General features: G+C 37.5%; 103 protein-coding genes, 1 tRNA gene, 2 pseudogenes and 1 other annotated feature. Of the genes and pseudogenes, 96 read left to right on the top strand and 10 right to left on the bottom strand.

Going from position 1 to position 88832, the window contains the following annotated elements:
• Positions 1–624 precede the first annotated feature (624 nt).
• Together ACO5V7_RS05295 and ACO5V7_RS05290 are read left to right on the top strand one after the other, a co-directional pair.
• Positions 625–2850 carry a pneumococcal-type histidine triad protein gene (locus tag ACO5V7_RS05295; RefSeq protein WP_485485340.1) on the top strand — a complete coding sequence of 742 codons (2226 nt, stop codon included), beginning with the start codon at positions 625–627 and terminating at the stop codon, positions 2848–2850.
• 147 nt (positions 2851–2997) lie between these two features.
• Positions 2998–4323, top strand: a complete 1326-nt coding sequence (locus tag ACO5V7_RS05290) for a C1 family peptidase (RefSeq protein ID WP_485485339.1) — start codon at positions 2998–3000, stop codon at positions 4321–4323.
• Positions 4324–4843: 520 nt separating this feature from the next.
• On the opposite strand, the gene ACO5V7_RS05285 is transcribed toward ACO5V7_RS05290, so the two are convergent.
• Positions 4844–7369, bottom strand: coding sequence for an ABC transporter ATP-binding protein/permease (locus tag ACO5V7_RS05285; RefSeq protein ID WP_485485338.1), 2526 nt, complete (start codon positions 7367–7369; stop codon positions 4844–4846).
• Positions 7370–7528: 159 nt separating this feature from the next.
• Here ACO5V7_RS05285 and ACO5V7_RS05280 point away from each other — a divergent pair, with 159 nt between their 5' ends.
• The gene (locus tag ACO5V7_RS05280; protein WP_485485337.1) at positions 7529–7933 is read left to right on the top strand and encodes a cytidine deaminase; all 405 of its coding nucleotides are present in this window, start codon (positions 7529–7531) and stop codon (positions 7931–7933) included.
• A 58-nt stretch (positions 7934–7991) separates the two neighbouring features.
• Here the strand turns inward: ACO5V7_RS05280 and ACO5V7_RS05275 are convergent, their stop codons facing one another.
• Positions 7992–8702: an SMI1/KNR4 family protein gene (locus ACO5V7_RS05275; protein ID WP_485485336.1), complete on the bottom strand. Its 711-nt coding sequence runs from the start codon at positions 8700–8702 to the stop codon at positions 7992–7994.
• Positions 8703–8849: 147 nt separating this feature from the next.
• Between ACO5V7_RS05275 and ACO5V7_RS05270 the strand changes: the two genes are divergently transcribed.
• The 30 genes and pseudogenes from ACO5V7_RS05270 (at position 8850) to ACO5V7_RS05125 (ending at position 38836) form a co-directional block, all read left to right on the top strand.
• On the top strand, positions 8850–9404 hold the full coding sequence (locus tag ACO5V7_RS05270) for a LemA family protein (RefSeq protein WP_298648520.1): 555 nt from the start codon (positions 8850–8852) through the stop codon (positions 9402–9404).
• A gap of 32 nt (positions 9405–9436) precedes the next feature.
• A complete protein-coding gene (htpX, locus tag ACO5V7_RS05265) occupies positions 9437–10327 on the top strand; it encodes a zinc metalloprotease HtpX (protein ID WP_485485335.1) in 891 nt (296 codons plus the stop codon).
• Positions 10328–10422: 95 nt separating this feature from the next.
• Entirely contained in the window at positions 10423–10668 is a 246-nt protein-coding gene (locus tag ACO5V7_RS05260; RefSeq protein WP_485485334.1) for a hypothetical protein, read from the top strand.
• Between the two features lie 269 nt (positions 10669–10937).
• Positions 10938–11705: a hypothetical protein gene (locus ACO5V7_RS05255; RefSeq protein ID WP_485485333.1), complete on the top strand. Its 768-nt coding sequence runs from the start codon at positions 10938–10940 to the stop codon at positions 11703–11705.
• 170 nt (positions 11706–11875) lie between these two features.
• Positions 11876–12949, top strand: coding sequence for a D-alanine--D-alanine ligase (locus tag ACO5V7_RS05250; protein WP_485485332.1), 1074 nt, complete (start codon positions 11876–11878; stop codon positions 12947–12949).
• Between the two features lie 11 nt (positions 12950–12960).
• On the top strand, positions 12961–14346 hold the full coding sequence (locus ACO5V7_RS05245; protein ID WP_485485331.1) for a UDP-N-acetylmuramoyl-tripeptide--D-alanyl-D-alanine ligase: 1386 nt from the start codon (positions 12961–12963) through the stop codon (positions 14344–14346).
• A gap of 608 nt (positions 14347–14954) precedes the next feature.
• Positions 14955–16484 carry a degradosome RNA helicase CshA gene (gene cshA / locus ACO5V7_RS05240; protein ID WP_485485330.1) on the top strand — a complete coding sequence of 510 codons (1530 nt, stop codon included), beginning with the start codon at positions 14955–14957 and terminating at the stop codon, positions 16482–16484.
• Between the two features lie 109 nt (positions 16485–16593).
• A complete protein-coding gene (locus ACO5V7_RS05235) occupies positions 16594–17304 on the top strand; it encodes a CPBP family intramembrane glutamic endopeptidase (RefSeq protein ID WP_485485329.1) in 711 nt (236 codons plus the stop codon).
• A 175-nt stretch (positions 17305–17479) separates the two neighbouring features.
• Positions 17480–18240, top strand: a pseudogene (locus ACO5V7_RS05230) (CPBP family glutamic-type intramembrane protease).
• Between the two features lie 393 nt (positions 18241–18633).
• On the top strand, positions 18634–19665 hold the full coding sequence (gene lplA, locus ACO5V7_RS05225) for a lipoate--protein ligase (protein WP_485485328.1): 1032 nt from the start codon (positions 18634–18636) through the stop codon (positions 19663–19665).
• Positions 19666–19811: 146 nt separating this feature from the next.
• Positions 19812–20165: a hypothetical protein gene (locus ACO5V7_RS05220; protein WP_485485327.1), complete on the top strand. Its 354-nt coding sequence runs from the start codon at positions 19812–19814 to the stop codon at positions 20163–20165.
• Between the two features lie 20 nt (positions 20166–20185).
• Positions 20186–21007, top strand: a complete 822-nt coding sequence (locus ACO5V7_RS05215; RefSeq protein WP_485485326.1) for an alpha/beta hydrolase — start codon at positions 20186–20188, stop codon at positions 21005–21007.
• A 55-nt stretch (positions 21008–21062) separates the two neighbouring features.
• Positions 21063–21277 (top strand) — a binding site (T-box leader).
• Positions 21278–21335: 58 nt separating this feature from the next.
• Positions 21336–23978: a valine--tRNA ligase gene (locus tag ACO5V7_RS05210; protein WP_485485325.1), complete on the top strand. Its 2643-nt coding sequence runs from the start codon at positions 21336–21338 to the stop codon at positions 23976–23978.
• Positions 23979–24085: 107 nt separating this feature from the next.
• Positions 24086–25357 carry a bifunctional folylpolyglutamate synthase/dihydrofolate synthase gene (locus ACO5V7_RS05205; RefSeq protein WP_485485324.1) on the top strand — a complete coding sequence of 424 codons (1272 nt, stop codon included), beginning with the start codon at positions 24086–24088 and terminating at the stop codon, positions 25355–25357.
• A gap of 43 nt (positions 25358–25400) precedes the next feature.
• Positions 25401–26084 carry a RadC family protein gene (gene radC / locus ACO5V7_RS05200; RefSeq protein WP_485485323.1) on the top strand — a complete coding sequence of 228 codons (684 nt, stop codon included), beginning with the start codon at positions 25401–25403 and terminating at the stop codon, positions 26082–26084.
• A 289-nt stretch (positions 26085–26373) separates the two neighbouring features.
• Positions 26374–26574, top strand: a complete 201-nt coding sequence (locus ACO5V7_RS05195) for a cold-shock protein (protein WP_039849134.1) — start codon at positions 26374–26376, stop codon at positions 26572–26574.
• An 818-nt stretch (positions 26575–27392) separates the two neighbouring features.
• Positions 27393–28394 (top strand): rod shape-determining protein, encoded by a 1002-nt coding sequence (locus ACO5V7_RS05190; RefSeq protein ID WP_298648472.1) that lies wholly within the window; start codon positions 27393–27395, stop codon positions 28392–28394.
• Positions 28395–28428: 34 nt separating this feature from the next.
• Complete coding sequence (gene mreC / locus ACO5V7_RS05185) at positions 28429–29277, top strand: rod shape-determining protein MreC (protein ID WP_298648469.1); 849 nt, start codon at positions 28429–28431, stop codon at positions 29275–29277.
• The gene (gene mreD / locus ACO5V7_RS05180; protein ID WP_485485322.1) at positions 29277–29837 is read left to right on the top strand and encodes a rod shape-determining protein MreD; all 561 of its coding nucleotides are present in this window, start codon (positions 29277–29279) and stop codon (positions 29835–29837) included. Before mreC ends, mreD begins: the two co-directional genes overlap by 1 nt.
• Before the next feature lie 119 nt (positions 29838–29956).
• Complete coding sequence (locus ACO5V7_RS05175) at positions 29957–30598, top strand: Pr6Pr family membrane protein (RefSeq protein WP_485485321.1); 642 nt, start codon at positions 29957–29959, stop codon at positions 30596–30598.
• A 14-nt stretch (positions 30599–30612) separates the two neighbouring features.
• Positions 30613–31692: a rod shape-determining protein MreB gene (gene mreB, locus ACO5V7_RS05170; protein WP_485485320.1), complete on the top strand. Its 1080-nt coding sequence runs from the start codon at positions 30613–30615 to the stop codon at positions 31690–31692.
• Positions 31689–31883 (top strand): DNA-directed RNA polymerase subunit beta, encoded by a 195-nt coding sequence (locus tag ACO5V7_RS05165; RefSeq protein ID WP_298648458.1) that lies wholly within the window; start codon positions 31689–31691, stop codon positions 31881–31883. The genes mreB and ACO5V7_RS05165 overlap by 4 nt, the downstream gene beginning before the upstream one ends.
• A gap of 71 nt (positions 31884–31954) precedes the next feature.
• On the top strand, positions 31955–32536 hold the full coding sequence (clpP, locus tag ACO5V7_RS05160; RefSeq protein WP_298648456.1) for an ATP-dependent Clp endopeptidase proteolytic subunit ClpP: 582 nt from the start codon (positions 31955–31957) through the stop codon (positions 32534–32536).
• A gap of 136 nt (positions 32537–32672) precedes the next feature.
• Positions 32673–33791, top strand: coding sequence for a phosphotransferase enzyme family protein (locus ACO5V7_RS05155; RefSeq protein WP_485485319.1), 1119 nt, complete (start codon positions 32673–32675; stop codon positions 33789–33791).
• 166 nt (positions 33792–33957) lie between these two features.
• Entirely contained in the window at positions 33958–36156 is a 2199-nt protein-coding gene (gene nrdD, locus ACO5V7_RS05150) for an anaerobic ribonucleoside-triphosphate reductase (protein ID WP_485485318.1), read from the top strand.
• Positions 36149–36712: an anaerobic ribonucleoside-triphosphate reductase activating protein gene (gene nrdG, locus ACO5V7_RS05145; protein WP_485485317.1), complete on the top strand. Its 564-nt coding sequence runs from the start codon at positions 36149–36151 to the stop codon at positions 36710–36712. The genes nrdD and nrdG overlap by 8 nt, the downstream gene beginning before the upstream one ends.
• A 50-nt stretch (positions 36713–36762) precedes the next feature.
• The gene (gene acpS / locus ACO5V7_RS05140; protein WP_485485316.1) at positions 36763–37152 is read left to right on the top strand and encodes a holo-ACP synthase; all 390 of its coding nucleotides are present in this window, start codon (positions 36763–36765) and stop codon (positions 37150–37152) included.
• 18 nt (positions 37153–37170) lie between these two features.
• Positions 37171–38286 (top strand): alanine racemase, encoded by a 1116-nt coding sequence (alr, locus tag ACO5V7_RS05135; RefSeq protein WP_485485315.1) that lies wholly within the window; start codon positions 37171–37173, stop codon positions 38284–38286.
• Positions 38279–38629 carry a type II toxin-antitoxin system PemK/MazF family toxin gene (locus ACO5V7_RS05130; protein ID WP_455049857.1) on the top strand — a complete coding sequence of 117 codons (351 nt, stop codon included), beginning with the start codon at positions 38279–38281 and terminating at the stop codon, positions 38627–38629. The genes alr and ACO5V7_RS05130 overlap by 8 nt, the downstream gene beginning before the upstream one ends.
• A 134-nt stretch (positions 38630–38763) precedes the next feature.
• Positions 38764–38836, top strand: a tRNA-Lys gene (locus ACO5V7_RS05125).
• Positions 38837–38862: 26 nt separating this feature from the next.
• On the opposite strand, the gene ACO5V7_RS05120 is transcribed toward ACO5V7_RS05125, so the two are convergent.
• Entirely contained in the window at positions 38863–39954 is a 1092-nt protein-coding gene (locus tag ACO5V7_RS05120) for a tyrosine-type recombinase/integrase (RefSeq protein ID WP_485485314.1), read from the bottom strand.
• Between the two features lie 119 nt (positions 39955–40073).
• On the bottom strand, positions 40074–40799 hold the full coding sequence (locus ACO5V7_RS05115; protein WP_485485313.1) for a helix-turn-helix domain-containing protein: 726 nt from the start codon (positions 40797–40799) through the stop codon (positions 40074–40076).
• Positions 40800–40999: 200 nt separating this feature from the next.
• On the opposite strand from ACO5V7_RS05115, the gene ACO5V7_RS05110 reads away from it, so the two are divergent.
• A complete protein-coding gene (locus tag ACO5V7_RS05110) occupies positions 41000–41218 on the top strand; it encodes a helix-turn-helix transcriptional regulator (protein ID WP_485485312.1) in 219 nt (72 codons plus the stop codon).
• A gap of 24 nt (positions 41219–41242) precedes the next feature.
• Entirely contained in the window at positions 41243–41419 is a 177-nt protein-coding gene (locus tag ACO5V7_RS05105) for a hypothetical protein (protein WP_485485311.1), read from the top strand.
• On the opposite strand, the gene ACO5V7_RS05100 is transcribed toward ACO5V7_RS05105, so the two are convergent.
• Positions 41412–41651, bottom strand: coding sequence for a hypothetical protein (locus ACO5V7_RS05100; RefSeq protein WP_485485310.1), 240 nt, complete (start codon positions 41649–41651; stop codon positions 41412–41414). The genes ACO5V7_RS05105 and ACO5V7_RS05100 overlap by 8 nt on opposite strands.
• Before the next feature lie 79 nt (positions 41652–41730).
• Here ACO5V7_RS05100 and ACO5V7_RS05095 point away from each other — a divergent pair, with 79 nt between their 5' ends.
• Positions 41731–41886 (top strand): hypothetical protein, encoded by a 156-nt coding sequence (locus tag ACO5V7_RS05095; RefSeq protein WP_485485309.1) that lies wholly within the window; start codon positions 41731–41733, stop codon positions 41884–41886.
• Between the two features lie 15 nt (positions 41887–41901).
• Here ACO5V7_RS05095 and ACO5V7_RS05090 read toward each other — a convergent pair whose 3' ends face one another.
• On the bottom strand, positions 41902–42117 hold the full coding sequence (locus ACO5V7_RS05090; RefSeq protein WP_485485308.1) for a hypothetical protein: 216 nt from the start codon (positions 42115–42117) through the stop codon (positions 41902–41904).
• A gap of 86 nt (positions 42118–42203) precedes the next feature.
• Between ACO5V7_RS05090 and ACO5V7_RS05085 the strand changes: the two genes are divergently transcribed.
• The 50 genes from ACO5V7_RS05085 (at position 42204) to ACO5V7_RS04840 (ending at position 76772) form a co-directional block, all read left to right on the top strand.
• The gene (locus ACO5V7_RS05085; protein WP_485485307.1) at positions 42204–42404 is read left to right on the top strand and encodes a hypothetical protein; all 201 of its coding nucleotides are present in this window, start codon (positions 42204–42206) and stop codon (positions 42402–42404) included.
• A complete protein-coding gene (locus ACO5V7_RS05080) occupies positions 42382–42609 on the top strand; it encodes a hypothetical protein (protein ID WP_485485306.1) in 228 nt (75 codons plus the stop codon). The genes ACO5V7_RS05085 and ACO5V7_RS05080 overlap by 23 nt, the downstream gene beginning before the upstream one ends.
• Positions 42610–42623: 14 nt before the next feature.
• The gene (locus ACO5V7_RS05075; protein ID WP_485485305.1) at positions 42624–42965 is read left to right on the top strand and encodes a hypothetical protein; all 342 of its coding nucleotides are present in this window, start codon (positions 42624–42626) and stop codon (positions 42963–42965) included.
• A 15-nt stretch (positions 42966–42980) separates the two neighbouring features.
• On the top strand, positions 42981–43280 hold the full coding sequence (locus ACO5V7_RS05070) for a hypothetical protein (RefSeq protein WP_485485304.1): 300 nt from the start codon (positions 42981–42983) through the stop codon (positions 43278–43280).
• Positions 43277–43510: a hypothetical protein gene (locus tag ACO5V7_RS05065; protein ID WP_485485303.1), complete on the top strand. Its 234-nt coding sequence runs from the start codon at positions 43277–43279 to the stop codon at positions 43508–43510. The genes ACO5V7_RS05070 and ACO5V7_RS05065 overlap by 4 nt, the downstream gene beginning before the upstream one ends.
• Positions 43511–43950: 440 nt before the next feature.
• On the top strand, positions 43951–44424 hold the full coding sequence (locus ACO5V7_RS05060; RefSeq protein ID WP_485485302.1) for a siphovirus Gp157 family protein: 474 nt from the start codon (positions 43951–43953) through the stop codon (positions 44422–44424).
• On the top strand, positions 44424–44753 hold the full coding sequence (locus ACO5V7_RS05055) for a hypothetical protein (RefSeq protein ID WP_485485301.1): 330 nt from the start codon (positions 44424–44426) through the stop codon (positions 44751–44753). Before ACO5V7_RS05060 ends, ACO5V7_RS05055 begins: the two co-directional genes overlap by 1 nt.
• On the top strand, positions 44750–45232 hold the full coding sequence (locus ACO5V7_RS05050; RefSeq protein ID WP_485485300.1) for a hypothetical protein: 483 nt from the start codon (positions 44750–44752) through the stop codon (positions 45230–45232). Before ACO5V7_RS05055 ends, ACO5V7_RS05050 begins: the two co-directional genes overlap by 4 nt.
• A 16-nt stretch (positions 45233–45248) precedes the next feature.
• A complete protein-coding gene (locus ACO5V7_RS05045; protein WP_485485299.1) occupies positions 45249–45644 on the top strand; it encodes a YopX family protein in 396 nt (131 codons plus the stop codon).
• A 177-nt stretch (positions 45645–45821) separates the two neighbouring features.
• Positions 45822–46844, top strand: a complete 1023-nt coding sequence (locus tag ACO5V7_RS05040) for a DEAD/DEAH box helicase family protein (RefSeq protein ID WP_485485298.1) — start codon at positions 45822–45824, stop codon at positions 46842–46844.
• A 4-nt stretch (positions 46845–46848) separates the two neighbouring features.
• On the top strand, positions 46849–47199 hold the full coding sequence (locus ACO5V7_RS05035; protein WP_485485297.1) for a hypothetical protein: 351 nt from the start codon (positions 46849–46851) through the stop codon (positions 47197–47199).
• Positions 47174–47977 (top strand): AAA family ATPase, encoded by an 804-nt coding sequence (locus tag ACO5V7_RS05030; RefSeq protein WP_485485341.1) that lies wholly within the window; start codon positions 47174–47176, stop codon positions 47975–47977. Before ACO5V7_RS05035 ends, ACO5V7_RS05030 begins: the two co-directional genes overlap by 26 nt.
• A 19-nt stretch (positions 47978–47996) precedes the next feature.
• Complete coding sequence (locus tag ACO5V7_RS05025; RefSeq protein WP_485485296.1) at positions 47997–48506, top strand: hypothetical protein; 510 nt, start codon at positions 47997–47999, stop codon at positions 48504–48506.
• 15 nt (positions 48507–48521) lie between these two features.
• On the top strand, positions 48522–49343 hold the full coding sequence (locus tag ACO5V7_RS05020; protein WP_485485295.1) for a bifunctional DNA primase/polymerase: 822 nt from the start codon (positions 48522–48524) through the stop codon (positions 49341–49343).
• 2 nt (positions 49344–49345) lie between these two features.
• Positions 49346–50671: a VapE domain-containing protein gene (locus tag ACO5V7_RS05015; RefSeq protein WP_485485294.1), complete on the top strand. Its 1326-nt coding sequence runs from the start codon at positions 49346–49348 to the stop codon at positions 50669–50671.
• A 361-nt stretch (positions 50672–51032) separates the two neighbouring features.
• A complete protein-coding gene (locus tag ACO5V7_RS05010; protein ID WP_485485293.1) occupies positions 51033–51329 on the top strand; it encodes a hypothetical protein in 297 nt (98 codons plus the stop codon).
• 31 nt (positions 51330–51360) lie between these two features.
• Positions 51361–51570 carry a hypothetical protein gene (locus tag ACO5V7_RS05005; protein ID WP_485485292.1) on the top strand — a complete coding sequence of 70 codons (210 nt, stop codon included), beginning with the start codon at positions 51361–51363 and terminating at the stop codon, positions 51568–51570.
• Positions 51545–51757, top strand: coding sequence for a hypothetical protein (locus ACO5V7_RS05000; RefSeq protein ID WP_485485291.1), 213 nt, complete (start codon positions 51545–51547; stop codon positions 51755–51757). The genes ACO5V7_RS05005 and ACO5V7_RS05000 overlap by 26 nt, the downstream gene beginning before the upstream one ends.
• Positions 51750–52223: a hypothetical protein gene (locus ACO5V7_RS04995; protein WP_485485290.1), complete on the top strand. Its 474-nt coding sequence runs from the start codon at positions 51750–51752 to the stop codon at positions 52221–52223. Before ACO5V7_RS05000 ends, ACO5V7_RS04995 begins: the two co-directional genes overlap by 8 nt.
• Complete coding sequence (locus tag ACO5V7_RS04990; protein WP_485485289.1) at positions 52224–52586, top strand: hypothetical protein; 363 nt, start codon at positions 52224–52226, stop codon at positions 52584–52586.
• Entirely contained in the window at positions 52587–52889 is a 303-nt protein-coding gene (locus ACO5V7_RS04985) for a hypothetical protein (RefSeq protein WP_485485288.1), read from the top strand.
• A complete protein-coding gene (locus ACO5V7_RS04980; RefSeq protein ID WP_485485287.1) occupies positions 52880–53089 on the top strand; it encodes a hypothetical protein in 210 nt (69 codons plus the stop codon). The genes ACO5V7_RS04985 and ACO5V7_RS04980 overlap by 10 nt, the downstream gene beginning before the upstream one ends.
• Positions 53070–53306, top strand: coding sequence for a glutaredoxin family protein (locus tag ACO5V7_RS04975; RefSeq protein ID WP_485485286.1), 237 nt, complete (start codon positions 53070–53072; stop codon positions 53304–53306). Before ACO5V7_RS04980 ends, ACO5V7_RS04975 begins: the two co-directional genes overlap by 20 nt.
• Before the next feature lie 8 nt (positions 53307–53314).
• Positions 53315–53599: a hypothetical protein gene (locus ACO5V7_RS04970; protein ID WP_485485285.1), complete on the top strand. Its 285-nt coding sequence runs from the start codon at positions 53315–53317 to the stop codon at positions 53597–53599.
• Positions 53589–54035, top strand: coding sequence for a DUF1492 domain-containing protein (locus ACO5V7_RS04965; RefSeq protein WP_485485284.1), 447 nt, complete (start codon positions 53589–53591; stop codon positions 54033–54035). The genes ACO5V7_RS04970 and ACO5V7_RS04965 overlap by 11 nt, the downstream gene beginning before the upstream one ends.
• Before the next feature lie 164 nt (positions 54036–54199).
• Complete coding sequence (locus tag ACO5V7_RS04960) at positions 54200–54685, top strand: terminase small subunit (protein ID WP_485485283.1); 486 nt, start codon at positions 54200–54202, stop codon at positions 54683–54685.
• Positions 54672–55880 (top strand): PBSX family phage terminase large subunit, encoded by a 1209-nt coding sequence (locus ACO5V7_RS04955; protein ID WP_485485282.1) that lies wholly within the window; start codon positions 54672–54674, stop codon positions 55878–55880. Before ACO5V7_RS04960 ends, ACO5V7_RS04955 begins: the two co-directional genes overlap by 14 nt.
• 23 nt (positions 55881–55903) lie before the next feature.
• A complete protein-coding gene (locus ACO5V7_RS04950; protein ID WP_485485281.1) occupies positions 55904–57385 on the top strand; it encodes a phage portal protein in 1482 nt (493 codons plus the stop codon).
• Positions 57378–58979 carry a phage minor head protein gene (locus ACO5V7_RS04945; RefSeq protein WP_485485280.1) on the top strand — a complete coding sequence of 534 codons (1602 nt, stop codon included), beginning with the start codon at positions 57378–57380 and terminating at the stop codon, positions 58977–58979. Before ACO5V7_RS04950 ends, ACO5V7_RS04945 begins: the two co-directional genes overlap by 8 nt.
• Positions 58979–59185 (top strand): hypothetical protein, encoded by a 207-nt coding sequence (locus ACO5V7_RS04940; protein ID WP_485485279.1) that lies wholly within the window; start codon positions 58979–58981, stop codon positions 59183–59185. Before ACO5V7_RS04945 ends, ACO5V7_RS04940 begins: the two co-directional genes overlap by 1 nt.
• Before the next feature lie 159 nt (positions 59186–59344).
• A complete protein-coding gene (locus tag ACO5V7_RS04935) occupies positions 59345–59950 on the top strand; it encodes a phage scaffolding protein (RefSeq protein WP_485485278.1) in 606 nt (201 codons plus the stop codon).
• A 24-nt stretch (positions 59951–59974) separates the two neighbouring features.
• Positions 59975–60886 carry a hypothetical protein gene (locus ACO5V7_RS04930; RefSeq protein WP_485485277.1) on the top strand — a complete coding sequence of 304 codons (912 nt, stop codon included), beginning with the start codon at positions 59975–59977 and terminating at the stop codon, positions 60884–60886.
• 12 nt (positions 60887–60898) lie between these two features.
• On the top strand, positions 60899–61078 hold the full coding sequence (locus ACO5V7_RS04925) for a hypothetical protein (protein ID WP_485485276.1): 180 nt from the start codon (positions 60899–60901) through the stop codon (positions 61076–61078).
• 37 nt (positions 61079–61115) lie between these two features.
• Positions 61116–61646 carry a hypothetical protein gene (locus tag ACO5V7_RS04920; RefSeq protein WP_485485275.1) on the top strand — a complete coding sequence of 177 codons (531 nt, stop codon included), beginning with the start codon at positions 61116–61118 and terminating at the stop codon, positions 61644–61646.
• Positions 61646–61969 (top strand): phage head completion protein, encoded by a 324-nt coding sequence (locus tag ACO5V7_RS04915; protein WP_485485274.1) that lies wholly within the window; start codon positions 61646–61648, stop codon positions 61967–61969. Before ACO5V7_RS04920 ends, ACO5V7_RS04915 begins: the two co-directional genes overlap by 1 nt.
• Positions 61962–62390, top strand: a complete 429-nt coding sequence (locus ACO5V7_RS04910) for an HK97-gp10 family putative phage morphogenesis protein (RefSeq protein WP_298648911.1) — start codon at positions 61962–61964, stop codon at positions 62388–62390. The genes ACO5V7_RS04915 and ACO5V7_RS04910 overlap by 8 nt, the downstream gene beginning before the upstream one ends.
• A 2-nt stretch (positions 62391–62392) precedes the next feature.
• The gene (locus tag ACO5V7_RS04905) at positions 62393–62758 is read left to right on the top strand and encodes a hypothetical protein (RefSeq protein WP_485485273.1); all 366 of its coding nucleotides are present in this window, start codon (positions 62393–62395) and stop codon (positions 62756–62758) included.
• A gap of 3 nt (positions 62759–62761) precedes the next feature.
• Positions 62762–63370 carry a hypothetical protein gene (locus ACO5V7_RS04900; RefSeq protein ID WP_485485272.1) on the top strand — a complete coding sequence of 203 codons (609 nt, stop codon included), beginning with the start codon at positions 62762–62764 and terminating at the stop codon, positions 63368–63370.
• Between the two features lie 3 nt (positions 63371–63373).
• On the top strand, positions 63374–63796 hold the full coding sequence (locus ACO5V7_RS04895) for a hypothetical protein (RefSeq protein WP_485485271.1): 423 nt from the start codon (positions 63374–63376) through the stop codon (positions 63794–63796).
• Positions 63797–63891: 95 nt separating this feature from the next.
• Positions 63892–64089 (top strand): hypothetical protein, encoded by a 198-nt coding sequence (locus tag ACO5V7_RS04890; RefSeq protein WP_485485270.1) that lies wholly within the window; start codon positions 63892–63894, stop codon positions 64087–64089.
• On the top strand, positions 64082–66817 hold the full coding sequence (locus ACO5V7_RS04885; RefSeq protein ID WP_485485269.1) for a phage tail protein: 2736 nt from the start codon (positions 64082–64084) through the stop codon (positions 66815–66817). The genes ACO5V7_RS04890 and ACO5V7_RS04885 overlap by 8 nt, the downstream gene beginning before the upstream one ends.
• Complete coding sequence (locus tag ACO5V7_RS04880; RefSeq protein WP_485485268.1) at positions 66814–67521, top strand: distal tail protein Dit; 708 nt, start codon at positions 66814–66816, stop codon at positions 67519–67521. Before ACO5V7_RS04885 ends, ACO5V7_RS04880 begins: the two co-directional genes overlap by 4 nt.
• Positions 67518–69605: a phage tail spike protein gene (locus ACO5V7_RS04875; protein ID WP_485485267.1), complete on the top strand. Its 2088-nt coding sequence runs from the start codon at positions 67518–67520 to the stop codon at positions 69603–69605. The genes ACO5V7_RS04880 and ACO5V7_RS04875 overlap by 4 nt, the downstream gene beginning before the upstream one ends.
• Positions 69598–71625 (top strand): DUF859 family phage minor structural protein, encoded by a 2028-nt coding sequence (locus ACO5V7_RS04870; RefSeq protein WP_485485266.1) that lies wholly within the window; start codon positions 69598–69600, stop codon positions 71623–71625. Before ACO5V7_RS04875 ends, ACO5V7_RS04870 begins: the two co-directional genes overlap by 8 nt.
• A 14-nt stretch (positions 71626–71639) precedes the next feature.
• Positions 71640–71855: a hypothetical protein gene (locus tag ACO5V7_RS04865; protein WP_485485265.1), complete on the top strand. Its 216-nt coding sequence runs from the start codon at positions 71640–71642 to the stop codon at positions 71853–71855.
• Positions 71856–71858: 3 nt separating this feature from the next.
• Entirely contained in the window at positions 71859–72275 is a 417-nt protein-coding gene (locus tag ACO5V7_RS04860) for a phage holin family protein (protein WP_485485264.1), read from the top strand.
• 2 nt (positions 72276–72277) lie between these two features.
• Entirely contained in the window at positions 72278–72634 is a 357-nt protein-coding gene (locus ACO5V7_RS04855; RefSeq protein ID WP_485485263.1) for a phage holin, LLH family, read from the top strand.
• Between the two features lie 62 nt (positions 72635–72696).
• On the top strand, positions 72697–74355 hold the full coding sequence (locus ACO5V7_RS04850) for a coiled-coil domain-containing protein (protein WP_485485262.1): 1659 nt from the start codon (positions 72697–72699) through the stop codon (positions 74353–74355).
• Positions 74356–74373: 18 nt separating this feature from the next.
• Positions 74374–75261, top strand: coding sequence for an N-acetylmuramoyl-L-alanine amidase family protein (locus ACO5V7_RS04845; RefSeq protein ID WP_485485261.1), 888 nt, complete (start codon positions 74374–74376; stop codon positions 75259–75261).
• Between the two features lie 365 nt (positions 75262–75626).
• Positions 75627–76772, top strand: a complete 1146-nt coding sequence (locus ACO5V7_RS04840; RefSeq protein ID WP_485485260.1) for a low temperature requirement protein A — start codon at positions 75627–75629, stop codon at positions 76770–76772.
• A gap of 60 nt (positions 76773–76832) precedes the next feature.
• On the opposite strand, the gene ACO5V7_RS04835 is transcribed toward ACO5V7_RS04840, so the two are convergent.
• Both ACO5V7_RS04835 and ACO5V7_RS04830 read right to left on the bottom strand, forming a co-directional pair.
• Positions 76833–78181, bottom strand: a protein-coding gene (locus tag ACO5V7_RS04835; RefSeq protein WP_485485259.1) for an IS3 family transposase whose coding sequence is annotated in 2 segments (ribosomal slippage) — positions 76833–77749 and positions 77749–78181 — 1350 coding nt in all. Because the reading frame shifts where the segments join, the coding sequence is not laid out codon by codon here.
• Between the two features lie 628 nt (positions 78182–78809).
• Complete coding sequence (locus ACO5V7_RS04830; protein ID WP_485485258.1) at positions 78810–80291, bottom strand: AcpB/EbpR/MafR family transcriptional regulator; 1482 nt, start codon at positions 80289–80291, stop codon at positions 78810–78812.
• Positions 80292–80576: 285 nt separating this feature from the next.
• Here ACO5V7_RS04830 and ACO5V7_RS04825 point away from each other — a divergent pair, with 285 nt between their 5' ends.
• From ACO5V7_RS04825 to ACO5V7_RS04815, 3 genes and pseudogenes are all read left to right on the top strand, one after another.
• Positions 80577–80816, top strand: coding sequence for a GlsB/YeaQ/YmgE family stress response membrane protein (locus ACO5V7_RS04825; RefSeq protein WP_485485257.1), 240 nt, complete (start codon positions 80577–80579; stop codon positions 80814–80816).
• A gap of 63 nt (positions 80817–80879) precedes the next feature.
• Positions 80880–80993, top strand: a pseudogene (locus ACO5V7_RS04820) (alkaline shock response membrane anchor protein AmaP); the annotation flags it as partial.
• Positions 80994–81111: 118 nt separating this feature from the next.
• Entirely contained in the window at positions 81112–81315 is a 204-nt protein-coding gene (locus ACO5V7_RS04815) for a CsbD family protein (protein WP_039849132.1), read from the top strand.
• Positions 81316–81553: 238 nt separating this feature from the next.
• Here the strand turns inward: ACO5V7_RS04815 and ACO5V7_RS04810 are convergent, their stop codons facing one another.
• Positions 81554–81955, bottom strand: coding sequence for a GNAT family N-acetyltransferase (locus ACO5V7_RS04810; RefSeq protein ID WP_485485256.1), 402 nt, complete (start codon positions 81953–81955; stop codon positions 81554–81556).
• Between the two features lie 44 nt (positions 81956–81999).
• Entirely contained in the window at positions 82000–82776 is a 777-nt protein-coding gene (locus ACO5V7_RS04805; RefSeq protein ID WP_485485255.1) for a hypothetical protein, read from the bottom strand.
• A gap of 158 nt (positions 82777–82934) precedes the next feature.
• Here ACO5V7_RS04805 and ACO5V7_RS04800 point away from each other — a divergent pair, with 158 nt between their 5' ends.
• The 7 genes from ACO5V7_RS04800 (at position 82935) to ACO5V7_RS04770 (ending at position 88755) form a co-directional block, all read left to right on the top strand.
• Positions 82935–84026 (top strand): ABC transporter permease, encoded by a 1092-nt coding sequence (locus tag ACO5V7_RS04800; protein WP_485485254.1) that lies wholly within the window; start codon positions 82935–82937, stop codon positions 84024–84026.
• The gene (locus ACO5V7_RS04795; RefSeq protein WP_485485253.1) at positions 84016–84705 is read left to right on the top strand and encodes an ABC transporter ATP-binding protein; all 690 of its coding nucleotides are present in this window, start codon (positions 84016–84018) and stop codon (positions 84703–84705) included. The genes ACO5V7_RS04800 and ACO5V7_RS04795 overlap by 11 nt, the downstream gene beginning before the upstream one ends.
• 38 nt (positions 84706–84743) lie before the next feature.
• A complete protein-coding gene (locus tag ACO5V7_RS04790; RefSeq protein ID WP_485485252.1) occupies positions 84744–85427 on the top strand; it encodes a response regulator transcription factor in 684 nt (227 codons plus the stop codon).
• Positions 85420–86472, top strand: a complete 1053-nt coding sequence (locus ACO5V7_RS04785; RefSeq protein ID WP_485485251.1) for a HAMP domain-containing sensor histidine kinase — start codon at positions 85420–85422, stop codon at positions 86470–86472. Before ACO5V7_RS04790 ends, ACO5V7_RS04785 begins: the two co-directional genes overlap by 8 nt.
• Positions 86473–86840: 368 nt before the next feature.
• On the top strand, positions 86841–87113 hold the full coding sequence (locus ACO5V7_RS04780; RefSeq protein WP_485485250.1) for a GNAT family N-acetyltransferase: 273 nt from the start codon (positions 86841–86843) through the stop codon (positions 87111–87113).
• A gap of 250 nt (positions 87114–87363) precedes the next feature.
• A complete protein-coding gene (locus ACO5V7_RS04775; RefSeq protein ID WP_485485249.1) occupies positions 87364–87984 on the top strand; it encodes a class I SAM-dependent methyltransferase in 621 nt (206 codons plus the stop codon).
• 3 nt (positions 87985–87987) lie between these two features.
• Positions 87988–88755, top strand: coding sequence for a class A sortase (locus ACO5V7_RS04770; RefSeq protein WP_485485248.1), 768 nt, complete (start codon positions 87988–87990; stop codon positions 88753–88755).
• Positions 88756–88832 lie beyond the last annotated feature (77 nt).

The following is an 88832-nucleotide window of genomic DNA, read 5'->3' as shown; positions in this document are numbered from 1 at the left end:
ACTCGCGCAAGTTGCCGACAACATCGAGCAGTTCATTGCTTTAACTCCGGTAAAATAAAACAGAATATCTGACAGATTCATCCATCTTTCGATGGGATGGATAAACCTTCGAGCATCAGTTTGATGATTGAAAGAGTCATAGTGGGGTACCGGCTCGTGCCTGTAGTCACTCACCTTTGAAGCCTCAAAGAGGGAGTAAGGAATCAATTCCTAACTCCCTCTTATTCGTTTCAATACGATTTCCCACTATTCTTTCAATCAACTGATGCTCGAAGGTTTATCCATTGTGCTCTACAATTGGAGTAGCCAGATATTCTGTTTTATTTTCCTTTTTTGATAAACTACTGCGATGTTATCGGCAATGCTTAGGAAGGGAACGCAAGGGGTGTGTGCTTCATTATCGGAGTAAGTTTAGCGATTCTGATTGGTTCGCTATTAGTATAATTCAATTTTCTATTTATCGATAAAAACTCGATTCTTTTAGGATTTTTTTAAACAGTTATAGTTGGAGTTAAAAGGTTAAGAATGAAGATTTTTCTCACAAAGTGGTTGACAGAAGCGAGGTAGGGTAGTATATTGTAAAACGTAACAAATACGATTTAGAATATTTTTGGGGGAAATTTAATGAAATTACTAAAGAAATCACTCTTTATTGGAAGTGCCAGTATCGCTCTATTAGGCGGATTTGTTTGGGTGAATCAACAAGGCGCTGTGAAACAAGAAGAACCAGTTGCAGAGGATACAACAAAAGAAGACATCGATAAGGAGAAATTAGCCAAATACGAGAAAGCGGCTGAAGAAATTAAAAAGAATAAACCTAAAACGATTGTGGGTGAAGTTTTTACAAATGGATATCTTAAAAAACATGGAGATCACTATCATTTCGTCTATGGAGAAGTTCCAAAAGATGCTATTTTAGAGCATAAAGACTGGAAGACTGCTTATCCATTGAATTCTAACGACGACCATTATACTTTTGATTTCAAAGATGTTGTTGAGGAGAATGAGCTTGGATATGTGGTGAGACACGGGGATCATTACCACTTTATTTATAAAAGCCAATTGAATCAGACCGCTCATTCGTTATCTTCACCAGGTCTAGTTCAATCCAATTTTGGAGGAACAACAGGAGCATTCCTGTCAACACCTCCTTCAACTTCAAAAGAGGAGAATCAAACACCTGACACCTCTTCAGGTGAAAAACAATTTCCAGGAATTCATTATCCTACGAGCGATGGATTTTTATTTGATGGAAATCATATTATTGGAAAAACAAGCAAGTATTTACTAGTTGCTCATAATGGTAGTTTAAAAGATGTTCATGTAATTCCTTATGAGCAACTCGTAAATAGTCAATGGGAATATTTGATCCCTAAAGAAAATCTAGAAGAAGCCAGAGCACGGTATTATGGTCGAAAGGTTGAGGAAGCACCCGAGACTAACGAACCAAATACCACGCAGGAACCGACTCCCTCAGAAAATACGACTCAGGAAAATAAAGAGGATAAAGAGTTAGAGAGAAAAATCGAGGAAAAAATTGCTCGAATTATGAAAGAATATGGGGTTAAACGAGACCAAATTGTAGTCGATAAGGGAAAAAATTCCATTATTTATCCTCATGGAGATCATCATCATGCAGAACCGATTGATGAGAGTAAACCGTTTAGTGGTGGGCATTCTCATCATGATTATGAAACCTCTAAACCAGAAGATGGAGTAACCAAAAAACAGAATAATAAAGTGTATTCTGGTGCGGAATTAGAAGAAGCAATTGCGCTGTTGAAAGCAAGCACTTTTAATAATCAGGCATTTACTTTAGCCAATGGGCAGAAGCGTGTTTCATTCACATTTGCTCCAGGAATCGATGAGAAATTAGGAACGAATATGATTGTAAAACTCACAACTCCAGACGGTCATCAATTAGAGAAACTATCTGGGCGAGTGTTTGGAGATGGAGTTGGAAATATTGCGAACTTTGAACTTCTTAAATCATATCTTCCAGGAGAAACATTTAAATATAGTATTACTTCAAAAGATTATCCAGAAGTTCATTATGAAGGAACGTTCACAGTGACTGCATCTCTTGCTTATGAAATGGCTAGTCATACTATTTTCTATCCGTTTTATGCCGGGGACACTCATCTCAGATTGAAACTACAGTATAAGATTCCGGGAGGAACAGAAGCATTGGTCCGTGTGTTTGATGAGTTCCACGGAACACCATACTTGGAAAATAACTATAAAGTAGGGGAAATTCAGTTGCCGATTCCTGAAGCCTATAAAGGAGTCACTTCTACTCCGGGGAATGTCATTCGAGTGACTTTTATGGCGAACCCTTACGAAGAAAATGAATCATATTATGTGGTTGAAGTTCCAGTCTTAGATCCAAAACAAAAGACGGAAGAACCGGGAGTGCTCAAACAATTCCAAGAGCATGCGCAAAAAGATGCAGAAAAAACAGAACCATCCACAGCAAATACAGGGGAAAAGGGACAAGGAGAAAAAGAAAAACAACCAGAAGAGGCGCCGCAAAGTACTTCAGAAGAACAAAAGGAAACAACGAAAGAAGAGAAAGCTTCAGACTCAACGTCTAAGCCAAGTGATTCGCAATCCCAACCTGAAACTCCATCGACTCCAAAGCCTCATGAAAATGAAGGTACAGAGCCTAGTTTAGATTCAGGAGAGAATGACGAGCCTGCAGTGGATCCTGTCCAAGAAAAACTTGCTAAGTTTGCTGCTAGTTATGGAGTAGGATTAGATAGTTTAGTCTTTAATATGGATGGAACGGCGGAATTACGCTTGCCAGACGGAAGGTCCATTCCAATCAATATGGCGGATTTTACAAAATAAGAGGGTATTAGAAAAAGACGGTAAGAATACCGTCTTTTTTGATGGAAACAAAATATAAAGGATATTGTTTCTTTTTTATTAAATCGTATTGCATCCGTTTCTTAAGAGGAGTACGATAAGAATATTAAGATTAAAGGAGATGAAGTGATGTTTACGTTAACAAAGGAATTGACGAAACAATATAAAGAAAGTTTTCAAAGTAAGCCAGAGCGTATCGTGGCGCAAAATGCTGCGGTAAAGAATGGCTTGAAAGGATCTAGTGAGACGGTCGCTTCTGTTGTGGAAAATCAGCCGGTGTATTCGATTGATTTGGAACACGGGAAAGTAGCCAACCAAAAGGCTTCAGGTCGTTGCTGGATGTTTGCGGCGCTGAATACATTCCGCCACAGACTCTTTAATAACTTCAAGCTCGAAGAATTTGAACTCTCACAAAGTTATACATTCTTCTGGGATAAATACGAAAAGGCAAATTATTTCCATGAAAATATTTTAAAAACGGCGGGGGAACCTGTGACAAGCCGCAATGTAGCCTTCCTTTTACAAACGCCTCAACAAGACGGTGGTCAATGGGATATGATTGTGTCTATCTTCAAGAAATATGGAGTTGTGCCAAAGAGCGTGATGCCGGAAAGTTTTTCAAGCTCGGCTTCAAGCGATTTGAACAAATATTTAAATAAAAAACTTCGCCAAGACGCAAAAGTGCTCCGTGACTTAGTGGCACGTGGCGCTAGTGAAGAGGAAATCAACGAAACGCGTAAACAATTAATGCAAGAAGTGTACGATTTACTTAGCGTGACTCTTGGAACTCCTCCAGAAACATTCGACTTCGAATATCGTGATAAAGATAAGGAATTCCACCGTCACTTGAATTTGACACCACAAAGCTTTTTCGAACAATTCGTGGGCTTGAACTTGGACGATTACGTGTCTATCATCAACTCACCAACAACGGACAAACCATTCAACCGTTCATACACTGTTGACATGCTTGGAAATGTCGTTGGAAACCAAGTGCGCTACTTGAACCTTGATATGGCAACGTTCAAAGAATTAGCGATTCGCCAATTAGAACAAGGCGAGTCAGTCTGGTTCGGTTGCGATGTTGGTCAATCTTCAAACCGCAGCAATGGCCGTCTTGCGCTGAATAACTTTGACCTTCAAGGCTTAACTGGAATCGACTATTCACTTACTAAAGGAGAACGTCTTGAATACGGCGATAGCTTAATGACACACGCGATGGTATTAACAGGGGTGAACCTTGTCGATGGTAAACCTAATCGCTGGAAAGTGGAAAATAGTTGGGGTGAAGAATCTGGGGTTGAAGGGTTCTGGATGATGAGCGATGCGTGGATGGATGAGTATACGTATCAGATTGTTATCAGAAAAGACTTGCTTACAAAAGAGCAACTCGATGCCTTCAACAGCGAACCAATTGTATTAGCGCCTTGGGATCCAATGGGGTCTCTGGCGTAAGGACAGAATTTATATAAAATAAACTAAAACAGTGTCACTTTAAACATCTTCAGATGTATTAATAGTGGTAAATATAAGGATACCACCTGGAGCCTGTAGTCTCCAGGTTCCCAAGCTTCAAACAGCTGCTAGGAAATAAATTTCTTAGCAGCTGTAATTCACATTGGGTATTTGTCCTTACAAATACCACTATATAATCTGAAGATGTTTTTCGTTCCACTGAAAAAGTTTGTGTTAAATTCTGTTCTTACGCTAGACTTGATGCTAATACAATTGGTTGTATAAAGCGGAGTTGTCTTTTGTTTTTTTTATGGCTAGGAGTGCAGAGTCCAGAGGGTTTTTGTTTTCTTTAGTTTAGGCAAAGTTAGACTGCATCCCATGGCTAACTCAATTGGTTGTGAAAAGTCGAGTTGTCTTGTGCTTTTTAGGAAAGGGAGCGAAATTAACATATATGTTAATTTAGGCAATGAAAAAGGTGGGTAAAGGCTGCGCCTTTATCCACCTTTTCAAATTTTAATGGTTATTCGCTACGGAGCGATTCGACTGGATCTTTCTTTGCGGCGATACGCGAAGGAATTAAACCAGCCAATACTGTAAGAACGATAGAAATGAGAATTAGGATAAGAGCGGCATCCCATGGTAATTGTGCAACTCCGTCGACCTTGGTTGTTTGTGCAACAATTGCATTAATTGGGAAAGTTGCAAGGAGCGTAATCGCGATACCGAGTACCCCGGAAATAAATCCTTCGATAGCAGTTTCTGCAGTAAAGATGCGACGGATATCTTTCTTCGAAGCCCCCATTGCACGTAGGATTCCGATTTCTTTTGTACGTTCGAGAACTGAGATGTACGTGATAATCGCAATCATAATCGATGAAACGATAAGGGAGATAGCAACAAAACCAACAAGTACGGTTGTTATCACGCCCACCATTGTCGTAATCGAAGACATGATGGTTTGAATATCGTCGGAGTAGGCGAGCACTTTATCGTCTTCGCCGGCGTCTTTTTTGGCCGTGTTATAGGTGTTGATGAAGTCCTTCAATTCTTGTTTTTGTTGGAACGAAGAGGTGTAGAACTCGATAGCTGCCGGTTTGGATTTGTCGATAACACCTAATTTTGCCAAGTTTTCTTCGTAAGTGGTAGCCAAGTTGTCGTTGTATTGTTGGACGTATTGCGCTTGTTGTTCAGGCGTCATTTTTGCCAATTGAATTTTTTCTTCTTCGGTTAAATCAGCCGAATTGAATGGTTTTGGGTCTTTAGCAAATTCTTTTCCAGTAAATACATTGATGGTTGGGTTGGCTTCTTGCTCCTTCACGATGTCACTATTTTGAATTTGCTCAGAAGTGTAATCGATAAGGGCGCTTGTATAGGCTACTCCGCCAGAAGGAGAGTTCACACTAGATCTTGTGCCTTCTTTTTGACGAAGAACACCGACAATTTTAAGCTCAAGGCCTTTCTCGATTTGTGTCTTCATATACGATTGGTTGTCAATTTTATTAATCCATTGGTTGTTTTCCTTAACGAATCGGTTTGTGTTGACAACGGCTTTGAATGTTTTTCCGATGAAATCGCTATATTGATACGTTTGCAATTTGAGTTCGTCCAGTTTTTTCGCATCGTTTAATTCGCTAGGATCTTTGATACGCAAGTTATAAAGGAGTAGATCACTGATTTGGTTATCTTCATCGACGATAAGGACGATTTCTGATTTATCTTTTGGCAAACGTCCTTCCAAAACATCGTACTGACTTTCTAACATGGCCGTATCACTCGAAAGTTCACTCCAATAGTCAATATTATTCAAGTAGCCTTTCATTGTTTGATTAGAAGTTTCGACTTCATCTGCAAGAGTGGAAGGAAGGATACTATTTGGACCATTGGAAGTATCGCTTTCATAAATGTAAGGTTGTAAATTGTATTGATAATGAACATCTTTTGTAAGAGCTTCGACTTGAGAAGCATTCTCTTCCAAATATTTTTTAAAAGAAGCTAAATCATTTTTCCCGATTTGTTTTTTTAGTAATTTTGTAAGGACGGTATTAACACCGAGTTCATTATTCTCTTTAAAAGGCTTATCACCTAAATCAGGCGGAGTGGCTAGCAGATTGCTTTGGTTCTGCTCGCTAATCGTCAGTGGAAGAGAGACGAGGGTATCTTCTTGCACCTTCTTCACGTAGTCGCTCACACCATTCGAGAGGGCCAGGATAAGGGCAATCCCGATAATCCCGATAGAACCGGCAAAGGCAGTCAGGAAGGTACGGCCTTTCTTCGTCAATAAGTTATTAAACGAAAGGGCCAACGCCGTCATAAAGCTCATCTTCGTCTTGGTGAACTGAATATCGCCTTGTGTTATCTCCTCTGTTGGGTTGTACGGATCTGAGTCGCTCAAGATACTGCCATCCAATACTTGTACAATTCGAGTAGAATATTTTTCAGCAAGTTCTGGGTTATGCGTCACCATGATAACCAGACGTTCCTTGGCAATGTCTTTTAATAACTCCATGATTTGAACAGAAGTCTCGGAATCGAGCGCTCCTGTAGGTTCGTCAGCTAAAACGACTTTTGGATTATTCACAAGGGCACGCGCAATTGCGATTCGTTGCATTTGTCCCCCAGACATCTGACTTGGTTTCTTATATAAATGGTCTTTTAGACCAACTCGTTCGAGCGCTTCGATGGCACGTTTTTTGCGTTCCGCTTTGGAAACACCAGAGAGCGTCATCGCAATCTCGACGTTTGAGAGTGCCGTTTGGTGGCCGATGAGATTATACGATTGGAAGACAAACCCAATCGTATGGTTTCTGTAGCTGTCCCAATCGCGGTCTTTAAATTGCTTTGTTGATTTTCCTTGGATGAGTAAATCACCAGATGTGTATTGGTCGAGTCCACCGATGATATTTAATAGGGTGGTTTTCCCAGAACCCGATTGCCCGAGAATGGAGACAAACTCATTTTCACGGAAGTGAATCGAGATATCCTTCAACGCGTGAAACTCTTGATTAGCTGTATGATAAACTTTTGAAATATGTTGTAGTTGTAGCATCACCAAGCTCCTTTCATCAATGTCCCTAGTGTACCACAGTTGCGGAGTGTACACATAGGACTGAAGTAGGAAATTTAGTAAAAAGTTGGTAGGGGAAATGTTGAAACTCCTTATAAAATCTGTATAATAGGAATACAACAATAAAAAGGAGTTCAACGAATGACAATTGATAAAGTAGCTCTTATGGAGCAAGCAAAAGAAGTGTTAAAAAATGCCTACTGTCCGTATTCAAAATTTCCTGTAGGAGCTGCGGTTTTATATAAAGATGGCCGTGTGATTACAGGTGCGAATGTGGAGAATGTATCGTTTGGGGTGACAAACTGTGCAGAACGTAGTGCTATTTTCTATGGTGCTTCGCAAGGCTACCGCCAAGGAGATATTGCAGCTATTGCAGTTGCAGGAAAGACAGAAGGCTTCCTACCTCCTTGTAACATTTGCCGTCAAGTCATGGTTGAATTCTGTGGACCAGAAACTCCAGTATTTCTATTGAATGGGAAAGGTGAAATTCTCGAATTAAAATTAGAAGAACTTGTACCTTATTCGTTTACTACGTTGACAATGTAATACTGAAATAAGACAACAAAAAGGGAGGATTATGTCCTCCCTTTTTGTATTACATTTTCTAATTCTTTCTAACGTATTGACAACATTGTTCAAACTCAGGATAAGAATTAAACTCCATGGGCAAATAGGTCTGAACAAATAGGAATCTTTCTTGACAAATGTCAATTAGTGCTGCATTTTGGGATGTCTCTAAAATAGATAAGGTCCATTGTAGGTATAATTGAGGATAGACCTCTTGCGCAATTTCAAGTAAAGTATCGATTTGCTGGAGATTTTCTTGGCCAATTTGTTGATTCAATGTGTGAAGAGTCATCCAGTTTTTTGAATCATAGTTTACTTCTTCCATAGTCATTTCTAATCGATTAAGAAAATCTGAAAAGTTGTCAGCAATCGTCATCCATTGATCCATTTCTGTGTCAACAAATCGAATACTGGGTTCCGTTTGAGAACCCTGTTGATAATCGAAGCAATAATAAATGGGGCCATCTTGGAAAAATATAACAAGATATTCAGGAAGACCGGTTTCTGTATCCTCCCACTCTTGACATAAAATACTTGGGAAATAGGGACCAGAAGTAAATCCGCAAATTCCATTACAAAGAGCATACTCTAATCCAAAACGAGTAGGTTCGCTTGTTTTAATCTTAGTTTTCTTTAAATAGCCGGCACCGTTTTCTTTAAGAAAAGAAAGATATTCTTTTGGAAGTGAAAAACGATGGAAGGATTGAAGTGTTTGTGGAATGGGAGAAAAAAAGTGATGTTGAATCATAGTACTCCTTTCTACGAAAAAATCCTACTAAAGTAGGATTTGTTTAGCAATAGTATCTGCTATCATCTACTTAATTCATTGTACACTCAATATAAAAAATATGGTACAATGAAGGTAACAAAAATAAAGGAGTGTTTAAAAATGACAATATTATATATTATTCTTGGAATTGTAGCGGTACTTATAATTTGGGCAATTGCTTCTTATAATGGTCTTGTGCAACAAAAAAACTGGGTAAAAGAAGCATGGTCACAAATTGATGTACAATTGCAACGTCGTAATGATTTAATCCCTAACCTTGTTGAAACAGTCAAAGGATACGCAAAACATGAACAAGATACATTAACTCAAGTGATTGCAATGAGAAATCAAATTGCTAATATGGGTAGTAATGTTTCTCCGCAAGAAAAAATGGATGCTTCAAATCAATTAACAGGAGCCTTAAAAACAATTTTTGCTCTAGCAGAAAGCTATCCTGAGTTAAAAGCAAATACTAGCTTCTTGAATCTTCAAGAAGAACTAACAAACACTGAAAATAAAATTTCGTATTCTCGTCAATTATACAATTCTAGTGTGGCCAAATATAATATCTCAATTCAATCCATTCCAACAAACATTATTGCTGGGTTTGGCGGATTTACAAAAGAAGATTTATTAGAAACTCCAGTAGAAGCTCGCAAAGTTCCTGAAGTTAAATTTTAATCAACATTCAATCTGAAGGAAGGAGTACTGATATGTTACATCAGCAAATTGCTTCTAATAAAAGAAGAACAATTGTTGTGATTGCTTTATATATGGTGCTCTTCATTGCGGTAGGAATCGGAGTTGGATATTCCACATTAAATAATGCAACAGCTGGAGTAATCCTTGCTGTAGTAATTGGTGGAATTTATTCATTGATGATGATTTCGAATGCGACAAATGTAGTGATGCAGTTAAATCATGCCCGAGAAATCACGGATAAAAATCAAGCGCCAATGTTATGGAATATTGTGACAGATATGTCGATGGTTGCTCAAGTTCCAATGCCTCGAGTGTTTATTATTCAAGATGAATCTCCGAATGCTTTTGCAACAGGAAGTTCGCCTCAAACAGCTGCAGTAGCAGTGACAACAGGGTTACTTGAACGATTAAATCGTGAGGAATTGGAAGGCGTTATTGCTCATGAATTTGGGCATATTCGCAACTATGATGTTCGTTTACAAACCATCGCTATTGCGCTTGGAGCAGTCATAGCATTACTGGTTCAATTTGGTAGTCGAATGATGTTCTGGGGTGGCGGAAGAAGACGTAGTGATAATGATGATGAAGGCGGAGCCAATGCAATTTTTATGGTGGTTGGTCTAGTTGCAATGATTCTTGGACCATTTATGTCGACGATTTTACAACTCGCATTATCCAGAAACCGTGAATATTTAGCGGATGCAACAGCAGTCGAATTTACAAGAAATCCTTATGGACTTATTTCTGCCCTAAGAAAGATTTCTGAAGCACCGCCAATGACGGAAGCGAATAAACAAAGTGCAACATTATACATTTCGAATCCGTTTGGAGAAAGTGGCGATTCGCTTTTTGCAACCCACCCTTCAACGGAAAACCGTATTAACCGTTTAGAAAAAATGTAAAAATTAGACTGGGGGAATCCTCAGTCTTTTTGTTTTCTTTGAAGAGATGAAACAGAAGGTAGAACTTTTTAGCTATAAGGAAAGAGGTTAGGTGGATGTCATTCATTAGGAAAAATGTACTACTGGAAGAGGGGACGTTCTTGTATTATCTACATGAAGAAAGTCTCTTTCACGAAGAATCTTATAAGGGGTTATGTGCTTATATTGAAGGGTTGGAATCTATTTCATTAGAGGACTTTAAAAATTTTGTTTTTCTTCATCACCAAGTGATTCGTCATTTAGTGTATCATTTTGACCCTGTGGATATTGTTGAATTAAAAAGTTTTCCAACAGATTACTGAGAAGTGATTGACAGAATGGATTCTGCTGTGAAAAGAGTTACTCAGAAAGTAAAATTCGAAGAATAGGCGCCCTTATAGAATGAGAGAAAAAGAGTTGAAGAAATCACTTCAACTCTTTTTATGTGTAAAGGGTGGAAATTCTACTTTAGAATGTTGCTAAATTGTTACAAAAGAAAACGGTTCAATTGTAAAATGTAATCTAATTTATATGTTTTATAGTTTGAAAATCATTTATAATGGAGATTATAAAACTTAGGAGGTGGGAGTCTGTGGCAAAACAATTGTATATCCATTATGATAGCGTATCGAACCATGTGTTGGCGAAATCGATTGCGTTCCATTTGTCTGCCTTACCACAGTCTGAAATCCCTCAAAATATCCTCCTTTTGAATGGGAAATCTAGTCTTGCCACTCATGATGCTTATACTGGATTTATGTGGATTAAAGGACGCAAAAATGTGTTGGAATATCTTCAAGGTGTAGCAGAAGGAAAAGAAGCTCCATCAAACTGGGTTGATTTTGACTCTATTGAATTCGTTCATCAACTCACGCCGCAAGAGATTGCAGATCTACTCTATATCTCTCATGCGAAAACACATTTACACTCACCGTTTTTCTATAAATTACAAAATAATTTTATTTTTCTATGTTTGGATAACGAATATTCTAAAGTTTACTATCGGAAAATCGAACAGTTTTTACCGCTTTTATCAAGACAAGTACAAATTGAGATGACGGATATTTTAAATCAATCGCCGAAGTTTTTCTTCTTTGGTTCTGAAAAAGAAGCTGAAGCGATTTCGATTGAAGCTTTGAAAGAAATGATGCCTCTTTATCGCGAAGGAATCAGTTTGGCATTTGATCAAGTGAATAAGCAAGAGGATATTTATGAAATACCGATTTTCTTGACGGAAGATCGTTACCACTACGCAAATAAAGCAGTGACACAAAACGTGCGCATTGGACAATTAACGTATAACGAAACGTATCAAAATTGGAAAATTTCAGCAAAATTACCAATGACGGATGCCATTTAAAACACTTTTCAAAGAGAATCTTTGGAAAGTGTTTTTTGATGGTTTTGTCTGAACTTGTAAGGCTTCCGCCGTTTTGTTATACTGTAACGTGCAAGGTTATTATCTAAAATAACAGACATGGACCAGATAGATTGGTCGTTCGCTGAAAGCGAATAGTTTGGAGGATTCATATGAAAGTTGTTGTCATTTATGGCGGAAAAAGTGCCGAGCATGATATTTCAATCTTAACGGCAGGATCAATTATTAAAGAGATTTATTTTGAATATTACGATGTAGAGCCCGTGTATATTACAAAAGAAGGAACTTGGTTAAAAGGGGAAGCATTAAAGGCTCCAGTTGCCTTTGATCAAGCGCTTCGTTTAACAGAAGGGCTGGAAGCTCGTTTTGCAACGGTTGAAGGGGAAGTATCCACAGGAGTTCGCATTCAACCAAGTGATATTGCTGGACCAGATACAGTAGTCTTCCCGATTTTACATGGACCAAACGGAGAAGACGGGACCATTCAAGGACTATTTGAAATTCTAGATTTACCTTATGTAGGATGTGGCGTTTTAGCAAGTGCCAACGGAATGGATAAAATTGCTAGTAAGCACCTCTTCCAACAAGCAGGAATTCCACAAGTGCCATTTGTTCCTTTTGTAAAGGCAGATTTCAAAAAATCTCCTGAAGCGATTTACAATCGTATTGAAGGAACGCTGCGTTACCCAGTATTTGTGAAGCCTGCTAATATGGGTTCAAGCGTAGGAATTTCGAAAGCAACGAACCGTGAAGAATTAACCACTGCGATTGAGGAAGCTCTCAAATACGACCGCCGTATTGTTGTAGAGCAAGGAATTGATGCCCGCGAAGTCGAAGTAGCGGTTCTTGGAAACGATGAAGTGAATACTTCAGTTGTTGGAGAAGTGGTCAAACAAGCAGGATTCTACGATTACAATGAAAAATACATCAACAATACAACAACACTTCAAATTCCAGCAGCAATTCCTGAGGAAGTTTCTACAAAAATTCGTGAATATGCCGAAACGGCCTTCCGTTCGATTGATGGTAGTGGATTAACTCGTTGTGATTTCTTCCTTACTGAAACACAAGAAGTCTTCATTAATGAAGTGAACACAATGCCTGGGTTCACACAATTTAGTATGTATCCAAAATTATGGGAAGCAATGGGGATTTCTTATAAAGATTTAGTGGAAGAATTGATTCGTTTAGCCCTTAAACGCTATAACGATCGTCATGCAGAGTAAGGAGAAGAACGATGAGTATTGGAACAGTTGCCGAAATTACGAAAGCAGTTGGCGCGATTGATTATCAATCGGCACATCGATTCGAAACAATTGAGTCAGTAGCCTTTGATACTAGAAAATTAGGTCCGAATAGCCTGTTTGTTCCTCTAAAAGGGCAAACAGACGGACATGATTATATTGAACAAGCCATTCAAGCAGGCGCAACAGCCGTATTATGGGGTAAACATGACGTAACGCCGCCAGATGGGATTTGTGCCATTTGGGTGGATGACCCACTTCAAGCTTTTCAAAAATTAGCGAAATGGTACTTAGAAAAAGTGTCTCCTCGTGTCGTTGGGATTACAGGAAGTTCTGGGAAAACAACGACAAAAGATATGACAGCAGCCGCTCTTGGCGCACGCTACCGTGTCTATAAAACACAAGGGAACTTCAATAACGATATCGGCTTACCACAAACCATTTTAGATATGCCGGAATCAACTGAAGCACTTGTCTTAGAAATGGGAATGAGTGATTTCCACGAAATCGAGTTCTTATCAAAATTAGCACGCCCAGAAGTTGTTGCGATTACGCTCATCGGTGAATCGCATATGGAACAATTGGGTAGCAAGGAAGGTATTGCCAAAGCCAAACTTGAAATCCTTTCTGGACTACAAGAAAATGGAACCTTTATTTATCCAGCGCAGGAAGACTTAATTACAGCAGGGATTGCGCAAGCTGAAAAACCAGCAACCTTCAAAATCGTTACAGTTGGCGAAGGAAGCAAGGAACTCTCAGCTAAAAATATCGAACTGTATTCAGACCACACTGCGTTTGAATTAGTGACACCAACTGAAACTGTGGCGGTCACTTTACCTGTCCTTGGAGCGTATAATGTTTCAAACGCACTTTTAGCTATTGAAATTGCACGCACATTAGACGTTCCACTTTCAGATATCGTGTCCGCCATAGCGAACTTCGAATTGACGAAGAATCGTACTCAATGGGTGAAAGGACAAAACGGAGTAGCCATCTTAAACGATGCTTACAACGCCAGCCCAATCGCGATGAAATCGGTGATTCAATCATTTGTTTCAGTTGAAGCAACAGGCCATCGTGTCCTCGTTCTTGGGGATATCCGTGAACTCGGAGAACATTCGAAAGAATTGCACGCAAGCATTTCAGAAGTCATTTCTCCAAACGAAGTCGCACTTGTATACTTGTACGGCGAAGAAATGGAAGCACTCTATGATGCGTTGAAAGGTCAGTTCGATTCAGCAGCCCTTCACCATTACATGGACAAAGAAGCGTTGATTACTGACTTGAAAGCCCACCTCAAAGAAGGCGACCAAGTTCTTATTAAATCAAGCAACGGCACAGGCTTACTCGCCGTCGTCGATGCCTTAAAAGCAGAATAACAAAAGCAAAGTAAAGCGAGAGACGCCCCACCGTCGCTCGCTTTTTTTGTCCCCTCCCTGAGAACTATCTGTTATAAAGTGTCCCTATTTCTCAACCGCACCACGAGAAGCACTCCCTCCCTCCTCCTTCCGCTTTTTATTTTGAAATTGCTATTCTAGTAAATTGACGCTGATTCCGAAGAATCTAGCGGATTTTATAATGGTAGTGATGGGGGATAGCATTCAAAGTGAATTACGTACTCTTGAAAATTTATTTTCTAGAGTACGTTTGAATCTTGAAAGAGCTTGAGACCGTGGCTCAAGCCGGTGCCCCATTACAGCCATTATAAAAAATCCGCAAGGATTTGAAGGAATCAGCCTCAGTCAAAAAACTGTTATAAAAGCAATTTCAAAGAGTAAAAGCCGAAATCGTCGGCTTGTATTCTTTGCATTCTCGCTGGATGCGTGCTATACTATTCGCTGAGTTGAGAAATGTACACACATTTATAATAGATAGTTTGAAATTTAAACGATTGTAGAAGTCTGGTGCTCTTACGAAAAGCTCCAGACTTTTGTTATGAAGGGAAATCCCTCGTGTGCTTCTCACCGAAGTATCCAAGGAGGAAAATATGAAATTTAATGAATTAGGATTGGATTCTGCCTTACTAGAATCTATCGAAAAAATGGGGTTTGAAGAAGCAACTCCCATTCAAGCACAAACCATTCCAAAAGCGCTAGAAGGCTTAGATGTAATTGGACAAGCGCAAACTGGGACTGGTAAAACAGCCGCATTTGGTTTGCCAATGCTTCAAAAAATCGACCCAAGTAAAAAAGGCGTACAAGGACTTGTGATCGCACCAACTCGTGAACTTGCGATTCAAACACAAGAAGAATTGTTCCGTCTCGGACGCGACAAAAAGGTTCGTGTACAAGCCGTTTACGGTGGAGCGGACATTAACCGTCAAATTCGCCAATTAAAAGAAAATCCACAAATCGTTGTGGGAACTCCAGGTCGTCTTTTAGACCACATTTCACGCCGTACATTAAAACTTGCGACAGTGGAAACACTTGTCTTAGACGAAGCGGATGAAATGTTAAACATGGGATTCTTGGAAGATATCGAATCGATTATCAAACAAGTTCCAGAAAACCGCCAAACGCTTTTATTCTCTGCAACAATGCCAGATGATATTAAACGTATCGGTGTTCAATTTATGAAAGATCCAGAACATGTTCGTATCAAATCAAATGAGATGACAGCGACATTAATCGATCAATATTTCGTAAAATGTAAAGACTACGAGAAATTCGACATTATGACACGTTTATTAGATGTTCAAACGCCTGAATTAACCATCGTATTCGGACGTACAAAACGTCGTGTAGACGAATTAGCACGCGGACTTGAAATGCGTGGCTACCGTGCAGAAGGAATTCACGGGGACTTAAGCCAACAAAAACGTATGAGCGTTCTTCGTGACTTCAAGAACAACCATTTAGACATCTTAGTCGCTACAGACGTTGCGGCACGTGGACTAGATATCTCAGGCGTCACACACGTATATAACTACGATATCCCACAAGACCCAGAAAGCTACGTACACCGTATCGGACGTACAGGTCGTGCTGGTCAAGAAGGAATGTCAGTAACATTCGTGACACCAAACGAAATGGATTACTTACGTGTGATTGAAGAATTAACACGCAAACGTATGACAAGCCTTCGTCCGCCAACGCAAACAGAAGCTTTGGAAGGACAAACAAAAACAGCCATCGAGTCTATCGACGAAATGATGAAAACTGTGGAACCAAGACGTTTCAAAGAAGCGGTATCTTACTTATTAGACGAGTACGAACCAGAAGAATTGGCAGCTCTATTACTTAAGAGCATGATTAAAGACCCAACTGAAATTCCAGTTAAAATCACGCCAGAACGTCCATTGCCAAGCCGCAAACGTGGCAACAGCCGTGGAAATTACAACCGTAACGACCGTAAAGACAACCGCGGACGTAACGGGAAAGGAAGCTTCAAGCGCAAAGAAGACCGTCGTGGCCGTGGCTTAGAAGACGAATATACACGCGGATATAAAGGGAAAGATTCTCGCCGCCGTAACAACAAAAAGAAATCTGACAAAGGATTTACCATCCGTCAGAAATAATCAATGAGAGCAGACTAGTAAAAGGCTAGTCTGCTTTTTTTAAGAATCTCATATTGACAGTATCTGCTATAAAACGGTAATATAAGGAAAAAATGTGAGGTAGAAGTAAATGGGTGCTCGAATGAAAAAACCGCTTTGGGTTCTATTCTTTTTTGTAATGAATATTGCCATATACGGGGGAATTGAATTTGTGTTCAAAATGAATTTGTGGAATCTAGGTCGTCAAGCGGATATGTGGGAGTTAATTGTTAAGGTTATTTGCGTTGGCATTTTGGTATTTTGTATGTACAAAGTACACACAAAATTATTTAAGCCAACAGTAAAAAGAAAGTTTCAACTGATGGATTTAATTTTTGTTTTTGTAACGTATATTGCTGACATGTTTTTAAGCTATTTGATTTATAATTTGTGGAGTTCAATGGCATACGGGACAGGTCGAACAAAGCTAGTTGATTTTTTCTTTAGGGCGAATCTACCACTTACAACAGATAAATATATTTTTGCTTTAGCGGCACTAGAACTCGTTTGTTTTGCACCTTTGCTCGAAGAATTTCTTTTTAGAGGATTTCTGAATAATTTGCTTCGAGGAAAAGTGAATACTTTTGTTAGAATATCCATCGTATCAATTCTATTTGCAGCTCTTCATTTCCCGTATTATATCCATAATTGGATACAATTTATAGCTTATCTTATTCTCTCTATTGTTCTCTTTCTTGTTTATGAACGAAGAAGAAGTTTGTTTGACGCAATTTTATTACACAGCCTTTTTAATGGACTTCTTGTAATCTTGTTCATCGAAATACCGAGACGCTTCTTTTAGAAGATTAGTCAGTGACTTCTGTAAGGGAGTCACTTTTTTTGTAGCAATTTTTTGATTTTAGGTTTATTTTATTTTTAAGGAGTACTCTCTTATTAAAGAAGACGTCAAAAGAAACAAGCGATTTTCTTTCAATAGAACAGTGTTTTGATACAATAGGGGAAAGAGGGAACCAATCATGACAGTTTTAACTAAAATCAGACCAAAAGAACCATTAAAAACTTTAAAGTGGGTTGACATCCTCATCGTGATAATTATTATGTTCGGGGAGTTTATCATTCGATCCACGCAACAATTTCTTCAGAGTTTACAACCAGTAACGGAAGTGGCCCCACAGTATACGGAGACGGCAACGTCCTATAGCGACGGGACAGCGTATTCGAGTAATTTTACTCTACAGGTGATATTACTAGCGATTGCACTCTTGTACTTAGTCATCCGTCATTACGACTTCAAGCAGTTGAAGATTCGTTTTCACTGGTCCGTACTTATCTAGGTACCGGTATTATTCACGATGGTCGGCTTGTTCGGCGACGTCGTAACCACACTGAGCGGCGAATACAACTACTTCGACCCGGCGCTTGTTCCGTTCATGAACCCACAGGAAATCATCAATAAGTTCTTAGCGTTATCTCCGATGGCCCTCGCTTATGGGCTGTTAAATGGATTTTACGAAGAGTTCTTCTCCTTGGATTAATGACATCGGTGAAGGAAGAACATCAGTGGAAGGCTTTAGCATTCTCGACACTGGTTCGTTTCTCATTCCATACGTATCAAGGAATGTTGTGGGCAATTGTTATCGGTGTAGTGTATGGATTATTCTACTACTTCATGTACAAAAAAGTGGTGAAAAACCTATTACCATTCTTCCTTGTGCACGCATTGGCAGATATGTTTGGTTCAAGCTTCATCTACTTATTAATCGCATGGGCATACTAACACTGAGCAAAGCGCATCCTCGAAAGGGTGCGCTTTTTATGTTTCCTCATTCTTCTTGCGGATTTTTGATAGTAACTATAACGTTGCAACGGTGTAAGTCGGGGTCTTACACCTTTGAAGCTTCAAACGCGGAGTTTGGAATGGTCCAACTCCGCGTAATTCACATTCAATGCGAATCACGTTACAGTTACTATAAAATCGCAAGAATTCGAGGAAACATCAATGCGGGATTTCCGGTTGACTGACTATGAAAGGCTGCAATTACCATATATGGTAATTGCGTGTTGGAGTGGAGTAAAAATAGTGTAAAATCAAGCTTCTTTCTTATGTGTGAGGGGGATGGTTATGGTATGATAGCGCTAGTGATATCAGTAAAAGCGAGGGGATTTTTAGATGTTTTATGTAAAAAATCAACGAAATGGGAAAGAAATCTACGATGCAACCACAAACTTAGCTATCGAATATTTCTTGTTAAATGAGAAGAAACTCGATGAACCGATTTTGTTATTTTATATTAACGAAAATGCGATTATTATCGGGAAAAACCAAAATACCATCGAAGAAATCAATCAAGATGGTGTAGACAAGCTTGGCGTGCAAGTGGTTCGTCGTTTCTCAGGTGGTGGAGCCGTGTATCACGATATGGGAAATATTTGCTTCTGCTTCATTACAGAAGATGACGGTGATAGCTTCCGTGACTTTGGGAAATTCACAGAACCAGTGATTGAAGCTCTTCATAAAATGGGAGCAACAGGGGCAGAGTTACAAGGACGTAACGACCTTCTCATCGACGGCAAGAAATTCTCTGGAAATGCAATGTATTCAAACAATGGCCGTTTAACAGCGCACGGAACATTAATGCTGGATCTAGATGTGAGCATTTTGCCACAAATTTTACGTCCAAAACAAGAGAAAATCGAGTCAAAAGGAATCAAGTCGGTTCGTTCACGCGTAACCAATATCAAACCATACTTAGCGCCTGAATATCAAGACTTAGACATCTTACAATTCCGCGAAGTACTCTTGAAAAACATCTTCAATGTGGAAGATACATCAACGATTAAAGAGTATGTTCTAACGGATGAAGACTGGGTGCGTGTAGAAGAATTACGCAGCAAGTACTTCAATAATCCTGACTGGAACTACGGAAAGAATCCAAAATTCGAATTCAAGCAATCCAAACGTACACCAGCCGGACAAATCGAGTTCAGCTTAAACGTTGAAAAGAATGCCATCAAAGACATTAAGATTAACGGAGACTTCTTCGGTCTTGGTGAAATCAGCGATGTAGAAAAAACGCTAGTGGGAGTTGGATACAACCGCGAAGACTTAACAACAGCCTTCGAAGCCATCGATATCCGCCGTTACTTCGGTAATGTGACAGTGGACATCCTAGTGAACCTATTACTAGGGGTAGAAGAATAAAATATAAATTGGCTACAGCGGCCAATGATGCAACCGAACCTAGCAGTATTGCTAGGTTCTTTTTTTGCATGCGAGTATAGTAAAAATGCTGGGGGAGCAGTATAATAAAGATAAGTTCAGGAATCCGTTTTTAGGGATAGGGGTTGTTGGAAATAAGTCAAAAAGTTAGAGAAATTGGTACTATAGTATTTGGGGTCATCAGTGGTGTAAATGCCATCTATCAGTTACTATTTCGTCAAGATATCGCGTTATTTATTGTGAATGCGATTGTTGTTGGTATTGCCTTTTATTCTTGGTTGAATCGGGATAATCCAGAACAGCTCAAGAAGATGAATCGCGGAGGGGCTGTTATTTTGATTTGGATAGTCGCTTTCATCGTTTTTGGGGTTATTATGAATCATTTTGGGTATGAGCAATGGGAGTCTTGGCAAAAATCCGTCGTTAAATTCACGTTTATCTTTGGCTTAGTGACGGTAGTGAATCGGTATTTTAAAAAATAATCGTTTAATGGAGGCTTCATATGGCACTTTTACACGTTTCATTCTTTTCAAAAACATTAATGAGAACAATCCCCCTGTCAGTCTACTTACCTAGCGATGCGGTGGACTTTAATAATCAGTATCTTTCGGAAGGTCCCTATAAAGCATTGATTCTTCTGCATGGCGTTATGGGGAGCGAACAGGACTGGGTCAATCAGACGCGCATTCTTCGATACGCTAAAGAGAAGAACCTCGCCCTCATCATGCCTTCTGGGGAAAATCATTTCTACGTAGATCAACCATGGAACTATACGAACTATGGAGAATTTATCGGGGTGGAACTTCCAGAAATCTCCCGCCGAATGTTTCCTATTTCTAGAAAGCAGGAAGACTTAGGCATTGCCGGGCTTTCGATGGGTGGATACGGGGCGCTTCGAAACGGCATCAAATATCAAGACACCTTTAGTGTGGTAGCTTCTTTTTCGGGCGCCATTTATAAAAATGCATTACCCTTCGAAGAGGATAGTGGTTCTCCATTTTTCTTAACAACTCGATACGCTAAATCGATTTTCAAAGACCAAGACTATTATGATTCGCACGGAAATCAGTTGTTTAAAGCGATAGAAAAAGTCGAGAATCCTTCCGACTTAAAAATATTTATGACTTGTGGAACCGAGGATTGGCTTCTGGATAAAAGTCGTGAATTCAGTCGTTTTCTATTTGAAAAAGGTGTCCCTGTCATCTATAAAGAAAAAAGTGGTGGACACGAATGGGATTTCTGGGATTGGTCCATCAAAGAGTTTTTGGATTGGTGGATTCCAGAAGATGCAGACCTAGGCGTGTCTAGCGGGAATGTGAGGTAGAAGATAGCGCGATATTGTTGCAAGCATCGGGTTTGAATGGTAGAATATTTTGTATATTAGAGCGATGAACAAGAGGAGTAAAATGACTTTGTTTACAAGCGAGGGAAGGGTTGGTGCAACTTCCTAGCAAATTCATTTGAACGTAGCTTGTGAGCTTACTCTACGAAAAGAAGTAATAGAGTACGGAGACGACACTTCGTTACCAACATCGAGGCGTAATGAATGATTACGCGAATATTAGGTGGTACCACGAATTTAATCGTCCTATGGAGAGTGTCTTCATAGGATTTTTTTATTGGACACAAACAAGATACAAGGAGGAAAATCAATGGCTAAAGAAATGTCATCTAAGTTTCAACCACAAGAAGTTGAAGCTGGTAAATATCAATGGTGGGTTGATTCAGGCGTCTTCCATCCAAACGAAGATCCAAACGCTGAACCTTATTCAATCGTTATCCCGCCACCAAATGTAACAGGGAAATTACACTTAGGACATGCTTGGGACGTAACCTTACAAGACATGATTATCCGTCAAAAACGTATGCAAGGGTTCGACACTTTATGGTTACCAGGGATGGACCATGCGGGGATCGCAACTCAAGCAAAAGTAGAAGAAAAATTACGCGGTGAAGGCTTATCTCGTTATGACCTTGGCCGTGAAAAGTTCCTTGAACAAACATGGGAATGGAAGGAAGAATATGCCAGCCATATCCGTGAACAATGGGCAAAAATGGGGATTTCTGTAGACTACCGCAGAGAACGTTTCACATTAGATAGAGGCTTATCTGACGCCGTGAAGAAAGTCTTCGTAACTTTATACGAAAAAGGCTTAATCTACCGTGGTGAATACATCATCAACTGGGACCCTAAAGCAAAAACTTCATTATCTGATATCGAAGTTATCCATAAAGACGTAGAAGGCGCGTTCTATCATATGAACTACCCTCTAGCAGACGGAAGTGGATTCCTAGAAATCGCAACAACTCGTCCAGAAACACTTCTTGGAGATACAGCTGTTGCGGTTCACCCAGACGATGAACGTTATCAAGAGCTTATCGGGAAAACAGTGATCTTGCCGTTAATGAACCGTGAAATTCCAATTATCGCTGACGAATACGTGGAGCAAGATTTCGGAACAGGGGTTGTAAAAATCACTCCAGCGCACGACCCGAACGACTTTGAAGTAGGGAACCGTCATAACTTACCTCGTATTAACGTGATGAACGATGATGCGACGATGAACGAGTTAGCCGGTAAATACGAAGGCATGGACCGTTTTGCGGCGCGTAAAGCTATCGTGAAAGATTTAGAAGAAGCTGGCCTTCTTGTGAAAATCGAAAAACATTTACACAGCGTTGGTCACTCAGAGCGTACAGATGTCGTCGTTGAACCACGTCTTTCAAAACAATGGTTCGTGAAAATGGGACCGTTGGCAGAGCAAGCCATCAATGCGCAACGTGCGGAAGGCGACAATACTGTAAACTTCTACCCACCACGTTTCAATGATGCGTACTTACGTTGGATGGAAAACATTCACGACTGGGTAATTTCACGTCAATTATGGTGGGGACATCAAATTCCAGCTTGGTATCATAAAGAAACAGGCGAAGTATTCGTAGGCATGGAAACTCCAAGCGACAGTGAAAACTGGACACAAGATCCAGACGTATTAGATACTTGGTTCTCATCTGCGTTATGGCCATTTTCAACAATGGGTTGGCCAGACGAAGAAGCAGCCGACTACAAACGTTATTATCCAACTAGCACACTTGTAACAGGATACGACATCCTTACTTTCTGGGTAAGCCGTATGATGTTCCAAGGGTTAGAATTTACAGGCAAACGTCCATTCAAGAACGTTCTTATCCACGGATTAATTCGTGATAGCCAAGGACGTAAGATGAGTAAGTCTCTTGGAAACGGGGTTGACCCAATGGAAGTCATCGAGCAATATGGTGCCGATGCACTTCGTTGGTTCTTAGCAAACGGTTCTGCTCCAGGGCAAGACGTTCGTTACTCAACAGATAAGATGGATGCTGCGTGGAACTTCATCAACAAGATTTGGAACGCAAGCCGTTACGCATTAATGAACGTGGGCGACTTAACAGCGGACCAAGTCGATATCACTGGTGAGAAGACTCTTGCGGATAAATGGATTTTAACACGCTTGAATCAAACAATTGGCAAAGTGACAGAACTCTTCGAGAAATTCGAATTCGGTGAAGCAGGACGTCTCCTTTATCGCTTCATCTGGGATGATTTCTGTGACTGGTATATCGAAATGTCGAAAGAAACATTAGCAGGGGACGACGAAGCTGCCAAATTAACAACACGTAGCATTCTTGTATATGTATTAGACAACACATTACGTCTATTACATCCAATCATGCCTTTCGTGACAGAAGAAATCTGGCAATCTGTTCCTCACGTTGGGGAATCATTAGTAATCGCAACTTATCCGACGGTTCACCCAGAACAAATGGACGAAAAAGCAGCTGAAGAAATGGAATTCTTAATGGACTTTATCCGTTCAGTACGTACGGTTCGTAACGAAATGAACACACCATTATCAAAACCAATTAACATCATTGCGAAAGTGAGCGACGCAGCGCACTACGCTATCTTGAAAGAAAACGAATCTTACATTGCACGCTTCTCAAATCCAGAAGAATTCGTGTATGGTGAAGACGTTGAAGCACCATCTGATGCGGTAACTTCAGTAATCACAGGTGCTGAAATCTACTTACCATTAGCAGGGTTAATCAACATCGAAGACGAAATCGCTCGTCTTGAAAAAGAAGCAGAGAAATTGCAACAAGAAGTGGATCGTGTCGAGAAGAAATTATCGAACGAGAAATTTGTGGCAAAAGCTCCTGCAGCGGTTGTTGAAGCTGAACGTGCAAAAGGTGTGGACTATCAAGCACAACGTGAAGCAGTGTTAGAACGTATCGCAACATTGAAGAAAATCTAATCCGTTTGAACGGTGAGGAGAGCGTATGAAGTGTCATGCGCTCTCTTTTGTATGTTACGGTAGGCATTTTTCTGTTATGATAAATGAGGAAAAAAGGAGGTGAGTGAATGATTCAAGAGTGGTTAAAAAAGAGCGAGAGTATTCCGCGTAAACATGGATTGTACCGCATGGAGGCAATCCTTAGTGCGCTTGGAAATCCAGAACGAGGGTTGAAGAGTATTCATATTGCTGGGACGAATGGAAAAGGGTCGACTGCAGCGATGGTGACGGCCTTTGCAAAAGCGCATGGATTGCGAGTAGGGACATTCACTTCACCACATGTGGACAGTATTAGGGAACGGATTCAGCTAGACGGAGTGCCTCTTGAAGAAGAACCGTTCTGGCAAGCCGCATCCCTTGTAAGAGAGGTGGAACGCCGCTTATTCGAAGAGTGGGGAGCCTTTAACTATTTTGAGATTTTAACGGCGATGATGTTTGTCGTCTTTCAACAGGAAGCTGTCGACCTTGCAATTATTGAGGTCGGGATTGGAGGTCTTCTCGATAATACGAATGTTGGCCATCCACTCGTCAGTGTCATTACGACGATTGGGTTGGACCATCAAGACTTACTCGGAAGTACGTTGGAAGAAATCACTGCGCAAAAAGCAGGGATTATTAAGGCTGGGCAACAAGTGGTTGTTGGACCAGTCACGCGTGAATGTATGGATGTGATACGTAGTACCGCTAATAAACAAGGTGCAACAGTGCAGGCGTTTGGAGAGGATTTTTCACTGGTAGAAGATTCGTATCAAGACGCAGCGTTCACGATTCCGCTGGAACAGTTAGCCCTTAAAGGAGCCTTCCAGAAGGAGAATGCGACCGTTGCGATTCGAGCATTTCGCGCGTGGATGGAAGCTACGGGAAGAAGTATGCGGACTAAATTAGTCGAGTCAGCCCTCCGTGTCGTTTCTTGGCCAGGACGCATGGAAGTATTACAAGATACGCCACTCATTATCATTGATGGTGCTCATAATTTACCGGCCATCGAACGACTCATACAAAACATGACAGATCGCATTGGCAAGAAACAGACGCTCTTATTTAGTGCGCTTACGCGAAAGGATAGTCAACAGATGCTTGCAAGATTACAAGAATCTCTTCCCGATGTGAACATCATCTTAACGAGTTTCCATCCTTCAAGGGGACAGTCGATTGCTAGAGCTGACGTGGAAATGGTTCTAGATTCTTCTCAGATTTCCTATGAAGAAAGCTTTGAAGACATCATCGAACGGTTTGCCAGAGTGACAGATGACAAGAGCGAATTATGGGTGACGGGCTCTCTCTATTTTATCGCCGAAGTTCGTCATTGGTGGAACAAGTGCAAGCCTAAAGAAGAGTAGACATCGTAACTCTTTGTAGAGAAAACAAAGGGGAAGTGTCACAATGATTGAATCGAAATTATTAGAAGTGCCTTTAAGCGCCATGCCACGAGAACGCCTCGAACTGTATGGCGCTAAAGTGCTTGAAACGCATGAATTATTAGCTATTTTACTAAGGACGGGTTCTAAAGATTTGAATGTATTACAATTATCTATTGTAGTTTTGAATACTTTTGAAGATTTACATTCGTTAAAGATGGCGAGTCTGGACGAACTCATGCACATAAATGGGATTGGCAGAACGAAGGCCATTGAACTAAAGGCGGCCATTGAACTAGGAGCCAGACTAAATAAAGCTTCGCAGATGAAACTAGGAAAAATCACATCTTCTAAAATGGCGGGGCAGTGGATTGTAGAAGAGTTAAAAGATGCCTATCAAGAACATCTTGTAGCGCTCTACTTAAATACTAAGAATGAAGTGATAAAGAGGAAAATGATTTTTATCGGTGGATTAAATAGTGCTGTTGCCCATCCAAGAGAAATTTTTCGGGAGGCAGTGAGATATTCAGCAGCACGTGTTATCATTGGACATAATCATCCTAGTGGCAACCCCGAACCGTCTCAAGCAGATATTGATTTTACAAAAAGGTTAATGGATTGCGGTGAATTAATGGGGATTGAACTACTAGATCATTTTGTTGTAGGCGGAGATCATTTTATTTCTTTAAAAGAATTCGGAGTTTTGTAAGAACAGAATTTCAATTTTCAAAAAATGAAAATTGAAGAAAATGAAGATTTTCAAATTTCACGAAAAATAAACACGAAAAATATAGAAAGCATTCGGAAAAAATTCTTAAAACCTCATTTGTTCATAAAATTTCTATCCGAATTCGGAAATCCTCTTGTAAAAAGGTTTCTTAGATGGTATACTGAACTTGTGTTTTTGTTAGGTAAAGAAATAGTGTAAAGATTTACTCCTTTCGAACCATTAGCAAGAATATGAATAACAAGTGCTATGGCACAAGGAGGAAATGTTCATGGAACAAGGTACAGTAAAATGGTTTAACTCAGAAAAAGGTTTTGGGTTTATCGAACGTGAAGGTGGAAACGATGTATTCGTACACTTCTCAGCAATCCAATCAGAAGGATTCAAAACATTAGAAGAAGGACAAGCAGTTCAATTCGATGTTGAAGAAGGCGCTCGTGGACCACAAGCAGCTAACGTAGTTAAACTATAATTTAAGTTTAAACGATGATACCACCGGTTTTCCGGTGGTTTTTTTGTGCGCAAAAATAGAAAGTAAGGTCAAAAATACCATATATGGTATTTTTATTCGATCGTTTAGTTGACGCACCAACGTAACTTTAGTACACTTGAATTAAATTTGAAGAGAAACATCATGGAATTTTTTATTATTGGTTTAGGCATCTTCTTACTAGTCATTAATTTCTTTACCGTTATCGAATATGTTAACAATTTCGTTATCGAAGCGGCTCTCTGACCGAGCTGCTTTTTTGTTCCCCCTTTCAAGAATTTTTTTATTCTTAAATTTTTTTATTTTGTAAGTCCGTTTCAAAATTTTGGTGAATTTTCTGTCATAAGCGCCCTTCGCTGGAATGGGAGAAATATAGCATTTCGCTAGTTGAAAAACGAAGAGTATTCGGATTCTATAGGAATAACAATAGCGGTCATAATCGATGTGAATTACTGACTATGGAAATTTATTTCTTAGACTCAGTTTGAAGCTCGATAGGCAACGAGACAGTGGCTCGTTCAGGTATAGCTATTGTTGTTCTTATGAAGATATCCGAATGTGCTCGCAGTCTTTCAAAACAACACAAAAGATATTCTAGTTTCTCCCATTCCAGCTGAAAGCTCATCAGATTTTTACACAAAAAATATCACCAAAATATTACAGAAACCGTTTTAATATTACGAAATAAAAAAGTTTCCTAAAAATCTATAAAATACAAGAATAAAAAGCCAAATTCTGCTATACTAGAATAGAATTCTTACAGCTTAGTCTGTAGAAGAATTATCGAAGGAGGAACCAGTGTGGTTGCATTAAATTTTAAAGCACAAAATATCGGAATTGATTTAGGAACAGCTAACACAATTGTTTATCTTGAAGATGAAGGAATTGTCACACGTGAACCTTCCGTTGTTGCAAAAAATATCGTTACAGAAGAAATTATCGCAGTAGGGAAATCTGCATTTGAAATGATTGGGAGAACACCAGAAAATATCGTGGCCTTACGACCAATGAAAGATGGCGTAATCGCTGACTACAATACGACGACAGCAATGTTGAAGTATTTCATTCAGTCGATTATGGGACGTTCATTCTTTAAGCCAGTGGTCATTATTTGTGTGCCAAGCGGCATTACGGATGTTGAAAAGAGAGCCGTTTTAGATGCAACAAAATATGCTGGAGCTAAAGAAGCGTATGTGGTTGAAGAACCATTCGCTGCTGCGGTTGGAGCGGGACTTCCTGTCACAGATCCAACTGGAAGCATGATTGTCGATATCGGTGGGGGAACAACGGATGTAGCAACGATTTCTTTAGGAGGAATCGTGAATAGCCGTTCGATTCGTGTAGGTGGAGATGAGCTCAATGAGGCTATTATCCAGCATGTTCGTAAAACTTATAATCTGCTCATTGGTGAACGTACAGCAGAGGATTTAAAAATTCAATTAGGCTCTGCTTCTGTCGAAAAAGCTCAAGGTAACATGCAGGTACGTGGTCGTGACATGGTTACGGGATTACCACGTGTTATTGAAGTGCCTGCAAAAGAAATTGCAGTTGCGATGAGTGAAATTATTCATCAAATTTTAGACGCAGTAAAAGATGTATTGGAGCAAACACCTCCAGAAATTTCTGCGGATGTTATTGATCATGGAATCGTATTAACAGGTGGAGGCGCAATGCTTCGTCATCTTGCTGAGATGATTTCGAAGGAAACACAAGTACCAGCCTTTGTGGCCAATAATCCACTCGACTGTGTTGCCCTAGGAACAGGTGCGATTTTAGCAAATCCATCATTAATGAAAAAATAGAGTCCGTTGAATAATTTAATAGAGGAGTGATGATGTGAATCCAATTTTTTCAAATAAGAAACTAATTGGTTGGGTAATCGGAATCATTGTTGCAGTAGCATTAATCATGTATTCCCTTACTTACGGAAGTAATATCGTGACTCAAGGTGTTAATGATGTAACTAATATTCTTGGAAGATTAGTCTCTTATCCAGCAAATAGTATTAATGATTTTATCGATAGTGTGAATGATTTATCAAATACCTATCAAGAAAATCAATCGTTAAAACAAAAAATCAATACCATTCATGAATTAGAAGTTCAATTGAGTGAGTTAAAACGCGATAACCAAAAGATGAAAGAAACACTTAAGTTGCAAGATACGCTCAACGATTATACTTTAGTGAACGCTACAGTAATTGCGCGAAACCCGGATACTTGGCGTGATGTAATAACGATTAATAAAGGTGCAAATGATGGAATCCAACCTCAAATGTCTGTGATGAGTGATAATGGTTTAGTAGGAAAAGTTTTAGATGTCAATCCTACAAGCGCACGGATTGCATTGTTATCGAATGCTGATAATACTTTGGTTCGTGTTGCGGCTATGATTCAAAATGAAAAAGAACCTATCTACGGGACCATTACCGGATATGACGAAAAGTCGAATATGCTTGTCATGAGCCAAATTCAAGCTACTCAAGATATTAAAGTCGGGGATAAAGTTGTGACGAGTGGTTTAGGTGGAATTTCTCCAAATTCACTTTATATCGGAACAGTTGAAGAAGTGGCAATGGATCGTTTTGGTTTATATAAAGAAGTGAAAATTCGTCCTGCGGCAGATACGAATGATGTTCGTTATGTAACAGTTGTCATTCGTACAAGCGAAAGTGAGGGGCAATAATGCGTAACTCCAGAAGAGTTTATTGGGTATTGTTTGTCTTTATTCTAGCTTTCCTAGTGGATGGTGTATTAACCAATCATTTTTCAACCTTATTTCTGCGTTCTGGCTACAGTTTAACGCCAAGAATTATTATCATTGCAATTGTAATGCTGAATTTTATGATTGACCATAAGGCGATGTTTTGGTTTTCGACCATTGCAGGCTTTTTAGTAGATAGTTATTACGCAGGAATTCTAGGGATTTATATGGGAATATTTGCAGTCATTGTCCGAGTAATTCGTTTAGTGCGTACGAATATTTTACAAAATCCATTTACGTTAGGGATAGCATTAGTGTTTTTCTTAAGTTTGACAGAAGTATCTGTTTACTTCGTATATGCCTTAAGAGGAGTTGTTAGCATGGACTTGAATGAGTTCTTAGTGGCACGATTAGCGGCAACATTAATGCTGAATATAGTGATTTATTATATTCTGTATATTCCACTTCGTAATTTTGCAAGGTGGGTGAATGCGACTCCAGTAGTGAGTCCGCATGATTTAATCAATCATCGAAGCAGTTAATCTAGTTTACCAATAAGGGGTGGCGAATGCCGGCCCTTTTTGTTTATGCTATTAATACCGACTGTTGTAGCATTTATGCTATAATAAAGAGAATTAGTGTCTTTAGAAAGAGGAATGGAATGAACAAAGAAACATTTTTGAAACTAAGTTTAATTTCTAAAGGAGTCATCGCTACATGTGCTTTAGTGGGATTCTTAATGGAGATGTTTCTCCATGGATGGCATTCTATTCGCTATTACACCAATCAATCTAATTTACTAGTAGTTATTTTTCTAATAACCTTACTGTTAAAATACCGTAAGGAAGGCCATTGGAGTCAGTGGGATATTCGCTTAAAAGGTGGAATGACAGTTGCGATTCTTCTAACCGGACTGGTGTATCATTTTATGCTAGCTCCTTTAAAAACACCTGAAGAATTTTGGACGATAGAAAATTTTCTAGTACATTATATTGTTCCTTATGGAGCATTGTTAGATTGGGCACTATTTGATAAAGGGCATTGTTATAAGTGGTGGGATCCATTTGTATGGACGATTTTACCATTGGCGTATGCAATTATTTCTGTTGCGATTGCGTTAATTACACGAATCCCCATTGGAAATAACCCCGATGGACCGTTCCCTTATTTCTTCTTGAATGTCGATAAATATGGAATTTTAGGTGTTATTCAGTATAGTTTAGGATTAGCAGTCGCATTTTTAGTAGGCTCATATATTCTAGTACTTTTTAAAAATGGATTTAAATCAAAGGAATATTTATAAGAGAGGAGACTTTCATGCTTAGAGACATTGGTATTGACTTAGGAACTGCGAACATTTTAGTGTTTCTAAAAGATCGCGGGATTATATTAAATGAACCTTCGTTAGTTGCTTTAGATGAGCGTACTGGAGAAGTGATTGCAGTTGGAGAACGAGCATATCAAATGGTAGGACGTACTCCAAAAGAAATCAATGTTCATCATCCATTAAAAGGTGGAGTAATAGCGGATATTGCGGTTACTGAGCAATTATTAGAATTATTCATGCAAAAATTAAACTTAAACAGCTGGTTTTCAAAACCCGATATTTTAATTTGTACCCCAACAAATATTACGACTGTAGAGCAAAAAGCAATTATCCAGGCAGCGATTAAATGTGGCGGACGTAATATTTATTTAGAGGAAGAACCAAAAGTGGCCGCGGTTGGAGTTGGACTCGATATCTTCTCACCAATTGGAAATATGGTGATTGATATTGGTGGTGGAACGAGTGATATTGCCGTCTTATCGATGGGCTCAACTGTGACAAGTCGCTCGATTAAATTAGCTGGGGACAATATGGACTTTGCCATTTCCGAATATATTAAAGACAAGTATCAATTAATTATTGGAGAACGAACTGCTGAAGCGATTAAAATGTCTCTTGGAAGTGCAGTGGAAGTAGAAGATGAATCTGATATGATTGTCAAAGGAAGAGATATGACGACAGGACTTCCAAAGACGGTGACAATCTATACGAATGAAATCTATCAGTGCTTAAAAGAAATGTTAGATACCATTGGAGAAGAAGCAAGACTTGTTCTAGAGGCTACTCCTCCAGAATTAGCCGGAGATATTATAGAACGCGGTGTGATGGTTACAGGCGGAGGCGCATTGATTAATGGGATTGACCGCATGCTCTCTGAAAAACTTCAAGTTCCAGTGATGATTGCAGAAAATCCGCTTCAAAGCGTAGCAATTGGGACAGGAATTTTATTAAATCGAATTAAATCAGAAAGAGGTATTTTTGCTGCTATTCGCAGAATTTTTAGTTCGAAGAAAGTCGTAATGAATCCAACCGCTCATATGATTGATGATGAAAGGACAGAAGAATCATGAGGGAACAATTAAAGAATAGTCGATATTTACTATTTACTGCACTTTTGCGCATCTTAGTTTTCCTTTTGCTTGCGCTCATCTTATTTGCTCTTGGTTTAATGATTGGATATGCAGTTCTTGGTGAAGGTAAAAATCCACTAGATATTTTTTCTAAAGAAATTTGGGACAAGATTTTTAAATTTATCAATTAGCAAGCATTTAAATTGACCTTTATTGACTATTGAAGTAGACTTAAACAAATATTAGATTTGGAGGAAGTAGTATGAATTTAATTCCAACAGTTATCGAGCAATCCTCTCGTGGAGAACGCGCTTATGATATTTACTCACGTTTATTAAAAGACCGTATTATTATGGTGAGCGGACCCGTTCATGATGAGATGGCAAATGCGATTATTGCGCAATTATTATTTTTAGATGCACAAGATCCTGAGAAAGATATTTACATGTATATCAACTCTCCAGGTGGAAGTGTAACAGCTGGTTTAGCCATCTACGATACGATGAATTTCATTAAAGCTGATGTTCAAACGATTGCGATGGGACTTGCAGCATCCATGGGATCATTCCTATTAACAGCAGGTGCGAAGGGGAAACGATTCGCTTTACCAAACGCTGAAATCTTAATCCACCAACCTTTAGGAGGAGCGCAAGGGCAAGCAACAGAAATCGAAATCGCAGCGCGTCAAATCCTAAAAACACGTGAACGTTTAAATAAAATCTTGGCAAAACAAACAGGACAAAAATTATCACGTATCGAAAAAGATACAGATCGTGATAACTACATGACTGCTCAAGAAGCTTTAGAATATGGCTTAATTGATGCGATTATGGAGAATAGATAATATTTTTATCAATGATTCATGCAGAGGAACCTATGTGTTCTTCTGCATTATTTTTTCGCGTTATATCTTCCTTTTTAGTCTTGGAAGCGGTACAATGGGAATGTATTATTTGTAAATTGCTAAAGGAGAAAAAGGAATGACAGTAGTAGAAAATCCATTAAAGGATGCCAAAGTGGCCTATGAATATTATGAACTACCAGGGGAGTTTGTAGATATTCAACCTTTAGGGAATGGATTAATTAACAAAACTTATCAAATTACACATACACATGAAAATAAAGAAAAGCAGTATGTACTGCAAGCCATTAATCATAATATTTTTCCAAATGTGCGTGGATTAATGGAAAATATCGAGAAAGTAACAAGCTATCTTCGAGAAAAATATGAAGCTGAAGGACGTGACGCTTCTCGTGAAACGCTCCGTGTTATCCGCACCAAGGAGGGCCATTTAACTGCAAATTTGGATAATGGATCATACTGGCGTATTTATGATTCGGTGGAAAACAGTTATTCATTAGATAAAGTAGAAAATCCGCAGCAATTTTATATTACTGCAAAAGCATTCGGCCGTTTTGCTTATGACTTAAACGATTTCGATGCAAGCCAGTTAGTAGAAGTGATTCCACAATTCCACGATACAAGGAATCGTTATCGTCAATTGGAAGAAGCAATCCGAGAAAATCGTGTAGGAAGAGTAAAAGAGGTTCAAGCAGAAATCGACTTTATTCAAAATCGTAAAGCAGATTGCTTCTTACTATATGATTTGTTAGATGAAGGTATATTGCCTCTTCGTGTAACGCATAATGATACAAAATTAAATAATATTATGTTCGATAGCCAAACAAAAGAACCACTATGCATTGTGGACTTAGATACTGTAATGCCAGGGCTAGTATTGTTTGACTTTGGGGATTCCATTCGTTTTGGTGCTAATGACTGCGCTGAGGACGAACCTGATTTATCAAAAGTGAACTTCGATTTCGACTTATACGAAACATATGTGAAAGGCTTTATCGAAGGAACAAACGGAATCTTGACAGAGGCTGAATTAGAATACTTACCTTGGGGAGCTCGCGTGATTACGCTGGAACAAGGAATTCGTTTCTTGACGGACTACATTAATGGCGACGTCTACTATCAAACAACACGTTCGGGACAAAATTTGGACCGCGCACGTACACAATTAAAACTGGTACAAGATATGGAAAACGTTTGGGATAAGATGGTCGAAGCTGTTAAAAACGCACAAAAATAAAGAATTTCAGACTCTCTGACAGATGTGTCAGAGAGTTTTTTTGTAACTCCACACACTATATGTTGTAAATTATAAAAATTCTAAAACACAATATATTGTGTTTTAGGGGTTGATTTTTAAATTCAGCATGATAAAATAGATTCAAGAGTTTTAAGGAGGGATTGTGATGTGTGTACAAGAATTGAAGACCTTATTAGTCACTAAAAGAGATGGTCGAGAAGTTGAATTTCAAAAGGAGAAAATCGAACGAGCAATCTTTAAAGCAGAAACAGAGTTAAATGGAGAAATGGATGCTAAAAGAGAAGCGGAATTGAATCGAATCGTAGACGAAGTTCTTCAAGAAATTTCTAGAAGATTTAGTGAGACTATTCAAATTTATGAAATTCAAAGTATTATTGAACATTTTTTAATTGAAGATGGGGAGTCTGAATTAGCACAAGCATATATTTCATACAGAGTGGATCGTGATTTACGTAGAAAAAATCAACTAGATTTCCAATGGGCACTGTCTCGATTGACGAATAAAGATGCAAGCGTAGTTAATGAAAACGCAAATAAAGATAGTAAAGTTTTTAATACGCAAAGGGATCTAACGGCGGGTACAGTTGGAAAAATTATTGGATTAAAACTATTACCTCCTCATGTCGCCAATGCGCATTTAAAAGGGGATATTCATTATCATGATTTAGACTATCATCCATATATGCCACTGACCAATTGTTGCTTAATTGATTTTGAACATATGTTAGGCCTTGGATTCAAGATTGGAAATGCCGAGGTAGAATCTCCAAAATCTATTCAAACAGCAACTGCTCAAATGGCTCAAATCATTGCGAATGTCGCAAGTAGCCAATATGGAGGATGTTCGGCTAATCGTGTTGATGAATTATTGGCCCCTTATGCGGAATTAAACTATCAAAAACATTTAACAGACGCCAAGGAGTGGATTGATGGAGTGGACCGTCAAGAAGCTTTTGCGATGAAAAAAACGGAAAAAGATATTTATGACGCGATGCAGTCATTAGAATATGAAATCAATACACTCTATACTTCTCAAGGACAAACCCCTTTTACAACTTTAGGATTTGGACTTGGAACGAGTCGTTTTGAACGTTGTATTCAAAAAGCAATCCTGCAAGTAAGAATGAAAGGGATTGGCAAAGAGAAGAGAACAGCGATTTTCCCTAAATTAGTTTTCACGTTAAAACGTGGAGTCAACTTAGAGGCAACCGATCCAAACTATGATGTAAAACAGTTAGCGTTAGAATGTGCAACAAAACGAATGTATCCAGATGTATTAAACTATGATCAAATCGTTAGATTAACCGGTAGTTTTAAAGTGCCGATGGGATGCCGTTCGTTCTTACAAGGATGGAAGGATGAAAATGGGCAAGAAGTGAACGATGGTCGAATGAATTTAGGGGTCGTTACTCTGAATATTCCTCGAATTGCGCTAGAAGCGGAAGGTTCGATTGACAAATTCTGGGAAATTTTCGAAGAGAAACTAGCAATCTGTAAGGACGCATTGACATACCGTGTTAAACGTTGTAAGGAAGCGCAAAGAGATAATGCGCCTGTACTCTATCACTATGGAGCATTTGGACAACGATTGAAGGATGGGGAAGCAGTAGATCTTCTGTTTAGAAATCGTCGTGCTACTGTTTCTTTAGGATATATTGGACTTTACGAAGCGGCAACAGCATTCTTCGGTCCAAACTGGGAAACGAATCCAGAGGCGAAGGAGTTTACTATAGAGATTGTAAAAGCACTGAAGGCACATACAGATGCATGGGGGGACGAATACGGTTATCATTTCAGTGTTTATGCGACTCCAAGTGAAAGCTTGACCGATCGTTTCTGCAAACTCGATATCGAAAAATTTGGTTTTGTGCCAGATATCACGGAGAAAGAGTATTATACGAATAGCTTCCACTACGATGTACGTAAAAATCCAACACCATTTGAAAAAATTGATTTTGAAAAAGATTATCCAGTATTGTCTTCGGGCGGATTTATTCATTACTGCGAGTACCCGGTCCTTCGACAAAATCCAAAAGCCTTAGAAGCCGTATGGGATTATGCATATGATAGAGTGGGATATCTTGGGACGAATACCCCAATTGATCATTGTTATAAATGTGGATACGATGGTGAATTTACGCCAACTGCTAAAGGATTTGAATGTCCGCAATGTAAAAACCATGATCCACAAACGTGTGACGTTGTGAAACGGACTTGCGGCTACCTTGGAAACCCTCAAGCGCGTCCAATGGTACATGGACGTCATGTGGAAATTTCTTCTCGTGTAAAACATATGCCGAAACTGAAAGAACGTTACGCTTTAGGAGTGATGGAGGATGAATAATCCAAACCCAAAGGAGTGGACGAGTGAGCAATATTCCAAAGGGAAAATTGCCAGTTACAAACCGTATAATTTTGTCGATGGGGAAGGGGTACGCTGTTCACTATATGTGAGTGGCTGCCTCTTTGCCTGTGAAGGATGCTATAATGTGATTGCTCAAAATTTTAATTACGGAATACCATATACTAAAGAGTTAGAAGAGCAAATTGTTTCAGATGTTGGAGCTTCTTATTGCCAAGGGTTGACGCTTCTGGGAGGAGAACCTTTTTTGAATACAGGAGTTTGTCTGCCTTTAGTCAAAGCGTTACGGGAAACTTACGGAAATACCAAAGATATTTGGTCTTGGACAGGATATACTTGGGAAGAGCTGATGCAAGAAACTGAAGATAAGTTAGAATTATTAAGTTTGATTGATATTTTGGTAGATGGACGATTTGAACTAGCTAAAAAGGATTTGACCTTACAATTTAGGGGGAGTAGTAATCAACGTATTATTGATGTACAGTCTTCTCTAAAAGCTGGCGAAGTAGTCTTGTGGTCAGGATTATGGAATTCTTAGGAAGTGTTCAAATTTCTGACAAATGATGGTAAATTTGTTAAAATGTAGAAATGAATCATAATGAAGGAGACAACAAACGGATGGCGATTAAGGGACTTGGTATGGATGCGGTAGAATTGACACGCATTGAAAAAATCGTAGCAGAACCTAAATCTTTTTTGGAAAAAGTATTAACCCCAAAAGAGTTGGAAAGATATCATGCGCTCCCTTTTAAACGAAAAGTGGAATTCCTTGCGGGACGCTTTGCAGCTAAAGAAGCCTATGCTAAAGCACTTGGGACTGGAATTGGACAGTATGTTTCATTTCAAGATATTGAAGTATTGAATGATGCTATAGGAAAACCAGTTCTTGTATGTGAACGCTATTCTCATCAAACGTGGATATCGATTACGCATACCAATCATGATGCCTACGCGGTTGTCGTACTTGAATCCAATTAAAAAAAGGAATGAATCATCATGTTAGAAGCAATCCATCGAAACACGAGAGTTGTAGTGGATTTATCGATTATTAAACAAAATATTTCTAAACTAAAATCTAAATTGACTCCTTCTAAAGAAGTCTATGCAGTTGTAAAGGCGAATGCGTATGGGCATGGCATGATTCCTGTTTCCAAAGCTGCTTTAGAAGCAGGTGTTCAGGGATTTTGTGTCGCAAATGTGGATGAGGCTTTGGCCTTAAGAGAAGCAGGGATTATGGAACCCGTCTTAATACTTGGATTAAGCCGAGTGGAAGATGCGCCACTATTAGCAAGAAATCACATTACTGCTGCGGTCGACTCGGTAGAATGGCTCAAAGAAGCAGCTCCACTATTAAAGGAGACACCCTTAAAAGTACATGTTGCCGTAGATTCGGGAATGGGTCGTATTGGCGTCGTGAATGAAAAAGAATTATTGGCAGTTGAGGCTGTTCTACGAAACGGTCCATTTGAGTTCGAAGGAATGTTTACACACTTTGCGACTGCTGACGAAGAAGATACGGCGCATTTAACAAAACAAGAAGAAAAATTCAATGGTATGATTGAGGTGTTGGAAGAAATACCCCCTCATATTCATTGCTCGAATTCTGCTTATGCAATTTGGCATAGTGCCGGAGATAGTGATATTATCCGTTACGGAATCGGCTTGTATGGCATTAATCCTTCTAATGGAGACTTATGCATTGAAGATGAAGAACATCTAAACCCAGCCCTGCAATGGGAAACCGAGATGGTCAAGGTGAAGAAACTAGAAATTGGGGATACGGTGAGTTATGGGGCAACCTATACCGCTAGAGAGCCTCAATGGGTGGCTACTTTACCAGTAGGATATGCGGATGGTTATATTCGCGCCTACAATAAAGGAGAGGTCATCGTGGATGGAGTTCGCTGTCCTATTATTGGAAGAGTATGTATGGATCAATGTATGATTCGTTTGCCTCATGAATATCCAGTCGGAACAAAGGTTACTCTTCTAGGGAAAAACAAAGAAGAGGAAATTACAGCAATTGAATTAGCTAAACGTGCAGATACAATTGCTTATGAAGTCATTTGTATGATCTCTGATCGTGTGAAAAGGGAGTATATCAATGGTTGATAAGATTTTAAGAGGAGATGTCTTTTTAGCGGATTTGTCTCCAGTGATTGGTAGTGAGCAGGGAGGAAAACGCCCCGTTCTCATTATTCAAAATGATGTTGGGAATCACTTTAGCACAACTGTTATTGTGGCAGCAATCACAGCTAAGAATACAAAAGCGAACATTCCAACGCATATTGAAATTAAAAAAGATCAATTTGGGTTCGAACGGGACTCTGTTGTCTTACTTGAACAATTGCGTACGATTGATAAGGCTCGAATTCTTGAGAAAATTACGCAAGTGGATGCAGAATTTATGCAAACTATTAACGAAGGACTGAAAGTGAGTCTGGGATTGGAATAAGGAAAGCCCTCTGATGAAAATTTAGAGGGCTGTTTTGATAAACGGTTGTCGGATGAAATATGAATTTCTCGAGAACCCCCCCTTGATTTACCATGGGGATGGTAGTATACTGATTAAGTACCTTAAGTACAAATGCCTCCTTAGCTCAGTTGGTAGAGCAGTAGACTCTTAATCTATGGGTCACAGGTTCGAGCCCTGTAGGGGGCATTTTTTATGCTTATTTATAGGCTTTTCTAAAGGTTTTGTTCCGTGGATGTTCCGTGGGATAAAATCTTTATTATTTTTTCATTATCTGAAACTTCTAATTCTTTAATAACATGGGCATACGTCTGCATGGTTACTGTGGGGTTAGCATGACCTAATCTTTTACTCACTGAAACAACTTGTACACCTTGAGATAGTAAGATACTTGCGTGTGTATGTCTTAAACTATGAAATCTAATTTTTCTCTCGATTTTCGCTTTTTTAAGTGTATTATCGAGAGTTTTTTTAACTCCATTATTTGTAATGTCATGGAATACTCTTTCTGTATCCTTTGGAAGCTGGAATAATAATGTCATTACTTCGCTTGGAATTACAATAGTTCGTTTTGCATTTTTGGTTTTACCATCAGTAAAATCTCTTGTGTGTAATGAGTCGAACCCTTTTTCAATTTTTACAGTATTGGTTTTTATGTCTAAATTATCCCAAGTCAATCCAAGGCATTCTCCAAAACGCATTCCGCTTACCATTGCTAAAAGAATAATATAGCGTGATTGATATCTAGGATTGATTCCATCTAGCAACGTTGCATACAGTCTTTGATACTCTTCAAAAGATAAAAATTTGCTTTCTTCAGTAAATGCTCTTTCGTCGTTCCCTTTAATTTTAACGAATTCGCATGGATTATACATTAGAACCCTAGTCTGTACAGCATGCTTTATTGCACCGCTTGTATAGGTGTGATATTTAGCAACAGATTCAGTTGATAGCCTTTCAGCTAATTTATTAATATAAGCTTGATAGCTATCGTGAGTGATGTCCTTGAGCATGACGTTGAAATTCTTTCTTACATATTTAATGATCATATCTATGCGTTTAGAAACGCCTAATGAAACAGTGCCGTCTTTATACAGCGCCTTCCAATTCTCCATATAATCAGCAAGTGTCATTCGTTCTTTAGCAAAGTTTTTTCCTTGCAGCATTTCGTTTTCTCTTAAAATAGATGCATCTTTGGCTTCAGCTTTAGTTTTAAATCCACTCTTTGAAACTGCCTTTTGCTTACCGTTATCATAGTAATACACTTTATATGCCCACGTTTTTCCGCGCTTGTATATGCTTGCCATAGTTTACCAACCTTCCTATTTGTGGTAAAATAGGGCATAATGAATAGCCCTATTTTAGGGTGATTTTTGTTCAACACCGTGCTATTCCGCCAAGAATTGAAGCACGGTGTTTTTTTGTTTTAAAACACTACAGTTCCAACATATTTTAATGTATCATCTTCAGATACTGTAATATCTTTATATTTCTTATTTAATGATACCAATCTAATAGAATTATCCGTAATATATATCTTTTTAAGATAAGCCTCACCATTAACGATTACTGCACCGATTGTTCCATTTCTAAAATCAGTTTCTCGTTTGATGAACACATAATCTCCATTGTTGAACATTGGTTCCATTGAGTCACCGTTGACCTTTAAACAAAAATCAGTACCACTTGGAACCATATCCGCACCGAAATTGATTGTTTCTACTTGTTCGTCATCTAGATATAAACCAGTACCTGCAGAAATACTTCCGTAAAACTTAACTTCATACCAGTTTGTTTCTTCTTCAATATAATCGTTGATGTTTGTTATCTTACTATTTTGTTCATTAAGTTGTTCAGTAGCAAAGTTGTATACTTTAGATTGTCTATCAGAATGTAATTGATTATAAATAGTAGTTATGTCTGTACTGTTGTCTACAGATGATAAATCTGTTTTAACTAAATCGTGCAATGTCACACCGAAGAATGATGCTAAATCCGATAAATGACCTGCCCTTGCTAAATTAGTACCTTTTTCCCAGTTAGTAACTGATGTAGGAGATTTTAATCCTAAAAAATTTGAAATATCTTTTTGTTCCAATCCTTTTTTGATTCTTAAATATTTAAGATTACTTGCAAAGAAATTGTTTTTCATATCAGTTAAACTCCTTTCTGACTACATTATATAGTGTTGAATTTAAAAAAACAACAACAAAAATCAGAAAAACTGAATTTTGTTGTTGACTCAGTTTAACTGATGTGTTATTATGCATTTGTGGGGTTGATAACAACGCATAAATAAAACAAGGAAAGGAGCTTTTTGCAAAAAAAACAAAAATGATCGGAGGTGGATACATGACGAATAAAAAATATACTTTGAAACAATTACGAGTATTAAATGATATGAGTAGAGAAGAACTAGCACGTGTTACTCAAATGCATTACAACACTATTTTAAATTATGAAAATAGTATAGAAGCATTAAGAAAAGCATCCTATGAAACAATAGAGACTTTAGCTTCTGCTTTAAAAGTTTCAGTGGATGATATTTTTTTAGGCAACACCTCAGTTTAACTGATATAGAAAGGAGGAATCAGAATGGATAAAAAAACGGCAATAAAAGAATTTCTAGAATTCAGAAGCAAATTTACAAAAAGAGAATGGCACGAATTAAATCAAGCTATTGACGAAAGACTAAAACAAAAAGCCGACCAATTAAAACTGGACGACTCAGATTTAGTAGTTATCTCAGACAAATTAAAAAGATTTATCTAGAGACGACTTGTATAAAAATAGGGTGGATACGATAATCCGCACCGCGATAGTTGATGTAAATGTAATCTTGGCAGTACATAGTATCTGCCTTAGGTTTAGTAATTGGTGAGTAGAGTTCGGCATTTTCTTCCCACCAAACGTAAGGGCTAGCCATGTTTGGCCCCATTACACAATCAGCATCAGCAGATAAGTTCACCCAATTTCCACAGAGGCAAGCATAAATTTCGGTCATTGTTATCACCTCCCTTCAGACACATTATAAATCTGAAAATGGATGGTAACAATATAAAAAAATGAAAGGAGGAAGTGGAATGGATAAAGAAAAAAAGACACCTAACCAAAAGCTAGATGTCACAATTGATATTTCATTCAGATTTACAAACGATGGAATCGTTATTGATAGCTCAAAAATAGAATCTGGAAACGTTGAAATCAGTAATCTAATAAAAACGATAGACAATTCTTAACAAGAAAACAGACCACTACTCAATATCTAATACTTCAGATAAGACACTGTAAATCAGATTTTTTGAAAACTCAACAGGAAATGTAAAGCAAAATTCGAGGAACAGATGATCTCCATCAGCTTTTGAATCATTCGAAATACATTTTTGCTTGAATTCTTCTAAAAGAGCACGACGAATTTTGTCGCTTTTATCCATGATTATGGATTCCAATTGTTCTTTAGTAACACCCATACGAAAACACCTCCTTTCCCAACCTCAATTATAGGCTTGAAAGAAGGTTACAACAATATGAAAAAACATGAAATAGGAGGATAAAAATGATTTCAAAACTAGGTATCAAATTTGAATTAGAAAATTTACAAGAGTTAAAAAAACTTCTTATTGATGCTGCAAAACAAACAGCGCAATTACAAGAAACTTTAGAAAAAATTGAAAGTACAAAAATCAATATTACAGCTAGTTTAGTGAAAATAGAAGAAAAAACGGGGTGGAAATGTGGAAAGAAAAACAGCTTCTAAACAAATAATAAAAGAAAATCCAGAATTAGTTAAAGGGTTCGGATGTTTAGGACTCGTAGCATTTGTTTCTTTGGTTGTAGCTATTATGTTCTGGAGTAAAATCGCTTTATTAATTACGATCATTTCATCAGGCCTATGTTGGATGATTATGTGGACTTTAAAGCAAAAGTTTAAAGAGAGACTAAATGAAAATCAAGAAAAGTAAAAGGAGTAAAAACCATGACACTTGCAGAACAAATCAGGGAATATTTCAAGAAGCATCCTTCTGCTACCTATGATGAAGTTGCGGAAGCAGTCAAAACAACCAACAGTACTGTTCGTACTAATGTTTGTAGAGACTTAAAGACTGGAAGATGTATTCGATTAGAAGATGGCTCTCTGGATTACTCAACCTACTTCGAAAAAGACATTTTACTAACTGAGTTAGTTGAGTGGAAGAACGAAACCAGACGGGAATGGGTGGATATGTTAACGAGAGCTGCTGAAAAAGAAACGGATAGTAACACCATGCGTTTGTTAATTAAAGAAGCTAACAAACTCATGAAAGAAGTAACGAAGTAAAGGAAGGAGAAAACCATGGAACAATCAACGCTTGATTATTTTGAAGTGATATTCTTTGAAGTCGTAAAAAGAAACCCAGATAAGTTCGTTGAAATCATAAAACCATTTGTTGAACGAAGTAATAATTCTAGATGGTTAACAACTGAAGAGTTGTGCAAAGAGCTTGGAACAAGTCCAAGTGCATGGCTTAAGAGTGATGTAAGAAATCATCCAGTAGTGGTTGCTGCAAGACGAACGGATACACGCCCATATAAATATAAAGCGGAACATATTGAAGCTATACAGAAAGTATGGGACGAAAGGAGAAGACGATGAGACGAAAAAGAAAAACAAGAGTGCGATTCATTCCATTCATGAGATGGATGCTCCAATGGTACATCCTATCGTTTGGACTCATTATCGCAATGATGAGCATCGTGCTCTTAGTAGGAAAGGCGGTAGAAAATCACCAAACAAAAGTTGATTTGATTAGAAGTGGGCAATATGTAGAGCCTGATTTTCAAGAAACGTGGAACAAAAAAAGCCAGCGCGGCAACGCTGACTAAGAAAAAATATTTTCGAATAAATTATAACACATATTTTCACAAGATTGAAGGTGAACAAATGGAAGATGTGTACTTAAACGATGACTTACTGGATTCGAAATTGCAAAACGTTTTATACGCCAATAAAGTCATCGGACAAATCAGAATGAAGAATGATTCATATGAGGTATATCTATACGAACCTCAAATAAGAAAAACAAGGGTTAAAACCTACAAGGAGGTTGAAGAGATATTAAAAAGCGTATCGAAATCATTAAAAAAACAGAATCAAAAGTAATTTTAGACATTGATGCGGACTTTGTAAATCCGCTAATTTTCGAAAAATATATGGATTATGGAAAAACAGTGGAGGATGTAGCAGTGGCGATAGTACAAAATATCCCAAACGTGAAATCATTCCACATCGAACCGCAAGGAATACAGAAAGGAATGTTTTATAAATGAATTTATATGAATTAAGTATTGCTTTTCAAGAAGTACAAAATATGGAATTAGATCCTGAAGTAATGAAAGACACATTAGATAGTATCGAAGATGCCATTGAGAACAAAGCAGAAAACATTGCTAAGCTTGTTCGAAATCTTGAATCTGATGTAACAGCTTATAAAGAAGAAGAGGACCGCTTAAAAACGAAACGTCAAGCTACAGAGAATAAAGTGAAATGGTTAAAAACGTATTTAGAAGACAACATGAAACTAACTGGAAAAACTAAATTTAAATCAGGAATGTTTAACTTCTCAATTCAAAAGAACCCAGTAAGTGTGAACATTTTGGATGAACGAATCATCCCTGAAGAGTTCTTAATTCCACAGTTACCAAAAATTGACAAAACAGCGTTAAAGGACGTTCTGAAAAATGGAGTTGAAGTTCCAGGGGTTGAATTAAAACAAACGGAAGGATTGAGAATTCGATAATGAAAAACAAGATTTTAGTAACAGATAATATTTCGATTGAAATTTCTAAACACAAAATTGAAATTTTTACATGTCTGCCATTCAACATCCAAGTCGGTTTTGAAGAAACAATCGATCCGACATTAGATGAAGACGGTGAACTATTTGGCAAAAGATATCAATTAAACATTTTTGCAAAACCTAAATATATGGATGAGTGTACGTCTGAAAGTGATGTATCATTCACGATCAGTAATTACAGAGAGTTAAAAACGTTCTGGAAGTTTGTTGAAAACAACAAGAATAACTTATTCGACATGGCAGGTTATGAAGGAGAAGTCGAATCATGAAAATACTAGCAATCGACCCTGGGAGCGCAAAGGTTGCAAGTAGCACGAACGGCATCGTGTTACTTGATAATGCAAAACTAGTAAACCATTGGGTTGTTCCTTCTGCAAAAGTCCAAGATATCCGCAATTGGTTCGAAGAGGTCGGTCGCTTCTTGGATGTGGATGTAGTCGTGATTGAAAAATTTGAAGCTAGAGACAACGATAAATCAAAGGATAATTCAGTTCTCGAAAATGTTGCTTTGTTTCAAGTTCTTTTTCCAGAATCTGTTTTACAACGAAACGCAGGTTATCAATCAGATATCCCGAATGAATTACTGAAGCAACTTGGATTGTGGAAGTTTGAAAAGAGCCATCACCAGGATGTACGAGCGGCTGCAAGGCTTGGACTGTTTTGGGCGATGAGAAACGATGTAAAAGAAGTAATCGATGATATTGGAAAGGCGGTGCATGAGTATAGCGATAACATTAAAGTCTTGTGAAAGAGGAAAATTTAAGATGATACCGAAGTATAGAGCTTGGGATAAAATGCGCAAAGAAATGAATTATAAAGTCTTGGTAGGAAATTGTGATGAAGAGGACGAAAACTGGACTTGTCCTATTATTTGGAACGAAGAAGCAAAAGATTGGTTACACTTTGATGATTATAAATGCATCATGTTATCGACATGTCTGGTTGATAAGAACGGACAAGAAATTTTTGAGGGGGATATCGTCGATTACAAAGGCAGAAAAGCAGTTATCAAATGGCATGGTTCTTATGCAAGTTTTATTTACAGATTTATTGATGAACCGCAAACAAGAAAGCCAGAGTGGAATATTCTTTATTTAGCTTACATGAAATTTGAAATCGTCGGAAATATCTACGAAAATCCAGAGCTTTTAGAGGTGTAAAGTGTGACAAATTTAATTTTGAGAAAATGGCAAAAGGAGGCGGTTTCCCGAAGTTCAAGATTGACAAATGGAATTTTTCTTGAAGCTTTGGGAGGTTAAGGCAGAGGCAAAACCATTTGTGCGTTAGCTATTGCCAAACATAAAAACGCTAAGAAAATTATCATTACTAACAACCGATTGTCTATTTTGGACGGCTGGAAAGATGCTATTAAAATCATGAATTTTGATGATGATGTAGCATGTAGCATTGTTACAGATAGAACCTTGCAAAATCTGATAAAAAAAGGAACAAAATTCGACTGTGACGTGCTGATTATTGATGAATGGCAAAATATGTCGAGTGATAAGCAAGTAGCCTTATATCGTAAAATAAAACGCAAATATACGATAGGACTTTCAGCGACACCTATCCGAAAAAAAGGGCAGAATTTTTACCCTTTAGAAAAGACGATTTTTGGTTTTGCAAATCCAAATAATAAATTTGATTGGCAAAAAGCACATGGAAAAATGGTTTATGATCCGTTTACTTATTCAAAAGAAAAATGGGAGGATTTTAGAGACTATGAACGCTACGTCAATAATCTTCCAAACTTCTTTAGATGGGAAGAAATCGAAGAAATCGAAAACGCTGTTGAGAACAATGGTTATGAAATTAAGTTCTATCCAGTAACGGTTGAACCTGGCAATCCAGATAAATTGAATAACTTTAGAAAATTAAATCTTGTGACCGTAAAAGGGGAAACAGCAATGGCAAAACAATCTTTTGGGCGAAACACGTTTGAAAGATACCTTAATCAAGCAGGAGTAGAAGTTGATTTTCCAAAAATCAAACCAGTGAATGCTGATACTCCACTAATGCTAAAGCTCGATGGATTAATTAAAAGAGCGCCACATGACATGCTGATTGTCAGTAAGTCTAAGCAAATTGTAAATGTGATTAAGGAACGTCATCCAGAAATTGGAATATGGACGGGAGATAGACAAGAAAAACTTGATAATCAAGTAGTCGTGGCAACCAGTCAAGTTTTGGGAGTTGGAGTAGATGGACTACAACATAAATACCAAACGATTGTGATTTTAGATCCAGTGGATAAAGATTCTGGAGAGTACGACGATTACCGCCAACTACTTTGGCGAATAACAGGAAGTAGACAACAACACGATGTAAACGTGATTGAATTTTATTACGAAGAAAGGTGAAAAAATGGATAAAACATTTTTAGAAAAAAGAATTGAAAAAAAAGCGATAGAAGAATTTAAAAAAGAATGGAATGGTTTTGTAGAACAAATGTATCGTCATCCTATTTTTAAACATATTACTATCAAAATTGACGGGAAAGACATCCCACTTGCTGATTTTGGTATTAATTTCGGTGTCTTTAATCAAAAACAAGATGAGAATCCTAGAAATGAATTTTTAAATTTCGAATATGTCAAAGAAAAAGTTATTCAAGAAAAAATCGAAAAAGAAACAGAAGAATTGTTGTATAGATTATCTTCTGTAAATTACTTATTTGAGAAGGAGGATTCTGATGTTCCAACTGCCAGAAAATAAACCACAAACACCAAAGGATACTCCACGTAACTATTTCATCTATGGTGAAACCATGAGTGGTAAATCTTACCTAGCAAACGAGTTTCCTAATCCAATTGTATTAAATACGGATGGGAATGCAGAAGCAAACAGTGTACCAAGTATTCAACTATTAAATGATAAAGACAAATCAGGGCGCATTACTAATTCAGTGATTAAGCAGCTAGGAGAAATCCTATTAGCTCTACAAACGCAAGAACATTCATACGAGACAGTCGTAATCGATGTTATTGATGACGTTATCGAGATGATTAAAATCGCTGTGTGTGATGAGCTAACTCCACCAGGGAAACCTCGATTGAAATCATTATCTGAAATTCCATACGGGAAAGGTTACGACTTTTTCAATCAAGCTATTACAGAATTGGTGATTGACCTCAAAGCATTACCAATGAATGTTATCTACATTAGCCGTCAAATCTCAGAATATGACGATAACGGAAATGCAACTAAAGACAAGCCAAGTCTTAAAGATAAGTATGTGAACCTTATCAACGGGAATTCGGATTTGATGATCCATACAGAAAAAATCGGGAATAACTACAACCGTGAAGTGGATAGAAAACGTAAGACTTATTACGCAGACCAGGTTGATGACAAAGTGATTTTGAAAATCTTATCAACAATTAGAGGTGCAGTTGAACCACCTCGTAAAAAACAAGTAGCGACAAAAACAGTTACAAAACCAACAAAACAAGAAACAATTGAAGTTTTTAATAATGAAGACGAATTATTTTAAAACCAAAGGAGAATGAAAAATGAGTTTATTAAGTATTGCACAAAAAATTAAAGAAGATGGATTTGACCCTCGTAAAGATAGCGTGAATGGACCTGCAGCGTTACCAGCTGGTGATTATACAGTGGTTCTAAAACGAGTGCAATTCAATATTGCACCAAGTGGATGGGAAAGCCTAGGATTTACATTTGAAATCCGTGGTGGTGAATTTAACGGACGTACTGAATATGTATCTTTTGGAACATTATCTGAATGGAACGGCAAAGACCTTTCTTGGGCAGTAGAACGAACAATTAAATTCTTTACTAAAGCGATTGAACTTGCTGGAGATAAAGTTATGAAGAACGACTTCGAAGACGGCAGAGCATTAGCTGATGCATTAGAACGTAAAGCAGTGGGTTCTTATTTCACATTAAAAATTCAAGAAACAAAAGGAAGAGAAGATAAGGTATATCGTAACTATGATATTGAAGAAAACGTTGAAAATGCGATGAATACATTTGCTGTAGAAGAAGACGATTTGCCTTTCTAAAAATAAGGTGTTCTCATGCATTCAATGAAAGAATATGCGCTGTTGTATCAGCAAAAAGGGTTCTCGGTCATCCCGATTAGTCCTACAACTAAAAGACCATTAATTGAATTTGCGGATAAACCACCTCTTGATGCTGATGGAATTAACGAAGTTTGGAATCAATATCCAAATGCGAACATCGCACTAAGGACTACAAACTTCTTCGTAATTGATATTGACAAGCACGGACAAACCAGCGGATTTGATTCGTTGAAGAATTGGGAACATTTAAACCTAATCGAACCCACACTTCAAGCAAAGACAGCATCAGGAGGTAAGCACCTATTCTATTTCAAGCGTGATGATATCCACATCAGTCAAATGATTGGATTCCTTCCAGGAGTAGATATCAAAGCGCATGAAAACAATTATGTGCTGGTTGCACCATCCGCTACGGATAAAGGGCAATATGAATGGGATATGGAGAAATCCCCTGAAAAAGGGACGATGATTACTCCTTCCAGGGCCTTAATTGAAGAGATCATTAAACAATACAAAATCACCAATGGACGTGAATTTGATTACAGCGACGGATTAAGGTCGTGGGTTAGTAAAGGTCGAACATCTGGAAAGACTAAAACAACGGAATTGTTCGAAATCATCGCTAATGGATTAGGGGATGAAGGGAATCGTAATGATAAGCTTGCTAAATTTGTAGGCGGATTATTATGGCGAGGAGTGGACGAGATGGATGTGTTGACGTTGGCTAAAATAGCCAATGCCAACACTCCGAATCCGCTATCGATGCAAGAATTAGAAAGAACAGTAGTAAGTATGATTAACAAAGACAGGAGGTGATTGTGATTGGCAAAGTAGTGAGTTTTTATAAGGATTATGAACCGATTAAAAATAGTAACGGGAATTTAAAAACGAACAGTCCAGTAAACGTGTTAAATGCATTTCGAGCTGATGATCAGTTAAATCTCTATCTAAAGCATAACGAGTTCTCTCAAGAGCACGAATTAACAAGAGACATCCAACTAGGGAACACGCTTCTTAAAAAAGGAGAGCTGCCCTCGAATTTCGAATCCGTAGTCAAAGTTTATTTTGAGAATGTCACTGGTGCAGCATTCACGAGCCAAGCTATGACAGATGGCATGGAGACCTTCCTGTCTGAACGGTCTTACAATCCAGTAAAAGAGTATATGGAAGAAGCCGAGAAAAATTGGGACAAACAGAAACGTATCGGACGAATGCTCCAATTCTATCTAGGAGCTAACCAAGACCCTCTAGTGTCTAAAATCGCTGAAATGTGGCTAGTAGGTGCTGTTGCTAAAGTTTATGAACCTTATGTCAAATTTGACTACGTTCTGGACTTGGTAGGTGGTCAGGGTGTTGGTAAGACGTCGTTCTTGCAAAAGCTTGGGGGTCATTGGTACACGGACGCAGTGACTGATTTTGCTAACAAAGACAACTATGACATCATGCTAAAACATTTAATTGTAAACGACGACGAAATGGTCGCTAGTGATCGCATGAGTTTTGCAGAAACAAAATCGTTCATTTCAAAAACGAGCTTACGATTCAGAAAGCCCTACATGCGCAGAACGCAGGAATTTGCAAAGAATTTCGTTCTAGCACGAACAAGCAATCACGTTGAATACCTCAAGGATAAAACAGGAGAACGCAGGTTCTTACCTGTACTAGCTAGCAATGACAAACAGAAAAAACATCCTATGAAGATGACGGATGAAGTCGTAAAACAAATTTGGGGTGAAGCTGTCACCCTTTATAAAAGCGGTGTGGATTTGATGTTTGATGAAGAAACAGAAGCAGAATTAGTTGAATATCGTGAGCAATTCATGTTTCGAGATGAAATAGAAGTACAAGTATTGCAATATTTAGAAATGCCCGTTCCTAAGGATTGGGAAAGTAGAACAACAACTGATCAGTACATTTATACGACTAAATATTTTGCGAATAGTCCTGACTGGACTTCAGGCGGACAAACGATGAATCGGGTGGCTACTCGAGAGATTATGTTCAATTTGTTTCATAAAGAATCGAACGACCAAAAACTATCTAGAAAGATTAGTTTTATTATGGATAATTTAATCGATTGGAAGAAACAATCGTACAAAGTTAATGGAAAAACAACAAGAGGTTATAAAAGAATTTTACCTTAAAAAAAGGTTACACCAGACGTGTAACCTTTGGGGGTTTTCGGAGTCTACGTGTAACCTTTTACCACACGTAGACACACGTAGGTTACACGTTTTTTTTACTACGTGTAACCCTTGGGAATGTTGATATATCAATGTTTATAGATACTTTTTATATAAAAGGTTACATGTTTACATGTTTTTTTTAGAAAAAGTATATTGTAAGTATAAAAGCCTATTAAATCAACATTCTTATATTTTTATTTTATATTTTTGAAAAAAACGTGTAACCGTGTAACCCAGATTAAATTTTTAGAAAAAATAACAAAGGAGAGATGCTTATGAACGATATAAAAATGTATGTCATTCGAGGCGGTGAAGGCAATTGGCTAAAGATGAATTTGAAAAGTTAAAAGACGATGTACATTACTTGATTGTGGCGCATTGTAAATATAAGGACATGTCGATGTATGACAGAGCCTTGAAACAATTCCAAGAAGATATCAATTATGGACAACTTGAAGAAATGAGCTACGATGAACGATTTGATTTCTTGATTGGATTCGAAACAGCTCTAAAGAAAGTAGAGGCTATCGCTCTAAAAGATAGTAATAAGCTCATGAAAAAGCCTCGAAAATTAGGACAACCACTCGAACAATGTGGACTAATGAGTGCGACTTAAGAAGGAGATGAATCAAATGGAGGTTGTAAATATGGAGAATTATTCATTGTTTAGAGGTTGTAATGTGATTATAAAAATGTCAGTACGTGGAATCGAATTTGTATCAAAAACAGGAGAATCGATTGTCATTGAACAAAGCGAAGATGGTAAACCGGATATATATTTCGACATAAAAGACTATGACTCTTTAGAAAAAGAATTAGAAGGCGATAATTGTGATTCAAACGAAACTAAATATTGATGAAATTATCAAAGCTTATGAAAAGAAACACGGACCAATCGAAGTCGATGGATATTATGGCGAACAATGTACGATTGAACAAAATGGAGTGATTCTATATCAAAGTATAGGTCTTTGGAAAACGTATAGAGAAGTATGGGAATGCAGCAAACGGATCCTAGATGTAAAGGAGGATAACGATGGATAAATTAGAAAAACTTAAAAAAGAAAGAGAAGAACTAGATAAGAGGATTGAAACATTAGAGTACGCAGAGCGCATGTTTGAAGAAGGAGACGAAATTTATCATGTTGACGAATACGGAAACGTTAATAGTGGAAATTGGGGTAATCATGCATGGATTGATGGTTCATTCGGTCAAGGACATATCTTCAGAACCAAACAAGCAGCAGAACTAGAATCAAAACGCAGAAATCTACTAACACGATTCAGAGCGTTCAGAGATGAATGTAATGATGGATGGAAGCCTGATTGGAGTAATCGTGATGAAAAATGGGAAATTGATTACACAGAAGATGGTGTTAAAGCATTATGGATTAGTGGCGTGAATTCATTTTCGACTTTCGGTTATTTCAAGAACAAACAAGACACTCAACGTGCTATCGAATTATTCGGTGACGAAATCAAAGAATTGTTTGTGGAAGGTGATGCTTAAATGAAAACAATTAACGAAATAAAAGACGATGATTTAGTTTTTAACGAACAAACTCATTCTCAAATATATGTATGCGATTTAAAACGTGAATGGAACTCGTTAAATGAAAACGAGAGAAGCGGTTGGCGAACTTCTAAAGAAAGAACAATCAAATTATCTGCTGAAACTATATTGGACGGGATATATGAAGATATGGAATCGAATGGTTATGAAGAAATGTTTGTTCATTTATGGAATGATACTTCTGAAGAATTTAAACAACGAATGCAAGGGCTACTTGATGAAATTTCTGACTTTCCAAGCGCTGTTATATGTGATTTAGATGAACCTATCAATCCTTATGTGGATTTGGAGGATGATTAAATGGATTTAACATATAGTGAACAATTCAAAGACTATATTGAAGAACAAATAGATATAGTTTATCCACAAACCATTTACAAGTTTCCTAATGGGTATGGTGCAAGTGTAATCAAATTCAACTACATTTATTTTGGTATAGAAATTGCAGTATTAAGATTTGATGCATATGGTAATTGTGACATCGACTACAGCACGCCAATTACGAATGATGTCATCGGTGGATTGGATGAAGAAAGTAGAGATAATGTTTTACAACAGATTTTTGATTTAGAGAAGTCGAAGGAGGAATACCAATGGAACTAACTTTATATTTAGAAAATGGAAAAATGTTAAGTTTTGAAAACGTGACTGGTTTAGAACGTGATTTACGTTATAAGAACATTCTCACTTTTAATTATGTGAGCGCGGAGGATGGAAAAAAAGGAAAAGTGTTTTTAAGTATTAGAAACGTGATAGGAATATCGGTTGATAAGGAGGATTTCGATGTTAACAGTTTATTCTAAGCCTAGATGCATGCAATGTGAATTTACTAAAATATGGCTTAATAAAAACAATATTCCATTCGAGACAGTAGACATTGAAGCGAATCCAGGAGCGTTTGAATTACTTAAACACTATGGATACAGCTCGCTTCCTGTCGTGGTGATTGATGACGAATTTAGTGACCCGAACAAAGCTTGGACGGGATTTCAAGTCGATAGATTAGAAGCTCTATTGTGAGGTGAATAATGGAAGATAGAGGTTATTACTTATTATGCGCAGCAATCATTGAAAGAGCCGTTGATGATTACAAAGCGACTTTAAGATATCTACTTTCTAGAAAAGTTGTAGATTCCAATTGGAATTTGAAAGAAAAACACTTTAAGAATAGGCATCATCGAACAGCGTGGAATATGAAAATGGACTGCGAACGGTTCTTTTTTAGTCAATATTTTGATTATTTATCAGATACTGAAGACTTTGGACCAACGCTAGTAAATAAGATTAGAGAGGATGTGAAGAATGGGAATTAAACATCAATTGAAGCAAATTCGCTTAATCGATTTGGAAGTAAAAACAAAAATGGAAGAGTTAGATCGTTTAAATAATTCTTTCTTGAAATCTCCTTCTCTAAAAGAAGTGAATGTGCAAGAGTCTAAAGTAGGCCTCAAAGACGATGCTTATGTCAAATTGATTAGTTTGAGTGATTACATCGACAAAAGGGTTGATAACTTGATTGATTTGAAATATCAACTGATTAAAGCAATTGAACAGTTGGACGATTCTAAAGAACGAACAATCATTTGGATGAAATACATTTCTTCTAAAAATTGGGACGAAATTGCTGAAGAATTGCAAATATCTAAAACTACACTCTTCATCCTTCACGATGAGGCAGTTAAGAAAATCGAAAGGTGTACTAAAAAAGATGATTCTGTACCAAACAATACTAAAGATTCTTTGATATAGTTATCATGTGGAAGTTGTGGAAAGAGATATTCTTTTTTCTCGTGGTGTAAACTCCTTTATTTTTACCTATTAAGTGATGAGCTTAATAGGTTTTTTATTTAAAAACGTGTGAGTCGTTCTAAACGGCTCTTTTTTTATACATTCATTAGGAGGTGGTTCAGTGAGTGAGTAAGTTAACAACAAAGCAAGAGTTATTTGTTCAGCAAATCATCGCTGGACAATCTCAAAGGCAAGCGTACAAGAGCGCTTATAAAACTGATCGGATGTCAGAACAAGCTATTGATGTGCAAGCTTCAAGATTAATAAAAGACCCTAAAGTTGCCCTAAGATACAGGGAACTACTAAAACAATTCTCAAATATGGCTCTTTGGTCTAGAGAACAAGCATTTAATGAGTATGAATGGCTTAAGAATCAAGCAAAGGAAGATATTAAATTACAAGGCGTTCGTCAAGCTAATTCAAAAGCTTTTGTGGACGCACTTGAGGGAATGAATAAGATGGCTGTTGTTGGTGACGAATTAGTAAATGAAAAACTTCAACAAGAAATCGAGGTTCTTAAGTCGAAAGTGACGAAGATGGACGAAACTAACGAATCGAAAGTTGCGGAGTATTTGAATAAGTTAGGAGATGAATTGGATGAGTTTGCGTGATGTGTATACTCCTAAACAAATTCAAGTTGCAAAACGTCTTCGCGCTTCTGACTGGTTTATCTGTGTACTGCATGGTGCTAAACGTTCAGGGAAGACAGTATTGAACAATGACGTGTTCCTTCAAGAATTAGTTCGTGTTCGTAAGATTGCGAACGAATTAGGGATTGCTGAACCTCAATATATACTGGCTGGAGTATCTAGCCGTACCATTCAAAACAACGTATTACAGGAACTGTATAATCGCTATGGAATGGAATTCAAAGTTGATAAGCACAACAGCTTTAGATTGTTTGGAGTAAAGATTATCCAAGCTTACACAGGAACAATTTCAGGGCTTGGAAACATTCGAGGGATGACAGCGTTTGGTGCATACGTCAACGAAGCGTCTCTTGCAAAAGAGCAAGTATTTAAAGAAATCGTTTCGCGTTGTTCTGGTGAAGGCGCTCGGATTGTAGCAGATACAAACCCTGATAACCCTAATCATTGGTTAAAGCGTGATTATATTGATAATGAGAGTGAAAACATCATCAACGAGCATTTTAAGTTAGATGATAATACTTTCTTATCGAAGAGATATCGTGAGAGCATCAAGAAAGCTACTCCTTCAGGAGTGTTTTGGGATAGAGATATTGAGGGACTGTGGGTTATCGGTCAAGGTGCTGTGTATAAAGACTTCAACCGTGAAGTTCATTATGTGGACGATGTTCCTTATGAGAAAATCAACAACTATTTCGTGGGGGTCGACTGGGGTTATGAACACTTCAGTGCAATGGTAGTAATTGGAGAAACGGATGACGGGACCTTGTATTTAGTAGATGGTTGTGCTGCAAAGCATAAAGATATTGATTTTTGGGCGTTGAAAGCAAGAGAGTACGCTGATAAGTACGGTGATAACATTCCGTTTTATTGCGATTCTGCACGTCCAGAACATGTAAACAGATTGTGGAATGATGGATTGAACGCATTTAATGCTGATAAATCTATCTTATCTGGAATTGAAGTCGTTGCAAAAGGCTTTAAGACGAATAAATTATTTGTTTTAAGGAACGCTATACCTCGCTTCGATGAAGAAGTGTATCAGTATGCGTGGGATGAGAAAACAGGACTACCTATTAAGGTATTTGATGACGTTATGGATGCGTTGCGTTATGCATTGTATTCGAACGTTACTAAAAGAGATGGATTTGTGGGGTGATTGAAATAAAAATCGAAGAAATTATGAGTAAAGATTATGAGATTGCTGCTAAGGCAATTGATACGGCTATTAAAGAGCAAATAGGAAAAGAATCCTACTCGACTGCTCAAACAGCTAGTCGATATTACGAAAGTGATCATGATATTAAAAACAATCGTATCTTCTATTTGGACGATAACGGTGTTCTGAAAGAAGATAAATATGCAACGAATGTTCAGATTCCGCATAGCTTCTTCACTGAATTGGTGGACCAGAAAGTGAATTACTTGATGAGTAATCCAGTTCGATTTGAAGTGAAAGAAAATGACGAATTGCAACGATTGATCGATGAATATATCGATGAAGACTTCCAATTATTCGTTTCAGAGTTATTAGAAGATGTATCTATCAGCGGTGCGACTTATGCGTATATGAGAACGAATGCGGATGACAAGCTATGTTTCCAGGTGTCAAGATTCTTGAAGACATTCATGGTGTATGACGAAACATACGATGAAGTCGCAGTTATTCGTTACTACAAGAAACAAATGCAAGTCGAAAACAAGCTGTTAGATGTAATGTTTGCAGAACGTTGGACGGATGAGAATGTGACGTACTTTAAGACGGACCGTAACGGCAAATTAATTTTTGATAAAGACCGTCCGAAAAATCCGAAACCACACGTAGTTGCAAAAGCAGATAACGGAACGTATTTAACACGTACTTATGGACGTATTCCGTTTTATAAATTATCTAATAACCACGGAGAGAAGTCGGACTTAGCGCCGATTAAAGCACTGATTGATGATTATGATTTGATGGCTTGTTTCTTGTCCAATAACTTAATGGACTATGACAAGCCGATTTACGTAGTATCTGGCTTCCGTGGAACGAATCTTTCAGAGTTGCGACAAAACATCAAAGCTCGCGGAATTGTAAACGTAGGTAATCCAGATAACAAAGGAAACGTTGATTTGAAGACGTTCGATATTCCTTTTGAAGCACGGAAAGCGAAATTGGAAATTGACAAAGAAGCCATTTATAAGTTCGGTATGGGATTTGACAATTCTCAAACTGGAGACGGAAACGTAACAAACGTGGTGATTAAATCACGATATACTCTCCTTGAAATGAAGTGTCGCAAGGTAGAGATTCGTTTACGTTCTTTATTGAAATGGGCACTGCATGCAATCGTTGACGATATCAACCGATTAAATAAAACGAATTACTCAACAGAAGGAATTCAAATTCTGATTGAACCAGAAATGATTGTTAACGAATCGGATATTGCGAACATTGATAAATTAGAAGCGGAAACGAAACAAACGCTTATCAACGCTATCGTGTCAAGCGCTCCATACTTAGGAGAAGATACGGTTATTGATTTGATTTGTAAGCAATGGGACTTAGATGTTGAAGAAGTTCGCAAGGCAATTGAAGCAGATTCAGAAGTAGGTGAAAACGATGAATCAGTGGGAACAAGAACTACAGAAACTGGAGAAGATTCAAGACCTGAAAATGAATAGGGAATTGTATCACATCTACTCGGACACGTTGAAAGACGTTAAGAGTAAATTGAAAGCATATCTCGATGAGTATGAGGATTTACCTTATTGGAAACAACAACAAACTGGTAGGTTAAAACAATTGACAGACGAGATCGTTGAAAAGCTTCAGGAGGTATATCCTCAAACTAAAACCGTAATCGAGAATTTCAAACAAGAACAATTTGAAACAGGCTATTACGGTGGATACTATACTGTGGAAGAATCGCAACAAGCAGATTTGCCTATAGCGTTTCTTTCAGATGATGTTATTAGGTCAGCAGTAAGACGACCAGTTGCCAGCAAAACATTGTCTGAACGCTTGTATAAAGCGCGAAATAGATTAGCGAATCGCTCTCAAGGGGCAATTACCTCTGGAATTTTACAAGGGCATGGATACGCTGAAATAGCTAGTGTAATATCAAGTAACTCGGAAGCGAATTACAGGCAAGCATTGCGAATCGCACGCACTGAAGGTGGTCGAATGCGAACGCAAGCACGTCAGAATTCGTATGAAGAGATGAAAAAAGTAGGCTGTGACTTACAAAAGCAATGGCTTGCTGCATTGGACAGAAAAACTCGTAAATCCCATGGTCACTTAGATGGTCAAAGAGTGAAGATTGATGAATTCTTTGTGTCTGATGGATACAAAGCGATTGGCCCAAGATGTTTCGGTGTAGCTGGTATGGATATCAATTGCCGTTGCACTACTATTACGATTGTAGATGGAATCAATCCAGATTATCGAAGAGATAACGAAACTGGAGAAAAGATTGCTTTTAGAACGTATGAACAATGGAAGAAAGACATTGATGAACGTCGCTTTTTGATGTCTGATGATGATGACTACATGAAAGCAAAGAACATGAAGTCGCATCAATTAGGTAGCAAACGAGTTATTAAGGATGAACAGCTTAGTTTTAGTGGGCGTAAGGTACTAACTTCAAACCATGACATGTATGTATCCGATAGTCTGAAAGGGACTAAGAAGAGCATCAACTATTACGAAAAACAGGTAGATAAAGCACTAGAATTGCTAAATTTACCAATCGGTGCTGAGAAGCCTAGAATTGTTCTGATGGACGCTAAGAAAGACCTAGGAAGGCCGAACGCGTTTGGTTCGTATTCACCAAGTACAAACACGATTTTTCTTGATGCAACTACTCCAAGTCATAAAGCAATAGTGAAGCGACTCAAAACGGCGAATGAATTTTGGAAAAGAAAGGGCGAACCTTGGAAGTTCTTTGCAGTAGATGACGATTCTATGAGTCCTATTATTCACGAATTTGGGCATTACCAACAAAATCAATACGTAAATCAATACGCAGAGAAAAATGGCATAAGTTATGCTGAAGCAAAGCGTAAATTTAATGCGAAACTACTTGATATGATTGATGAGAACCATTATAATATTGCTAGAGATATCAGTGGTTACGCAAAAAGTCATTTGAGTGACAATGAGCATTTGTTAGGCGCGACTAATGAAATATTATCTGAAGCGTATACTTTATCTATTTTAAAGTCGCACGCATTGGCAGATATTATAACAGAATTGCTGGAAGGAGGTTATTGGTAATGATTATACCGACAGAAGAAGAAATGGAAATGTACGCGAAATTTTCACCACTAGAAGAGTGGAGAAAGCGAGCTTCTGGTACAGAATTACGTGATGACGCTCCAGAAGATATGAAATTGCTAGCGTTAGAAGAAAAAGAATGGCGTGAAAAAAAGCGAAAACAGAGGGAAAACGACCCGTTATATCGTATGCTTAACTCGTATTAAAATCAATCAATTTTCAAAGGATACAACCGAAAAGGTTGTGTCCTTTTTTGTTGCAACAAAACTGACCTGGGCAAGTCAATAAACTACCCACGACTCATGTGGAGTATAAGCACAAAAAATATCCGCTGTTGGAATCAGCATAAAATTGGAGGGATAAAAATGGAATGGATTATTGACATTCTAAAGAAATACCAAAAGGAAGATGGCACGATTGATTTAGCTACTGCAGAGCAAGAAATTAAGAGTGAATTTCCTAAACAAGCAGTTCCTAAAACTGTTTTTAACGAAAAGAGTGAGCAATTGAGAACAGCAAACGCGACAATTAGCGAACTAAAAAATAACAGTAAAGGCGGTCAAGACAATCAAGACAATCAAGACAGTCAAGGGAACGAAGAGTTACAAACGCAACTAGAAGAATATAAAAAACGTATTCAGGAATTAGAATTGCAAGAGAAAACGAACGCTATGAACTATCAAGCGCGTTCCGCTTTAGAAAAAGCAGGCATTTCAGACGTGGAATATGGATTGTATTTACTAGGTACGTTAGAAGCAGACGAACAAGGCAATGTTAAAGATTTAGATAACAAGATTAATGATTTACGTGCATCTAAACCAGTATTTTTCAAGGATGAAGCGCAAAGTTCATCAAATGGTTACAAAGTTGAAGATACTAAATTGGATGACAGTAAAGAAGCAGTATCTGAATTTGACAAAGCTTTTGCTGAAGCTGCAAAAGCCTTCGGGTTAGAAGAAACAAAACAGTAAAGAAAAAGAAAGAGGTAAAAATATATGGCAAATACATTAGAATATTCAAAAATTTTCCAACCTTTACTTGACCAACAAGTGACTCAAGAATCTACAACAGGTTGGATGGAAGCAAACGACAAATTCATTAAATACAACGGTGGGGACGAAGTTAAAATCGCTACACTTTTAACAGACGGATTAGCAAACTATGATCGTAGCGATGGATTCACAACTGGTTCTGTTGATTTGAAATGGAATTCATACAAATTAACACAAGACCGTGGACGTTCATTCACACTTGATTCGATGGATGTGGACCAAACTAACTTTGTAGCTACTGCTTCAGCTGTTATGAGCGAATTCCAAAAACAACAAGTAATTCCAGAAATTGATGCTTATCGTTACTCTAAGATTGCATCACTTGCAATCGCTGGTTCACAATCTAGAGAAATCGAGCTTACTGCAGACAATATCATTGGTGAATTATTAAAAGACTTAACTACTATTGAAGAAGCTACAGGAGTAACTAACGTTGTAATTACGATGTCTCCAACGACTGCAACATTATTAGCAAGTGCTAAAAATGCTAAAGATCATATGTCTACAACACAATTAACAAAAGGCAGCATGAATGTTCGTGTTGAATCTTTTGATGACAATCCTATCGTTCGCGCGCAACAACGTTTATTACAAACAGCGTTCAAATTCAACGATGGTAAAACATCTGGTCAAGAAAAAGGCGGTTTCGAGAAAGATTCTTCAAGCAAGGCAATTAACTGGATTATCAGTGCTAAAGATGCTCCTGTAGCCGTTTCTAAGACTGATAAAGTGCGTGTGTTTGACCCAACAGTCAACCAAGCTGCAGACGCTTGGAAGACAGATTATCGCAAATTCCATGATTTATGGATTACAAAAGCGAAACTCGAAAAAGTGTTCGTAAACGTAAAGCCGTAGGAGGTTATTAAAATGAGAAAATTCAAAAATTTAAATGTTATCCGTGAAACGGACAACGAAACAATCATCGAAAAATTGCTTGAAGATGGGTTTGAAGAAATGGAAGTAGAAGTGGAAGAAGTGGAAGAAGTGGAAGAAGTGGAAGAAGTGGAAGAAGAAGCGAAAGACACTAATAAAGGTAAAGGGGAGTAATTACTCCTCTTTCCTTTTTTATTTAAGGAGCGAGAGTATGATTATTCAATTATCAGAAGCGATGGAAATCGACAAATCTATTTCAAAAGCAGATTTAGACGCTTATGAGACAACGATTCGTAATTTAACGAATAATAATTTCCAAAACAGAAGTATTCGTAATCAGTCGTTATCCTTTCACGAAAATGTTATTGAAATGAGACATCCTCTTAAAGGTGTTCGCGTAGGCGATACCATCGAAGTCAACGATTCAATTTACAACGACGGACTATATGTTGTTGATTGCATTTCAGGTAACAAGATTTATGTTCAAGGTTCTGATTTTATTGAGGATTCTAACCATAAAGCAATTGTTACAAAAGTGGAGTATCCATCAGATATCGCATTCGGATTGAAAAACATCTTGCGCTATCGAGTGAAAATGGGCGATAAGTTCGGTATCAAGTCAGAAACAGTTTCACGAATGAGTACTACTTACTATGACGTGAATGCAAACGACAATATTGATGGATTACCGTCTTCTCTTTACAGTTTCCTTGACAAATACAGACGATTGAGGTGGGCATGATGTTTCAATTCGAAATACAAGAAAAGAGTTATGTCGATGATGGGATTGGTGGCTCACAGGATGAGTGGCATACAGTAATGACTGTAACTGGTTGGATTGATATGCTGACTGGCTCTAACGCTTCGAATACGACGCAAAACGCAATCGTGGAGCGTTCTACTCACGTCTTAATTATCCCAACGTTTACTGAAGGTATCAAGGATACAATGCGTGTTGTTGATTCATCTAAGCGTTGGTACACGATAACATACTGCGATGACCCTGTAGGAGTGCATCATCATAACGAAATTTACGTGACTTTTGAAGGTGTGCTAAATGGGTAGTGGAAGTTTTCGTTTCGAGGATTATAGCAAACGCACTAAGAGAGAACTGCGTGAAGTCTCGTTTAAGGCCTTAACAAGGGTCGGGAATTTGATTAGTTCACAGTGTCAGGCTTTAGCAGCAGTAGATACTGGAGAGCTAAGAGATAGTATCCAGGCAATCGTGAAAGAGTACGGTGGTGATATACGAGTGTTCGTAGGAACGAACGTTGAGTATTCCGTATTCGTTGAATTCGGTACTGGGGAATTTGCTGAGAATGGATTAGGTCGAAAAGGTGGTTGGTTATATCGAAGTCCAGACGGGAAAGTAGTATTCACGTATGGTAACGAGCCACAGCCTTTTATACGTCCTGCCTTTAAGAAAAACAAAAAACGTGCGCAGGACATTATCGCTCAAACATTTTTAGAAAGTTTTGGTGGTTAGAAATGTTAGATTTTGCAAAATTATTACAATCGGAACTATCCACAATCACTAAAGAATGTTTTCATGAAAAGAATCGAAAAGATAAGGTGGTGTATCCATATCTTACTTACGATTATGATCGTGAAAATATGACTCGTGAGAGAGATGAGATTACGATTGAAATTGATATTTTTGATTTCAACACCTCGTATAAAAGGGTGTTGGAGTTAGAGGAACAAATCAAACGACACTTCAACGGAATGATGCAATTAACGGATGAATTATATGTAAACTTTCGATTCGTTGGCTCGAATAAAGTGAATACAGGTTCAGATACAGTGAAGCGTCGAAATATTAGATTAAATGTTCAAACAGAATGGAGGAAATAATAAATGGCAAAAACAGAAGTAAAACGCACAGGATATACAGTCGATACGCCTAAGAATTACCTGGTTGACGCTGGGGCAATTTATAAGAATATCGGATGGGATTCTGCTGAAAAGAAATGGAAAGGCGAATTGTTAGGAGCAACTTCAGACGGTAATAAAGTATCTATCGTAACGACTTATCGGACAATTGAAGTTGACGGAGTATTCACGCCTGCCAAAGGTCAAAAAATTATTGATAAAGCGGAAGCAACACTTGAAGTTAACGTTAAAGAAATTACTGCTGAGAATATCCGTTTAGCGTTAAATGGTAAAAAAGAAATTGGAAACGGAACTGAGGATCCAGCAGGATGGGATGTCGTTCAATTGAAAGACAGACTTGAAGATGGCGACTATATCGACAACATCGCATTAGTCGGAGTGATGTCTGGAAGTAAAAAACCAATCATTGTAGTTCTATACAACGCGCTTTGCACAAGCGGTTTAGAATTTGATACTAAAGATAATTCTGAAGCTGTAATCACAATGAAATTTGAAGCTCACGCTAATGCTGAAGATGTTGCAAATCGTGTAGCACCAGTTAAAATCTATTATCCAAACGCATCGGAGGAATAATTTATGGAGATGAGAGAATTACGTGGAGACGATATGTTTTCAATGCTTTCTATCATTGGTAAGCTAGATATTAAAGATGATCTTGTAGAATTGTTTGAAAAACAACAAGATAAAGATAGCCAACTATTAGGCCATTTACCTAAGAAACCAACAAAAGCAGAAAAAGAAAAGCAAGAGAAAGCACTAGAAAAACGTGGCATGCAAATGATTGCTGGATTAATTCAAACAATCCTTGCAAACATTAATAAAGCCAAATTAGACATTAACACTTTCCTTGCTGATTTAACGAACACATCAATTCAGGAAATTCAGGGATTAAACTTTGTTGACTATACTCAATTATTAGTTAGATTCTTCAAGAAACCAGAGTTGAAGGATTTTTTAACATCTATCTCCTCAATCTTAGGCTCGGGCAACACGCTTTAAAAGATAAATTATTCAAACGCTATTCAAATCCAACTGCTCTTTTAGCTACTTATAGCATGAAAGAGACGTTGGATTTTTTAGCTTATCTTTTTGAGGTGGAAGCAGAAGAAAAGTTGTGGGAGTTGTGGTTAGCGAAAGATATCGAACAAGATTTCAACTCTTTCAAACAAGAACGATTGAGCAAAATAAAACAATCTTCAGTTGACGGAAAAACGATGAGTCAAACTGAAGAAGAAGATGCTATTCGTTTAGCAGAACAAATTATGAGTATGGGGGTGAAGGAAGATGGGTGAGATATTTAGACTGTTTGGGACAATCGGAATCCGCGGAAGTGACGCAGAAAAAGAACTGGACGGTGTAGCTAGAAAAGGGGAACAGACAAGCAATAAGTTGTCTAGTTTCTTTAAGAAAACCGCTACTGTTATCGCAGGAGTATTTGCTGCAGGAAAATTAATTGATTTCGGCAAGATGTCAATCGAAGCAGCAGCGTCCGCTAAAGCTACTCAGGCACAATTCGAACAAGTATTTGATGGAATTGTCGATACTGCAGAAAACGCTTTGAACAGCGTAGCTAAAGAAGTCGGAGCGGTCCCAACACGGATTAAGCCAGCTTTTAACCAAATTGCATCATTCGCAAAAGTAGCTGGAATGGATACAACTCAAGCGATGGAATTTACCTCTCGTGCTACAAGAGCAGCGGCTGATACTGCAGCTTTCTACGATAAGTCACTAGAAGAAACGACTGAAATCTTAAAGAGTTATTTAAAGGGTAACTTCCAGGTTGCGGATAATTTAGGAATCTTGTCTACTGAAACCACTCGGAACGCAAAAGCAACAGAGTTGTTCGGTAAGGAATATTCGAAGTTATCAGGCTTACAACAACAAGAAGTACTCTTAAGAATGTACGAAGACGCCAACAAAGTGTCAGGGGCAATGGGACAAGCGTCTCGTGAAGCTGATGGTTGGGAAAACGTCATGGGGAACTTGAAACAGACGTGGGAAGATTTTAAAGCCACGATTGGTTCAGTTGTCTTAGACGGACTTGTTACCGCTATGCAAAACTTAACAGGCTTTGTGGGCGAATTAAAAGACCGATTCTTGCAATTGAAAGACAGTGGAGAGCAATTCATTAAAGGTGTTGTTGAATCCGACGCGTTTGCTAAAGTCCAGGAAATATTTAGTAAAGTTGTTGAGAATTTGAAACTGGCTTTCGATAACATCGGAGGAATCGTTAGTAACGTATCCGCAATCATCGGAAGTTTTGTTGATGATTTACTTAAAATCGCAACTGCAGAGGACACTATTAACACAGTAGGTGGAGCATTCGAAACGTTGAGCGGCTTAATAAGAGATGCAACTGGTTGGATTAAAGACTTAACTGGATATATCTCTAGTAACCAAACCGCAATGGATTTACTTAAATCTACTGTAGTTGGGATTGCGGCAGCATACACTGGTTACAAAGTAGTGATGGGAGTAATCAAAGGTATCGAAGTTGCTCGTAAAACAGTATTAGCAATCACAAACGGGTTAATGCTCGCACAGTTTGTACGTACTCAAGCATTGACTGCTGCGGAAGCGGCAAACGCTGCAGCAACGATGGGTGCAAGTGGAGCGTTTAAAATCTTCAACGCTGTTTTAAATGCCAATAAACTTACGGTAATTATTACAGCAATAACAACAATAACAGCAGCCTTGACATGGTTCTTCACGCAAACCGAAACTGGCAAAAAAATATGGCAAGATTTCATGAACTTCTTAACAGGTTTGTGGAACGGCATTGCAAGCTGGGCTTCGGAAACGTGGCAAAACGTAGTTAACGCTATCACATCAGTAGTTAATAACTTAACTCAGTTCTTTAAGAATTTATGGGATTCTATTACAAAATTAACCACGAAAGCGTGGAACGCTTTTCTAGGAGTCATAAAACCTATAATCCAACCGATTATTAATATGGTTAAAGCCAGTTTTGAATTGATTAAAAATTATATTGATACCGTTTGGAATGCTATCTCAACTGCAGCAGGCGCAGCATGGGAAATCATAAAGAACGTTATTATCGGACCAGTGTTGGTTCTATTACAACTATTAACAGGTAATTTTGAAGGTGCACTAAGCACTCTTAGTCAAATTTGGACTAATATTCTTACTGCAGCACAAACGATATGGGAATCATTATGTACGATCGTATCTGCATTTGTAGATACGCTAGTGCAATATGTCGTAAATATATTCACTGGAATGTCTGAAACGTTTAGGAATATCATGCAATCTATTTGGGATGTAGCGACTTCTATATGGAGTGCTATCGTCGATTCTATTAGCGGATTTGTAAGTTCTGCTTATTCATTCGTTGCGGACGGCGTAAGCAATATGTTCAATATCGCATCCCAAATGTTTAGTAATATCGTTCAGGCTGTAGGAGATTTCTTCGGTAAAATTCCAGGAACAATTAGCGGTATTTGGAACGATGTTACAAGCTACTTATCTAGTATTAATTTATACGATATTGGTAAGAATATCATTCAAGGATTAGTAGAAGGTATTGCTGGGATGGCTGGTAGCGTTGTTAGTGCTATTGGCGATGTTGTTGGAGGTGCTATAGATTGGGCTAAGGGATTACTTGGTATCCACTCTCCATCGCGCGTTTTTAAAGAGATTGGTAAGTTTACTGGCGAAGGTTTAGCTATCGGGATTAACAACGAAGCCGATAACGTTGCAAAAGCTAGCGAAAATATGATAGATGCGGTTATTCCAGAGTCTATCCCACAAATTCCAGTCGACTATTCAGTAAGCTACGGCACGTCTTTATCCAATATGCAAGATTCTGCTTCGAAAAATGCAACGGTCCAACCAATTGGGCAAGATTCAAAACTCGATGTGGTTATCGAAGTATTGCTTAAGATTCTAGAGAAGGACAACAACACTTATCTAGACGGCCGTAAATTAACTGATGTAGTGAATGGATATAACAAACTTAATGATAGAAGAATGATGAGAGCGAGGGGTGAATTAACATGATTTACAATGGGCAAGATTTATCGAGTTTAATAATTATTAACAAAGTAGAACGTGCTATGACACCTCTCGTTACCAACGTTGTAAAACAGAAAAGATTTATTAAGAGAGAATACGCAGAAAAAACTATTACGGTTAGGGTCACTGTTAAACACGATGTGTTACAAACGATTGACGTGCTAAACCGAGTTTTCTCTGTACCAAATCAAAAATTAATCTTTAAAGACCAACCTTCAAGATACTACGAAGCCGTTTTGACTGGTGAAATCATTCCTACAAGTTCTGTGCGTGGTGCTGAATTGCAATTGCAATTTTTAATCCCAAAAGGAGTGGCGTATTCAACCGCAGAAAAGAACGGAACAGTAATCGGTGGAAAGTTGACTGTCGAAAATAACGGAACAGCTCCTACTTATCCTATTTATACGTTTATAGCTAGTTCACCATACAAGATGATTGCGTTAGCTCATCCGAACGGGAAAGCTGTACAGTACGGATATGAGAACGGAGAGGATGTTATCAAAACAGGGGATGTAGTTCGTTTTGAATCAGAAAGCAACACACTTCTTATTAACGGGAAAAGAAAATACATTAATCCTGCCAGTCAAGTTTTTGGAATTTTACCAGGAACGACTCAAATAGAGATTAGTGCGGATGGAAACAAAGCTGTTCCAAGTATTAAATGTGTCTATAAGGAGTGTTGGTTATGATTACGGTTACGAATAGACAGTATGATATTGTCTGTCAGTTGAGTTTTGACTTGGCTGACGGACTTTTTGCATACAACGATTGGTTTGAACAAGACCTGGACACTGGTATCGGAACTTATCAATTTACGGTTGATAAAATCGGAGATTCGGAGATTGAAAAAATTAACGTAGGATGTTATCTGATTGTAAAAGACGGTAGCAAGATACGTTCGTTTGAAGTAATGCGAATCGAGGAAGACAAAGATTCTAAGACTATTTACGCTGAAGACGCTGGCCTAGACCTTCTAGGGGAACAAGTTCCGCCTTACAAAGCAGATAAGAGCTATCCAATTACTCATTACATCGCAGAGTTTACTTACGATTCAGGCTGGGAAATCGGAACTAATGAAATTCCAGAAACAACCACTCGTAAACTTGAATGGGATGGAACAGATACTGCTACTAAGAGACTTAGACAGCTAGTAAGAAGATTCGATGCTGAAATAGCTTATGACTTCGAATTTGTTCATGGAAAGATATTCAGAAAGCTAATCCACATTTATAAAAAGATTGGCGAAGACAAAAAAGTCCGCTTAGAAGTTGGAAGAGAAGTTTCAAACGTTAAAAGGACCATATCTATTGAAAAATTAGCCACGATGCTCGTAGCAACTGGAGCGGATGGTATTACACTATCTGATGTTGAATATAAAGAGGGAAATATTGAATCGAAAAAAGGTTCGATTTACTTAGTGGACACAGACGCTGTAAAACGATGGAAGCGAGCTGGGAACTCTCCTGGCGGAGGAGGAATCGTTAAACGTTATGAAAGTGAAGCTAAAACTCCACAAGCGTTGATGGCAGAAGCTGTTATCAAGTTGAAACAATGGAACCATCCAGAAGTTACTTTTGATGTGCCTATCAATATGCTTCCTGAAGAAGTGAACATCGGAGATACAGTAATCATTGTGGATCATAATTATGAACCAGCATTGATTGTAGAAGGAAGAGTAGCAAGCATCAAGAAGTCTCTATCAACTAATGGATATGGGGAAATCAAGATTACTAATATCGAATCCAGAGAGGATACAATCAGTGAGAAAGTTAGACGTTTAAGCACATTAGTGCAAGAACGTCTTTTTGATTTCACGAGTGTGCCATTCGTTATGACAATCCAATCAACTGACGGAGTAGTATTCCAGAACAGTAATATCTCTACCAAATTAATCGCTAATGTCAGCAAGATGGATATCCAAATGAACAGTCGATTCACTTATCGTTGGAAACGTGTGAGTAAGTATGGAACAGACGATGCAGCATGGAATGAACAGCACGCAAATGGAAGTAATGAATTACAAGTTACTGTAAGCGATGTTGATCGAGAGGCTACTTTTATCTGTGAGGCAATCGAAGGCAATCAAATTGCTGCAAGAAGCTCGATTGTAATTAAAGACTTCATTGTTAATAAGTCGATAGGGCCAACTCCTCCAGCAAATCCAACTGCTGGAGATTTATGGACAGATACTAGTACTCCAGGAAAAGAAATACCTAAAATATATTCTAATGGAGAATGGAAACCTGTTCTTAATAAAGATGACAAAGAGCTGAAGCTACTTCAGAAGGAATTTGAAGAACGGAACAGAGAGCATGCTAATCAATTCGCTAATGTGATGGAAATTATCAATAAATCTCAAGTCACAGAAGACACACTTAGAGATTTAACTGGGAAATTCAGTAATCTTGAAGAGTCTTATAAACGAATTCAAGAGACTGCAGAAGAGATTAAAGGACTAGGGCAAAGAACGAAAGCTGTAGAGCTTAATATGGAACAGTCAAGTGTTCTTCTTAATGCTATATCGACATATTTCAACGTCTCTGAAGATGGAATGCTTATCGGAAAGAACGGAAACAAATTGCAAACTCGATACACAAACGAGCGCATGGAATTTATTGATTCTGGCCGTGTCGTAGCGTATGTGTCTGGCCAACAAATGAATATTGTTAGTGCCACATTCTGGAATTCCGTTACTATTGCCAATCATATTTTCGAAAGATATGACAATGAATTTACCGTCATATCTTATGTAGGAGGTGCTGTAAATGGCTAGGATTGAAAAGTTTACTAACAGCGGATATGCAAAGCTTGCTATGGAAGTTGTTGAGACTGATTACAGCATCGAAAATAACGACTCTCCAGTTCAGTATCACTTATGGCTGGAACGAGGCAGTACATGGGTTTATGACTTAAACAATGAGACATGGGCAGAAGCTACGATTAACGGACAAACAGTAGTTAATAAGTATGTAAGCTTCGATTTAAGAAATACAAACAGGGTGCTACTCGGAAGTGGAACTATTAGAATTCCTCACAATGAAGATGGAAGCAAGACAATCACATTCTGGGCAAGAATTCTGAATGTTGCAGACCAGGGAGATATTAACTGGTTCAGTGGAACGCTTGGATTAACCAATATCCCACGCTCCAGCGCTATCGGCTCAGTTAAGGCAACTGAACTAGAGCAACCAGTTACTATCGAAATCAATAAGAAAGTTAATGAATTTAGGCACCAGGTATGGTGGCAAGTGAATGACAGCGGTTGGATTGATTTAGGAACAGGCCACGATACAAGCGTACAGCTAACAATTCCAATATCTTATGCAGAACGTATCACAAACAGCGATACTGGACTGCTAGATGTGTGTGTACGTACGTTCAAAGGCAATGACAAGATTGGAAATGATATATATAAGCGAGGGATTCCGATTAAGATTCCTGCTTCTATCGTTCCTACACTTGAAGATGTGACGATTACGGAAAGAACAGCACAATTAGCAGAATTTATCCCTGTTGGGAATTTTGTTAAAGATAAGTCTGTAATGAGGGTTGAAGCAATTAATGCAGCAGGATCTCACGGCTCAACTATTGTATCTACTGAGTTAACAGTGGATAGTTTAGTGGTTAGAGCAGCAACAGGAGACTTTCCAGCTAATAAGGCTGGTAATTTAGAAGTTATTGCAAAGGTTACTGACTCACGCGGCAGAACAGCCACTAAATCTAAGACTATCAAAGTATGGGATTACTACTCGCCTAAAATTATTGGATTCTTAGCTAACCGAACAGGTAACGGAACTAATAAGACTATCATTGCCACAGTTGCTGCAAACGTGAGTCCGTTAGTAATTGATGGAGTGAATAGGAATCCGTACACGCTTAAAATTCAGTATTCAGCTAAAAAGGTTAATAGGTGGATTGATGCAGTTAATCTCACTAATGAGTCTCAAGAACGTATTAATCGTCAATTCGATTGTGGCGCGTTCTATGAGCTTTCCAAGGCATATAATATTCGTTTAGTGATTCAAGACAAGTTGAGCGATTTAGTAGACTCAGTGCTTCTAGTACGCTCATCTAGAGTATTGTGGGCATGGGGAGACAATCGCGCAGCAGTAGGTGGATTTCCAGAGCTGGAAGGACATTTTGAATCATTCTTGCCAGTGGCATTCCATAGCAGTTTAAACGTTGAAGGCGGAATTATGTCAAATGGTAAACCTATTCAGGAATTCGCTATGACATCCCGTGAAGGAAAGTCATTAAAATTTAATGGTGATCTAAACAATTTGAAAAATGCAGGCGGATATTATGCGTATCGAGTCACTAATAGTCCACAAGGGGATGATAATACAGGCTATGTTACCGTAATAACTCAAGATAGCAATAACAATTGCGTCCAAATGTATGTGCCTGCAAATAAAGACGCGATGTATATGCGTCGTTATTATTCTAATTCGTGGGGCGTTTGGATTCCGTTATGTGGAGAGGTTGACACATGGCACAACGCTAGTTATCGAAACGGATGGAAAACAGCAGGAGATGCTGCAGTTCAATATACTAAAACAGCTGATGGAATAGTTCAAATTCGTGGTGTTGCAACTGGAGGAAGTCTTGAGAATGATGCAGCGATTATCAATTTGCCAGTAGGATATCGTCCTAGTCGATTCATTTATAAAAAAGCGTTAAACAATAGTTATGGAACGGCAATCGTAGTGATATATGCAAATGGCGATGTTACTGTGAAGAATAATGTAGACAATAATTGGCTATGTTTAGATGATATATCTTTCAAGATTTAGAAGGAGGAATAGTAATGGAATTAGAACAAATTAAAAATAGAATTACTGCATTAGAAGCGAAAGTGACTACTAAGCAGGCAGATATTAATCGAATGAATGAAGAAAAAGCGCAATATGAACAGAAAATTCAAAATCTTTCAGAAGACATTCAACGTTTAGAGCAAGAGAATGCTAATAAACGTGAGGAAATCAAAAAATACAAAACGGTAGTAGAAATTATGGAGTTGTAGTAGATGATAAATTTAGATGTAGAATTTCATGTGTTAAAAATGCATTTAGAAGGATTGATGCGCAGTCCATATATTCAAATTTTGGTTTGGTTAATTTGCTTTGATGTGGTGTCTGGCTATATCAAGGCTTTTAAATTGAAAAGATTTGACAGCAAAACAAGCACAAACGGCCTTCTAAGACACGCGTTGGTTTGCGCTGTAGTTATTGTGACTGCTATGTATGCGAGAACATTGGGTCACCGAGAAATAGGTGTGACCACATGCTTATTTTTTATCTTCAGTTATGCAGTATCACTTGCTGAAAATTGGGAGGCATTAGGATTGCCGTTCCCAGAATCGCTTAAACCGTATCTTAAAACGATGCGACAACAACAAGAAAATAAATTTAAAAAAATTACAAACAAGGAAGAGGATGAATAATAATGGAACAATTACAATCAACAATCATCAACGGAATCGTGAGCGTATTAGTAGTATTAGTTGGTTTAGCATTTACAGGGTTGAAAGGTTTTATCCAAACAAAAGCGACCGAATTAAAAGCAAAAACGGATGCTAAGAACTACGAGTTAGCAAAATCAATCGCTTATACAGTCGTGAATGCTGTGGAGCAAATCTTCAAGGATATCCATGGTGCTAGCCAAGATAAATTCCAAGCAGCATTCGATAACTTAACAAACGAATTAGAAAAAGCTGGAATCAACTTGGATGATGAATCCAAGAAAGTATTGATTGAATCTGTCGTGAATGGATTTAATGGATTGAAGAAAATTGAAGGTTAAGAATACGGATCCGCAGAGGGCTCATTGTGAGTCCTCTTTTTATTTAAAGAAAGGGGGAGCGTATGGAAAAAGTAATCGAAAAACATTTAAGAATTACTTCAGCTAATCGATGCATTGAAAAAATATATCATGAAATCTATAGCCACGACAAAGGAACAGCAGTGTTCAAATTCACTGCAGAAGGTCTAACCGCTTCTAAAGTTATTTGCTTGTTTTACTTTAAGGAAACAAAACGCTATAGAACCGTAGAAGCCACAATCGATGGAAACACTATCACGGTTCCATTCGATAGTACATCAATCATTGCTGATGAATCCGTGATTGGTTATATCTACTTTGAAAAAGTAGAACAATCTACTGACGTTTACGCATTCGCATTTAATGTATGGCTCAGCGCTATTGACAAAGCTAGAAAAGTACCGTTAGTCGAACGGACATCAGGACGCGTCGTTGACGTTGAAAACATCGTTACAAAAGAAGAACTAGATAAACTCTTTGCAAAAATCAAAGAGCAAGGTGGAACTTATGACGATAGCGGCTTGCGTTCTGAGTTAGGCAATAAGGTAGACCGCTCTGAAATTGAACGAATTTCGGGCAAAATTGAGGCTTTAGAGCAAAGGGTGGATAAAGACACCATTTACAATGACGAGCCTCTAAAACAACGTATATCGGCTTTAGAAAACAAGGCAGAGATTGATACAAGCGCATTTGCCACTAAACAAGAATTGGAAAGCAAAGCGGAACGTTCCGAAATTAGCCGAATTTCAAGCGATGTAGAGCTTTTAAAAGCAAAGACTGATAAAGACACCGTTTATGATGATAGCGCATTAAAACAGCGTGTATCGGCTTTAGAGAACAAGCCTGAAATCGATACTAGTTCATTAGTTACAAAACAAGAATTAGAAAGCAAAGGCTACTTAAATCAACACCAACCATTAACGGAATACGCTAAAAAATCAGAACTACCGCAACCGTACAACGATACGGAGCTTAAAAGTCGTGTTCAGACGTTGGAAACGAAAGCGGAAACGGTAGGCGTACCGCAGAAATTAAGCATCGCAGGTAATGTTGTAACCCTATCAGACGGAGGCGGAAGTATAACACTTCCAACTACAACATCATCACCTAGTGGCGTTCCCGGTCAAGTGAATGAATATGAAATCCATGGGACAGGAATGCCAAATGGAAAGATAACCGCTCCTATTGGGACAACGTATGTCGATACAGCGGCCACAAACGGTGCTTTTAAATGGATTAAACAATCAGGTACTGGAAACACAGGCTGGAAAGTGTTGATTGGCGACACTGGTTGGAGAACCCTTAAAAGCGTATCCAGAGTAGGGAATTCGTTTATTAAAATCAGACGTGTAAATAACTTAGTTTCTTATAATTTCGGAGGTCTTCAATACGGCTGGTTCGGAATAATTCGTAGAAATGGACCAGGATATGTGCGTCACAATAGCACTGGTGATCGTGGTGTAAAAGTGTTAGGTACTGGTGGTATTCCTGAAGGCTTTCGTAGTGAATCATCATTGGTAGGGCCTACATTCAAAGATGATGGTCACCCTTACGGTATGTGGTATCTGGGAGGTAAGTCAGATTCCAATTTCATCCAATTTACTTTTAATGAAAATATACCAACGGACAGAGATATTGGAGATATTCGAGTAAGTGCCATCTCATACTTAACGGACGAAGATTGGCCGACAACATTACCATAATTTTTAGGAGGAATTTTTATGTTTACTTTAACGCAAGCAATCAATTATGTAAGAAATTTAGCAGATAACAACATTGGTGTTAACTTCGACGGTTGGTACGGTTGGCAATGTTGGGATTTAGTAGCAAAAGTAATATATGAAGCTACTGGAAAAGTAGTCAATGGGAATGCGATTGATTTACTAGATTCTGCAGCAGCTCAAGGGCTCGATGTTATCTATGAAGGACCAGGAGTTATCGCAAAAGCTGGTGACATCTTTGTAATGTCTGTTCCAGGCTCGCCTTACGGACATACTGGGGTTGTTATTGAAGATAGTGACGGTAACACACTTAAAACGATTGAGCAAAACGTTGATGGAAATTGGGACTATCTAGAAGTAGGTGGACCAGCTCGTTATCGCACTCGTTCATACACAGGAATGGTTGGATATATTCGTCCAGATTATGCTAAAGAAAACGAACCAGTTCAACAAACTAGCGGTTGGATTAAAGATGAAAAAGGTTGGTGGTATCGTAATGTAGATGGTAGTTATCCTCAATCAGATTGGAAGAAAATCAATGGAAGCTGGTTTAGATTCAACGCCGACGGTTATATTTTAGAAAAAGAATGGTATAAAGACGAGCAAGGCCGTTATTTCTGGTTGAAAGACGGCGGGTATATGGCTGTCGGATGGGAGAAAGTCGGTGATTTCTGGTATTACTTCGAAAACAACGGAGAAATGCGAACTGGTTGGATTCCATATTTCGACAAATGGTACTATTGCGACGTTACAAAAGGCGGGGCGATGGTGTCTAAAGAAGTACGCAAGATTGATGGGAAATATTACCACTTCAATTCAAATGGAGAAATGTTGGAACGTGCAGCAGTCTATGTAGACGAAAGTGGAGCAATTCATTTCGAAGAATAAACAATGAGCCTACCTTTCGGGGTAGGCTTTATTTTTTTTTGCATTTTTAAAGGATTGAGTTGTTCCGTATTTGTTCCGTGAAAGTAGAAAACGTATGATATGACATGATACAGAAACGCTGTTATTATAAGGATATGAAGCGGTGTGAAACATTATGAAATGTAAAAGATAGTCTGTAGGGGGCATTTTTTTATGCACAAAAAGCCTTGGTTTTCTAAGGCTTTTTGTGTAGTCTTAGCACTAAAAAATGAGAGAAAAAAGGTTTTGACAATTCGCGCCACATAAAGTTATTTAAGCATCTCCTTTTCTCTCATTACCATTTTCTGTTATAATAAATTGTACTTCTAAAATAGAAAGGTCTTAAGATGACAACTCTTATTAAACATAAACGTGTAGAATTTTCAGAACTTTTTTATGACTTAGTTTTTGTTTTTGCAATTTCAAAAGTAACTACTTTAATTGACCATCTTCATAACGGTATTTTGACTTGGAATTCTTTCCTTGATTTTTTCATTGCTACTTTGGTTCTCATCGATTCCTGGATGATTCAAACCGATTATACCAATCGCTATGGAAAGAACTCTTTATTTAACATAGTAATCATGTTTATCAAAATGGGACTTTTACTCTTTATAGCCAATATGATTGGACCTGATTGGCAACAATATTTTCATTATCTCTGTTGGGCTATTGGTACATTAACCCTTACCTTATTTTTTCAATATTTGGTTGAGTTTTTTAGAAAATCAACCGATGATGTTAATCGGGAAAATATCAAAGGTTTTCTATGGATAACAGGTCTAGGAAGTTTAGGAGTCTATCTAGCAGCTCTTCTTCCTATTTACGTTAGAGTCTATATCTTATTTGCTAGTATTCTGCTAACATTTATTATGCCAATTATCTTGCTTAGTAAAGATGAGCATTACCAGGTAAATTTCCCCCATTTAATCGAGCGCATCTCCCTTCTTGTCATTATTACGTTTGGAGAGATGATTATGGAGCTAACTGAATTCTTTACAATCGAGAATTTCTCGATTTATTCGGTTCTTTATTTCATTATTATGCTTTCTCTGTTCTTGTTTTATTTTGGTCAATTCGACCATGCTATTGATGAAAAATCTAATCAAAAGGGACTATTTCTAATTTACAGTCACTATCCTATTTTCATTGGACTTATTATGATGACTGTTTCGATGAGTTTTCTTCTGAATCCTGAAGCTAATCGTCTCTTTGCAACCAGCTTCTCTTATATCGGATTTGGCCTCTTTCAAGCTGCTGTCCTAGTAAATGGGCCCTATAACAAACACTATCTTCGCTATTCGAAAAGTTACTACTGTGTCCAAGCGACACTCTATCTGGCTGCCTTGATTCTCTCTTTAATCTTTGCTTCTAATCCTATAATAGTAGTGAGTATAACAACCATTTTTGCTCTAGCTATAGCCAGTCATTTTATTTATTTTTATATGACACAGAATAAAAAATATTCCAAATCTAACTGGGGATTATTTTAATGAGTTTATAACATTAAAAAGCCTTGGGATGTACTGACCCCAAAAAGTTAGACAATTAATTTAAGCAAAGGATTTAGTTCTGTATTGTACAGGACTAAGTCCTTTTAATTTTACTTTGATTCGTTTGTTGTTGTAATAATCAATATAATCTACGATTGCCTCCTCAAGTTCTTTTATAGATTTAAATTTCTTCTCGTAACCATAAAACATCTCTGATTTAAGAATTCCAAAGAACGACTCCATCATGCCGTTGTCCGTACTATTCCCCTTGCGGGACATAGATACCTGAATGCCCTTATCTTCTAAAAATTTATGATAAGAATAATGTTGGTATTGCCATCCCTGGTCACTGTGGAGAATAGTATTCTCATATTCTTCTTCTCTAAAAGCTTGTTCTAACATATCCTTTACTTGTTTTAAATTTGGCGAAGACGATAGAGTATACGTTATAATTTCGCTGTTATAACCATCTAAAATTGGTGATAAATATAGTTTTTGATTACTTGTTGGAATAGAAAACTCTGTAATGTCTGTATAGCACTTTTCCATCGGTTTTTCAGCTTCAAATTGGCGTTGAATAATGTTCTCAGCTTTCTTACCAACTTCTCCATGATAAGAAGAATACTTACGTTTTCTACGAATACGAGCAGTTAGCCCCAACAGTTTCATTAAGCGTTGTACCTTCTTATGGTTTACGATGAACCCACGGTTTCTAAGCTCAAGAGTAATACGGCGATATCCATAATTACCTTTATGATCATTAAAAATGGTTTGTATTTCATTTTTAACGACATGATTCTTATCTTCTTGATTTAGCTGCTTTAAGTGATAATAGTATGTTGAACGGGCAAGTTTGATAATCTTTAGAAGAATATCTAAAGAGAATTCTGGTACTAATTCTCTGACAATCTGAGTCTTTCTTCTTTCTCTTTTTCCTCCTTCAAGCGGAGTTCTCTCAACTTTTTTAGAATGGCATTCTCCGCTCTTAAATACTCATTTTCAGCCTGAAGGCGTTCTAGTTCTGTCATCTCTTCTGATTTTTTCTTTGGCTTACGTCCCATTTTAGGTACTCTCCCTCTTGTTTTCTCAACAATAGTATACTTATTTTTCTTGTATTGTGCGAGCCAGTTAGAAAGCATACCATGATTTGGAAGACGATATTCGAGAGAAACTTCTCCTTGAGACCAGCCTTCATGTAGGACTTTATCAATCATTTCTTGTTTTAATTCAGGAGAATAATAATTCTTTTTCCTTTTTTTAACTATCTCTAACCCATAACGATCAATCAATTTGATCATGTATTTAAGATTTGACTTCTGTATATCAAACATATCTGAAAGTTTTGAGTAGCTAAAACCTTGTTTCCTGAGTTCATAAATCTGAACTTTATCTTCATAAGTTAATTTCATAATAAAAACACCCCAAAAGTTAGATTTTGTGTCTAACTTTTGGGGTGCACTTCAGGAACCAAGGCTTTTTTTTCATTAATTTGTTTTTCCATTTTATCCTCCAATTTGATCTCGCACTGACATTTATTTATAACAAAACTATATATCTAGAATAGCATAATCATTAGGTATTATAGGTTTTCAAACAAAATACGAGTCATTCGTTTTTGCCCCACTTTTGCCCCATTTTTAAATCCTGACATTGAAAACACCTAAAAGTATTTCCCTAAAATCAGCTATATTTCAACATTTTTGTTTATTTTCAATATGAAAAGTTCTTACAAATCCATGCAGGGGGCATTTTTTTATACGCAAAAAGCCTTGGTTTTCCAAGGCTTTTTGTGCGAATTGTTCCGTATTTGTTCCGTGAAATTGAAAGTGTAATGAAATATTGAGTTATCAAAGTTTCTCACTTTTTTTATACTCAAAAAAGTGAAAATGTTTAGATATCTCTTTAGACCAAACTAAACAAAACGGCAAAAACAGAATTAAAAAAACGTTGAAGTCATGATTTTTTACTAACATCTAAGTAGACCTACTGCGCTTCACTTAGCCGGTGGATATTAATTTGTTATAAACATAATCTACGTTACTCGTCTAATCGAATAAACATCATCGCGTTAAGTAAGGAGATTAGAGCGACTGTATTAATATTATTGCAATAAATTAGTCTCTTATTTTCAATAGGAGGAATAATAAAATTAGAAATGATAATATCATACGGAGATTCTTTTAAAGCATCAATGGATAATTCTAATTCATTCCAAACTTCAAGTTCAAAATTGTTACTACAATAATAAGAAAGAGTTTCCGCTACTGATTTTGCATGATACTGATCAAAATTACTCATAACCAAAACTTTTAATTTGGGTTGATTTTGTAAAAGATTTAGCACTAGGTGTTTGCTATGGGTGATAAACGTATAGGCCAAATGATTGACTTTCATTGAACTACTATCAATATCCAAAGTTTGTAAGTAACGCAGAATCCCTTCTTTTACATCGGAAACAAATCGAGGAAAAATATTTTGAAAGTTCTTGATTGTATTGCCTTTTTGATCAAATAGAATAAACTCTGTAGATAATTCCTGGCGATGAAGATGTGCAGTATTATGAAGATGCCAAATAAGATTATCCTTATTGTCTACTTTAATATTATACTCTCTTGATACCTGATCAACTAAATCCCCCAACAAATGATATGATTTCTTTACATAGCTGTCCGTTATTGTATACTTCAGAAATACTTTTTCGTCTATGAAAAACATTTTTTGAAAATAAGATACAAACAATTGACCTATTACTTCTTTTGTTAAAGAGATATTGTATTTTGTTTCAAATTTTTTGATAATATCTTCCATTTCATCTTCCTGCATTAAAAATTCCAATAATTGATTATTAAAAGAATCTTTCTCAACTTCCAGGAAATGACCAAACTTGATTCGATATAAATTCGTAACTAAGAGCAACTTTAACATTCTGTGAGTTGATAAATTCATCGGGAAAGATGTCGCTTTATAAACTAGTTCCAATAATTGAGAGAGTGGTTCTGGTGAAAAATCTTCAAATGGCCATTCAAGGAAATAATATTTTTCTGAAAAATATTGGGCAAAAAAGTAACGAATATCTATCTCATTTCCAGTAATTCGAACAGGATTGAGGCTAATTTCAAAATGATATTGTTTCTTAATAGTTTTATTAATATGACTAATGATACGGTAAAGAGAGGAAGAACTGATATAAAACTTTTTGCAAATACTCTCAGCATCATATCCTTCATTAAAAAAAACAAATTCTAAAATTGAAAAATGAGTTGAATGCTTAAAAAAATGATGATAGACCATCTCAATATCACTATCATCGGTATTAATGATACGTATACCATTTGTTGAAGAATGAAATATCAAGTCAGGAAAAGAATATCTGACATGGTATAAATCATCTTTTACTGAACGCTCTGTAGAATTCAATAATTCCGCTAGTTCAGAAATATGAAACCAGCGCTTATTTTCAAATAGTATTTCTAATAATTCTAATTGTCTGTGACTTTTTTTAGACAGTAATTCTCTCATAAGATTGTTATCTTTCTTTATAATATAGTGATTCTATTATAATTCAATCTTACCATAATGTGTATATTTTAATTCACTTAACAACTCAAAATATATGAAAAGCTATCTTAATTCTCTCTCAAAACCAACAAAAATCAGTATTTTATCGTTTTATTGTATTCAAAGTACATAAATACGGCGGGAAAATTAAGCTGAATTATTATGTTTCCAAGTTGGCAAATTATATAATCACATTAATCAAAAGATTTGAATTTTGATTTAGTACATTTAGAAAGGAGAATCGATATGCTTTGGTCTATTATTGTCGGAGGTGTAATTGGTCTTATTGCTGGATCAATCACTAAAAAAGGTGGCTCTATGGGTGTTGTTGCAAATATTGTTGCAGGTTTAGTCGGTTCATCTGTGGGTCAATCACTTTTGGGAACTTGGGGTCCTAGTTTGGCTGGAATGGCCTTGTTTCCCTCTATCATTGGTGCAGTTATTGTAGTAGCTGTTGTATCATTTCTTTTGGGTAAAAAGACATAAATTGTCTTTATACTTTCAAAGCACAATTTAAAATTTAATGATGTTAGGATTCAATAGGTCAAAATAAAGAAAAATACTTTTCTTATACTATGTATTTTAATCTTGAAAATTTTGACTCCCTTTTTGCTAGATTTTCATAACGTTAGCGGTATGAGGCTTCAGATATTTACAAGGAAGTAAGGTATAAGCAAAAAGCTCGCGTTCATTAATGCTCTAAGTACGGAAAGAGATTCTTATTTTATTTCTTTTCTATAAAAACATGAAACACTTAAAAATCATAATGGAGGTAAAGACTATGTCTGTAGAAGAAAAATTCAATCAAGCTAAAGGCTCTGTTAAAGAAGGGCTTGGAAAATTAACTGGTGATAAAAAAACAGAAAAAGAAGGGGCTGCTGAAAAAGTAGTTTCTAAAGTTAAAGAGGTTGCTGAAGATGCAAAAGATGCGGTCGAAGGAGCAATCGAAGGCGTTAAAAATATGATTAATAAAGATGACAAATAAAGCTAAGAGTTAATTTCTCTTGCAAAGCATCCTTGTAATTTTTAATATAAAAAAGAGAACATTTAATGTTCTCTTTTTTTATATTTCATAAACAAACAGTGATTTGATTACTTGTTTTTAATCTCTGTTTCATTCTTTTCCTTATCAATCTTTTAAAAACCAAGAACTTTTTCGTTGATTGTAAATAAATGGTTCTGGGAGTTTAAAGATAGTGATTCTATAAAAAATGATAAGTCTTTTATTTTTCTCGAATCATGCCCACTCGATTTTCGTCAAGATAGGCAAAATGATGCTTATGATAGAGCTTATCTGCAGGGACTTTTGCTAGCAAAGTGATAAAACTGCTCTCATGTGTATTTTCGTCAAACCACTGATCAATCATTTCCATGATTCTATCGGCAATTCCACGTCTTTGGAACCTTTTGTCTACCATAATATCGGATACGACAAAAGTGACCCCGCCATCGCCAACAATTCTTCCTAAGCCAATGAGTTCATCATCTTCATAAACAGAAACTAAAAAAAGAGTTCCTTCAAGAGCCTTTTTAACTTCAGAATGAGGTTTAGTGCTATTCATTCCCGCATTTACTCTTAATTGATTATATGCTTCAACGCTGGGAATTTTATGAGTAAATTCCATAAAATAGAGTCCTCCAATAACTTTTTGTTCTTTATTTGTTACAATCACAACTCTTCGTAATCTGGATGGTCTTTGATATAGATTGCGGCGTAAATGGCATCTACTAAAACTGCTGGAAAAGCAAAGTTCATTAAAGTGCCCAAGAAAAATCCGAAAATGATTTGTATGTAGTCTGTAAGCACGGCGATGACAACTAGAATAATGCCCAGAACTTTAGTCATATTGAAAAGAAGTTCTTTCTTTTTACTATTGATTTCATACGTTTCCCATCGGTTAATTTTCCAAATTTTACCTTGATTCTGAGGGAGGTAATACCACGCGTAAATTGAGGTCATCACCACAAATAAAAGTATCATTGGAATAACATAAAATAACGTCAATTTGGAATTGTAGACCGTTAATGCGCTGATGGCTATGTTGTCTTTGGTAACCATAAGTAAGCCGATAAATGTAAAGCTGAGTAAGACGGTCCAAACAACAAAGGCCACTAAAATATAAGTTAGAGACTTAAAACGATTGAAAAGAGGAGTAAAAAGCCCGAAGAGAATACTGACGATATTCATCACCATCGCACTCAGGAATAGGACCTTAATAATCCCGATATTATCGTTGTAACCTCCTGCAAAATATAGAAAAGCAGTAATCGGAAGCATAATCCAAGGGAAGAATTTAATGTACCCTAGACTCACCTCATTCGTGATTAATGGACCATGGTACCGATCGACAGTTTGATTGCTTCTCTGTTTTTTTGATTTCTTTTGTTTTCCAGAACCAGAGGAGGGTTGATGAGGTTCCTTCTTTTTCAGTGAAAACTTCAACATTCTTTTTCCTTTCAATAGCTTGGATAAATATATTTCTAATATACCACAAACCTAGTAATGCGGTATCCAACAAGCACTCCTTATATAAATGATGTCATATTCAGGTCATAAAACTCACGTATACTAGGCTTATGATTTTATAAAGAGGAGAAATTACATTGAAAATAGCATGGAATGAAATTAAATACCAACCGAAAAAATTTATATTAATTGAGGTACTGATTGTTATCATGATGTTTATGGTTATTTTCCTATCCGGTTTAACGAACGGCTTAGGACGAATTATTATGGCACAAATTGATACATTTGGAGACGTTCAATATATTCTTTCAAAGGATTCAGAAGGAGTCATTCCTTATTCAACTCTTACAAGTTCAGAACTAACGGAAATTGAAGACCTTCATCTAGAAGAGCAAACAGGTCTAGTGATTCAACGTTCTACGTTTATGAAAGAGGACGAGGAAGGTTCGCAAGACGTGACATTCTTTGCGATGGACACGTACAAGAATTTAACGATTAAGACAGAAGAGGGTTATGCTGCGTCTGATTTAGCTGATAACGAAGTGATTTTAGATGAATCCTATAAGGCAAAAGGTATCCACGTGGGGGATACCATTAAAGATAAGACTTCTGATATTTTACTGAAAGTCGTTGCTTTTGCCAAAGACGCAAAATATGGGCATAGTTCAGTAGCCTTCATTAGTTCTAAGACATCAGAAGAGATGCGTCAGAAGAAAAATCCAAATTACACTTGGCAACCACAAGCCATTATCACAAGCCAAGAAGTTGCGTCCGATGATTTATCAGAACAGTTGATGGTATCGAATAAGCAACAAATTATTAATAAAATTCCAGGATATACTGCAACCAATATGATTTTAAAAACAATGACTTGGGTATTATTAATCGCTTCAGCCGCAATTCTTGGAGTATTCTTCTATATTTTAGCACTGCAAAAATTGAAACAATTTGGTGTGTTAAAAGCAATCGGAATGTCGATGGGAGAAATAACTAGAATTCAACTGTCACAAGTAGGGATTCTTTCTATTATCGGAATTGGCATTGGATTAGGTCTTGCCTTAGCCTTAACGCCATTCTTACCTGTAAGCATGCCGTTTTATATGAAAGCCGAAGATAATGCAGTCATTTCAGTAAGCTTTATCGTTATTTCGATTATTTGCGGAGCATTATCTCTATTAAAAATTAAGAAAGTAGATCCAATCGAGGTGATTGGTGGAAATGGTGAATAAGATGTCAGTGATTGAATTACAACAGATAAAAAAATCTTACGCAGACGGAAATCAAATGAGAGATGTTATTTGTGACTTGAATTTAACCGTTGAACCACAAGAGTTTGTGGCTATCTTAGGACCTTCTGGTTCAGGAAAATCAACGCTTTTATCGATTGCAGGATTACTTCTATCTTCTGATAGTGGTCAAGTAATCATCGGGGGACAAAATCTCACGAATTTAAAACAGAATGAATGGACGAAGAAGAGACTGGAGTTATTAGGCTTTATTTTCCAGGATCATCAATTATTGCCTTATATGAAAATCGGAGACCAATTAGAAGTAGTAGCGAAATTAAAAGGCGAGAAAGACGCTTCAAAACGAAAAGAAGAAGTCAAAGGATTATTGGCAGAGCTAGGTATAGAGAATTGCTACGGTCAGTATCCAAATCAAATGTCAGGCGGTCAAAAGCAGCGTGCTGCGATTGCTCGCGCCTTTATTGGAAATCCGCAATTAATATTAGCGGATGAGCCTACCGCAAGTCTAGATCCTGAAAGAGGAAAAGAAATTGCACAATTAATTCAGCGTGAAGTGAAGTCAAAACATAAGAGTGCCATCATGGTGACTCATGACCGCTCTGTGCTTGAGTATGTAGATACGGTTTACGAGATGAAAAAAGGGAAGTTAGTTCGTCTGTAAGCATTTGTGCTATAATGTTCCAGAAAGAAGGTGGAGCTATGTTTAGTATATTAGTTGCTGAAGACGATCAAGCGATTCGCACATTGATTACGACTAAGTTAAAACAAGAAAACTACACGATTTACATTGCTGAAAACGGAGAGGAAGCTCTCTCGTTAATGGAGAAGCATCAAGTCGATTTATTAATTTCTGACATTATGATGCCCGTGATGGATGGATACGCTCTTGTAAAAGTTTTACGAGAAACGAAGCACACTTTGCCAATTTTAATGATTACAGCAAAATCTCAGTTAGAATCTCTGGAAGAAGCTTTTAAGTTAGGCGTCGATGACTACATGGTGAAGCCGATTCGTTTAGCTGAACTTGTTCTAAGAGTACAAGCCTTACTTAGAAGGGCTCAATTAGAAACAGAGAAAGTGCTGCGTTTTGAACATACAAGACTTGATTACAATGCATTAACTTTAACGGATTTAGAGACTGAAGAAGTCTATCAAATTCCTCGAAAAGAATTTTACTTACTCTATAAATTACTCAGTAATCCAGAAAAAATATTTACTCGTTTGGATTTATTGGATGATATTTGGGGGATGGAAGAGGACCTTGACGAAAGATTAGTAGATGCATGCATTAAAAGGGTCCGACAAAAATTTAAAGAGAATAAAGATTTTGATATTGTAACGATACGAGGATTAGGGTATAAAGGGACGATTAAAAATGGATAAACAAAAAGAAATACAATTCCCTCTTAGAAACTATTTCGTCTTCATGTTTTGTAGTGTTTTAGTGAGCACAAGTGTTATTGGATTAATGACTGTTTTTGTGCTAAAACACTGGTTTATGGTGGAAGTTAGTTTCCAAACGTGGTTAATTATTTTTAGTTTAGTGATTATTCTCGTAGGGGGGCTTGCCATGAGGTATGGGTCCGTTCATTTAACGAGACCTATTTCAGAGTTGAATGAATCTGTTAAGGCTATTTCAAGAGGAGATTTTAGCCGTAAGATTCCTCTTAAGCATTATCCTAAAGACACTGCTAAATATCACAATGAATTGTCTCAGCTTTCTCAGCATGTGAATCAGATGGCCGAAGACTTGAGACGTAGTGACGAACATCGATCTGCGTTTATTGCTAATCTTTCTCATGAACTGAAAACACCGATCGCTTCTCTTGTAGGAGTGAGTGACTTATTAGCTGACGAAAAGCTTGATGAATCTACTAGAAAAGATTTGACCGGTATTTTGCGTTCAGAGAGCCTTCGTCTAAGTCGTCTATGTGATGGAATCGTCACATTGACAAAGATGGAACGTGATTTTGAACCAAAGAAAAAACTACTTCAACTAGATGAACAAATTCGTCATGCCGTTATTTTGATTACGGAAAAGTGGAAGCAAAAAGAGATTGACTTGACATTTACGAGTCAGCCCATTCATTGTGAGACGGACCCAGATTTAAGCATGCAAGTGTGGACGAATCTGCTCGATAATGCGGTGAAGTATTCTTCGGATAGCGTGCATTTAACGATTGATATCCAAGAAGAGAATGATACTGCTAGAGTCACGATTGCAGATAATGGCATCGGAATGAGCGAGGAAGATCAACGACATATTTTTGAACAATTTTATCAAGTGGAACATTCTCATGTGCAAGAAGGGAATGGCCTAGGATTAGCGATTGTAAAAGCAATTGTAGATCAACTTTGTGGAAGTATATCAGTTGAAAGCGAGATTGGAGAAGGGAGTACGTTTCAAGTAATACTGCCAAAACAATGAATTATTGACGGTAAAATTAATCCAATATATAAATCCTGAAATTCACTTTGAACTGCACCGTGTCAAGTAGGCAGGAAAATAATTAAATTGTATAACGAGTTCTTATAGAATCGTCTGCTTGAGTTGCAACGATTGGCTGAATCCGAAGCAGCAACTGCTAAAACTGCACTAGTTGTTGCGCTTAAATAATTATCGGGTATATGCATAACAAATTTTCCATTCTGAAAAAAATTTCTGTTAACAGAATACCATAATCAGACTTCGTTACAAAATAGGTATAACAAAGGTTACTATTTTGAATCACATTCTTCGATTTCTATCTCATTGAGTCGTATACTAAAGATAGAACTATAAAGGGGGATTCATTAATGGAATTTGTTCAAGAAAATCAAGCGTTTAGACATTATAATGCTGCTGGAGAAGTGGATGCTGAAATCACGTATACTGTGGAAGAAGAGGGAGTGATTGGTGCGGACCACACTTTTGTAGATCCTAGTCTTCGTGGACAAGGAGTAGCACGTCAATTAGTAGAACGATTAGCTGTGTATGCAAGAGAGGAAAACTTAAAAGTTCGCCCAATTTGTTCGTACGTAGTGGAATTATTCAAAAAAAGTACTGACTACGACGATATCAAAATATAAAAAAAGTTTCATTTTTAAAAAAATCAAAGTAAAATTCACAAAAAATTCAAAAGTAACCTCTATAATCTATTCATACCCAATAAAACACCTAAGGTTTACTTCTCCCAAATAAAAAAATGAACTCCCAACATTTTTTTATTAGTAAACCCTCCTAACCTTTTCCCGCTGTTCCCAAACAGCGGGTTTTTTTGTTTTGGAAAAAAGGTGATTTATGCTAGTATGAAAAAAGATACAAAAAAAGGAGATACTCATGAATCAAAATCACTATTATACACATCAACCAAATAGTAAGAGTCAAGAGAAACATTTTAGTTATGTTTTAAAAGGATTTTCTTTCCAGTTTGTTAGTGACAATGGAGTGTTTTCAAAAAATACTATTGATTTTGGAAGTCAGTTATTGATTGAGTCTTATGAAGTTCCTTCTTCTTTTCAGGAAGGGAAACTGTTAGATGTTGGTTGTGGTTATGGTCCTATGGGTTTGTCTTTTGCAAATGCCTATCCGAAGATGCATGTAGAAATGGTAGATGTCAATGAACGTGCACTCGAATTAGCCTTGCGTAATGCAAAGATGAATGGGATTGAAAATGTATCGATTCACGAAAGTTCGATTTATGATGCAATAAATGCGAGTGACTATTCTGTTATTATTAGTAATCCGCCGATTCGTGCAGGAAAAGAAGTGGTTCATCGTATTTTAGAAGAGGCGTATGACTATTTAATAGATGGCGGCCAACTTGTCATCGTAATTCAGAAAAAACAAGGTGCTCCAAGTGCGCAAAAGAAAATGCAAGAAGTCTTTGGAAATGTAGAGCGTATTGCTTTAGATAAGGGATATTGGATCCTTGTGAGCACAAAAGAGAAAGAGGATTGATGTATGGAAAAAATAGAAGGAAGAAGAAATAGTCAAAACCAGCAGAAGAATCATAAGCCAAAGAAAAAATTCAATTGGAGAATCTTTTTGGCGTCGATTTTATTTGTGATTGCGGCGATCTTGTTAGCTGCGGATCCGATTCGTACATTCTTATTATCTAGACTACAAGCAGAACAGTCTCAAATCAATTCTTCGTTAACATTGTCAGCTGTTAAAGCCAATGAACTGCAAGAAGCGGAATTTGACTTTTCTAAAGTAGAACCGATTGATCTAAATCAAGTCTTAAAAGCCAATATGAAAAAAGGGACATTCTTAACACTAGGACAAATCGCAGTTCCAAGTGTGAAATTGAATTTACCGATTTATAAAGGTTTAGCAAATGAAGTCCTTCTCTCAGGAGCCGGAACAATGAAACCAACTCAAAAAATGGGTCAAGGGAATTACGCGTTAGCCAGTCATAATTATTTTGGAGATATGACTTTATTATTTTCTCCACTGGTAAACTTAAAGGTAGGGGATAAAATTTATACAACAGATTTAGAGTATGTGTATGAATATGAAACAACGTCCGTAGAATTAATCGAACCAACCCGAGTGGAAGTAATTCGTGACCAACCTGGTGTTACAGAAATCACTTTAATTACGTGTGATGATTACAATGCGTCAAAACGTTATTGTTTTAAAGGAAAATACATTTCAAAGACTCCCGTTAGCGAAGCAAGTGATTCTGTAAAACAGGCGTTTAACTTGAATTTTAACACAATTCAATAATAGAAAATCCCAACCTCTTCAAAATGTACTGACCCCAAAAAGTTAGACAATTAATTTAAGCAAAGGATTTAGTTCTG

It is taken from the genome of Granulicatella sp. (genome assembly GCF_057274575.1).
The sequence above is the reverse complement of the archived record's forward strand: the minus strand, read 5'-3'. Positions and strand labels throughout refer to the sequence as shown.

Excerpts from the sequence above, each read along its gene's own strand:
- ACO5V7_RS05275 (WP_485485336.1), bottom strand. The coding sequence starts at position 8,702 with ATGATTCAACATCACTTTTTTTCTCCCATTCCACAAACACTTCAATCC.
- ACO5V7_RS04870 (WP_485485266.1), top strand. The coding sequence starts at position 69,598 with ATGGCTAGGATTGAAAAGTTTACTAACAGCGGATATGCAAAGCTTGCT.
- ACO5V7_RS04940 (WP_485485279.1), top strand. The coding sequence starts at position 58,979 with ATGATTATACCGACAGAAGAAGAAATGGAAATGTACGCGAAATTTTCA.
- ACO5V7_RS05205 (WP_485485324.1), top strand. The coding sequence starts at position 24,086 with ATGATTCAAGAGTGGTTAAAAAAGAGCGAGAGTATTCCGCGTAAACAT.
- ACO5V7_RS05110 (WP_485485312.1), top strand. The coding sequence starts at position 41,000 with ATGACGAATAAAAAATATACTTTGAAACAATTACGAGTATTAAATGAT.
- ACO5V7_RS05260 (WP_485485334.1), top strand. The coding sequence starts at position 10,423 with ATGTCATTCATTAGGAAAAATGTACTACTGGAAGAGGGGACGTTCTTG.
- ACO5V7_RS04860 (WP_485485264.1), top strand. The coding sequence starts at position 71,859 with ATGATAAATTTAGATGTAGAATTTCATGTGTTAAAAATGCATTTAGAA.
- ACO5V7_RS04830 (WP_485485258.1), bottom strand. The coding sequence starts at position 80,291 with ATGAGAGAATTACTGTCTAAAAAAAGTCACAGACAATTAGAATTATTA.
- htpX (WP_485485335.1), top strand. The coding sequence starts at position 9,437 with ATGTTACATCAGCAAATTGCTTCTAATAAAAGAAGAACAATTGTTGTG.
- ACO5V7_RS05020 (WP_485485295.1), top strand. The coding sequence starts at position 48,522 with ATGCATTCAATGAAAGAATATGCGCTGTTGTATCAGCAAAAAGGGTTC.
- radC (WP_485485323.1), top strand. The coding sequence starts at position 25,401 with ATGATTGAATCGAAATTATTAGAAGTGCCTTTAAGCGCCATGCCACGA.
- clpP (WP_298648456.1), top strand. The coding sequence starts at position 31,955 with ATGAATTTAATTCCAACAGTTATCGAGCAATCCTCTCGTGGAGAACGC.
- ACO5V7_RS05210 (WP_485485325.1), top strand. The coding sequence starts at position 21,336 with ATGGCTAAAGAAATGTCATCTAAGTTTCAACCACAAGAAGTTGAAGCT.
- ACO5V7_RS04930 (WP_485485277.1), top strand. The coding sequence starts at position 59,975 with ATGGCAAATACATTAGAATATTCAAAAATTTTCCAACCTTTACTTGAC.
- ACO5V7_RS05035 (WP_485485297.1), top strand. The coding sequence starts at position 46,849 with ATGGATAAAACATTTTTAGAAAAAAGAATTGAAAAAAAAGCGATAGAA.
- ACO5V7_RS04815 (WP_039849132.1), top strand. The coding sequence starts at position 81,112 with ATGTCTGTAGAAGAAAAATTCAATCAAGCTAAAGGCTCTGTTAAAGAA.
- ACO5V7_RS04805 (WP_485485255.1), bottom strand. The coding sequence starts at position 82,776 with ATGTTGAAGTTTTCACTGAAAAAGAAGGAACCTCATCAACCCTCCTCT.
- ACO5V7_RS05235 (WP_485485329.1), top strand. The coding sequence starts at position 16,594 with ATGGGTGCTCGAATGAAAAAACCGCTTTGGGTTCTATTCTTTTTTGTA.
- ACO5V7_RS05165 (WP_298648458.1), top strand. The coding sequence starts at position 31,689 with ATGAGGGAACAATTAAAGAATAGTCGATATTTACTATTTACTGCACTT.
- ACO5V7_RS04945 (WP_485485280.1), top strand. The coding sequence starts at position 57,378 with ATGAATAGGGAATTGTATCACATCTACTCGGACACGTTGAAAGACGTT.
- ACO5V7_RS04785 (WP_485485251.1), top strand. The coding sequence starts at position 85,420 with ATGGATAAACAAAAAGAAATACAATTCCCTCTTAGAAACTATTTCGTC.
- ACO5V7_RS04955 (WP_485485282.1), top strand. The coding sequence starts at position 54,672 with ATGAGTTTGCGTGATGTGTATACTCCTAAACAAATTCAAGTTGCAAAA.
- ACO5V7_RS04840 (WP_485485260.1), top strand. The coding sequence starts at position 75,627 with ATGACAACTCTTATTAAACATAAACGTGTAGAATTTTCAGAACTTTTT.
- ACO5V7_RS04880 (WP_485485268.1), top strand. The coding sequence starts at position 66,814 with ATGATTTACAATGGGCAAGATTTATCGAGTTTAATAATTATTAACAAA.
- ACO5V7_RS05115 (WP_485485313.1), bottom strand. The coding sequence starts at position 40,799 with ATGAAAAACAATTTCTTTGCAAGTAATCTTAAATATTTAAGAATCAAA.
- mreD (WP_485485322.1), top strand. The coding sequence starts at position 29,277 with ATGCGTAACTCCAGAAGAGTTTATTGGGTATTGTTTGTCTTTATTCTA.
- ACO5V7_RS05290 (WP_485485339.1), top strand. The coding sequence starts at position 2,998 with ATGTTTACGTTAACAAAGGAATTGACGAAACAATATAAAGAAAGTTTT.
- ACO5V7_RS05070 (WP_485485304.1), top strand. The coding sequence starts at position 42,981 with ATGGAACAATCAACGCTTGATTATTTTGAAGTGATATTCTTTGAAGTC.
- ACO5V7_RS04795 (WP_485485253.1), top strand. The coding sequence starts at position 84,016 with ATGGTGAATAAGATGTCAGTGATTGAATTACAACAGATAAAAAAATCT.
- lplA (WP_485485328.1), top strand. The coding sequence starts at position 18,634 with ATGTTTTATGTAAAAAATCAACGAAATGGGAAAGAAATCTACGATGCA.
- ACO5V7_RS05195 (WP_039849134.1), top strand. The coding sequence starts at position 26,374 with ATGGAACAAGGTACAGTAAAATGGTTTAACTCAGAAAAAGGTTTTGGG.
- ACO5V7_RS04790 (WP_485485252.1), top strand. The coding sequence starts at position 84,744 with ATGTTTAGTATATTAGTTGCTGAAGACGATCAAGCGATTCGCACATTG.
- ACO5V7_RS04825 (WP_485485257.1), top strand. The coding sequence starts at position 80,577 with ATGCTTTGGTCTATTATTGTCGGAGGTGTAATTGGTCTTATTGCTGGA.
- nrdG (WP_485485317.1), top strand. The coding sequence starts at position 36,149 with ATGAATAATCCAAACCCAAAGGAGTGGACGAGTGAGCAATATTCCAAA.
- ACO5V7_RS04985 (WP_485485288.1), top strand. The coding sequence starts at position 52,587 with ATGGATTTAACATATAGTGAACAATTCAAAGACTATATTGAAGAACAA.
- ACO5V7_RS05130 (WP_455049857.1), top strand. The coding sequence starts at position 38,279 with ATGGTTGATAAGATTTTAAGAGGAGATGTCTTTTTAGCGGATTTGTCT.
- cshA (WP_485485330.1), top strand. The coding sequence starts at position 14,955 with ATGAAATTTAATGAATTAGGATTGGATTCTGCCTTACTAGAATCTATC.
- ACO5V7_RS04920 (WP_485485275.1), top strand. The coding sequence starts at position 61,116 with ATGATTATTCAATTATCAGAAGCGATGGAAATCGACAAATCTATTTCA.
- mreB (WP_485485320.1), top strand. The coding sequence starts at position 30,613 with ATGCTTAGAGACATTGGTATTGACTTAGGAACTGCGAACATTTTAGTG.
- ACO5V7_RS04780 (WP_485485250.1), top strand. The coding sequence starts at position 86,841 with ATGGAATTTGTTCAAGAAAATCAAGCGTTTAGACATTATAATGCTGCT.
- ACO5V7_RS04875 (WP_485485267.1), top strand. The coding sequence starts at position 67,518 with ATGATTACGGTTACGAATAGACAGTATGATATTGTCTGTCAGTTGAGT.
- ACO5V7_RS04885 (WP_485485269.1), top strand. The coding sequence starts at position 64,082 with ATGGGTGAGATATTTAGACTGTTTGGGACAATCGGAATCCGCGGAAGT.
- ACO5V7_RS05065 (WP_485485303.1), top strand. The coding sequence starts at position 43,277 with ATGAGACGAAAAAGAAAAACAAGAGTGCGATTCATTCCATTCATGAGA.
- ACO5V7_RS05295 (WP_485485340.1), top strand. The coding sequence starts at position 625 with ATGAAATTACTAAAGAAATCACTCTTTATTGGAAGTGCCAGTATCGCT.
- ACO5V7_RS05280 (WP_485485337.1), top strand. The coding sequence starts at position 7,529 with ATGACAATTGATAAAGTAGCTCTTATGGAGCAAGCAAAAGAAGTGTTA.
- ACO5V7_RS05085 (WP_485485307.1), top strand. The coding sequence starts at position 42,204 with ATGATTTCAAAACTAGGTATCAAATTTGAATTAGAAAATTTACAAGAG.
- ACO5V7_RS04810 (WP_485485256.1), bottom strand. The coding sequence starts at position 81,955 with ATGGAATTTACTCATAAAATTCCCAGCGTTGAAGCATATAATCAATTA.
- ACO5V7_RS04905 (WP_485485273.1), top strand. The coding sequence starts at position 62,393 with ATGTTAGATTTTGCAAAATTATTACAATCGGAACTATCCACAATCACT.
- nrdD (WP_485485318.1), top strand. The coding sequence starts at position 33,958 with ATGTGTGTACAAGAATTGAAGACCTTATTAGTCACTAAAAGAGATGGT.
- ACO5V7_RS04770 (WP_485485248.1), top strand. The coding sequence starts at position 87,988 with ATGGAAAAAATAGAAGGAAGAAGAAATAGTCAAAACCAGCAGAAGAAT.
- ACO5V7_RS05175 (WP_485485321.1), top strand. The coding sequence starts at position 29,957 with ATGAACAAAGAAACATTTTTGAAACTAAGTTTAATTTCTAAAGGAGTC.
- ACO5V7_RS05215 (WP_485485326.1), top strand. The coding sequence starts at position 20,186 with ATGGCACTTTTACACGTTTCATTCTTTTCAAAAACATTAATGAGAACA.
- ACO5V7_RS04970 (WP_485485285.1), top strand. The coding sequence starts at position 53,315 with ATGGAAGATAGAGGTTATTACTTATTATGCGCAGCAATCATTGAAAGA.
- ACO5V7_RS05055 (WP_485485301.1), top strand. The coding sequence starts at position 44,424 with ATGAAAAACAAGATTTTAGTAACAGATAATATTTCGATTGAAATTTCT.
- ACO5V7_RS04965 (WP_485485284.1), top strand. The coding sequence starts at position 53,589 with ATGGGAATTAAACATCAATTGAAGCAAATTCGCTTAATCGATTTGGAA.
- ACO5V7_RS05025 (WP_485485296.1), top strand. The coding sequence starts at position 47,997 with ATGAGTTTATTAAGTATTGCACAAAAAATTAAAGAAGATGGATTTGAC.
- ACO5V7_RS04910 (WP_298648911.1), top strand. The coding sequence starts at position 61,962 with ATGGGTAGTGGAAGTTTTCGTTTCGAGGATTATAGCAAACGCACTAAG.
- ACO5V7_RS04975 (WP_485485286.1), top strand. The coding sequence starts at position 53,070 with ATGTTAACAGTTTATTCTAAGCCTAGATGCATGCAATGTGAATTTACT.
- ACO5V7_RS05120 (WP_485485314.1), bottom strand. The coding sequence starts at position 39,954 with ATGGCAAGCATATACAAGCGCGGAAAAACGTGGGCATATAAAGTGTAT.
- ACO5V7_RS05285 (WP_485485338.1), bottom strand. The coding sequence starts at position 7,369 with ATGCTACAACTACAACATATTTCAAAAGTTTATCATACAGCTAATCAA.
- ACO5V7_RS04865 (WP_485485265.1), top strand. The coding sequence starts at position 71,640 with ATGGAATTAGAACAAATTAAAAATAGAATTACTGCATTAGAAGCGAAA.
- ACO5V7_RS04850 (WP_485485262.1), top strand. The coding sequence starts at position 72,697 with ATGGAAAAAGTAATCGAAAAACATTTAAGAATTACTTCAGCTAATCGA.
- ACO5V7_RS05100 (WP_485485310.1), bottom strand. The coding sequence starts at position 41,651 with ATGACCGAAATTTATGCTTGCCTCTGTGGAAATTGGGTGAACTTATCT.
- ACO5V7_RS05090 (WP_485485308.1), bottom strand. The coding sequence starts at position 42,117 with ATGGGTGTTACTAAAGAACAATTGGAATCCATAATCATGGATAAAAGC.
- ACO5V7_RS04980 (WP_485485287.1), top strand. The coding sequence starts at position 52,880 with ATGGAACTAACTTTATATTTAGAAAATGGAAAAATGTTAAGTTTTGAA.
- ACO5V7_RS05060 (WP_485485302.1), top strand. The coding sequence starts at position 43,951 with ATGAATTTATATGAATTAAGTATTGCTTTTCAAGAAGTACAAAATATG.
- ACO5V7_RS05005 (WP_485485292.1), top strand. The coding sequence starts at position 51,361 with ATGGAGAATTATTCATTGTTTAGAGGTTGTAATGTGATTATAAAAATG.
- acpS (WP_485485316.1), top strand. The coding sequence starts at position 36,763 with ATGAATCATAATGAAGGAGACAACAAACGGATGGCGATTAAGGGACTT.
- ACO5V7_RS04900 (WP_485485272.1), top strand. The coding sequence starts at position 62,762 with ATGGCAAAAACAGAAGTAAAACGCACAGGATATACAGTCGATACGCCT.
- ACO5V7_RS04855 (WP_485485263.1), top strand. The coding sequence starts at position 72,278 with ATGGAACAATTACAATCAACAATCATCAACGGAATCGTGAGCGTATTA.
- ACO5V7_RS05250 (WP_485485332.1), top strand. The coding sequence starts at position 11,876 with ATGAAAGTTGTTGTCATTTATGGCGGAAAAAGTGCCGAGCATGATATT.
- ACO5V7_RS04915 (WP_485485274.1), top strand. The coding sequence starts at position 61,646 with ATGTTTCAATTCGAAATACAAGAAAAGAGTTATGTCGATGATGGGATT.
- ACO5V7_RS05045 (WP_485485299.1), top strand. The coding sequence starts at position 45,249 with ATGATACCGAAGTATAGAGCTTGGGATAAAATGCGCAAAGAAATGAAT.
- ACO5V7_RS04990 (WP_485485289.1), top strand. The coding sequence starts at position 52,224 with ATGAAAACAATTAACGAAATAAAAGACGATGATTTAGTTTTTAACGAA.
- ACO5V7_RS04775 (WP_485485249.1), top strand. The coding sequence starts at position 87,364 with ATGAATCAAAATCACTATTATACACATCAACCAAATAGTAAGAGTCAA.
- ACO5V7_RS04950 (WP_485485281.1), top strand. The coding sequence starts at position 55,904 with ATGAGTAAAGATTATGAGATTGCTGCTAAGGCAATTGATACGGCTATT.
- ACO5V7_RS04895 (WP_485485271.1), top strand. The coding sequence starts at position 63,374 with ATGGAGATGAGAGAATTACGTGGAGACGATATGTTTTCAATGCTTTCT.
- ACO5V7_RS05050 (WP_485485300.1), top strand. The coding sequence starts at position 44,750 with ATGAAAATACTAGCAATCGACCCTGGGAGCGCAAAGGTTGCAAGTAGC.
- ACO5V7_RS04935 (WP_485485278.1), top strand. The coding sequence starts at position 59,345 with ATGGAATGGATTATTGACATTCTAAAGAAATACCAAAAGGAAGATGGC.
- ACO5V7_RS05155 (WP_485485319.1), top strand. The coding sequence starts at position 32,673 with ATGACAGTAGTAGAAAATCCATTAAAGGATGCCAAAGTGGCCTATGAA.
- ACO5V7_RS05105 (WP_485485311.1), top strand. The coding sequence starts at position 41,243 with ATGGATAAAAAAACGGCAATAAAAGAATTTCTAGAATTCAGAAGCAAA.
- ACO5V7_RS05075 (WP_485485305.1), top strand. The coding sequence starts at position 42,624 with ATGACACTTGCAGAACAAATCAGGGAATATTTCAAGAAGCATCCTTCT.
- alr (WP_485485315.1), top strand. The coding sequence starts at position 37,171 with ATGTTAGAAGCAATCCATCGAAACACGAGAGTTGTAGTGGATTTATCG.
- ACO5V7_RS04995 (WP_485485290.1), top strand. The coding sequence starts at position 51,750 with ATGGATAAATTAGAAAAACTTAAAAAAGAAAGAGAAGAACTAGATAAG.
- ACO5V7_RS04845 (WP_485485261.1), top strand. The coding sequence starts at position 74,374 with ATGTTTACTTTAACGCAAGCAATCAATTATGTAAGAAATTTAGCAGAT.
- ACO5V7_RS05245 (WP_485485331.1), top strand. The coding sequence starts at position 12,961 with ATGAGTATTGGAACAGTTGCCGAAATTACGAAAGCAGTTGGCGCGATT.
- ACO5V7_RS04925 (WP_485485276.1), top strand. The coding sequence starts at position 60,899 with ATGAGAAAATTCAAAAATTTAAATGTTATCCGTGAAACGGACAACGAA.
- ACO5V7_RS05095 (WP_485485309.1), top strand. The coding sequence starts at position 41,731 with ATGGATAAAGAAAAAAAGACACCTAACCAAAAGCTAGATGTCACAATT.